The organism is Alkalimonas cellulosilytica, assembly GCF_036325985.1.
GTDB classification, from domain to species: Bacteria; Pseudomonadota; Gammaproteobacteria; order Enterobacterales; family Alteromonadaceae; genus Alkalimonas; species Alkalimonas cellulosilytica.
In genome coordinates, this window is the sequence record NZ_JAUHLI010000002.1 from 288358 (window position 1) to 373204 (window position 84847).

Genomic DNA, 84847 nt, shown 5'->3' on the forward strand with positions numbered 1-84847 from the left:
CCACATGATATACATAAAATACCGGTAGTGTTCGGTTTGACTGGCGTACAAAAAGTAAGCCCGGTGATGTCACACCAATTCCATCTACTTTGTGGTGATGAAGCGTCAGCCAAAATAACCTTTGAAAGGTTGCAGGCTATAAAGTTTAACGGCGATCCGCTGTTCTCATTGCGTCTGGAGGGGCATGATGTGTTTGGAGGGTGTCGTATTTATACCCAGGTACCAGAGCAAGCCACCTTTGAAGTAGATGGTCGCAGCTTGTCCTTTCATCAGGTGTTTTACCTGGCGGATAGCCTAAAGAGTGGCATGCATCATCCACATGGTGTGTTTTGGGTGTCGCAACAAGGGCGCAACCACCAAAAAGTGGCAGAGCCCATTCCATTGGAGCTTACCATGCCGAAAATTCTGCAGGAATTTCGTTTGCAGGCTTAGAACTGCAAACCTTGATCACAAGGATGTGAGTTATCGATGAAAATCCTGCACGTCGTCAGCAGTCTGAATATGGGGGGGGCAGAGCAGTTTGTAGTCGATATCACAGCGGCTATGAATCAGCAGTCCGGTATTCAGGCTGAAATCCTCAGTTTTGGCAGAGCAGATGATGCGCTCTGTCAGCACTGTGGCAAGCATGATATAACCGTCCATCATCTAAGCCAGGCAGGGCGGCTTCAACAGCTTGTGCAGTTAAGGCGATTGGTAAGGCGCTATGATGCTGTGCATATTCACAGCAGCCATTGCGTTGCCTCCCTCCTGGTTTCTACTTTATTTCTCTCCGGCTGCAGGCTGTATTACACCCGGCATAACACGGTCATACATCGTTCTGGTAAATGGCGGCTGATTTATCGGCTCGCTTCAATCCGGCTCAGTAAAATTGTATTTATTGCAGAGATTGCCAGACAAGACTTTTTGCAAGCTTATCCCGTTTTTCAAGAAAAAAGCACCTTAATTTATAACGGGATTCGACCAGTTCGGTTGGATCCGGTTGTGAAAGCGACAGACCGTGGTGTGATCCGATTAGGGCAAGTGGGACGCTTTGTGCCATTGAAAGCACAGAAGCTACTGATCCAAGCTCTGCATCGACTCAGCCCAAAACAGAGGCAAGGTTTTGAGTTGCACTTTTTTGGAGATGGCCCATTGTTGGATGATTGCCGTCATCAAGCTGAATCTTTGCAACAGGATATGGGAATTACTTTCCATGGTTTGGAAATGGATAAGTCGCGAATTTATCAAAGCATTGATGTGCTGGTAGTGACTTCAGAGACAGAGGGTTTGTCGTTGGTGATGTTGGAGGCGCTTTCTGCTGGGTGCTTAGTGATTGCAACAAAAGTGGGTGGCAATGAAGAAATTATTGAGCATGGAAGAAGTGGGTTACTATACCATTATCCCAAAGTTCAGGAGTTAGCTCAGTGTCTAACTTATGTTTTAACTGATGCTAGATGGCGCGATTTAGCGCTTGCTGGAAATAGGCGCTTTGACTTAATGTTCGAGCAAGAGCGTTGTGTAAGCAGCTACCTTACTATTTACCGAAGTTAGTTCACCAGATCAAATGTACACGTTTGGTAGATCTATATAGATTAGGGTACCGTGCTCTGATTGTCACCAAACGTAAAAAAAGCTAGACTTGGACTGTGGTCATGTAAAAGCGCATTTTACTTATTTTGACTTAAAATTATCAGGTGTCATGGATGAATGCAAAGAAAAAATTGTTATGGATTAAGGCTGATGAGCTTTACCCGCTAAATACAGGTGGCAAGATACGAACATACAATATGTTGAAAGAATTAAAGGAGTTCTTTGATATAACATACTTTACTCTTAAATCTGATTCGTTAATGCCTCTTGGAAATATGTCTGACTACTCTGATCATCAGGTTTTTGCTCGCTGGAAAGACAACAAGAAAAACAAAATTAAGTTATGTGTTGACGCCATAATAAATTGCATATTTTCAAATCGCCCTTTCGTTATTGATAAATACACATCTAATGAAATCACGAAGTCACTGGAGACAGTGATCAATAATTATGATTTTGATGTCATTATCAGTGACTTTTTATCACTTTCAGACAATCTTCTAAGTTTAGAAAAAAAGCCAGGAGCAAAATATATCGTTTTCCAACATAACGTGGAAAGCTACATTTGGGAGCGTCATTTTAATAATGCCTCAAACTTTGTTGCTCGCTCATATTTCAAATCTCAATGGCAACGTTTTCTGAGCTTTGAGAAAAATGCTTGTCAGTGGTTTGATGGTGTAATTGCTGTAAGTAAGTTTGACAATGATGTTTTTATAAATGAGTTCAAATTAAAAAATGTACTCGGTTTTGTAGAGACCGGTGTAGATACACAGTTCTTCTCGATGTATGAACGTAACCCTAACAAGAACAACATTGTTTTTCTTGGATCGATGGATTGGATGCCAAATATTGATGGTATTGAAAATTTTGTCAGGAAAACCTATCCATTAATTAAGAAAAAAATACCAGATGTTACGTTAACAATTTTAGGACGAAATCCACCAGATAAAATTAAACAGCTCAATGAAAAAGATAAATCTATTCATGTGACTGGAACCGTTGATGACGTTAGGCCTTTTTTGGCTAAAGCATCTGTTTCCGTTGTCCCATTAAGAATAGGCGGCGGAACCAGGATAAAGATATTTGAAACCATGGCTGCTGGTCTGCCCGTTGTTTCAACAACGATTGGAGCTGAAGGCTTGCCTGTTGTGGATGGCGAGCATATAGCCATTGCTGATGATAGTGAAGCATTTGCAGAAAAAGTAGTTGAAGCTCTAGTTGATGTTAAATATTCAGACGAAATGGCCAAATGTGCACAAAATTTTGTGAGTAATAATTTCAGCTGGAAGACTGTAACGAAAGACTTCGTTGCTATGATCAATCAAGTTAAGCAATAGTGAGGAACGCAAATTGAAAATTAGTATTTTTGGACTTGGCTATGTAGGTGCTGTTTCTGCTGGTTGCTTGGCAAAAGAAGGCCATACCATTATTGGCGTTGATCCTGAGCTATCAAAAGTTAATCTTGTCAATAAAGGGATAAGTCCTATCATTGAGAAGGATATCGGAGAAATCATTGCTGCAGCGGTAAGTAACAATAGCTTATCAGCTACCAATGATTCTGGTCTTGCTGTCGAGCAAACTGATATTTCAATTGTTTGTGTTGGAACCCCAAGTCAAACGAATGGCAGCCTGGATTTAAAATATGTACGCCGTGTCTGTGAGGAAATTGGTCAGGCTATTTCCAGAAAAAAATCGCGTCATATTGTAGTCATGCGTTCTACAATGTTGCCTGGAACAATGGCTGATATTGTGTTGCCTGTCCTTGAGGAATCATCAGGATTAACAGCAGGCAAAGACTTTGGTGTTTGTATTAATCCCGAGTTTTTGAGGGAAAGTACGGCAGTATATGATTTTTACAATCCGCCAAAAACTGTTGTCGGTGCATCTGATGAGCTTACTGCTAACGCAGTCCTTGAACTCTATGCGAATTTGCCTGGCCCTAAAATAAGCACCGATCTTGCTACAGCTGAGATGGTAAAATACACAGATAACGTTTGGCATGCTTTGAAAGTAGCGTTTGCCAACGAAATCGGCAATATTGCAAAAAAAGTCGGGGTTGATAGTCATGATGTAATGAATATTTTTTGCCAGGATACAAAGTTGAATATCTCCTCATATTACATGAAGCCAGGGTTTGCTTTCGGTGGGTCTTGCTTGCCAAAAGATGTAAGGGCACTTAACTACAAAGCTGCTAGTCTGGATTTAAATTTACCGGTCCTTACTTCAATACTTCAATCCAATAAACAACAAATTGAAAATGGCATTAAGCTAATTACCGACAAAAACAAACGTAAGATAGGTGTTTTAGGGTTTAGCTTTAAAGCGGGTACCGATGATCTGCGGGAAAGTCCTGTAGTAGAAGTGATAGAAAGGCTACTTGGCAAAGGGTATGACCTTAAAATATTTGATGAAAATGTAAATCTGGCTTCTATCATCGGTGCTAACAAAGATTATATTTTGAACCAAATTCCGCATATCTCTAAACTTATGTGCTCGTCCATTGATGAAGTGATTGCTCACAGTGAGGTTCTGGTGATAGGGAATGGCGACAAGAAATTTTCGCAAGTGGCTGAAAATGCATCTAAAGACAGATTAGTCATTGACCTGGTTAGGATAAGTGAAAATGCTATTAAAAATGAAGGTTACGAAGGCATCTGCTGGTAACCGATAACTTGTCGCATGGGATTGTTCTACCATGGTCATTTTGAGAGTATGGATAACTGTCTAGAATATTGAGCTGAGGGTTTAGGATGATATTACCAGTAATTTTAGCCGGAGGAGTCGGCAGTCGCTTGTGGCCTTTATCTCGTGATTTGATGCCCAAGCAATTCCTTCAACTCGATGGTGAGCAAACCATGCTGCAAGAAACGCTCAAGCGTTTATCAGGGGTGGATACGTTAAAGCCCTTAATTATCTGCAATGAAGAGCATAGGTTTATTGCTGCTGAGCAGTTACGTCAAATTCAAATGTTGGACAGGAATATTATTCTAGAGCCGGTAGGCCGAAATACGGCACCAGCCATCGCACTTGCAGCACTGACGGCACTGGAAAAAGGAGTTGATCCATTACTTCTGGTACTTGCGGCCGATCATATCATCGGAGATATTCCTAGCTTTCAGAAGGCCATCACGAAAGCCTCTACTCTGGCTGAGGCAAATCAATTGACAACTTTTGGTATTGTACCTACAGCAGCTGAAACTGGATACGGTTACATACGTCGGGGTACTGCGATAAGAGATGCTTACCAAGTAGCTGAATTTGTAGAAAAGCCAGACATTGAGACTGCAACGGACTACTTAGCATCAGGTGAATATTACTGGAACAGCGGCATGTTCATGTTCAAGGCCAGTGTCTATTTAGCCGAATTAAAAAAACATCGGCCTGATATTCATGAGGTATGTGTTCAGGCAATGGTAGGTCTAAACGTCGATCTGGATTTTATGCGTATCAATGATGAAGTTTTTCAAACTTGTCCATCAGAATCAATAGATTATGCGGTAATGGAAAAAACAAGTGCAGCAGTTGTTGTTCCCTTGGAAGCGAAATGGAGTGATGTAGGTGCTTGGTCATCTTTATGGAGTATCAGTGAAAAAAACGCTGAAGGAAATGTTTTCAAAGGCGATGTGATTGCTGTAGATAGCCATAATAATTACGTCTTCGCTGAAACTTGTTTAGTGGCAACCGTTGGTTTAAATGATGCTGTTGTTGTACAAACGAAAGATGCTATTTTAGTAGCCGCTAAAGATCATGTTCAGGAAGTGAAGAGTATCGTTAAAGAGTTGAAGGATGCTAGCCGCTCGGAATATCGAGTCCATCGGGAAGTTTATCGTCCATGGGGTAAATACGACTCAATCGATCATGGTCAACGTTATCAGGTCAAGCGCATCACTGTAAAGCCAGGAGAAAAGCTTTCTATACAAATGCACCATCATCGTGCGGAGCATTGGATCGTTGTCACAGGGACTGCCAAAGTTACCCTTGGTACTGATGAAAAGTTACTTACCGAAAATCAGTCAATTTATATCCCCGTTGGTGTTGTACATGCACTGGAGAATCCCGGGAAGATCCCTCTCGAGCTGATAGAAGTTCAGTCTGGTTCTTATTTAGGGGAAGATGATATTGTTCGTTTTGCCGATCGTTATGGTAGAAATTAATCATGTTCAAACCTATTAATGAAATTCTGGCAGAGAGCCCTATAGCTTTTGGCACTAGTGGTGCAAGAGGGCTTGTTAGCGATTTTTCAGATGATGTTTGCGCTGCGTTCACTCAAAGTTTTATTCGCTGTATGCAGCAAGATTTTGCGTTCAGCAAAGTTGCTATTGGAATTGACAACCGCCCAAGCAGCCAAAAAATTGCAGCAGCATGCATGGGTTTATTAAAGGTGATGGGATTAAAGGTAGACTATTACGGCGTGTTACCAACCCCGGCTTTAGCGTTTAAAGCGTTGAACGATAAAGTACCAGCCATTATGGTGACTGGTAGTCATATACCTTTTGATAGAAATGGCCTTAAATTCTATCGCCCTGACGGAGAAATTAGCAAGAAAGATGAGCAAGCAATCGTAAGTGTTAGTGAAGCTTTACTGAATTTCAATCCTGAATTTGAAGAACAATCTACAGAAGCCGAAGAGCTTTATATGCAGCGTTATTTATCTGTCTTTCCTTCGGATTTACTTCAAGGGAAACGCATAGGCATCTACGAGCACTCCAGTGCCGGGCGAGATCTGTATTATAAAGTTTTCGAAGCTTTGGGAGCCGATGTTTTAAGATTGGAAAGAACGACACACTTTGTGCCCATTGATACAGAAGCTGTCAGTGAAAGTGATCAGCTAAAAGCTCGACAATGGTCTGAGCAATTTGAGTTTGATGCCATTTTTACCACCGATGGTGATGGGGACAGGCCATTAGTTGCAGATGAGAAAGGTAATTGGTTACGTGGAGACACTTTAGGTATTCTGACTGCGAGAGAGTTAGGTATTTCTGCGCTTGCTGTGCCGGTCAGTAGCAGTACAGCTATTGAACTGAGCGGATTTTTTGCTAAGGTTGTTCGTACAAAAATTGGTTCACCTTATGTTATTGAGGCCTTTTCTAAACTTGACAATGAAGCCAGTTACGCGGGTTTCGAAGCCAATGGTGGCTTTCTCTTAGGTTCAAGCATCAGCTATGCTGGACAATCATTGCTGGGATTGCCAACTCGAGATGCTTTATTACCAGCCTTAGCTGTTTTCGCTGCTGCAAAAAATCAGACCATTTCAACACTAGTTCTTGGTTTACCCAAGCGATTTACTGCCAGTGACCGCCTGCAAGATGTATCCGCAGCGTCAAGTCACAGCTTTATTCAAACAGTGATGGAAGATCCTTCCTCATTTGTTAAACAGCTTGCTCTTTCGAGTGAAGTTGAGAAACTTGATACGACTGATGGCTTGAGATTAGAGTTAGCTTCAGGCGATATTATTCATTTACGACCTTCTGGAAATGCACCGGAGCTTCGTTGTTATGTTGACACTGATGATGCTAGTCGAACATACGCTATTTTGAGAAAAGCTATGGATTGCCTGTTAGCTAACCAATAAATCACTACGAATGTTCAACACTCCTTTGGACCGTTATGAAATATAGACGTGTGACAGATGGTATGCGTTTAACAGCGGTTCACCCCGTAATATTTTTCAAGCCGTTGTTTCTCTGTTCTCCAGAGGTTATATTAGAGATGATAAATTTTGTGATCAGCGGCTGCTGAATGTAAGCAATTATCACTGATATAGTTATCGTTTGTAATCTTAGTGTCGGTTAATTAGGGGGAAGGGGAAATCCACGCACCTGAACTCAGATAAAGGGTTCCCAGCAGCTTCGAAGCTACATGGTTTAGGTGGTCATTATCGCGGTACAGCGGAATCCCTTCCAGTTCAGCCTGGCAATAAATACCATCACAATAGAATTGCTTAGCATCAATGACATAGAGGTCTTCAAATTCGCTAGCTAACCGTTCTATGATGTTTATCATCATAGTATTATGATTGTGATTTAAAAGACAATTCCTCTCTGTTGAAAACATGGTGTTTTTAAGGGTGCACTTGGGATCGTGACTACCTGCGTAAGCAATATCTTTAATGATGACGGGTTTTGCATTGAAACCGGTAATGAAAAGCATGGTTTCACGTTTTTTTTCATAAACTTCCTGCTCAATTTCTTCGGCACTTAATAAATGAACACCATCTCTGAATACAAAGCGTGAACGATAATGTGGCCAACTGGCAGCTAAAAATACATAATCAGGATTCTGATATTTAATAAATTTTTGTGCTTGTTGGTTGCGTTGTTTGCAGCCTTGCGCTCTGTAAGAGCTACTTCCCCAGCTTAACCCAAAAATTGGCGGGCACTGATCCATGGTGTAGTCTGTGATTCGAATACCCGCAGCTTTACCAACATTATCCAGAAAGCCGGTAAAATGGTTGGCATGTGAGTCTCCAAATAAAAAGCCGGTCTTTTTTGCATCCGAATCACCCAACTGACAGTCCGTGGTAGGTTGTTGATGCCGTTGTCGAAACGATGAATGGCACTCACCACGAATTACGTTAGAAAAACTGTTCAGTGCTTTTTCAATTTCAACGGTTTGATAGTCAAAACGGGCAGGAAAGCCCTGATAATGCTGTGTGACATAACTCACCATCAGCAAGGTCGCCACAGGGGCGGCAAACCACGTCAAAGTTAATCGTTTTAAAGAGAAAGTGTTTTTACGGAATGGTTGCTCAACAAAACGCCAGGACAGCCAGGCCGCCAGCAGCATCGTGAGAAAGGTAACTACAAGCCCAATGACACTGAGCTCAATGCCGCGATAATTTAGCCATACCAGTAGCGGCCAATGCCATAAATACAAAGAATATGAGATCAAGCCGATAAAAACCATTGGGCGTAATGAGAGCAGCCTGGCAATCGGGTTGTGTACTTGTTGGCCACAGTAAAGCAGTGCTGCCGTTGCTACACAGACATAAAAGGCATTAAAACCCGGAAATCTGCTTTGTGCATCCAGCGTTACAGCAAAAAAAGCAATGGATGCCAGCGCTGCAATCGAAACCACCAAGCTGAAGTATTTGCCGGGCATTGGCAGCTTATTCCACCATACTGCTAACACAGCACCTATCATCAATTCGAAAAAACGTGTTGGTAGCAGGTAGTAGGATGCTCCCATTGAATAGTTTAATGCCAGCTCTGATGCATAGGTTAAAACAGCCAGCGCAATTAGCAACAACCAAGGGAGCACACGCAGTGGTAACAGCCGAATCAAGAGTAGTAAGGCAATTGGCCAGATAAAGTAAAACTGCTCTTCTATAGCAAGTGACCATGTATGCAGAAGCGGAGCTTCCTTAGCATTCTCGCTAAAATAGCCACCGTGATGGATCCAAAAATAAAAGTTTCCTGCAAATAATGAAACCCAAACCATGCTGGCTGTGAACTTTTCCAGATCATGTGGTGATAAAGTGGCCGCAAAGGCTACAGCACAAAAAGCCAATAAAACGACCAGAGCGGGTAACAGGCGCTTGATACGGCGGATATAGAAGTGCCTGAAGGTAAAGGACCCTTCTTGCAATTCACGATAAATAATTTTGGTGATCAAAAATCCGGATATGACAAAAAAAACATCCACACCGATGTAGCCGCCACTAAAGAATGGCAGTTCCATATGGCAAAACACAACCAGAAGAACAGCTATAGCACGAAGACCATCAATATCATGACGGTAGTGGCTTGGTTGATGAGGGTTAGGCATACATAAGATCCATCTCAAACTATGCACAATTGCAGGCTTAAATTCTAACAAACAATTTAATAGCGAACAATGCAAACGCGGTTAGTAGCGTGGAAGCTTCACCATTTACTTTTCCACTTCAACATCTTAAAAGCTTTGCGAAATAGCCGCTTAACAAACAAAGCTGCGAATAGGATGGGGTGAGTACTTGAAATTGAGAGCACAGACTGGCCCGGATGTACGTAATTTGCTTTGTAGGAATTCAAACTGCCTGCCATCAAATCATAATAGGTTGCACCATGCTCACGGGCATGTCTCATGGCGACTAAGTGCATAGCAATACCTGTGTTGGAAAGCGGACTTGCCTCGCTAATACCGCTTTGGTAATAGTACAGAGTAGCCTGATGGTAAAATCCATAATAAACAGCAATTGTTTTTTTTTGATGCACCAGCTTAAAGAGTAGGAGCTTGTTATCACGCAGCATAGTTTTGGCAAAGTTATAATGAAAATCCCGAAATTGCTGACTGGAAAAGGCACCAGGTTTGCTCCGTTTTTGCCAGTGCTTTGAGTGTAAGTGTATTAGATCACTAAAAAAATCAACAAGAAGTTCTTGTTGATTGCAATACTGAGTAATGACATTTTCATTATCAATAAATCGACGGGCATGTCGGCGCAGTCCTGACTGGACAAGCTGGCGAATTTGCACTTCTTCGCTGTTAGCTAATGCTAATAGATAGCGGTTACCTGCGTTTATCACATTCACCCGCCATCCACCATTTTGAGATGTTTTTAGCCATTGGTAACAGTATGAGGTTATGAGTGTTTTATCAAAACTTATACGGTAGCAGTTTGATAGTTGCTTTACTTGCTCAGTAAAAAGGGCTAATGACTGTTGAAGGTACTCTGGTTGGATAACAAAATCTTGGAACTCGCTAGAAACTTCAGTATGTTCAGGCTCACCAGACCCAATAAACCGAAGCTCATAGCCGAACGATACTTTCTTAAGGTAAAGACTGTAATAAGCGACCGTTTTCTTCTGCGCTTTATGAATGCAGATGAACAATTTATCGTGTTCTTGAAGGTAGTGATCGGTCCAGTTTTTAACCCAAGAGAATTGGTTACACACTGGTATACTAATCTGAGCATCGAAAAGACTTAAGTGCCGTTCGAGGTCTTTCAGCAAATGGTTCTGATCCTGAATGGCAGTGATCTTAAGCATAGGCTATCCGTTAGGAGATACTGGTATGTATCCATTAATGGCAGTAAAGTAACATTAAAGCAATGCTAAACCAAGCGAGCCCCCTCGCAGTTAGTTGTAGTTGCCCCCATTGGGCTTCCTCTAACATCATAGACACTCATTAACCTCGTATAATATGTCGGTTATGGCTGCTCTAAATAGCATCAGCGCTGGAAGATTTGGTAGTTAGTACTTGACAGTTTAACAGAATGGGCATTTAAACCACGTTTATAACACGTGTAGTATTTTTATTATTGACAGTTAGTTACACCAAGTGTCTAAATAGAGACACATTAAATCTGGTCATTGATGGTAACTGTAAATGTCTGTTAATTGTTCATAATTAAGGAGGTAAGTATGACAAAAGTTGCGGTGGTAACGGGTGGGACCCGAGGGATTGGTAAGGCAGTGTCTATTGCACTGCAACAACAAGGTTATACCGTTGCAGCTGTTTATGCCAGTAATGATTGTGCGGCTAGACAATTTAGCTACGAGACGGGCATTAAGGCATATAAATGGGATGTAACAGATTTCAACGCTTGTCAACGTGGCCTGAACCAAGTGATGGCTCAGTTGGGTGAAGTCGAAGTGTTGGTTAATAACGCCGGTATTACCCGTGACACCATGTTTCACAAAATGACCCCAGAGCAATGGCACGCGGTAATAAATACCAATTTAAACTCGTTATTTAATATGTGCCGGCCGGTCATTGAGGGGATGCGTGCACGGGGATTCGGACGGATTATCAATATTTCGTCAATCAATGGCCAGAAAGGGCAGCTCGGTCAAACTAATTACAGCGCAGCTAAAGCAGGTGATATCGGGTTTACTAAAGCGCTGGCATTAGAAAATGCTAGTAAAGGCATTACTGTTAACGTCTTATGCCCAGGTTATGTTGAGACCGATATGGTCAAATCCATGTCGCAGGAAGTTGTCAACACAAAAATTTTGCCTAATATTCCGGCTGGCCGGCTGGCGCAACCAGAAGAGATAGCACGCTGCGTTTTATTTCTTGTATCTGTAGATGCAGGCTTTATAACCGGATCGACCATTTCCATCAATGGTGGGCAGTATCTGGTTTAGTAAATCCGGTTTGTTAGGTAGTCTAAGCTTTTAATTTATAGCCAGTTATGATGTGCAACTTCGGCGACCATTATAGTTATCCTCATAAAATGTTCAGCTAACTAAAGGTCTGTTTCTAAGTTGTTCAGGTGTGGAGTAAATCGTTATACCCTCATTTGCAAGCTTTTCCAGATGTTGGTAAAAGTCTTGGGAATTAATTAACCAACTTTGCCCGGCACCGACTTGCCCTTGCTTTAACTGACCATGCTTGGATAGTTCTGCTTTTATAAAATCTCGCAAGTCAGTTCGCGAGGGATGATCAATACGTTGCGCAGTCAGTACTTTGTCATAAGGACGAACTGGTACTTTCCATACTTTTCCTTCACTGTCTACGCAACGCAGAAGGTGCTCTTGTTGCCAGACGGATAATGGAAATTTGTCGCCTAATGTATCTTCAAGCAAATGATAAAAAGTAACAGGTCCCATACTGATACCAAGACCAAGTACTTTAGCCTTTGGAAGTGCTGAAAATCTTTGCCAAGGTGACCCTTTACCAAAAACTGACGTAGCTTTATGATGAGCTTCGGTCAGGAATTTTGCATCTTTGCCCCAAGCTGCAACAGAATGCGTTGGATGCAAGCTACGCATAACTCCTTTTGTGGCAAGAAATGTTTCTGGGAGACGCCCCATATTCGTACCGTGTATGCGCAAATCAAAGCAATAATCTGACAATTTGCAGGTGTTTTCGATGGTGCCACCAGGTAAATAATATGCAGGTAGTAAGATATTGCCTTGGATCCCCACGGCGTTTTGGAGTGCTGCAATGACTGCTGCTGGCCCTCCTGTGACATAACCTAAACTTTTTAATGAAGAGTGCAGAAAAATGGTGTCCCCTTGAGCGACACCAAGTGACAGCAGCTGTTGCTCAAGTTTTTGCTGGCTGATGTGTGGTGCTTGTTCTTTCAGATATTTAGCTGACTTCGCGCGCTGGTAATTCTTCAGTATTATTTTTAATTTTCGCTTTATATAGTTCATCATGGCGTTAATAAAAATCCACTCATAATAGAGGCATGTTTCAAAGTAAAAAAACTGTGAGTACTCTTTTTGCAAATTTGCTTTGCATCACAATAGCCACGGCTTAATTGTTTGAACTGTGAGAATACGAGGTTTATAGTACACAGAATTTAGATAAAGATTCAATCACAAATGGCTCAAGCTCCTTCTGAATGTGATGCTGAACCTGTGTCTCTTTTTTGGTATAGTCTTTCCGCAGGATGTAGTTTGGTCGGTTATGATATGTCAAAACAGCTACAGGAGCGAGTCTGGCATAGTTTCAAACTGCCGAGGTCAATTGGTAAGGCAAAATCCTACGCAAACGAATTCGTCTTAAACACCAAAGGAGTGATTATGCCGTTAAACGCTCAGTTACTGCATTCAAATATGGTTGTGCATTACAGCACTCCGGAATATTGCTTGTGTTCAAGTGATCATAGTGTGTTTCGTTTTCGCTATGATACCAATAGTTTTGTTAAAATTTGCCAGTTACCTCCTAAGAAAAAAGGTATCTTTGGTTGGCTGAAGGATAAAATTGCGCGTCTTTATCGACGTTTCGAACCCGCACCAGGGATTGGCAACCTAACAGAAACTCCAGACGGTACGATAGTCATCGTTTATGATCGGATTTATCTTTATAAACCGCATGCAGGCAGTCACAGCGGGATTGCAAAGCCACTTGGCGCTGAATTGGAGCGTTTAGCTCCTCCCTTGAGGAATGGCCTTGCTGTCGATCCCGTTAATAATCTTGTCTACTTTGGTGAATACCTTAATAACCACAGCCGAGACATCAGAGTGATTGGTATCGACACAGTAACATGCGAAGTGAAAGTTTGTTGGCAGTTTAGTCGACAGGAAATTAAGCATATCCATGCAATTATTTATGATGCTTACCGTAAGCGTTTATGGCTCACTACAGGCGATAACAATGAAGAGTCGGCTTTTTATTACACCGATGATGGTTTTTCCACAGTACATAAATTTGCCGGCGGTGATCAGAGTTGGCGTGCGATTGGAATTTTATTTGATGAAACTGGAATGGAGTGGGGGATGGATGCTGGAAAAGATGCAGCTGCAGACGAAATTAACCATATCTGGCGCTGGGATTTTGCCAGCAATAGCAGAACACTTCGCTGTGTCATAGGCAATCCAGCTTATGCTATTAGTCAATTAGATAATGGTGGTGCAATACTAGCAACAACCTTTGAACCAGGCAGACTACAGGATACTCCTGAACAAGCAGCATTGTGGTACCGAAGTCCGACGGGGGAATGGCAGCAAGTGTATAGCCAAAACTACTTATACCGCGCAATGCCAGGAATTAGCAAGTATGGCATGATATACATACCAGCAGGAATTATACCATGTAAAAACTTGCTATTCTCTCCGGTAAATTGTCAGTTGTCGCATTTACAGCTCTTAAAAATAAATCTCCCGTCTCATTAAACTCGTACTTTAAACATATAACAGCTTCACTTTAAAGCACATAATTAACAATAAAACGATTGAGTAAATAAATTTTATTGGTTGTTTTTAGATGGTGCACAGAAATTTTAACGGGTAAACAATTCATCTGTATTTTGCCCATAGAGATTTTGACACTGAGAGTATCTTGTGTTCAATGCCAATTGGTTTGCCTTGAAGTTTCCATACAATAATAGATGTTAAAGAGTAAGCTATCACACCGATAGCTATAGCAATAATTAGTTTGGCGAGGTTTGAGAGATTTACCTCGGATAAAAAAAGTGAAATGGCAATGCACATAATAATAGTAGAAAGTGTTGGACGAAGAATAGCTAAACCTAAGCTATTTATCGATAAACCAATAGAGCGTTTAAGTGTTAACTGTGAGCAAGCAAACATTAGTATAGATGTAATAAACAGCGAAAAACCAATGCCTTCAACACCATACATTGGCGTAAGAAAATATATTAAAGTATATATGGAAATAATTTTTACCACACCAAAAAAGAAGCAAACTTTTGGTCTACCTACTGCAGTGTAAATGTAATTAATATTGCTATATAAGCTTGAAAAAAAACTTGTTAAAGCGAGTATTTGCATCAAAAATACTGCCTCCATCCAAGTGTCACCCAGAGCAACCGCTATTAAGTAAGGTGCAATTAGCGCAATGCCAACCGCCGCAGGCATTGTGATGCTGCTTGATAGAGATATGGTGTTTAAATAGGCATTTCTGAGTTGTGCGTCATTGTCTTGGAGTTTACTGTAAACAGGGAAAGATGCTTTATTAATTGGTGCAGCAATTTCTACTGTAGGTATAGATGCTATTTCGTTAGTCATTGAGTAAAAACCAACTGAAGAAGCACCAAGCATTCTTCCAATTACAAGGCTTATTAACTTATCACCTGCATAAGTAAGAGCATTGTTTACTATCAGCCACTTAGAAAAGCTCATTAAGCTTCTAGCCGACTTTAAGCTCAGTCTTGCCCGGTAAGGGTGCATTAGATAGCTGGCTATGAAAGAAATGAAACTACCAAAAACGATTCCGATAGCCAACGCCCAGTAATTACGCAGGGTAAATGCGAGTGAGATTATTACAAAGAAATTAATGAACTTTGGAATAATTTGGAATTTCATTTCTTTCCTGAAATTTAGGTCCTTTTGAAAGTTGATTATTCCTACATTGCTAAAGCCATTGAATAAAGCGGTTATTGAAATTAAGTATATGAGATTTTTTAACCTTGGATCATCAAAGTAAAATGCTGCATAGGGTGCGATTAACACCAGTAGAACTGCAGTTATTATTCCAAATAGTAATTTGAAAGTCCAGGCCGTGTTGTAATCATCATTACTAGTCGATTTTCTTTGTATCAATACTGTATTAAGCCCAAAAGAACTGAATAATTCTATAAATCCGTATACAGCCGTTGCCATGGCAATTAAGCCAAAGTCTTCAGGAGCTAACAGTCTTGCTAAAATTATTATGCTGACAAGGCCAATTGATTTTACGCCGAATCTTGTAAGCATCATCAGAAAGGATCCGCTGAACAACTTCCCCTGAATATTTGAATCTATTTGATCGTTAATTTTGTCAAGGTCTGACATTTTAAAATTCCATCTTAAAAAGCACTTCCATTTGAAGGTGACCACGCTTTTTCAGGCATATTCTAATTTGACTGTAACTTAGAGGCTTGCGTTGTACTCTAAATTGTATTAACAAGCTTAATCTCTGTGATCAGTTTTAAAATGACGGTATAATATCATAACTCTCATGGAAATAGATTGATTGCATGGAAAATAATGTTCTAATGATTGCAGCTGAATTTCCTCCTTGCGGTGGGGGAGGTGTGGGGCGGGTTTCCGCATTAGCTCGATATCTTATTGATAAAGGCTATCGGGTTACCGTGTTAACCGCCTCAGAAAATCACTATGCCATATCAGATCCGTCGCTGGTGTTCGAGCACCCAAATTTGTCGGTGGTGCGATTACAGTCTCCAACAATCAAAACATGGCAGTGGCGATTAAAACAAGTTTTTCCTTTCATTTCCTTTGACGACAATTACATTTTATGGCGTCGTTTTGCTATACACAAAGCCAAGCAATTGCATCGCCAAGCTCCGTTTGATGTAGTGGTATCAAGCTATCCATGTACGTCGAATCATGCTGTGGCTTATGCGGTTGCTAAAACGTTTTCAGTCCCATGGTGTGCTGATTATCGTGATCCACCTTGGTGGTTGTACAGTGAGTCACACAAACAGCAACCTCAATTTTATGATTACGCAAACCTTGCAGCGCATAATGTTGTTACAACCTCTCAGGCAAAGCAGCTCATTAGTCAAAAGCTTGCTGTTAGTGAGCATGATATAACCGTTGTTCAGAATGGGTGCCATCCTATGGCTGCTTCAATTCCTATCGCAGCGCCTGCGAGTGAGGGCTTTGAGCTCATCCATACTGGGTCATTCTATGAAGAGGGGCGTGATATTAATGAGCTAATTCGTGCTGTAGATGCAATGGATTCGGCTATTACGCTTCGGTTTATAGGTGATAAACCCTACTCAACCACTAAAACTTTATTGGAAAGTCTCACCCATCCTGAGCGAGTTACATTTACGAGTTATATCCCATCTAATGAAGTACTCACTATCTCTGCTGCTGCTGCTGCACTGGTAGTAATACAAGGCGACCTTTTCACAAACCAAATTCCAGGCAAAGTTTATGAGTATTTAGCGCTGCAAAAGCCTATTTTACTTATTACGAATACCGGAAGCGCCACTTACGAACTGATGCATAATGAGCCTAATGTTATTTGTGCTGAATACGGTAACTATCAATCCATTGCTGATGCAATTCTTAAGTTAAAGCATCACAAGGTTGTTATGATTGATCGTCAGCGCTACACGCGTGATAAGATGGCCCAGAAGTTCGAGTGGGTAATTTGTAATTTGCTGAAGTGATGTTATTAGAACTGAATTAGGGAAAAAGGAATTAAAAAATGGGTTTCATATCCGCGACCGGGCCAGGCCATGAGCAAAACAAAAAAGTGCAGACTGTTTCGACGGAGAGCAGTGGCTCAGCCCTATCTTTCTTTTTCCTACTATTATACACATGCTTAGTCCTTATTCGTCCGCAAGAAATTTTACCATTTCTTTTTGGTGTTCCTATTATTATGGTAACCACACTGCTTTGCTTATTTACTACTCTATTGCTGCAAAGACCTTTGAGATGGTCTCCACCACAGACTTTTTTAATGTGCATGTTACCTATAATCAGTACTTCTGCGCTTCTAAATGGGTGGGGTACAAAGGGAATCATCGAGTCAAAGAACATTCTTATCTCTTCAATTGTTCCGCTGTTTCTTTTTGCAACTGTTGTTAGCAGTGCCTCAAGGCAAAGAAAGCTAATGGTTATATCCCTGATTGCATCATCTTTAATGGTGCACAACGGATGGGTGCAGCAAACCAGCTATGATGCGTTTGGTTGGACTGGGACTCAAGCTGTGGCAAATGAATTACGCCGAATTGTATATGTTGGTATATTCCAGGATCCAAATGACTTGGGCATGCTGCTGGTTATGAATATTCCCATTATCGCGTACTTTTTTCATCGTGGTGGATTTTTACCAAAAACTACCTGTTTACTGCTTTTTTTAGCTTTTCTCTACGGGGTTTATATTACTGGTTCGCGTGGCACAGTGCTTGGAACTGCGGCATTGTTTGGTTTTTATTTGTTACTCCGTTATGGCGGGACGCGGCTTATTATAGCTGGTATTGCTTTAGGACCAGTGTTTGCTACATTAATTTCACAGTTTGGTGGCTTAAGTTCCGGTGAGGCTTCAGCAAGGTCTCGTTTATATGCATGGTACGATGGTGTTCACTATTTGCTCAGTAATCCTGTCTTTGGCATTGGCAAAGACAACTTTACTGACTGGCATGGGCGGGCAGCGCATAACTCATTTATTTTGGTCGCAGCGGAATTAGGTACGTTAGGTTATACCCTATGGGGAGGAGCGCTGGCATTAACTGTCTATATTGGTTATAAAATATTTAAACTTCCTTTAGAGCGTTTTGCCAACCACCCTGATAGGGCTGTAATTGTTGACGAGATCAAGATCAATACCGCGCTATTCTTCTCTATGATCGCTTACTTAGCAACTGCATTCTTTTTAAGCCGCTCTTATATCCTGTTGTTATTTATTTTTATGGGCATGGCGATTGCCTCTCATTATCGGGTATTTAAGTATGTACCTGAGTTGAAGTCTCTGATGAGTTATAAAGTCGCATTTTATTGTGGTATGGCATCCTGGGTGATGGTGTTTATGGTGTACTTTACCCTGAAGGTATCCTTGTAGTGTTGCCAATACATGGTCGATTCGACCGGTGTTTGGGCGCATGAGGGGTCGTTTGCTAAGCAGTTCTGCTTACAGGGCCCTTGAGTCTGTGCTTGCTGCTTTGGTGATGTTGCTGGTTACACCCTTGCTGATACGAAAGCTTGGTACCGACTCGTACGGTTTATGGCTGTTATTGCTTTCTGGTATAGGGCTTCTCACCTTTTTCGAGCTGGGCTTCGCCAATGCGGTGCAACGGCGGATGGCTCAGGCTATCGAGCGCCGTGATAATGCAACTTTAAACCAGCTTTACACCAGTGCGTTGTGCTTGTTTGCCTTACTAAGTCTCCTTGCATTAGTGGCATTAAGCTTGCTCGCAATTTTTCCATTCTTGCTTGGGATCACTGGGCACAATCAGCAGTTAGCCGCGACGGCTTTATTGCTATTCACTTTGAAAGTAGTGTTGGATTTTACCGCCAATGCTATTCACGGTATTTTCAGCGGGCAGTTGCGCTTTGACTTGGACTCGCAGGTTTCTATTGCCGCATTGCTAATAAAAGCTGGCCTGATGGTCGCATTGGTGGAGCCCTATGGTGTTTTAGCTTTGGTAGTGGTTACCATTTTGGCCGATAGTTTTGCGCACCTTACCAAGTTTGTGTTGGCGCATCGTATTCAACCAGGCTTGCATTTGGCTTGGCCAATACAATTTCGCCGCAACTGTCAGGACTTATTTAGTTATGCAAGACATGTTGTTTTTATTGAACTGGCCAGGCTGATCCAGGAAAAGTCACCCCTTATCCTGATCAGTCACTTACTTGGCTTGGTTGCAATCAGTCTTTATGCCATCGCTGACAGGCTGCTAAAGCAGGCCACTATGTTGGTACAGACAGTGACCGCTGTACTGCAACCTTACTTGATCCGAAAATTGGAGCAAGGTCAGCTGTCCGTTGACCTGATGAAGAAAAATATGCAGCTGCATGCCTGGTTTACTGCGATTGTGTTACTACCGATTCTACTTTGCGGCCCGGCTTTTATTCTGTTATGGGTTGGAAGTGAATTTGCACTATCACAGACCTTGTTATTAGTCATGGTGTTTGCCGGATTGTTGCGGACGCTTTCTGTACCCATTTCCCAGTTCCTTTTGGCCAAAGCTGATCATGCTTTGATAGCTCCCCTGGAAATGATAGCGGCTTGTGTTTTTGTCCTACTTGTTACCCTGCTGGGCCACTTTTATGGATTGCTAGGCATGGTGTGGGGAAGTGTTATTTGCTCTGCCTTGGTACATACACTGGCCTTTGCGATACTTGCAGAAAAAAAACTAGCCATACCAATTGGCTATAGCCTTTGGTTAATGTTCCGTTTAGTGATGATCTTTGCAGGCATGCTTTTATTCAATCATTTTTTTGAGGTAGTAAGTAGTACCTTAAGCTGGGCTGAGCTGATTATCTGGGTTGTTGCCTGCATTCTGGCAGCGGCTATGCTAGGGTTTTGTTGTTTATTGGATAGGTCAATGCGTCGCTTGGTCTGGCAGATGCTATTCGCTGGGAGGCGGCGGTTCAGTTCTGGAGGTTAACTCCGGCAGACAAGGAGTAAAGATGAAGCAGCTATTGATCGCGATATTACTGCTACTGAGTGTGTCGCCTGCCATGGCAACCTGGAGCTCTGCCCGCTCTGCAGGCGCTGACTTGCCTGCCTGGGTCAGTTTTGATTACGCCGAGGGTCGTTTTCTGCATGTTGATGCCCAAGTAAACGCCGATAATGCAGATGGCAGTCCGGAGCGTCCTTTTGCCAGTATTAATGAAGCACTAGTGGTCGCCAGACCACATGACGAGATTATCATCGCACCGGGTGATTATTATGAAAGCCTTCGTATTCGTCGCCCACACATCACTTTGCGTGCAGCATCACTGCACCAGGCCCGGGTAATCAACCCCCATGATGATCGCTCTACTTTCTTTGCTCTGCGGATTGATGCGGGGGCTCACCATACACGGGTGATAGGGCTGGATATCTCCGGCGGCTATTTTTACACCGTATCGCTGGAAAGTGCCTGGTCGCAAGGAAACCCTGAACGGCAGGGCGTGCAACACGTATTGTTGTCACAAAACCGTTTGCATGGCAGTGGTAGAGATGTGGTAAAGCTGAAGCCCATGGTAAAGCAGGTCGTTATCGAGCGTAACGAGATCTTTAATTCAGGGCAGCGCGATGCCAGCAATGCGGAGGGCATTGATAATGTAAACGCCCATTATATGACGGTGCAGGATAACTACTTCCATAGCATTGCAACTACTGGCGTCTATGCCAAAGGAGGTGCCCGGCATAGTCTCATCCAGCGCAACCTGATCAAAAATGTTGGCTTTGCTGGGATCCTGGTTGGTTTTGATACCTCCCCGGATTTTTTTGATCTTGATGCAAATCCTGAGATGTTCGAAGCTTTGCATACCCTGGTTCAGAACAATATTGTGGATGGTACTGGGGCATCCGGTATTGGTGTGTACGCTGCCAAAGACACCACTATTTTGCATAACACCGTTTTAAATGCGGCTCAAACCTATCATGCGGCTTTGTTCTTCGGCAATGTGCTGCATGGACGCCGCAGTGATGGGAAGCGCCCACCTGCAGAAGATGTGCGTATTTTTGGTAATGTATTTCACACCAAAGGCCATCATCCAGTGCTTAGTATCCGCCATATGCATGATGCACAGGTGGGGGCTTTGAGTGCCTTAAAAGGGATGCCTGTGATGGGGGAGAACTTTTACTCGACTTCGATGGGGGCCGCAACATTTCATGATGGCCGGCCAGACTCTCGGCTATTTCAGTCGGCTACGTTAGCCAGGTGGCAGCTGCATAGCAATTCTGACCACAGCTCTGTCTCCGGACCAATCACTTTGGGCTCCGACTACAGCATTCTAATTGGAGCAGAACAGCCTACAGTCAGCAGACAATTGACTGAGTTCGATTTTATGATGAGGCCAAGGCAGGAACGTTCAGCCATTGGAGCAATGGCAGATGATTAAGCCGGATTAGCAAAAAATACTGGCTTTAATGTCGTGGTGGCTGACTGAAAAGCGATGAATCTCAAAGCGGGGAAAGTCCGCTTTACGGTTAATCCCTGGCTCGTTACTAAATGCCAGCTGATAGCCGGCTTCCTGAGCAAGCTGGACTGATAGAGCGTTATAACACTTTTTACGTCCTGTCGGGTAGGCCAGTGCTATGACTTCTTGTTCAAAGAGCTGTTCCAGTTGTTTTTTGGACTCAGTAATTTCATAACGTTGCGTGTTTTCGTCCACTTCCGATAAAATCGGATGGTGGATAGTGTGCGAACCCATTTCCATGCCGTGTTGCAACATGTCTTTTGCCTGCTGCCAATCCATAAAAATGGACGTTTCTGTATGCAAGGCGGCTGCAGGAAGTGGGTAATTTTTTTGCAAATACTGCAAAACCTCACGGGTAGATAGGTTGGGCAATCGCTTGGCTTTATGGATATAACGATGAATGGATTGCTCCAGCTCGGCAGGGTCTAACCACTGTTCACCATGATTGCCTGGGAAATGGATGACCTGGCCAGAGTGTTGACGTAACAAATGGGCCATTTGATCCCACCAGGGGATATAATCAGAGCCAATGAAGTTAACGGGTAGGAAAAAAATAGCGGGTACCTGATGTTTCTTTAACACAGGAAAAGCCATGGTGTAGTTATCCTGATACCCATCATCAAAGGTGATCACGGCATAGCGCTGTTGAAAGCTTAGCTCCTGAGTTGCCAGTAATTGTGCCAGTTGCTGGCAACTGATAATGGTAAAATGCGACTTTATTGTTTTTATGTGCTGATCGAAGGTATTGGCATCGCATGAGAAAATCGTCCGATCATAAATGCATTCTTCTTTACTTCCAATTCGATGATAATTGAAAACATAAACCCCGTTGGGTAGAAAGTACCATAATAGCTTGTACAACTTGGTATGGCTTAGCAAGCGTCGCCAAATCCTTTTGCCAAACTCTTTCATAACCATTACTCCTCAAACATCCTGAAAGGAGGCTTTTTCAACAAATAATCCCGATAATCATTCGGGTTGCCGTTTTTTCCTGCTTCGGCTGCCTTGGCGATGTTGTACATCTCACGGGCTGAAACATAATGCAGCACATAATGTTCGCCGTCGTTGTACTTATCTTCCAGATAATCGTGCAGGAAATGGCGGGGTTCTGCCAACAGCGTGTCCATATCGCCTTCCTGAGCACCATGGGTATGCACTTTAATAAATACCCATTCTGGCCGGCCTTTAACGTGGATATTGCTGTTGACCCATTGATCAATGCGCGTTTTGATCAGGGGCATGGTTTTACGGACATCACTGTTTTCAATATGCGGCATGCCGCTTGGAGTACGCCAACGGAAATTCAGGCCAAGTGGGCCTTGCAGGATCATTAAGTCACCGCTGGCAGCTTTACCTACTTCTACATCGACACCGCTATCATGCGATTTGTACTGGCCATCCCGGCCGGTAGCGTAATAAATGCTGTTTATTTTGCGGGTTTGGGCCGGGCTTGGTGCTGAAGGCAGCGTCATATCAACATAACAGCCTGAGTCTTTTAAGACCTTCAATTCATTGTTCACACCACAGTGTTTGCCACCAGGTAAGGAATTATCAAGCGCCCAGTTGCCATGGATAAAAGCATACTGAATTTGGCCTGTTTCCGGGTGCAGGGGCAGGGCGCCATGTTCATGGTGCAGGACCTGGGCAAACTCCGTCAGGGTTTTGTACAGGTTCTCTGCGGTATCATCCTCATGATGGAGGTGAATTTCAATTTCACCATAACCACGGGCGCAGAGATCAGAGAGTTTTGCTAAGTGTTCGTGGCGATACTCTTCTTCCGGATAAAAGAAGGTATGCTTCGGAGGCTGACCATCCGCATCCTGATGCTGGCTGGCCATCGCCGGATAGTCGTGATACCAGCGGTCTACTCTGGCACGCTCGCGAGCTAAATCTTTATTTTTCCACTGCGGTTCAAAGTGGTCGACGAAACAAAACAAAATGTGTTTTGGCCCCTGATGTGCAGGTTTTGGGCTAAGGCATTGCCGAACGTAGCTGCCCAGCCATAAGTGCATATGCTTTTTACGCAACACCAAAACGAACAGGGTAAAAAAGAAAAGCAGTAAAACCAATACACTAATAATAACCATTATTTCGCATCTCCATGGCGTGCAGTTCGCTTCCATGCCCCCTGTTGGTTGCCTTGCAAGTAGCGTAGGAAACCATGAGCCAAAGCCACATTCATTGAAACAAAAAAACTAAGGATTGCCAACCACGAAGGGGTGTGATGCCCTTGACGGATCCTGGTTTGACCAACCCAGGCCAGCCCGTAGAACAGCAGTTGCGCCAGTAAGGTAACTTGATACCAAGGGGAAGCCAACAAAAACAGATTGCTCAGCAGCACCAGCAGCATCAGGTGAGGCCCAAACCAACGCAGCACTTTATGCGACCAATAACACCAGCTGAGAGCTCCTTTCATGGGCGAAAGGGCCCAGAGGTGTTGGCGAAAAGCCCGGTAATTACCCAGTCCAATCCGAACCCTGCGGCCATATTCATCCTGCAGCGAGGGCGCTACCTCCTCGGATGCTTTGGCTTTTGTATTGTAGACCACATCGTAACCCTGACGTTTGATATTCATCACGATGCAAAAGTCATCGACCACGGTATTGGCGGGTAAGGGCTGATAGAGCGCACGTCGGATGGCATAAATAGCGCCATTGGCACCGAGCAGGGCACCTAACGAAGACTCACTCTCTTTAAGAAACTGTTCATAACGCCAGTAAAGACCATCCGAGTTCGCATTGCCATCTTCTGTTTGCAAATGAAGCTCGCCGCAAACAGCCCCTATTTGCTGCTGGAAACTACTGACTAATTGCCGGATGGCGTCTTCGGCAAAGAAAGTATTGGCGTCGGTAAACACCAGTATATCGGCTTCCGACTGGGCGACCAGATCATTGAGTACGGCTACTTTCCCTCTGTTTTCAAGGTGAACATCGGCTTGAATTCTGGGATCATCAAAGTTTTGAATGATGGCGCCTGTTTTGTCACTACTGCCATCAGAAGCAACGCGGATTGTTAGCAAGCCCGGGTAGTCTTGCTGTAATAGATTAGTAAGCCGCTCGGCGATGCAGCTTTCTTCGTTATATGCAGACAGGATCACATCGACACTCGGCCAGTGTTCAGGCTGCTGTTGAGTTGGGTCCTGTGGGGTGATGAATAATTTCAGCAGTGCGGGATATAAAAAGTAACTGTAGACAAGCAAAAATGCCGCCAGCCAGAACAGTGCCTCCATCATGACGGCTCTTCCTGTTTAATGATTCTTGCCGGGATGCCAACCGCAGTGACATGATCAGGCAGATCTTTGACGACCACGGCATTGGCGCCAATTTTGACACCATTGCCAACGTGCACCCCGCCTATAATCTTGGCTCCGGCACCGATAAAAACATCGTGCCCCAGGGTGGGCGCTTTGCCTTTTTCATCACCAATCACAACACCGCTTTCGATGACGATATTATTTCCTCCGCGGACTTTGGAGTTGATGACCACCCCATTGGGATGCATCAGTATCAGTCCGGTACCAAACTGACAGCCGGCTCCCAACACGCAACCGTTGAGCAGTTTATTCAACCACAGCGTGATAAAAGCCAAGGGGCTTAACCGGTAACGCACCAATGCAGAAGTCAGCCGGTAGAGGAAGTTGGCACTGCTGCCATCACTCATTAGGGTACGCAGCATGGATACCTGGTAGCCTTGCTGTTGCAGAAACGATTGTTTCTGACGAATGTCCTGCCAAAAAGTTTTCATGTTAAATCCTGGCCAGAAAATTCCGAATGTTCTGTTGCCAATCAAACTGCGCAGCATGCTGTACAATAACATCTTTTTGCCATGATGTGGCAAGTGCTGTGCTGATAGCGTGCGCTAACGCCAACCTATTTTTGGGTTCAACCAACACGCCTGTCTGTTCAGTCACCACTTCTGGGATCCCACCAACCGTGGTTGCCACCACGGGCACGCCGCTGGCGCAGGCTTCCAGTAACACATTAGGGACACCTTCCCGGTAGCTTGGCAGGACCACCAGCCTGGCTGTACGAACCTGCTTGGCCACATCGTGGATGGGCAAAGCACCATGCAAGATGACACGCTCAGATAAGCCATGCTGCTCTATCTGCGCTTTCAGTGCATCGGCTGCCGGGCCCTGACCAATAAAGTGCAGATTGCAATCTGTTTCGTTGTGCAACTGATGAAAGGCATCCAATAGCTCAAATACGCCCTTTGAAGCAAGCAAGTTACCAACAAACAGGATTTTTTTATCAGGCATACCGGCAGGATCCGGATAAAAAATGTCGGCATTCACACCATTGTAATTGGTACAGACTTTATCCTCATTCAACCCGATAGCAATTAACTTGTCACGCAACGCCTGGCTGGCACAGAAAATAGTTTTTGCCTGACTTAACCAGGTTGTCATCAGCTGACGGCGCTTGGGATACAGGGTATGTTCGTTGACATCGGTACCATGCGCTTTTACCACAACCGGGATCGCTTGGTTCTTGGCATACATCAGGCAAGCCACTGCATCCGGAAATGCCCAGGAGGCAAGCAAGTGCGTTGGTTTGGCCCGATCTATCCATGGCTGTTTTCGGCCAATGGCAAAGCGCTGAAACCGTGGAGTGAGCGAGCGGCCAAACCCTGGTAGCTGGAAGTAGGGCGCATAACTTAGTCGCTCTGTTTCCTGGCATTCATGCTTATGTTTTAACCACTCTCGCCATGGCACTAACACCAAAACCCTGAGTGCGACGTGCTCTGCCAACAGCTCGAATTGCTGTTTATTGAAGCTGGCCCGGTGCGGGGCCCAGGGCACAGGGTACAGATTGGTTATAGCGACCACGGATATGGGATTTGTATTCACGTGAACAGTCACTTTACAAAAAATAGCTGCGTAGATTCACTATCCACCTGAATCTGATAATTAAAAATGGCATCTGAACGAAGTGAGTACCCACTAATGTTGGGGCGTGAGTACTCCAGTATATGCAATACTTTCAAAGATAAAGCCTTAATTTTTTGTTTTCTTATTATCGGCCTTTACCGAACAGAACAATCTCTACGGTGCGAACCAGAATGACCAAATCAAGCAGTAAGCTGCGATGTTTGATGTAATACAAATCAAACTTAAGTTTTTCCAGCGCATCTTCGGTGGTCGAGCCATAGGGATATTTCAGTTGAGCCCAGCCGGTGAGGCCTGGTTTCACATTATGGCGCTGAGCATAATAAGGAATATCTTTTTCCAGCTCACAGACAAACTCGGGCCGCTCCGGGCGTGGGCCAACAAAGCCCATTTCGCCGCGAAATACATTAAAGAGTTGAGGCAGTTCATCAATCCGGTACTTACGAATCACGCGGCCTACCCGGGTGACCCGGTCATCATCTTTGGTAGCCCACTTAGCGCCACCTGCTTCGGCATCGGTTCGCATGCTACGAAACTTGATAATATGAAAAGGCTTACCATCAATACCAACGCGGACTTGCTTGTAAAAAATAGGAGCTTTGGTGCGACGTCCATCTTCCAGATAAATAAGCAGTGCTGTCACTACCATAATGGGCCAGGTTAACGCCAGTACAAATAAGCCCAACAAAAAGTTCAGGCGGTAATCCAGATTCGTTTTCAGCCATTTTTTGTTGGCAAAACCATTGGAGTAAATCACCCAGCTTGGGTAAATAAGGTTGACAGCAATTTGGCCGGTTTCCTGTTCAATAAAATCCAGGATCTCCACCACATCAATACCACGGGTTTTACACTTGAACAAATGTTCAACCGGCAACATGTTGCGCCGCTCATCACAGGCGATAACCATCTGATCGATGGCGTTTTCCATCACAAACTGAAACAGCTCTTCTTGTACATCCAGTTCCAGGATGGTCTCGTTTTGCAGGGCACCTTCTTTATCTCCTGCGACCCGGACAAAACCAACAATCTCAAAGTTACGCCGATCAACAGTGCGGCGCATCCGCCGTTCAATAATGGAGGCTCGTTCACCAGCGCCTAAAATAAGCACCCGACGCCGGCTGATCCGGGTAACATCGTGGTAGTGAAAGAAAGCACGAAAACTACTGATAATGGCTGTGGCAATGGTGCATGCCAGCAGCATGTACCAGCCATTAATGGCAATCGAGTTGAACAGGTTAAATACAACCACTTCCAACAAGAAGGCGCTAAACAGCATGGTGATAATGACACGCTTGAGAATGCCGCCATGGCTTTCTCTGAGCTGTTGATCGTAGAGACCGACCGACAGTGCACACAACATGACTACGGCAGCAAAAATAACTGCGTTAATCAGGCGGACATCGAAGGGGATAGGGCTGATAAAGTGGTGGAACAGGAAACTGGCAGCAAAACTTGCAACCAACAACAATAAAAGTTCACCAAATAAAAACAGCTGATCAGCCAGTGAGTTCTTTCCGTAACCGGTAGCCTTGTTCATAATTCGTCCTTGTGCATCCTATGCATTTATTACTACAGAACCTGGCGAGGCAATTGCAGGCTTTAAAATCTAGCTCAATAAGTATACTATTTCCAGAGTGAAACGGAAATAATTTTTTGCAATTCCTGCATCACTGCTAAAAAAATACGTTATAGTAGTATCGCTTGGTAAGGGAATCGAAGGACCAAATCCATGAAAGTACAAAGAATACAAGGAATTTGCGGTGTGTTACTGGCCGCTATAACACTTCTTATCACTGGTTGTAGCAAGAATGCGCTGCCACCGGCTACTGTGCATGATTCATTAACCACCTCGGTTGACAATTATCAATACCTGGTTGGCCCGGGTGATAACCTGACAATTTTTGTCTGGCGTAACCCAGAGTTGTCCGGTGCCTTTTTGGTTCGCCCGGATGGCATGATATCAACCTCGCTGGTTGAAGATATTCCGGTCAGTGGTAAAACGCCTACTCAAATAGCTCGCGATATGGAGCAGGTACTTGGGCAGTTTATTCGTGATCCTATTGTCACTGTCTCTGTCTCTGGCTTTGTAGGCCCCTACAGCGAACAAGTTCGTGTTATTGGCGCTGCAGTTAACCCCAGAGCTGTGAGTTACCGCCAGTACATGACCATGCTGGACCTAATGATTCAGGTTGGTGGCCTCACCGACTTTGCCAGTGGGAACCGGGCGCAATTGGTACGAACCATTGATGGCCGTCAGGTTAGTTACCGGGTGCGGTTGGATGACTTAATTCGTGATGGTGATATTCGTGCGAATGTCGACATCTTGCCTGGCGACATTGTCATTATTCCGGAAGCCTGGTTCTAAACCAGGCTTATCTGATGCGTAAAGTTCTCACAGCATTACCCGTAGTATCCGCGAAAGCAGGGAGCAGTACATGAAGGAGCTGAATCTCGCGATTGAGCAATTAATGATCCAGTTGCATGGCATTTGGATCCGCCGTCGTTACATCATTATTACCGCCTGGTTGTTGTGTCCGATTGGTTGGTATCACGTCTACAAAATGCCACCTGTCTATCAGGCGGAAGCCCGGGTTTATTTTGATACCCAAACCATTCTTGAGCCGTTGCTGCGGGGCTTAACGGTCTCTACCAACCAGCAAGAGCAGGTGCAGGCACTTGCCAGAACAGTGTTGACACGGCCAAACCTTGAAAAGGTGGCACGTCAGGCCGATCTGGATCGTAATGCCCCTACCGCCCAGGAATTTGAACGCCTGATTGATGAATTAGAGCGCAATGTTGCTTTGCGCTTTAGCGCCAGGGGCCGGCAGAGCGATAATATTTACACCTTGCATTACACCAACAGCGATCCACGCGTTGCGCTTCGCGTGGTGCAAGAAATGCTGAATGTTTTTATTGAAAGCCGCTTAGGCACCAGCCGTGCGGATCAAATCCAGGCTGAGCGCTTTTTGAATGAGCAAATCGCTGATTATGAGCGACGACTGATTGCAGCCGAGCGGCGGCGTTCAGAGTTCAGACGCAATCAAATGAATTTATTGTCCGGTGGGGAAGCCAGTTACTATGCCCGCATCAGCAATCAGGAGTCTCTGTTAGCTGCTACCATGCTGGAAATCCAAGAGCTTGAGATCCGGTTGGCAGGAGCGCGGCGGGAGCTTGAGAATTTAACCAGCATGGGTAACGAAGGCCGTATGCCAGCTACGCAGTTTGATAGCCGTATTGCTGAGCAGCAAGACCGGCTTGATCAGTTGTTGATGCGCTTTACAGAGAATCATCCGGATGTAATTGAGACCAGCCGTTTGCTGGAACGTCTGAAGCAGCAGCGTGAAGACGAGTTGGCGTTGTTACGTCAACTGGGTAGTGGCGGAGCCAACAATCCGGCACTGATGCAAAGCACGCTTTTTGAACGCATGGTGACAATGGTCTCTGAACTGGAAGGTGAGATTGCTTCCCGTAAACTTCGAGCCTCTGCTATTGAACAGCAGATCACGAATTTACGCAGTAGTTTGCACCTTATTCCGGAAATCGAAGCTGAGTACGCGGCTTTAAACCGCGATTATGAGATTAATAAGTCAAATTACGAGGCATTGTTATCCAGACGGGAAGCCGCTGATATGGCTCGCCGCATCGATGCGACCGAGTCGGATCTCATGTTCCGCGTGATTGACCCACCACGGGTACCGATGCTGCCGGCAGGGCCCAACCGTTTGTTGTATTACACTGCGGTACTTTTCCTAGGTGTAGGCGCAGGTGTGGGAATTGCGTTACTCAGAAATCTGCTTTCCCCGGTTTTGACCAACACATTGCAGCTGCGGTCTATTTCAAATTACCCGGTTTTTGGGGTGGTATCACATACCAATAAAAATGCCATTGTTCGTCAGATGCGTTTGCATTTTCTGTACTTTGTTTTGCTTAGTGGTTTGTTGTTTTCGGCGTATCTTGCTTTAGTCGGCAATGAGATATTGGTCGGTAAGCCCGCAGCCATGTTGTCGAGGGTGTTGCAATGAGTACCATTGAAAAAGCCATCAATAAACAGTCTGAGCTCAATGCTCAGCAAGGTGTGCAGAGTGACAGCACCGAACCTTTGTCGCCTTCAAGTCATGAAGTTTCAGCAGATAGTGTTGAGAAACAACAAAAGCGTGCAGCTTCGGCTCAGGCTGAGACCGTGCGCCAGCATTACCTGAGCAATGCCACCATTCAGCTTGATCTGGATCGGTTGGAGTCATTGAACTTTGTATCACTAAGCCCAGAGCGAAGAGTGATTAATGAAGAGTTTCGTACCATCAAACGCAAATTGCTTAATAATGCGTTTGGCGGGCTTAGCAGTACATTGAATCACCCTAATTTAATTATGGTGACCAGCTCGCGGCCTGGTGAAGGCAAAACCTTTACCTCGGTTAATCTTGCACTGAGCATGGCTTTGGAGAAAGACAAAACGGTGTTGCTGGTCGATGCCGATGTGCTTCGCCCTATGGTTTCGAAAACACTGGGTTTTAGCAGTGATCATGGCCTTACGGATTACTTGTCTTCGGATGATCTGAGTGTCGAAGATGTGTTGTTAAGTACCAATGTAGATCGCTTAAAAGTTATTTCTGCCGGGAAGCCCCATCATTTATCGACGGAGTTGCTGGCCAGTGAGAAAATGTTAAAGCTGGCGACGGAGTTTGCAACCCGTTACCCGGATCGGGTGGTTATTTTCGATGCACCGCCATTGCTGGGTGTGAATGAAACGGCTGTATTGGCTGCTATGTGTGGTCAGGCTGTGGTGGTGGTGGAAGAGAATCAAACCAAAATTACTGAAATTGATCAAGCTGTGGCATTGCTGCCGGAGGAGTTAGCGGTTGGCTTTGTCATTAATAAAGCGCACCGTAATCAAGGCAAAGGATATGGCTATTACTACAGTAACAGCAACTAACTCAGTGTTTCCTTCTTTTCGCCCCGCTTTGGTAGCGGTGTCTGTAGCTGCTGTTTTCTGTTTCCCAACTGCTTTAAGTGCAGACAGTAGCTTCAGCCCGGCTGTTGAGCTTACCACTCATGGTTATCAGCTGAAACTGCCACCGTCGATGGAAACCGACAAAGGAGCTGCACTGGAGGTGGTGCCTTCGCTTGCCTGGCGCTATCAGGGGCCGCGTATGCAAAGCAGGGTAGATGTAAATCATCAGCGGGTTTGGTACAAAGACAGTCAACGAAGTCCTTACTCACTTAATGAGTACACTGCTCAAAATAGCTTGTCTGGGTTTGATCGTCGTTTGGTATGGACGCTGAATGCCAGCCAGAATCATCAAATTCGGGGTGGTGGTGAAGGGGCAGGCCTGTTTCGTGATCGCATCACTACCGTGGACAGCTTAAGTCGGACCAATCGTTACGGTACCAACGTATTGCTTAGCAATGCTCCTCATAAAGAGGCGCAATTTGCGCTTGATCTCAGTGCCAATAAATTTGAGTCGAATCGACCTGCAGAGGATGACTCATTTGGCAATATTGACAATGAGCAGTTCAGAGCGAACTTTTCAACTTCAAAAGTGCATCAGCATGGTGGTGTATTCTGGCGTGGTGGCGGTTCGCTTGCAAGAACGAATCGTGAAGAACGGGCCAGGTTGGTGCGTGATAATGCTCAGTTGCAACTAGGTATACCGCTACTACCTGGGCTGGCCTGGATGGTTAAAGGGGCTTATGAGCAAAACAGCATTCAAAACTCTGACTTTACCAATGAATTTAGCTCTGCTGGTACCGGGTTGGAGTGGCAATTTGGCCGGGTTTCCCGGATAAACCTGACCTACAACAAGGTGCTCAGTGACAACGATCAATCCAATTTTGTGGCGGCAGATTTTTTACTCGCGCCTTCACGTCGTACGTCCTTATCGGGTTCCTGGGATAAGCGATACTTTGGTCGCACGGCTCAGGTTGCCGGGAGTTATCGTCTGCGTTTTCTGACCATGCGGTTGTCTTATTCCGACAATCTGACAACGCGTAGCTTCTTGGAAACGGAGCTGTTGGATTTGGGTATTTTTGTTTGCCCGGATGGCTCTTCTGATATTGGCGACTGCACTACCTTTCCAGGGCCTGGCTATCAGCTGGGTGTGAATGAGCAACTGTTGCAATTTTTTGATACCGATCTGAATATCCGTGACGATGTGATACTTAATCGGCAGGGGGCTTTTGCGCTGGGCTACAGCCGTAACCGCTTAACAACCAGCCTGCAATTATCAAGCAGTGAGCTGCGTTATGTCGAGCAAAGCCGAGTGGATCGTCGTCATAATGCCAGTTTACTGACTTCGTGGCAGTTAACTTCCATCAGCCGTTTACAGGCCAATGTTCGCGCCTATCAATACAATTTTGGAGTGAATCAGCGGGAAGATAAAAGTTGGCAGTATGAGCTGGGCTGGACCCGAAATTTATCGTCGGTATCCGACATTAATATAACAGCCAAACGTAGCCGAAGAGATTCCAATCTCGATGAATTTGATTACCGGGAAAATAGATTATCGCTCAGTTACAACTATCGGTTTTGACAACATACGATAGAAAAACAGCTGCTTCGGCAGCTGTTTTTCTATCTACCCCTAGTGTTCTGGCGGATTATTTTTCAACGCACTCTGCTGCTTTTGGATCAACTGATCCAACTCTTTCGCTAACTTCAATTTGGTTTCCAGCGAATTGTCCAGCAGTTGGCTGATTTCCTGCAACAGGTTGCCGGATTGGGTGGAGGGGGAACCTGGAGCCGAGCTGTTACTGGCTGGTGCTTGCGTTTGTACCGGTTTTAAGTTGGCTACTTCATCCATAATTTCATCAATCACGGCTTGCACATCGGCCGCTTCCAGATAGGGTTTTTCTTCCAGATAGCCAAATAAGAAAACCCTGTCCATCAGTGTATTGATTTTACGTGGGATGCCACGACTAAACCCCTGGATCAGGGCAAAGCTGTCTTCAGCCAGCAACGGCTCTGTCACCCCAGCCTGGCGAATGCGGTACTCTACATAGGCCCGGGTATCTTCAACCTGCAAGGGGGTTAGATTGCTGGAGGCGATAATGCGTTGGCGGAACTGCTCCATATCCGGCGCCTGAATCACAGCGTTCAGCTCATTTTGCCCCAATAAAAAGCTCTGCAACAGCGGCTTGCCATCGGCCATAAAGTTGGACAGCATGCGTAGCTCTTCAATGGCTTCCAGCGGCAGATTCTGAGCTTCATCGACCAGCAACAGGGCTCGCCGGTGTTGCGAATGCAGTCGTTTCAGGAAGCTGCCGATCGCATCCAGGTAGGAGGCTTTGCTGTGTTCACTGACCACCAGATTAAAGGCTGACGCAATCATTCGAATCAAATCATCCGGTGATAAACGCGACGTCACAATTTGCTTTGCAATGATTTCATCTTGATTGAGCTGACTGAGTAATTGGTTGGCAATGGTGGTTTTACCGGTGCCTACATCGCCGGTAATCACGATAAAGCCTTCCCCTTGGCTTAAACCATACTGCAGATAGGCCAGGGCACGCTTGTGCAGCTTGCTGGCAAAAAACCAGTTTGGGTTTGGGGTAAGCTGAAAAGGGCGTTCCTTAAACCCATAGTACTTTTCGTACATAATCCATTCCTGTAATCACGTGCAAAGAATTCCTGATGCAGCCACCATGCTACCACTTTTAGCAGGCAGCGTGAATACTGGCCGTGTTTTGCACTAAATTTCAGCGTCACGTTTAAAAAATATGCGAATAAAACAAGGTACTGAAAAAACTGTTGACAGCAAAGAGGGGTATCCCTAGAATGCGCTCCGTGTTCAGCGATAAACCAGTGCGATGAACACGCCCGTGTGGGGCTATAGCTCAGCTGGGAGAGCGCTTGCATGGCATGCAAGAGGTCAGCGGTTCGATCCCGCTTAGCTCCACCAAAGATTTTTTCGTGCGTCCCCTTCGTCTAGAGGCCTAGGACACCGCCCTTTCACGGCGGTAACAGGGGTTCGAATCCCCTAGGGGACGCCAATTAATCTTTTCAAGTTGTGCTACTGTATGTATTGCGTCCCCTTCGTCTAGAGGCCTAGGACACCGCCCTTTCACGGCGGTAACAGGGGTTCGAATCCCCTAGGGGACGCCACTTACAGTCAGCCACTTCCTAAGTCCCCTTCGTCTAGAGGCCTAGGACACCGCCCTTTCACGGCGGTAACAGGGGTTCGAATCCCCTAGGGGACGCCACTTCTTTTTTAATGTTGAATTATGAATTGTGAATGTTGAATTAAGAGCATTGAGTATCCAACATTCAACATTCAACATTCAACATTCAACATTCAACATTCAACATTCAACATTCAACATTCAACATTCAACATTCAACATTCAACATTCAACATTCAACATTCAACATCCAACATCCAACATCCAACATCCAACATCCAACATTCAACATTCAACATTCAACATTCATGACTCCACCAGCCTCGCAAACCAACGCTTCATCTGCTGTTTGATAATAGGCTGTGCTTCACGATTCGGGTGAATGCCATCGGGCAGCATTAAATCGTCATTCAGTGCAATCTGCTCCATAAAAAAGGGCCACAGCGGCAGTTGATAACGTTCCGCCAGGGCTGGATACAGGCTTTCAAACTGGCGGGTATAGCGAGGGCCCAGATTGGGAGGGATCCGAATCTGCATCAACAAAACATCAGCACCACTGGCCTGGCTTAGTTCGATCAGTTGCGTTAAGTTTTGTTCCAACTGCGCAACAGCGAAACCTCGTAAGCCATCATTGCCTCCTAATTCAATTAACACATAATCAGGCTGATGCTGCTCCAGCAGAGCGGGTAAGCGGGCCAGGCCACCGGCTGAAGTTTCACCACTGATGCTGGCGTTGATGATCGTAAGTGGTAACTGCTGCGTATCTAGCCATTGCTGCGTCAAATACACCCAGCCCTGTTGTTCCTGCATGTTGTAGGCCGCACTCAGGCTGTCACCGAGCAGCAACAACCTTTTCGGCTGCGCATAAGTCGTGGTACTGTAAACAACTATCAACAGAATTAAGAATGCACGCATGACGTTACCACCTGATATAGATATAAAAGCGACCCATTTAACCAAACGGGTAAAATTAACGGAAGGATCACTGACTATCCTGAATGATTTGCATTTGACAATCAAGCGGGGTGAGACGGTTGCGATTGTGGGTGCGTCTGGTTCTGGGAAGTCTACTTTACTCGGCATCCTGGCAGGCCTGGATACAGCCAGTGAAGGGGAAGTATTTCTGGCAGGGCAACCACTGCATAAGCTGGATGAAGATGCCAGAGCTGGGCTTAGAGCCAGCCATGTCGGTTTTGTGTTTCAGGCTTTTTTATTGCTACCAGGCTTAACGGCGCTGGAGAATATCACCTTGCCAGCTGAGTTGGCGGGTATCCGTAATGCCAAAGAGCGTGGCTTAGAGCTTTTAGCTAAGGTGGGGTTGGCGGAGCGGCGTGATTTCTACCCAACTCAGTTATCTGGTGGTGAGCAGCAGCGTGTTGCTATTGCCCGGGCGTTTATTACCCAACCGAAAATTTTGTTTGCGGATGAGCCTTCCGCCAATCTGGACGAGAAAACCGGCTTACTGGTCGAGGACTTGTTGTTTGATTTGAACCAGCAGCAAGGCACTACGCTGGTACTGGTTACCCACAAAGCTGAGCTGGCAGAGCGTTGTCAGCGCCAATATTTAATGCATCATGGTCAGTTAGAGCAGCAGCTTCCTGCAGCGCCAGAGGAGCAGCGGCATGTGGGCTAGTATTGCCTGGCGTTTGTTCTGGCGTGAGCTGAAGCGTGGTGAGCTTTGGGTGATTGCCTTTGCGCTATTTTTAGCGGTCTTTTCGGTGGTTATGCTGACCGGTATTACCGAAAGTGTCCGCTCGGCTTTGTACCAGCGCAGTGCCGGTTTTTTAGCCGCCGATTTAGTGCTGCGTTCCAGCAGGCCTTTTCAGCCGGAGCTGATAGCAGCTGCCGATGTGGTTGGAACAGCGCAAGCACAGCAAATGTTGTTCGACTCCATGTTGTTTTCCGACAGTGAAATGCAACTGGTGACGGTGAAAGCTGTCTCCAGTGCTTTTCCACTACGTGGCGAACTGCTACTCAGGCGCAGTGACCGACCGGGGCAGGGCGAGTTGGCCAGCTTTGGTGCCGGTGAGATCTGGTTGGAACCACGCTTATTCAACTTACTGGCGGTGAGCCCAGGCGATCAGCTGGAGCTGGGGATGGCCTCGCTGAAGGTTGCCGGTGTGATTGAAGCAGAGCCGGATGCCCCACTGAATGTATTTGGGGGGAATCCACGAGTGCTGATGCACCTGGATGATGTTGCTGCTACCGAGGTGGTTCAGCCAGGCAGTCGTATTGGCTATCGCTATTTGTTTGCCGGTAGCGCATCGCAGTTGGCTGAGCTGCGTCAGCAGCTTGGTCCCAAGCTGTCGGTGCATGAGCAGTGGCAGGAACTGGACCCGGAAACGGCTATCGGTGCTGCCATGCAGCGGGCAGAAAGCTTTTTATTGCTGGCAGGCTTGTTGGGTATTGTGCTGGCGGCCAGTGCTTCTGCGGTTGCAGCCAATCGTTATCGGCAGCGACATGCCGAAGCGGTGGCGGTCATCAAAGCGCTGGGTGCGACTACAACCACAGCGCGAAAAATTTATTGCAGCCACCTGCTGTTGGTCAGTTTGTTCAGTTCGGCGCTGGCCATTGTGATTGGTGTGGGGCTGGTGGTGTTTATTCAGCAAGGCATTCAATGGTGGATGGACGATTACCAGCCCGCGTTTAGTAGCCGGCCACTTTGGATGGGGCTGCTTACCGCCATCATTTGTGCCGGCCTTTTCGCAGCCCGGCCTGTTTGGCAGCTGGCAGCGGTGCCGGCGATAGCGGTGCTACGCCAATTGCCAGCCTGGCGCTTTGATGTGTGGCATCTGGCCACGGGGGCGCTGGCGGTTTGGCTGCTGATGTGGCTGTTTAGCCGTGAGTTGATGCTTAGCCTTATTTTGTTTGCCGCCTGCGTTATTTTTGCATTGGTTTTGATGGGATTGGCTGCGGTGCTGGTAAAAGTGGCTAAGCCAATGGCAGCGGGACAAAGCTCGGCTTTAAAGCTTGCTCTGGCCAATTTGCGCCGGCGCTTGTGGCAAAACAGTTTTCAATTGCTGACCTTTAGCATGGCGTTGTTTTTAACCTTGTTGTTGTACTTTTTGCGGGTGGAGTTACTCGACCAATGGCAGCAGCAAATCCCTGCCGGAGCCCCCAATCAGTTTTTGGTGAATATCTCCGCTGCCGAGCGACCAGGTATTGAAGCTTTTGCCGCAGAGCATCAGTTGCAGCTTGATAGCTTTTATCCAATAGTGCGCGGCCGTCTGACGGCAACCAATCAGCAACAGCTGCGGCAGCGCGCTTCGAAAGAGGAAGATAATGAGCGGGTAGGTGTCGGTCGCGAATTGAACCTGACCTGGACCCGTGAGTTACCGGCCAATAACAGCGTCCTGCAGGGCCGCTGGTTTAGTGAGGAAACACTTGCTGAGGTGTCGGTGGAGTCGGAGTTGGCAGAGCGCTTGGGCATAGTGCTTGGCGATCAGCTGGAATTTTCCATTGGTGGCCGCACCGTCGCAGCGACAGTCAGCAGCATCCGGCTGGTGGATTGGAATACACTGCAGCCTAACTTCTATATGATTTTAAGTGCTGATTTACTGGCAGATTTTCCGGCCAGTTATCTGAGTGCTTTTTATCTGGAAGCGGAGCGGGCGCAGGTACTAAACCAGTTAAACCGCGAGTTTCCAACGGTGATTGTGCTGAATGTGGATGCCATTATCCAGCAGGTGCAGGATATTATTGCCCAGGTAACCGTAGCGCTCAGTAGTATTTTACTGCTGGTATTTGCTGCAGCCGTGCTGGTGTTGGTAGCACAAGTGCAGGCCACCATGGAGCAGCGGGAGCAGGAACTGGCGATTTTACGAACCCTGGGGGCTCGCTATGCCTTTTTACGCAATGCAATGTTGCTGGAGTTCGCTGCGCTTGGCGCTTTGGCGGGGATCCTGGCCACTGTGCTGGCAGAAGCGGTGCTTGGTGTCTTGCAGTTCCGCTTGTTTGAGCTGCCGTTTCAGCTGCATTGGAACCTGTGGTGGATTGGCCCGGGGTTTGGTGTCCTGGTAGTCACCTTGCTTGGCTGGTGGCAACTGCGGCAATTGCTGGCCATTCAAAGCTCGGTATTAATGCGCCGGGCCATTTATTCGTAGATAAGCGGTTGCCTGGAATAAGGGCTAAGAGAAAGGGCGCAGCAATGCGCCCTTATAGCTTAAGTTGCTGCAGTGCCTCGCGCAAATCCGGGTAACTGAATTGAAAACCAGCATCCAGTAATTTTTTCGGATACACATTTTGGCCGTACAGCAGTAAGTCACCCATTTCACCGAACAACAAGCGTACCATGAAGGCAGGCATCGGTAGCAGTGCCGGGCGCTTCAGGCGCTCGGCCAGCAGCTCGGTAAAACGGGCATTGGGTACGGCTTTGGGAGCTGTGGCATTGATCGGGCCCGATAGCTCACTGTGACACAATAAGAAATCGAGCAAGGCCGTCATATCATCCAGGTGGATCCAGGACATATACTGGGTACCAGTACCAATTTTGCCACCTAGCCCCAAACGAAAAGGAGGCAGCATTTTTTTTAAGGCTCCGCCGTTTTCAGCCAGGACGATGCCGGTGCGTACCAGACAGACCCGGGTACGATCACTGGCCGCGCGTTGCGCCAGGTTCTCCCAACGGGCGCAGATATCGTGGCTGAACTCGGGGTAAAAGTCCTGATGATCTTCATCAATGCAATGTTGGTCCTGACGACCGTAAAAGCCGATGGCTGAGCCACTGATAAAGACGGAAGGTGGCTTGTGTGCCTGCTGGATCAGAGTGCTTAGTTGTTCGGTCAGGTCCCAGCGGCTATGGCAAATCCGCTGTTTTTGGGCTTTACTCCAGCGTTTGTCGGCAATAGGTTCACCCGCTAAATTGATCACCGCATCAAAGCGGCTGATATCGATACCATCCAATTGGCTGCAACAAGCCACTGTGTGCCCAAACAGTGACTTTACCTTGGCTGCAGAACGACTGAGTACCGTTATCTCATGCTGCGAAAGCCAGCGCTTAATCGCTGCCTGACCAATTAAACCGGTCCCCCCCGTGATAAACAGCTTCATTGAAACCACTCCTTGCGATAGTACTGAAACCATCCTGATGGTATTCAGTATAGCCAGATTAACGTGCTTTGTTGACAGACAGCGTCAGAGAAACGGAGTCGGCAAAACGCAATGCGTGTGGCTTATCAATTTCCACCTCGGCATAAAGCACCGAGCTGTGCTCTGCGGCTATGGCCAGCACGTCTGCCGTGAGCTTTTCCAGCAATGAAAAGCGATTTTCTTCAACAAACTGAATAATGCGTTTGGTGATGGTTCGGTAATTCAATGCTTTATTCATATCGTCACTGTCGGCGGCAGCATCGGCCAGGTATTGAATTTTGGCATTAATTACGACATCCTGTTTGTTGATGATTTCGTCCTCGTTGATGCCAATGAAGGTACGTAGCCGCAAATTTTTGATGCGAATAATCGCCGGGTTTAATTCCATAATGTGTTGTTCCTCGGTATTTTTATTCGTTACGTTTATTAAGCCTTTCCCGATCAAAGAATGCAAGGACCTTTATGAGCACGCTGACTGACTCCAACACCACCCGAATTCTGGTAGCCTGCGCTGCGCTGGTCATTATTCTTGCTGGTATCAAAGCCGCGGCAACCATCGTGGTCCCTTTTCTGCTGGCACTATTTCTTGCCATTATCTGCAGCCCGTTAATCCAGTTATTGCATCGCTGGCATGTGCCCAAGTTGGCGGCGATTGGCTTGGTGATCCTGTTGATTGTGGTGTTTGGTACTTTTTTTGCCACTATAGTAGGTCAGTCGTTGACTGACTTAACCCGTAATATGCCGGAGTATCAGGGGCGACTGAACCTGGTGGTGCTGCAACTACTGAATTGGCTGGCCGAGTACCACCTGGTACTTGAGCCCAGGCAGCTGCTTAGTCAAATTAATCCGGGTTCAGCCATGACACTGGCGACCAATCTGTTGGCAGGGCTTGGTACCATGCTCACCAATACGTTGCTGATCCTGTTGATTGTCGTGTTCATGTTGCTGGAGGCGCATAGTATTCCAGCAAAAATTCAGTTGGGAATGAAAGATCCAGAGCAAAAGTTACAGCAGGTACAGCAGTTTTTGCAGTCGGTGAATCGCTACATTGCCATAAAAACCAGCATGAGTGCACTGACCGGTGTGGTCGTTGGTTTGTTGCTGTGGTTGCTGGGGGTGAGTTACCCTTTGCTGTGGGGCATGCTGGCTTTTTTGCTTAATTATATTCCGAATATTGGTTCCATCATCGCGGCGGTGCCCGCTGTTTTGGTGGCGCTGGTCGATGGCGGTATTAGTCTGGCGGTGGGGACTACCCTGATATTTATTGCCGTCAATCTGGTGATTGGGAATATGCTGGAACCACGGTTTATGGGGCGAGGCTTAGGGTTGTCTACCTTAGTGGTGTTTTTATCGCTTATTTTCTGGGGCTGGCTGCTTGGTACTGTCGGGATGCTGCTAAGTATTCCATTGACCATGATTGTAAAAATCGCACTCGAGAACAGCCCCAATGGTCGTTGGATAGCCGTTTTACTGGACTCGGAGGAGCAAACCGAACTCAGAGACGATCTGGACGAGCCATTGGCTTAACGGGCTGCCAGCGACTCCAGTTGTTCGGTGCGTTGTTTGATTAATTGTAACTGGCAACGTTTGTAGTAAGCTGCGCCCAGCTGCACATCGGGCAGCTGCAGCTGGTATTGCCAGCGGCAATGCTGCTCTTTAAGTTGGGTGAAGGTTTCCTGGGAGCTTTTGAAACTATTGTATGCCGCCGGGCGTCCGCTGCGCTGACTGTGCTGCTGCAATACAAAGGTATGATGCTGCTCCCACTGGGCCAAAGCTCGTCGGGCTGTGACCAGTTGCTGGTCGTAACAACTGAGTTGCTGATGATAACGCTGTTGCTGACTACCACTCTCAGGCCAGGGGCAAAGCTCCTCGATAGCTGCGGTATGCAGACTAACAGCAAGCAGGGTAAGGCTGAACATCATAGGCCGACCTCGTCTGAACAGGGGTTCATAGCTCTGGAAACCGAATCTGGAAGCGTGCGCCGCCCAGCTCACTGTCACCAACGTCTAAATCACCATTATAGGAGCTGACCAGCTCGGCCACAATGGACAGGCCAACACCATGCCCCTCTTGGTAGGTATCCAGGCGGGTACCGCGTTGAAACAGTTGTGAGCGACGAGCAGCCGGGATGCCGGGGCCATCGTCCTCCACCACCAGGGTAAATGGGTTCGTGCTCACCTGAAGCCGTACCTGGTGCTGACAGGCTTTGCAGGCGTTATCCAGTAAATTTCCCAGGATTTCCATCATATCGGTTTCATCGCCTTTGAACGCTGTGTCAGGCGGACAATCTACGTCAATATGGCAGCCTTTGTGTTGGTAGATTTTCCCCAGCGCCTTGATCATTTTCTCCAGCAGAGGTTGCAGTGGAATTTGTTTCTTCCAGACATCCTGTCCTGAGCTACTGGCGCGTTTTAACTGATGATCAATCATAGCGCTGATCCGATCCAACTGCTCTTTTAATTCGGGTTGCTCGCTAAGTGGCGAGGTATTCAGAACGGCCAGAGGGGTTTTCAGGGCATGGGCCAAATCACTCAGGTGATGACGATAACGCTGTTTTTGACGGTTTTGGCTGGCCAGCAGCAAGTTCAGATCTTCTTTTAATGCCATCAGTTCTGCCGGGTATTTACCGGTTAACTGCTCTTGCTTGCCGCTTTCTACCCGGCGAATTTCGTGATCCAGCACAGAGAGTGGTCGGGTGGTCCAGCGATAAGCCAGCAGCATCACCAGCAAAAGCACCAGGGCAATGCCCAGATACCAACGGATCAGGGTGCGTAAAAAGCTCTGATGCGGGGTATTCAGTAAGTGATCCGATTGCACCACATGCACGGTCAATGGAATGGTGTTGTCGCCTTGATCAAACAGCAGTGCAATGGAGAGCACCCAGTATTTTTGGCCGTATTGAATATCGGCTCTGAAATCACTTTTACCGGGCAGCATTGGCAGCAGCTCGGGTTCAAATTGCTGGGTGATGGAGGAGTCGGATTGCCAGAGTACATCGGACTCATTGGTAATAAAAGCGCTTAGCCCGGAATTGGGCCGGGAAAAGTCGGGGGCCAGCGCGACATTGCTTAGTTGGACTTTATCGGCAGATACCTGAATTTCCGACAAAATCGCATAGAGATGAACTTCCAACTTTTGCTCAGTATTGGTCACCAGTTGCGTGTAAAAAGCACGCTCTATGGCGATAAAGGAACCTGGCAGTAAAAAGGCAAACAGCAGCAGGCTGATTAAACCCTGCCGCAGTTTTAACGATAGGCTCATAGCGGGCATGCAGGCACTTAGCTCACGGCCAGCGTGAAACGATAACCCCGGCCGCGCAGTGTTTCGATCGGTTTAAGCTCGGCTTCCGGATCGAGTTTTTTGCGAAGTCGCAGTACAAAAACTTCAATCACGTTGCTGTCTAAATCGAAATCCTGATCGTAGATATGCTCGGTTAATTCCGTTTTTGAAATGACTTTATTAGGATTCATCATAAAGTATTCGAGTACTTTATACTCATAAGCGGTCAGGCTGATTTCTTGCTCATGCAACCAGACTTGCTGCGTACGGCTATTTAACGCCACAGGGCCCGCCGACAGGGTTGGATCAGGTTGGCCTGCCGCACGCCGGATCAAGGCATTGCAACGCGCTAATAACTCTTCCATATGGAAAGGCTTGGTCAGGTAATCATCGGCACCTGCGTCCAGGCCTTCGACTTTTTCCTGCCAACTGCCGCGTGCAGTCAGAATAATGATTGGGGTTTTGATGTCCTTTTTACGGGCTTTTCGGATCAGGCTCAGGCCATCCATGTGAGGCAGACCTAAATCAATAATGGCCAGATCGTAAGGGTACTCACTGAGCTTAAAATCGCCATCACGGCCATCAAAAGCCATATCTACACTAAATTGTTGCTCAGTCAGATGGTTGCGGATCTGATTGGCCAGTATCTGCTCGTCTTCTACCACTAAAATACGCATCAGCGATCGTCCCTTGTAACCCGGCCGGTCCGGCCATCCACTATGACTGTAACCACACGTCCGTCCCGTTGCAGCACCCGGATGCGGTAGTTTTGTTGTTCGTTTTTGACGTTCAGCACTCGGCCAGGAAAGCGCTGCAGTGCTAGCTCTGTTGCTTGTTCTTTACTAACAGTGGGGCTGTTGCTTGCGCTGGCTGCAGCCGGCAGCACACCAAGCAAGACAACCAATAACAGGATTGCTGTACTACGTAACATGGTTAGCTCCACAAAATTGTTTGTTGATTGTCTTGCCTCATTCCTTTTGTCCTGCGTTCTTAGTAGCCTGGCCGGACACTGACCTGAACCGGTAAGCGTGGTCCGGGATCATAGTCCAGCATGGTGGTGTAGTGGCGGCCACGCAAGGTGTAACTTACCTGATAGCCATCAAATACATTGTGGTACTGTACCGAACTATTCACGACCCGGCAACGCTGTTGATGCACGGTTTGTGGCTGATTATTCTGTCGCTGAATGTCGCTGACTACAGCACCGCCCAGCACAGCTCCTGCTGCCATGCCAACACGCTTATTGCTCTTGTTACGTCCCATGGCATGGCCCAAAGCGCCGCCGGCGATAGCACCGAGAACCACTGGAGTGGTATCCGTGCGTTGACTACCACGGTAATGCACAGCCTCGGTATGGCATACTTGTTGCGGGCTACGCTGGGCAACCGTGCGATAGACTGGTTCTACCTTGGTCACCCTGGCGTATTCAACATGGTTGGCATGTGCCAGAGCCGATCCAGCCACCAGGCTTGATAGTGCGGCAAATACAGGGAGCATTTTCATAATAAGCACCTCGCTTGATTTACCTTATCAGCATAGAGATGTCAGGCTTAATTTCGGCTGAACCATGCAGCAAAAACGCACATATTTTTAGTGAATAATATTTGATCTATTTGTTTTTTTAGTTATATTAAATTTAACCTGGTTAACTTTATGGTTGCTGATTGGTGATCTTTCTTGCGTGACCAGGTGGCAAGAACTGGTGATTGCTTTGCCTTTTGGCTGTGCAGCGACCTTAAATGGAGTTTAAAACGATGAAAACAGTTGTATTTGCTTTTGCGATGACCTGTGCTGCCCTGGTATCCAATCAGTTGTTTGCCTGGGAAACCAAGCCACAGCAAACGATTGCCCAAACACAAGGCTCAGCTGCTGTGCAGAAAATTAACCTGAATACTGCAAGTGCAGAGCAATTGGCTTTGATCCCAGGGATAGGGCAACAAAAAGCCGAGGCCATCCAAAAGTACATTGCTGAACATGGGGCTATTCGAAGCGAGCAGCAGCTCACTGAAGTACGTGGCATTGGTCCCAGGCTGGCGGAGACTGTCGCGCAGTACGTGCATTTTGAACACTGAATAGTGCTTTAAATACTGCTGCAGAAACTGATGGGAGTTAGCTGTCTCCCATCACTTTCATTTGTTCATTGGCCCAGCTGAGAGCTTCATGGTAAGCATCTGGTACTTTATCTGAAGGTAATTGCAGTTGCTCAATCAAGGTGCTTGCCTGCTGCCAATCCGCCTGTTCATACCATTGCATCAACTTCAGGTAATCCGCCAAAACGCCTGACCCCTCTACCAGTGCATCTTTAATATCTTTCGCCAAGGGTAATTTTTGCATGACGGACTCAATCGACTCATCCAATAACGCATCCATCAGCGACATCATGCCGGTGAGGTATGCTTTAGATGCATCGGTACCATGCAACTCGGCCAGGCCTTCGGCAAACTTGGCCCGCGTCATCGATAGCCGCATCAGTTCGGCTGGCTTATCACTGCTGATTTGAGCGGTAAATAATAATGACAAAAAGCGCTTTAACTCATTTTGGCCAAGCACCACCAAGGCTTGCTTGATGGTGGCAATCTCGGTGCGCCGTTTAAAAATAGCCGAGTTGCTGTAACGCAGTAATTTGTAAGACAAGCTGACATCACGTTGGAATATAGCGGTGATCGCAGTCAGATCCATCTCGGATTTGGAGGTTTCATACAGCAGTTCAGCCAAAGTCATCTGAGCAGGCGACAGCGATTTGGTTTGCATCATTTCCGGCTTGGAAAAAAAGAAACCCTGAAAATAGTCAAAACCCAGCCCCATAGCCGTTTCAAATTGCTGATTGGTTTCTACCTTTTCTGCCAGTAATTTAATATGGGGGAAATCGGCAATCGCTTGCTTAATTTGCTCGATGGTCTCGATCGTTGTGGCCAGGAAGTCAATTTTTATAATGTCAACAAAAGGGTAGAAATGACGCCAGACAGGCTGGTGTTCATAATCATCCAATGCCAGCACATAGCCTTTGTTTTTCAGATCCTGGCACTCCGCCAGCAGGCGTTTACCCGGTTGAATAGTTTCCAGAATTTCCACCACGATCTGCTCTTTTGGCAGCATTCTGGGGTATTTTTTTTGCAGCGTGTCCAAAGTGAAGTTGATAAACCCGGGTTTATCACCTAAAAAATCTTCCAGACTGAATGAAAACTGGCTACCTTCGATTATTTTGGAGGTTGCTTCATCTCCGTCAATATCCGGAAAAACATTTTCCAGACTATCCCGAAACAACAATTCATAAGCGTAGAGCTCTTTATTTCGATCCAGGATCGGTTGGCGTGCCGCATAGAAATACATAGAAACCAAAGTCCTCGGGGGTTAAGCAGGGCAGCATGGATACTACCAGACACTATCTGTTAGTTTATAGCTGCTTGCGCGGGTGGAAACAAGCAAAAAAAAAGCCCTTAGCAATTTTTGCTAAGGGCTGTGTTTTACTCCATATCTGTTTCCAGTCGTCGCTCCATGCGTTCAAAGTCTTGTTGGATACTCACAGCAGGTTCAGCGGTCAGTTTGCTTACCACTACAATTGCAATGGCGCTGAATAAGGCTCCGGGGACGATTTCATAGACATAACTGCTTAAGGTATCACCGGCAATGGTGAGCGGTGCATAAATCCAGAACAACACCGTGCCAGCACCGACCAACATGCCGCTTAAAGCACCGGCATAGGTCATGCGTTTCCAGTACAGGCTAAAGATAATCAGAGGGCCAAAGGCTGCGCCGAAACCAGCCCAGGCATTGCCAACCTGGGAAAGTAAGTTTTGGCTGGGATTCAGTGACAAGCCAATCGCTGCCAAAGCGACAATGACTACCGAAATTCTTCCTACCATCACCTGTTCGCGATCTGAGGCATTGCGGCGCATAAAGGCCAGATAGAAGTCTTTGGTCAGTGAGCTTGATGTCACCAGCAGCTGTGAGGAAATGGTACTCATGATAGCGGCTAAAATGGCGGCCAGCAGGAAGCCTCCTACCAAAGGATGGAACAGGATTTGCGACAACACAATAAAGATGGTTTCCGGATCGGCCAGTTGACCTTCGGCATCCAGATAAGCGGCCGGACCGAGCGAACCGGTTTGGGTAGCCATATAAACTGCGCCGATAATACCGGTCAGCATGGCACCAATCAGGGCGACTATCATCCAGCTCATGCCGATGCGGCGCGCTACTTTAAAATCTTTAATCGAGCGAATCGCCATAAATCGCACGATGATGTGTGGCTGACCAAAATACCCCAAACCCCAGGCCAGTAAGGAGATCACTCCCAGCACAGTAGCCCCATGCAGTGGGTTGAGCATCGGCTGCTCCATCTGGGCAATTTCCTGCAGCACAGGTTCAGTACCGCCTAAGATAAGGAAGGCTGCCACCGGGACCAGAATCAGCGCAATAAACATAATGCAGCCTTGCACAAAGTCGGTCATGCTGACGGCTAAAAAGCCACCAAACAGGGTGTAAGCTACGACTACGCCAGCGGTTAGCAGCAAGCCAATCTCATAGTTCAGACCAAACGCATTCTGAAACAGGGTACCACCTGCATAAACGCCTGCTGCTGTATAGAGCGTAAAAAAGACGATAATCACCACAGCGGACACCAAACGCAGCGCTCTGGTTTGATCGTTAAAACGGTTTTCAAAATAATCGGGCAGGGTGATGGAGTCTTTGGCGACATGGGTGTAGGTGCGCAAACGTGGCGCGACAATCAGATAGTTCAAATAGGCGCCAACCGTCAGGCCGATGGCGATCCACACCTCGGAAAAGCCCGCGACAAAAAAAGCGCCGGGTAAACCCATCAGCATCCAGCCGCTCATATCGGAGGCACCGGCAGATAAGGCGGTGACTCCTGGACCTAATTTGCGACCACCCAGCATATAGCCGGAGACATCACTGGTGGAGGTGCGATAGGCGTATAGGCCGATGCCAAGCATGGCAAGAAAGTAAATGGCGAGGGAGATAAAGGTGCCTGTTTCCAAAGTAAACTCCTGTTGATTGCGCAAACGCTGTTGTTGTTCTTTTGCAAGAGCTCATGCTAACAAGCTATGGCCGTAAGTGCCAGCCCCGCCGGATGAACAGCGGGGCGGTAATGCTGAGTGTTGATTCTGGAGCAGCACAGAGACGCGATGGGTTAAGAATAAAGCGATTTCAGTTCACTTTGCACCGGTTCCAGAGCCCTTGTTGGCTGATACCCTTGCCAGGCCTGCCAGAGCTTATCCCCCTGCCATGCCGCGGCTTCGGGGTGATACAGGACTTTATTTAGCAATAGCAATTCACTGCGTAGTGGTTCCTCAACGGCTGCAGCTAAGGCGCTGAGTGTGCGGATGCTTTCATTCAGTTGTCCTTGTGCCCAATACAACAAGCAGTCACGGGCCACCTCTGGTTGATTGTGGCGGCAGGCTTTTCTGAGCGCGGCAGAATTAAAGCTCGGGCTGTTGATTGCTTGTTGATTGCCTTTAGGCCGGCGCCAGCGCCAGAGCAACAAGGCTGTGCTCAGGGCCCAGGCAGCCAGCAACAGGCTACTGAGATGGTTCCAATGCCAGGGTGAGGCAACGATTATCTCAGGTGCAGGCGTCGTTTGACTGGTTAACAGCTGTGACGCGGTCGCATCAGGCTGAGTTCTTGCTGCAGGAAGGACCTGAATTGTACGAGCGGGCAGGGTGGCATAATCCACCATCTGACGCTGACTGTTCCACCAGGGCAAGCGTAGCTCGGGCAGTTGCACTTCGCCTGCTTCCGTTGGGATCATCGCCAGGGTAAAGGTTTTTTGTGCCACCAGGCGCCCATTGCGCTGTGCTCCCTGGCGCTCCGGTTGCTGTGGGTAGAGCCGAAACTTTGCCGGTGCGGTAAAGTCGATATCTGGTAATTGGTTGGCGGCGACATCCACCCCGGACAGAGTAATGGTTCGGGTGATGGGCTCGCCTTGCCTTAGTTCGGTAAGATCGCCAGACCATTCTTCATGCAAAGTAACCAGACCCGCTATCAGCCAATCCCCAGGGAAATCGGTCGGTATGGGCAAAATGTCAACCGCAATGGCTTCGGCATGTTGTATCACAGTACGGGTACGGGCAAAAAAGTTGCTGCGGCTGCTGTCTCTGTCCAGTAACTCGCCGGTAAACTCGGGAGCGCTAATGCTGAATTGACCACTGCGCTGTGGTGTAATGGCAAAACGTCGGCTAATGGTGCGATAACGCACCCCATCGATCAGCACGCTGCCTTCTTCATCCCGGCCTATTTGAAGAACCGTTGCACCTTCCATGGCAGGTTCGGTCAGGCTGCCGCGCTGCAGATCGCCCCGGTAATGAATCGTTACCGTGTAGTAGCCGGTTTGCTGCACGTGAAGCCGGCTTTGCTCCAGGCTGGCGGTTAAAAACACTTCTGGTCTGCCATCAGCAGTGGCCGTTGCGGCTAAGACTTCCAGCGCAATCGGTTGACTGCTGGCCTGGCCAACCTGAAAAGAAGGTATGATGTACTGGCCAGGCTCCCTGGCAAACAGCGATACACGCCAACTGGTAGTGTGACTGGCTTCGCCATTTATCACCCGGGTACTTTGGCTGACGGATGGCACCGTGACTCGAAAGTCCTGCTCCAGGATGCGGAAGTTGAGTTGATCAGCGCTTAAACGCGCATCAGCGATGACTTCCAGTACGATGGCCTCACCGACCATGGCCGGGTTTTTATCGACGCTGGCACTGAGCTGGCTGGCTGCCCACAAGGGCCAGTTGCTTACAATCAACAAACACAGACAAAGGGTTCTTACCATTCTTCTCGGGCTCCTGTCGGCAGCTGTTGCTGCCTGCGGCGTTGATGTTCAATATGCATCCGGTTACGTAGCAGCAATGCCGGATCATCCTGTACTTTACGCAGCAGATTATTCAGTTCTTGTTGTTGTTCAGGATCTGCATCGGGCCAGGGGGACTCCACCACCTGGCGTTGTTGCTGTTCTGTCACTGCTTGCTCGCTATCTGCCTGATCCTGTTGCTCACTTTGCTGTTCTTCGTTGCTGCCTTCTTGCTCGGTGCTGTCGGTTTGCTCGGTGCTGTCGGTTTGCTCAGGGCTGTCCCCTTGCTCAGAGCCATCCGCACCGTCATCGGTGGCGGAGGGATCTGAAGAACCAGAGCTGTCTTCCTGAGACTGGCTGCTGTCCGAGCCCTGTTCTGATGGTTCTTGTTGATCATCGCTTTGGCCGTTGTCATCACCGTCTTGCTGCTCTTGTTGTTCATCCAGTAGGCGCTGGATGAGCTCGGCATTGTGCCGGGCTTGCTCCAACTCCGGGTCTTGTTGCAAGGCCGATTGATAGGCGCTAAGCGCTTCTTCAAAACGACCTTGTCTGGCTAAGGCATTGCCCAAATTGTAGCTGTGGCTGGCGGCAGGGCTTTTGTCATTCAGTGTGGCCCAGGCTTGTTCCGCGGCCAGATAATCGCCAGCCCGGTACGCGGCCTGGCCCCGCCAGTAAGGATCGCTAAATAGCTGATAAGCGCTCTGATAATCACCTTGCTGATAGGCCTGCATGGCGCGTTGCTCGTCGGTTTGAAACAGACTACGGCTGCCTTCTGCCATCACCCCCGGTGGTAGCAGTAACAGGCAAACCAGCAGCAACTGACCTCGTTTACCCAGCCATAGTGCCAGGGGTAACAGCAACCAGACCAGGTAGACCGCTTTGTCGCGCCAATCGTCGCCACGGCTGTGCAGTTGCTGTTCCGTGCGACCTTGTTGGCGGTAATCGGACAGGCTGAGGATGGCCTGAATGTCACTGTCAGATAGCTGCGCCTGCTGGAAAACACCACCGCCGCGTTGAGCCAGTTGACGCAGCTGATTGACCGGAACTTTGGGCAGCACCAACTGGTTGTTACGGTCGCGCAGCAAGCTGCCATCCGGCAGTTGCACCGGCGCAGCTTCTTCGCTGCCAAAACTGATAATTGACAGGCGATGCCGCATGCGGGACACCTGATCAAATAATTCGCGCTCGCTATGCCGCTCAAAGCCATCGACCAGGGCCACGATATCGCCTTGTGCATAGCCTGCTTGTTGCAGCAGCCTATCTGCTTCTTTTAAAGCAGCAAGCAGGTTGGAGCCCTGGTTTGGCATAATGTCAGGTCGCAGGTTAGGCAGCAGCAATCGAACATTGTTGTGATCCGGTGTCAGCGGGCTGACCACAAAGGCATCACCGGCAAAGGCGATCAGCGCAAGCTCGCCTTCCTTTAGCACATCAATAAAATCCAGCGCTTTAAAGCGGGCCTGACTCAGTCGATTGGGGGTCATGTCGGTAGCGTACATCGACATCGACATATCAATAATCAGTACCGTTGCTTTATTGACGGTAATGGCCGGCTGTTCGATTCGTTGCCAGCTTGGGCCAGCCAGGGCAATGGCCGACAGTAGCCAGCATAGGGCCAGTAGCGGCAGTGTCCAGCGACTAACCCTTCCGCTGGTTTTGCCCAGCAGATGCTGCTGCAAATGCGGTGCGATCAGCTGTTGCCAGGGGCTTTTTTGCTGCCGGTACCGCCAGAACAGTGCCAGCATCATGAGTAGCGGCAGCAGACTTAACAACCAGTAGGGTCTTAACCAGTGCAGTTCAGCGATTGGCATACCATAACTCCTGCCAACGAATGTGTAATGCTACCAGCCAGAGTGAAAGCAGCAAGGCCACAGCCAGAGGCCAGTGCACCAGGCTACGTTGTGGCCGGTAACTTAAGGTTTCGCGCTCAATCGGCTCCAGCTCGTCCAGTAACTGATACATGCGTTCAAATTCCTGCATGTTGCGGGCCCGAAAATAAGCACCGCCGGTTTCCTCCGCCATCCGGATCAATAAAGGCTCATCCAGATCGTGTGAAGGATTCACTACCCGAGGGCCAAACAAGCCCTGTTGCAGCATTTCTTCAGCGCCAATGCCTACGGTATGAATGCGGACGCCAGCAGCTATAGCAAGCTGCAGTGACTCTTCCGGGCTGATATTGCCGGTGTTGCTGGCGCCATCGCTTAAAAACACGATCACTTTGTTGGAGCTTTCAAGCTCATTAAAACGTTTCACTGCCAGACCAATGCCTTCGCCGATGGCGGTGCGCCGGCCCGCCATGCCGACTACGATTTCATCCAGCATGGTCTGTACTGTGGTTAAATCCAGAGTTAACGGCGTGAGCTGGTAAGCGGCATCGGCAAACAAAATCAAACCAATGCGATCGCCCTGACGTCGCTCTAAAAAGTCCCGGGTAAGAATTTGCACTGCTTCAATCCGGTTAATGGTGCGACCTTGCCAGCGCATATCTTCGATTTCCATCGAACCGGATAAATCCAGCACCAGCATAATGTCGCGGGCTTGTTGCGGGATCTGTACCGGCTCGCCGTACCAGCGCGGTTCAGCCGCAGCCAACAGCAAGGCCAGCCAAATCAGACCTGCCAGCCATGTAGCTGGTCGTTTCCATTTGCTTTGGCTGCGCTGACTTTGTCCGGCAACCTGCATTAATGGTTTTAGTTTCAGCGCCCGGCTAGCCATGGCAGCGCTGCTTTTTATCAGCAAAGGCAAGGGGAGGAGTAACAGCAACCAGGGCCAGTTCAGCTCAAACATCCGCACCTCCGGGCTTTTGTTGTGCTAGATGGTGTTGTGCTAGATGCTGTTGTGCGAGCTGTTGTAGCTGCGGGAGGCTTTGCTGATCCAGCCAGCGTTTGGCGCAATCGGCAAAGTGTTTCGCATCGGCAGCATCGGGTTTGGGTTGATACAGTAAAGCGTTTAGATCCGGCCAGGCGACTGTTGTATCCTGCTGTTGCAAAAACTGTTGCCAGTCCGACACGCTGCAACTTAGCAAGGGACTATTCGGCGCGTAATGACGGATCAGGCGTTTTAGCAACTGATTGATGGCCGCAGCCTCAACGGATTCGCTGGCTACTAATTTTTGCATTTCGGTTCGGGCTGCCAGTAATCCCCGTTGCCGTAAAACTTGCTGTCTGCGCTTCGTGGCCAGCCAGACCACCAAAGCAGCTGCCAGTAGCGCAAGCAATAACACCAACCACCAGCCAGGCGCTATCCCCATAGCGGGTGCCGTGTCGGTTTCGATGATATCCGCCAGCTCAGCCAGCAAAGGATGCGTTTCAATCATGCCAGCTCCGGAGTAGTTGATTGACCAGCGGTTCGGCGGCGCTTATGGGCAGGCAGCGGCAGCCCAGTTGTTTCAGGCTTTGTTGCAGCGCGGCAGAAAATTGCTGTTGCTGTGCTTGATAGCGCAGCCGGGTGCTCTTGCTGCCAAGATCAAGCCAGGCTGAGTGTTCACCATCGGTCACCGGGGCGTCACCGTGGGCGCCGATGGGCAGTGTCATTTCTAACGGATCAAATAAAGACGCGCAGACTACTTCGTTGTGCTGACGGATGGCACTTAGATGGCGCAGTGCTTCGCTGTCCAGTTGCTGAAAGTCGGACAAGACAAATAACAAACTGCCGGGACGCACCAGCCGTCGTACCTGGCCAAGCGCTTGCGGCAGCGTAAGGCCATAGCGCCCCTGTTGCTCTGTGAAAACCGCTTGCAGTGCATGCAGGTAATACAGTACACCAGCCGAGCGGCTGCGGGGCTTTAACTCCAGATGGTGGCGTTCGCTAAATACCAGGCCACCGAGTTTGTCGCCTGCGGCTTTGCTATGCCAGGCAATCAAGGCTGCCAGATGAGCTGCCTGCACGGATTTATACAACAGGCTGCTGCCAAAGTGCATGCTATCGGACAGATCAGTCAGAATAAAAACCGGTCGCTCCTTTTCCTCGCGAAACAACTTGGTGTGAGCTTTGCCTGTGCGCGCAGTGACCCGCCAGTCGATGGTGCGAACATCATCGCCTGCTTGGTAATGGCGCACTTCATCAAACTCCATGCCTCGGCCTTTACTACGCGCCAGGTAGCTGCCTGCCAGCTTGCTTTGAATGTGTTGCTGTGGTCTGAGATCCAGCAGTTTGGTGTAACGCTGATACCAAAGCAGTTCATTCAGGCTGAGACTAACCCCGGTTGCCGCCAGTTGCTGAAGCCATTGTTGTGGGTGGACATCGCTCATGATCAGGGGACGGGCACCAGCTCAAGAATTTTCGTCAGCACCGCATCGGTTTTAATTCCTTCTGCTTCGGCTGCATAGGTCAGAATAATGCGATGGCGCAGCACATTGTGAAATACCGCCTGAATATCGTCTGGAGTGACAAAGTCACGGCCATCCAGCCAGGCTTTGGCCCTTGCGCAGCGCTCCAGTGCGATGGTGGCGCGAGGGCTGGCACCATAAGCCAGCCATTGACTGAGCTGTTGATCATAATTGGCAGGCTGGCGGCTAGCCAGCACCAGAGCCACAATGTACTCCTCCAGTGCCGGCGCTAAATGCAACTGCAAAATGCTTTTGCGGGCGGCAAAAATATCCGCCTGGGTCATTTGTGGTGCTTTGACGTCGGCTTGTTGCAGTGCTTCGTTCCGCGTCAGTTGTAAAATAGCCAGCTCGGTGTCTGCATCCGGGTAATCGACATTCAAGTGCAATAAGAACCGATCCAGCTGAGCTTCCGGCAGTGGGTAAGTGCCTTCTTGCTCCAACGGGTTTTGCGTTGCCATTACTAAAAAAAGTTCTGGTAGTGGGTAAGTGGTGCGGCCAACGGTAATTTGTTTTTCAGCCATGGCTTCGAGCAATGCTGATTGCACTTTCGCCGGTGCCCGGTTGATTTCATCGGCCAGGATGATGTGGTGAAACAGAGGTCCCGATTGAAACTCGAACTGGCCGGTTTCCGGCCGGTAAATATCGGTGCCGGTCAAATCGGCGGGCAGCAAGTCGGGGGTAAACTGAATACGGTGAAAATCGCCTTCCACACCATGAGCCAGTGCATTGACTGCACGGGTTTTCGCCAGGCCCGGAGGCCCTTCCACCAGCAGGTGGCCATTGGCAAGCAGGGCGATAAGAATGCCTTCAGTCAGCGCCGGCTGGCCCAGAACCTGGCTGTCGAGGTAGCGTTTCAATTCGGTAAAAGCTTGTACCATAATGATGTTTAACCTTTGCAGGGAATAAAAGCAGCTATGCTATGACGTACGCATTTATATAAGGTTCATTCTGCAAAAGACAAGAGCGGGTTGCAATGCGTTCATTTTAAAACAGGTGTTTTAATTTCCAGCAACTGTGGTTACAATCGAACGATAAATCAGGTCTGACCTGTTACCGATACCATGAGGATACTTATGACCAAGCAAATACAATTAACAAACCGTCAGGGGGATCGCATAGCCATCGTTCGTGGCTTACGCACTCCTTTTGCCAAGCAGGCCACCGCTTTCCATGGGGTGTCGGCACTGGATATGGGCAAGATGGTGGTCAATGAGCTGCTGATCCGCTCTGAGATTGATCCCGCTTTGGTCGAACAAGTGGTGTATGGTCAAGTGGTGCAGATGCCTGAGGCACCGAACATTGCCCGTGAAATTGTGCTTGGTACCGGCATGAATGTGCATACTGACGCCTACAGCGTTACCCGTGCCTGTGCTACCAGTTTTCAGGCGGTGGCCAATGTGGCCGAAAGCATGCTGGCCGGTATGGTGGATGTGGGTATTGCCGGTGGTGCGGACTCGAGCTCAGTGTTGCCGATTGGTGTTAGTAAGAAGCTGGGCAGGGCACTGGTGGATATGAACAAAGCCAGAACCCTGGGCCAGAAGCTGAGCATTTTAAAGCGACTGGGTTTAAAGGATTTGTTACCGGTTCCTCCTGCGGTGGCTGAATACAGCACCGGCTTGTCGATGGGCCAGACCGCCGAGCAAATGGCCAAAACCCATGGCATCAGCCGTGAAGCTCAGGATGAAATGGCGCATCGTTCGCACAGCCTGGCGGCCAAAGCCTGGCAATCTGGCCTGATGGCCAATGAAGTGATGGTAGCCCATGTGCCACCGCACAAAACCTTTTTTGAACAGGACAACAATGTGCGGATGGAGTCCGAGCTGGCTTCCTATGCCCGTTTAAAGCCAGTGTTCGATCGCAAATATGGTACCGTTACAGCGGCCAACAGCACGCCATTAACCGATGGTGCCTCGGCGGTGTTGATGATGACTGAAAGCCGGGCCAAGGCACTGGGTTATGAACCGCTCGGTTACATTCGTAGTTATGCCTTTGCTGCCATCGATGTGTGGGAAGACATGCTGATGGGCCCCTCGTATGCCACCCCGATTGCGCTGCAGCGTGCTGGCATGACATTGGCCGATTTAACCCTGATAGAAATGCACGAAGCTTTTGCCGCTCAGGCGCTGGCCAATATGAAGATGTTTGGCAGCAGCAAGTTCGCCAAAGAAAAGCTGGGGCTGGATAAAGCCATTGGCGACATCGATATGGATAAGTTTAATGTCAATGGCGGCTCCCTGGCTTACGGCCATCCCTTTGCTGCGACTGGTACCCGTTTGCTGGTACAAACCTTACATGAACTAAAACGCCGTGGCGGCGGGGTAGGCCTGACGACTGCCTGCGCTGCCGGTGGCCTTGGTGCTGCCATGATTGTGGAGACCGAATAATGACTGAACAAACTAGCAGCTTTGCTTTGCAACTGCGTGATGATGGCGTTGCCGTGATCACCATGGATGTGCCGGGTGAGCGCATGAATGTGCTCAAAGCCACCTTTGCCGATGAAATTAAAACCTTGCTAGCGGAGCTAAAGCAAAACAGCAGCATCAAAGGCGTGGTGATTATCAGTGGTAAGCCAGACTCCTTTATTGCTGGCGCTGATATCAGCATGCTGGATGGCTGCAACAGTGCCGAGGAAGCTGAAGCCATAGCCCGCTTAGGTCAGCAAGTCTTTGCCGACATTGAACAATTAAAAGTACCTGTGGTGGCTGCTATTCATGGCCCTTGTCTTGGCGGCGGTCTGGAGCTGGCGATGGCCTGTCATCAGCGGGTGGTTAGTGACGATGGGAAAACCGTACTGGGTTTACCTGAAGTGCAATTGGGCCTGCTACCAGGCAGTGGTGGTACACAGCGCTTGCCGAAACTGGTTGGCCTGCAAAAAGCCCTGGATATGATGCTGACCGGCAAGCAATTGCGGGCAAAGCAAGCCCTTAAAGCCGGTTTGGCCGATGCCATGGTACCCAACAGTATTCTGCTGGATGCGGCCGTGCAATTGGCGCTGTCTGGTAAGAAACCTGTGCATGAGCCCAAGCTTAATCTGGTGGGGAAATTGCTGGAGAAAACCGGCCCGGGCCGTGGCATTGTGTTTGACCAGGCGCGCAAACAAACCCTGGCCAAAACCCATGGCAACTACCCGGCACCGCTAAAAATTTTGCAGGTGATCCGCGCTGGCATCGATAAGGGCATGCAGCAGGGCCTGGCAGCCGAAGCCAAGGCTTTTGGCGAGCTTTGCATGACACCGGAATCCAAAGCGTTGCGCTCGCTGTTTTTCGCCACCACCGAGATGAAGAAAGAAAGTGGGGCAGGTGATGCCAAACCGCGTACTTTGCGCAAGGTGGCGGTGTTAGGTGGCGGTCTGATGGGCGGCGGCATTGCCAGTGTGACTGCCACCAAAGCGGGTTTACCGGTGCGCATCAAAGATATTCAGCAGCAAGGCATTGCCAACGCACTGGCCTATGGCTATCAGTTGTTGGATAAAAAAGCCAAACGTGGCTTTATGCGCAGAACGGAACTGCAAAAACAAATGGCACTGATGACCGGTACCACCGATTACAGCGGCTTCCACGATGTGGATCTGGTGGTCGAAGCGGTATTTGAAGATCTTGAGCTGAAACAAAGCATGGTGGCGGATATCGAACAACACTGCAAAGAAGACACCATCTTTGCAAGCAACACCAGCTCCTTGCCGATAGGGCAGATCGCTGCCAAAGCCAAACGGCCAGAAAATGTCATTGGTCTGCATTATTTTTCGCCGGTGGATAAAATGCCACTGGTCGAGGTGATTGCGCATCAGGGCACCTCACCAGAGACCATAGCTACCACCGTTGCTTTTGCCCGTAAACAAGGGAAAACCCCGATCGTAGTTAAAGATGGCGCTGGCTTTTACGTCAACCGTATTCTGGCCCTTTACATGAACGAAGCCGCGCAACTGCTGCTGCAAGGCGAGCCGATTGAGAAACTGGATAAAGCCCTGGTTAAGTTTGGCTTCCCGGTTGGGCCTATTACCTTGCTGGATGAAGTCGGCATCGATGTTGGCGCTAAAATCGGCCCGATTTTGCAGGGCGAGCTCGGTGAGCGTTTTGCGGCGCCTGCTGCCTTTGACAAACTGCTGGCCGATGGCCGTAAAGGCAAGAAGTCTTCGAAAGGGTTTTATCTGTACAGCGGCAAAGCCAAAGGCAAGAAACCGGTGGATGCCAGTGTCTACCCATTGCTTGGTATCACCCCAAGCCCAAAACTCAGCAGTGAAGAGCTGGTGCAGCGCACCACGGTGCAAATGCTGAATGAAGCGGCCCGCTGTCTGGAAGAGGGCGTGATTGCTTCGGCCCGTGATGGCGATATTGGCGCCATCTTTGGTATCGGCTTCCCGCCGTTCCTGGGCGGGCCTTTCCGTTACATGGATAGTCTGGGGGCGGCCAAATTGGTCGAGCTCCTAAAAGGCTATGAAGCGAAGTTTGGTGCCCGCTTTACGCCTTGTGATCTGTTGATGACGATGGCTGAGCAAGGCCAGCGTTTTTATAACTGATGACGGCTGTGAGTAGGCTCAGGCGCTCGTTACTGCGTGTTAGCCTACTGGCTTCGTTGCTGCTGGTTGTTGGCTACCTGATGCTCTGGTGGTGGTTGCTTGGACCCTCAGTGGCTTCCTTGCAGCTACCGGAGCATTACAACAGCACGGGTTATCGGGTGTTTGTTTATGGCACTTTGAAACAGCCCCTGGTTCGGCGTTTTATTACCGGTGCCAGGGTGCCAGCCACGCCAGCGCAATTGCCGGCATTTAAGCGGCATGGCCTTACCATCAAGCCCAACCCGGATGCGATGGTTGAGGGGTTATTGCTTGAAGTGAGCGCACAGCAAATGCGTCGGCTGGATCGCTATGAGCGCCTGGGGCTGCGTTATTGTCGTTTTCAGGTTCAATTGGCTAGTGGTGAACAAGCCTGGGTCTATCAGCGCTTTAATGAGAGTGGTTGTGAAAAACAGCAGCAGTAATTTGGCCTTGTTTTAACAACATACCGGGTCTTTATCTGATAAAATAACCGCTGTTTCGCCATCCATTGGTATGACTTCACTGGGAGACATCGCTTTGTTGCTGCTGCCTGCTGTTTTTGTCTGCACCGCTATTTCAATTTATATTGCGGCATTGCGCGCCGGTATGTCTGCCTGGCGTTGGGCTATTGCTGCGCTGGCGCTCGGGCCTTTTTTGCTGCCACTTTTTACCAGCCATAAACGCTTAACCATTCTCAAAGCCAGAGGCCGAAACAGTCGTTTGTTCAGACCTTAACCGCTCTGAAGTGTGCCAGGGTGTTCGTCAGATGTTCACGGTTATCCGCTGTTTTCAAATAAGCGGCATACAAGTTCCGCCTTATCACTGGGGCGTCTGCTACCTGCTGCAGTAACCCCTGCTGCAGGTGCGATGCCACCATGGTTTCAGGCAGGTAAGCGGCCCCTTTTTGCTGCAGTACTGAAGCCAGTGCAATTCCTGCGTGGTTGGTCCGAACGGTAACTCTGGTTTCTTCATGCAAGATATCGGCATGTTTAATCTGAAATGCTGTTCCCCAGTCCATCAATACATAGTTGGTTTGCATGGCTGCTTTGCTGGGCGCTGAATTGGCGTGAATGACTGGCAGCAGCTGAAGTTCAGCCTGATGCTCTACCAGCAGATCATCTGTTTTGGGTGGGTCAAACAACAGTACCAGATCCAATTGTCGCTCCAACAAGCCGCGGATCATCGACTCACGCTCCATACTTTCAGCACGCCAGCTAATGGCTGGGAGCTGTTGTTGCATGGCCGTAAAACGTGCTAACAGGTAGCAATCCCATAAGGTCGCAGTAGAGGCGATAACCAATTGATGCTGTTGATCGGCCGTGATGGCAACATCCTGCCGTGCCCGCAACAAAGTAATCATCATGGTTTCTGCGTGCGGTAAGAGCCGTTCTCCGGCAGTGGTCAGCTGAATGTTGTTGCGGTAGCGACTGAACAGAGTAACGCCAAGATGTTGTTCTAATTGGCGAATACGAAAACTCACGGCCGACTGGGTTAAAAACAGGTTTTCGGCTGCCTTGCCAAAATGTCGGGTTCGGTGTACTTCTAGAAAAGTTTTGAGTAGCTCAGTATCCACCTTGTTTCCTTAGAAATTTTTATCTTCACGATAAAAAACTTTTGTTTTACGAGGGCAATTTTGTTCACCATACTCCGCACAGTTGAGCAGAGCAAGTTGATTGTGATCCCAATGACCACTTGCTTTGTACAACATGCAACCCTATAAATGCATTGTAATGATGAGCAACAGAGGAAAAAAGTGATGCAGCAAAGTTTTGTCGCTCCACGTCGCTTTTTCGATGATCGGAATTTCCCGAAAGGGTTTACCCGCTCAGGACGCTTTACCCTGGCAGAAGGTAATTTGCTGGAAAAGCATGGTGTTGCTTTGCAGGAGTTGGAGCAGGGTAGTCGTGCTCCACAAACTGATGAAGAGCATCATTTTGTGTTGGTTTGCCGCGGTGAGGCTGAGGCTGCCAGCGCAGTGGAAAAAGCCTGGTTGAAATACAAACAACGGGTGCAGGAAAAACGCAAATTTCACACTGTGTTTGGTAAAAAGCGAATTGCCGATAGCAGTGACGATTTCAGCTACGTTGAGGTTGACAGCGATTAATCCTCTGTAGTCATACCTGCCGGGCTAGTTGCCCGGTAGGGTTTGCGGGCTTTCAGTGTGAAAACTACAGCGCACTAACTGTAGCAACACTTCGCGGGATTTGGCTTGCCTTTGGTGTTTGTTGTTGCTGCAAGAACTGACTAAAATCTTCTGCAGACAAAGGCTTGCTGTAGTAATAGCCTTGTATCACTTCGCAACGTAATTGTTTCAGCAGGTCTAACTGCTGCTTTTCTTCCACCCCTTCAGCCACCACCGTCAGACTCAGGTTATGAGCAATGGTGACGATGGTGTCCACCATATTTCGACCCCGGGCTGTATCCATATCATCGATAAATGCTTTGTCGATTTTCAGCGTATTCAGTGGGAACTGTTTCAGATAGGCAAGCGATGAGTAGCCGGTACCAAAATCATCCATCGCCAAATGAATACCGCGAGCCCGCAGTTTCTTCATGGTATCAATCGCCATGGTGGGCGATTGCATGACCGTGCCTTCGGTAATTTCCAACTCTAAATGATACGAAGGCAGCTCGGTCTGCTGCAGCACATCGTCAATTTGTTCACACAAATAAGGCAACATGAATTGCTTAGCCGACAAATTCACGGCAACACGGCCATGAAAAAGCTCTTGGTCTATCCAGGCTTTGACTTGCTGGCAGGCTTTACGTAGTACTACAGCCCCAATTTCAACAATTTGCCCGGTCTCCTCCGCTACCGGTATAAAGGTAGCTGGGCTGATAATGCCCCGCTTGGGGGTAATAAAGCGGACCAAAGCTTCCATACCAACGAGTTTACCGGTGTGGATATCCATTTTGGGTTGGTAATAAACGCTAAAAAAGTCTTCTTTTAAACCATGACGGATCAGGTTCTCAATTTGCAAACGTTTCACCGCTTGCTTGTTCATACTGTCATTGAAAAACAAGTAGCGGTTTCCGCCTTCGTTTTTGGCATGGTACATGGCGGTATCGGCATTACGCAGCAAGCTTTGCGGGTCCTGTCCATCCTCCGGGTACAATACAATGCCAATACTGCAGCTAATGGCCAGTTCGTGCTGATTGATAAAAAACGGCAAATTAATTTGCTTGATCAGCTCCTTGGCCAATGTGGTGATGGTATGAATGTCGTTGGTGTTTTCCAGCAAGATCGCAAACTCATCACCTCCAAGACGGTACAGCTGCCCTTTGTTGCTGGGAAACAGCTTTAGGCGCTCTGTTAGCTTACACAGCAAGCCATCGCCAAGCTGGTGCCCCAGAGAGTCATTGATTTTTTTAAAGTTATCCAGGTCAAACATTAACAGCGAATGGCGCTTTTGCTGCTCTACCAGTTCACCTAACTGGCTTAAAAATAGCGCCCGGTTTGGCAAGCCGGTCAGGGTGTCGCTGTTGGCCAGCTTGCTGAGCTGTTCTTCCCGGGTTTTTCGTTCGGTAATATCGGAAAATACCGCTACGTATTGTTGAATCAGGCCTTGTTCATCACGCACCACATTAAAGCTCAGCTCGGCATGGTAGATAAGCCCATCGCTTCGCTGCTCTTGCACCTCACCAACCCAAGAGCTTGTTTTCAACAAGGCTTGCTTGATGTCACGCATAAAACGACTGGGATAGAGCGAGAGTTCAAAAGGTTGCTGGATCACTTGCTCACGATCTTTACCGGTGATCCGGCTAAAAGCTGGATTTACTTCCAGGATCCGAAAGGTGGTATCGCAAATAACAACGGCATCGGAAATGTTTTCCAGACATTGGGCAAACAGCTGCAAGCGCTCTTCTGCCAGTTTGATATGGTGAATATTCTTCAATGTGCCAGTCATACGGCTGGCTTGGTTCTGCTGGTTATAACTGACGACCTTGCCGCGGTCCAGCACCCAAATCCACTGTTGATCGCTGGAGCGGATCCGGTAGGTGGCTTCAAAATAAGGGCTTTGCTGGTTCAGGTGCATGCTGAGCGCTTCACTGACCCGATCCAGGTCTTGCGGATGAATTTGCTGTCGATTTGGAGGAATGTCTTGTGTTTCCGGATCCAGTTCGACCGGACTGTGCCAGGAGCTTGAGCGATACAGGGTGCCTTGCTCAATATTCCAATCCCACAGCTCATCACCACTGCCCCAGAGTGACAGGCGCAGCCGCTCTTCGCTGTGTTCCAGTCGTGATTGATAGCGTCGCATTTTAACAATGCTTAAATGGGCTAACAGTAAGGCACCAAACGACAGCAGCAGCACACCACTGAGCACATAGGGTTGCACTGCTTCCCAGTCCATAGCGAAGGCTGTATCCGGAGACAGCGCCCAAAGGCAGCTTAGTATTATTATTTTTATTCTGATGCCAGCGCGCATTAAATCATCATGGATGCAATCTAGGTACCGTTAACATATAGAAATTGCTCTGAGCTGTCAAAAGCAAATCGTATCAACTAGTTTCCAACTCAGTGATGAGCTGTGCTGCATCCATAAAGCGCAGATGACTGTGGCTTGGCGTGCTGCTTGTTGCGAGGAAGATGGCATCGTAATCCGGGGATAGCAACAGGTAAAAAAAGTGAATAAATTGATTGAGGCTCAACTGCTCTGTTGCATTGCTGATGCGCTCAGTCAGGTCAAACTGCAAATCGTCCTGGCCTATCGCCAGCCATAATCGTTTGGCACGACTGCTTAAACTGGTATCTTTGTCCTGCAATTGGTTTAGTAAGCCTTGCTTTAATTCCTGAAATTCGCTCTCACTCAATTGCTCCAGCTCAGCCAGGAAAGTTCGGTAGAATTGGACGGTAGCTTGGTAAAGCTGTTCACAGTCACTGTTTGGTGACTGGATGTAAAAGGCCAGGCCAGGCATGGTATTCACCGGCACATAACCAGTACCTACCAGGTACCCCAGTTGCTGCTCTGTCCGCAGCTGATGGAAATAGCGTGGGGCTAATAAGTGGTTGGCAAGCATAAAACGAGCAATTTGCTCGGGTGATTTATCGGCTGCTGGCAAGTAAATCACCAGAGCGTGATCAGGATGATCCACTGCAATGTTAAGCCAAACCGGGCCATGACCATGCACAGAGCGCTCCGGGACCGATAAAGGCGCACAGTGCTGCCGTTTCGCCAGCCAGTGGCCTAACCGTTGCTGCAACTCCGCAGCATCGTGTTGTTGCCAGTTTCCCGCCATAAAAGCTTCAATATGCAGTTGTTGCAGCAATTGCTGATGAAAGCTGGCAAAGGCATCCAACTGCATGTCTTCCAACTCCAGCAGCAGTACATCAATGGCTGGATTGAGCGGATGTAAAATCGCTGACAGTTGGCTGAACAGGCTGGCGACCGGTTTGTTTTTATGGCTATCCCGCCAGTGTCGCATCAACTGTTGCTTAATTTCTTCAAAGCGCCCGGCCCGCACTTCAAACTGATCCAGATGTTGCAGCACATCCAATAACAACTGGATCTGATTATTCGTCAGGCCATAACTGTGAATGCTGATGCCCTGTTTTTGCACATGCAAGCTGTACCCAAGGCCGGCTGTGCTGGCCGGATAAAGTGCTTGTTGAATTTCATCGTTCAGCAATTCAACCCAGAGCCGGGTGGCAGCCAGCTGCCAGCAACTCTTTATGCTGCATGGTAAGCTGAGCTGCAGGTAGATATGGCCCTTAGGAGTATGAAAGTCGGCGTCTGGTTTAAACCATAAAGTGAGCGCTTTATCCCGGTAGATGCAATCAGGCTTTTCCTGGGTCGCATCTGCCGGCAAAAGGTGCAGCTCATCCACCAGATAGGGGTTCGGCTGTGGTAGCTGAAAGCTTGGCTCAGGTTGAAGCTTTGCCAGTGACTGCAGCCATGCTGCTGCAAGAGGTTGAACCTGATAAGGTGTTTGATACCAACGCGCTTTTTGATTAGTAGTCAGGCCTGGTGCAATCAGCATCAGCCGCATATTGGTTGGTTGGAAATAATTCAGCACCTGACGATACAGAGTCTCTGGCGGAGTTTCCATCCGGTAGTCACCAAAAACGATGTCTTCGATTGGGTAATGATGCATATTGACCGCCAGCTCAGTCGCTGTTTGTTCGGTGGTGCTTGGTTCCTGATAACTGAAGGACCACTGCAGCAACTGTTGTCGCTCGCGATAGAGATGGAGTGGGAAGGGTGCCTGTTTCAGCATGGCAAGATACTGGAACACCATCTGGGTAATCTGCTCGGTCGATGCCATGCCGGCTTGAGTCAGTTCACAGGAAATACTGAAATCTTTAAAGTTGCTGCCATCAACACCACCACCGGCACTGAGCTGGTTGATCCAACCTGCCGACTTCAATTTTGCATACAAAGATCCAGGTCCTTCATCACCCAGTAGGTGGGCAATGAAGCTGACCAATTTATAAGGATACCAACGTTGGATTCCGGGTAAGGCAAAGCTCAGCACCAGCTTGTGCATCTCTTTGTGTGGCTCCACCTTCAGCTCAATACCCAGTTGCTCCGGTAAGTACAATGGCTCATCCAGCCAGTCGCGTTGACACTCCCCCTGAGGCAGGGCGGCAAAGTAGTGTTCAGCCCATTGTTGCTGGGTATTGAGCGCATCCGGCGCCACCAGGACCAACGTCATTTGGCTGGCCAGGTAGTAACGCTGATAAAAAGCCAGCAAACTATCGCGCAGGCTTTGTTCTGGGAGGTCGACCAGAGTTTGCAGGTTGCCAACCGAAAATTTAGCGAAAGGGTGCGCCGGGTTGACGGTTTCCTTGTGCACCTGATAAATCCGGCGGCCGTCATCTTTTAGTTTGAGCGTGAACTCAGCTTCGATGGCCTGACGCTCTTTCTCGATATAACTCTCAGCGAACAATGGGTGAGCAAACATATCAGCGAAACGCTGCAAGCCATAGGCAAAGTGTTCGGTGTCGCTATCAAAAAAGTAGGTACTGTGTTCAGTTCCGGTCCAGGCATTACTGCTACCACCATGATGGCTGACAAACTGTTGAAAACTGCCTGCCACCGGGTAATGTTTGCTGCCAAGAAACAGCATATGCTCGGTAAAGTGCGCTAAACCCTGGCGCTGCGGCGGATCATCGAAGTGACCGGCCCGGATGCAAAGGGCTGCCGCACTTTTTTCTGCATCGCTTTGCTGAACAAGCAGTACAGCCAGGCCGTTGTCCAGCACCAGGTGTTTGTACTGTTTTTGGTCGTTAGGACTTTGCTTTATCTTGGTTTTTTTCAAAAGTCTGCCTGCTGGGTTAAAAGGGACAACCGGCTTTGTGGGTGTTTTTCATGCCTTTAAGGAATAGCATAGCTTAAGTTTATGCCTTAATAACAGTTACTCATTGACGAATCTTTCATTATGATAGCGCACAATTTTTAGCCTGGTGTATCCAGGGCCTGACATTTCGGTAGTAGGTGGCAGTAGATGGTCAACTTAGTGATTATGCGTCATGGTGAGGCTGAAGCGCTGCAAAGCACAGATGCAAAACGACAACTGACTGCAAAAGGAAAAGCTGAGGTCAGTCGAATGGCCTCCTGGCTGCGGCAACATTACCCGGCTTTTGACAAAGTGATCTGTAGTCCTTACAGCAGGGCGCGTCAGACGGCTGAATTGATGTTGCTTAAACAGCCAGCAGGCTGCCAATTGACCTTGTTGTCGGATCTGGTACCGGAAGGCGATCCGACTCAGGTTCAACTGTATTTGGATGCGCTATGGTCGACCGATGCGGAGCAGCGTATTTTGCTGGTTTCTCATATGCCGCTGGTCAGCTTTTTGGTGCAAACTTTTAGCAGTGCAGGCCAATGCCCGGTATTTGCTACGGCCGGTTTGGCGTGTTTGCAGTATCAAGCCGGTGGCCATGGGCAATTGCTGGAAGCGACCTCACCACAAGATCTCAGCTTACTGCCGGTGTAATCCTTCTAGGGGAGATTGTCGCAGTCTTTATCGGCGACAGCACCCTTGGGTAATGACAGCAGCAACAGCAAAGCACCATCGCGGCCCCAGCTGCGCGGGGCGGTATGAAATGCCCTCACATTGGGATGCTGAATTAACCAGTTAGGTACTTTCCGCGCTAAAATCCCCAGCCCTTTGCCATGAACAACACAAGCACAGTGCAGATGCTGCTGCTCACACCAGTGCAGTAAAGCTGCCAGCTCCAGTTTGGCTTGCTGTTGAGTCATGCCATGCAAATCCAGCGTCACCTGAGGTTGGATCTGGCCGCGTTTCAATGCCCTGGCCAACAGCGGATCTTCGCCCGGAGCCACATAACTTTGGGCGCCATCACCAGCGACATAGCCTTCGTATTGGTCTGAAAAATAAAACAGGGCCTGCTCGTTGGCCGGTATCAGGGCTTTTGCTTTAGTTTTTGGCGTAACCGGAGTAGAATGATGCCACTTTTTATCCTGTACCAATGGCGAGGCGTCCGCGACAAGGTCACGGAATAATTGACTTTCTTCCGGGCTTAGTTTGGTTTTATCTGGCATGGTGCAAGTGTAATCAAACCTGCCGGTCAACACAAACCACTTCCGCTGCCTGCCTTACGAATAAACTTGGACTATTATGACTTCAGGCTCAGTGACCACAGGCTCAATCACCACAGAGAATGAGCAATCCCAGCCAGCTTCTTTGTTCACTCCAGCTTTGATTGACGATGCTCTGGCGCAGTTGTGCAGCATACAGGACTGGTTGCGCTTTGCGGTCAGTAAAATGCATCAGGGCCAGGTGTATTTAGGCCATGGCACGGACAACCCCTGGGATGAAGCTGCTAACTTAATGGCGGCTGTGCTGGCTTTACCCCCCATTACCGACGAGCATTTGTTTCAGGCCCGGTTGACCATGCAGGAGCGGCGCGACTTTCTGGCGCTGTTGCAACAGCGGATTGAGCAGCGGATACCAGCGGCTTATCTGACGCATCAGGCGTACTTTGCTGGCTTGCCATTTTATGTCGATGAGCGGGTTTTGGTACCACGTTCGCCGATAGCTGAACTGATCTTACAGGGTTTTAGTGAGCAGTTAGCGGGCCACCAGCCTGAGCGGATCCTGGATTTATGTACCGGCTCCGGCTGCATTGCCATTGCCTGTGCTTATCAGTTCCCGGAGGCTGAAGTGGACGCTGTCGACATTAGCCCGGATGCGTTGACAGTAGCTGAATACAACATTGCAGAGCATCAGCTTGAGCATCGGGTCTTCCCTTTGTTGTCGGATGTATTTGCTGGCCTGGCCGGGCAGCAGTACGATTTAATTGTCACCAATCCGCCTTATGTGGATGCCGAAGATATGGCGGACTTACCGGCTGAGTTTCTGCACGAGCCTGAGCTTGGTCTTGCATCCGGTGCTGATGGCTTGGCACTGACCCGGCAAATTTTGCAGCAAGCAGCTGAGCATCTGACTGAGCAGGGTGTATTGGTGTGTGAAGTGGGCAACAGCATGGTGGCATTGCAGGCGTTATTGCCTGATGTGCGGCTGCAATGGCTGGAGTTTGAGCAGGGCGGTACCGGGGTATTTGCCATTGATAAAGCAGAGCTGGTGCGCTGCCAGCAACAACTGAAGGAGTTTTAAATGGCAGGCAATAGCATTGGCCAGTTGTTTCGGGTAACCACCTTTGGTGAGAGCCATGGCCCGGCCATCGGCGGTATTGTGGATGGTTGTCCACCGGGACTTCGGATCACAGCAGAAGAGTTGCAGCAGGATTTAGATCGGCGTAAGCCCGGCACCTCTCGCTATACCACAGCCCGGCGTGAAGCCGATGAGGTGAAGATTTTATCTGGCGTGTTCGAAGGCATCAGTACCGGCTGTTCCATTGGCTTATTGATTGAAAATACCGACCAGCGTTCGCAGGATTACTCGAAAATCAAAGATGTGTTTCGTCCTGGCCATGCGGATTACACTTACTGGCATAAGTTTGGTATTCGCGATTACCGCGGCGGTGGTCGCTCTTCCGCTCGTGAAACGGCCATCCGGGTTGCTGCTGGCGCCATTGCCAAAAAATACCTGAAAGAAAAGTTCGGCATGGAGATTCGTGGTTATCTGGCCCAGTTAGGCCCTGTTGCGGTGGACCCGGTAGTGATGGAGCAAGCGCATTGGGATGAAGTGAACAACAACCCTTTCTTTTGCCCGGATCCGGGTAAACTGGAAGCGCTGGATGTTTACATGCGTGAGCTGAAAAAAGAGGGGGATTCGGTCGGTGCCCGGGTCAATGTGGTCGCAAGCCGAGTCCCTGTCGGCTTGGGAGAGCCGGTATTTGATCGGCTTGATGCCGATATTGCCCATGCCATGATGAGCATCAATGCAGTCAAAGCGGTAGAAATCGGCGATGGTTTTGCAGTGGTAGAGCAAAAAGGCTCGACCCATCGTGATGAATTAACGCCACAGGGCTTTAGTGCCAATCATGCCGGTGGTGTGCTGGGCGGCATCAGCAGTGGGCAGGATATTCGGGTGAGTATTGCGCTTAAACCGACTTCCAGCATCAGCATTCCAGGCAAGAGCATCAATCTGGACGGTGAACCGGTGGATATGCTGACCAAGGGCCGGCACGATCCCTGTGTTGGGATCCGGGCCGTACCGATTGCTGAAGCCATGCTGGCCATTGTGTTGATGGATCATCTGCTGCGTCATCGGGCTCAGAACCCCGATGTGGTGTGCAACACACCGGATATTGCCCGCCTGCAAGACGAATGAGTGGACTGCCAACACAGCATGCTGTACCAGCTTTAGTACTGGCTTACTTTGCTTACTATGGTGTGCTGGGCATTTTTATTCCGTATCTGGGGCTGTTTCTTGATGGTCGCGGCCTAAGTTCGTACGACATTGGCCTGCTGCTGGCTTTGGTCACAGCGACCCGCATTGTAGGGCCAAGCCTTTGGTCCCTCGTTGCGGAGCGGCAAGGGCGCCCGCTGCGTATCATGCGGCTGGGCGCTGTGCTGGCCTTGCTTGGTTGGCTTAGCAGCTTCTTCGACTACGGCTTTTGGCTCTTATTGCTTGGCTTTAGTCTTTTCAGTTTTTTCTGGACTGCTATCCTGCCGCAACTGGAAGTCACCACCTTTCACTTCTTGAATGATAATACCAGCCGTTATAGCCGCATTCGCAGCAGTGGTAGTGTCGGCTACATTGTATTGGTGCTGGTGGGTGGGGTTTTGCTGCAAAGCTTCGGCACCGAGGCGCTGCCCTATGGCGCCGCCTTGCTGATGTTGCTGCTGATTGGCAGTTTGTTTTTATTACCAGAGCTTAGCGCGCCGACAGAAAACAGCGCAGAGCGAAAGGGCTTTGGCCGATTATTAACGCAGCCGGTGTTTCTCTGCTTTATGGGGGCGGCTTTTATTTTGCAGATGAGCTTTGCCCCTTTTTATGGTTTTTTCACCTTGTATGCCCGTGATCTGGGCTACAGCGGGGTAGCCACCGGGCTTTTTATCAGCCTGGCGGTGTTGGCCGAAATTATCGCTTTTTTCTGGATGGGGGCTTTGCTCAAGCAGCGCAGTTACCGGTTGGTGCTGAGCTGTTGTTATGGCCTGACCATGGTCCGGTGGTTGATGCTGGCTTACCTTGCGCACTCGCCGCTCTGGCTGGCGGTCAGTATGCTGATGCATGCTGGCAGTTTCGCCATTGCGCATAGCTGTGCCATGCAATTTGTGCAGCATTATTTTCCGAAAGCATTACGCAGCCGGGGGCAGGCCCTGTATGCCGGTTTGATTTTTGGTGGCGGTGGCGCTGTCGGTGCTTATGCCGCCGGCATCTTGTGGCAGGATGGTGCTGGTGCAACCCAAACCTTTGTTATCGCAGCCATCACAGCCGGAGTGGCGATGCTGTGTGCGCTTTGTCTGCCGGCTCAGGTACACGCCGAGCCTTCAAAAAGAGCGGCTCACTGACAATACCAGGGCATCATCGCCCCAGCGCTCTTTGAGGGTTGTGGTGTGCAGGCCAGCGCTCAGGACAAAGCCAGCCAGCTCGGTGCTTAACACCAGCTCGGCATGGAAAAACCCGGATTTTCCTTCCCAGTCGTAGCTATCTTTATCGAATGAATGCGAGCGATCCAGGCCTGCCTGCAGGGTCCAGCCTGGGCTAAGCGCGAAGCTCCGGGCAATCTTCACCACCAGATGACCACCACCAAAGCCAAAATAATCGTTGCTGTACCACAGTGATAATTCATACGGGTTTCTGTTCAGTATCACGTGCACTTCACGAAAGTTGAGGTCCGAGCTGTAGCTGCGGCCATGGTAGGTGTACTGGGACAGTCCAACATCCAGGCCAAAGTCTTTAAACTGGTGGTAGTAACCCAGGTAGCCATCGAACTCTACCTTGGTCCCTTCGCCGAAGTCGACATTCGAGCCCCAAAAACCGGCATAGAAGCCATTGCCAGCCTCCCAGACTAACCCCGGCTGAAAAGCTGGTTTCTTATCCGTTTGGCTTACGCCATTGAACAGATAATTGTTGGTCACTGCCAGCTCCAGGGTCCAGTTGGCCTGAGCTGGTAGCAAATTACCGCACAGCAAAGTGCTGCCAAGTAAAGTTGTAGCTATTAATGATGGCTTCATAGGAACTCCTGTGCAGTGTTTAACATTTGAGCTGGTTTAATCGCTCATCCATGTGGCCGGTGATTTGATCGATGGTATCACTCACTTCTTTATTGCGCTGCGCCAGTTGCTCAAGTTCCCGGGTAGCATCGCCTATGGCCGAAATGTTGCGGTTAATTTCATCGCTCACCTGGTTCTGCTCTTCTGCTGCAGTGGCCACCTGAAAGGAGTTATCGGCGATGGCTGACATATCGCTGGTGGCGGCGGATAGCTTGTCGTAGGCGACCACAGCTTCACTCAAGGTTTGTTCAATCCCGGCGGTATTTTTACTGATTTGCTGCACCGCACCGCCGACCTGATGCTGTAAATTGGCAATTAGCTGTTTGATTTGATCGGTGGAGCTGTGGGTACGGGCAGCCAGGGTACGAACCTCATCAGCTACCACAGCAAAGCCTCGTCCTTGCTCGCCGGCACGGGCGGCTTCGATAGCCGCATTCAGTGCCAGCAAGTTGGTTTGCTCGGCAATCGACTGAATCACTTCAATAATCTGATTAATTTCCTGGCTGCTACCCGCTACCTCTTCAATCTGAACTTTGCTGTGCTCCACGTCCACCGCAACCTGGCGAAACTCATCCAATGTGCTCTGGAATAAACCATTGGCTTCATTCAGGGCCGCAATGGCACTTTGAGCCCCTTCAGCTGTGCTACCAGCCAGTTGGGCGACTTCGTTTGCGGTGGCTGTCATCTCATGCATAGCGGATACTACATTCTGAATTTCAGCGGCCTGCAGTTGTGTGGCCTGATTGGTTTGTTGACTGGTATCCACCAGGGTGTGGGTTTGCTGTTGCAACTGGGCGGAAAATTGCTGCAATGCTTTGATCATCTGTGCCAGCTTGGCGGTAAAGGCATTGAATCCATCGGCCATATCCTGCAGCTCCTGATGGCGGCTGCTATCCAGGGTTCGCGTTAAGTCACCCTCTGCACCTGAAAGGTCCTGCATCAGCAGGCTCATTTTTACAATGGGCTTGGTCGCGCGGGCTAACCAAAGTGACATCAAGGCAACAAAGAGCAGCAACAGCCCGAAGCCGGACAGCAGCATCCTGGCTGTGGTGGCGTTGGCATCCTCTTGCAGTTGCTGCGACAACTCATAGGCGGTCGCCAGTGCCACCTGTTCTGGAACGGCCACCAGAGTATACCAGGTACTGCCGGAGGCTTCGATGGGAATAGGGTGGGCCAATACCAACTGATCCTGGTAGGAAAAAAGCCCGCTTCTTCGTTGTTGCAGCGCGGCTGCGAGCTCCGGGGCCAGCTGTTGCAGTGACTGGCCCAACTGATCGGCAAAGCGGTTGGAGGCTACCACCAATTGCTGCTCGCTGAGCAGGTACAGATCGGCCTGACCATCGTACAGGCTGGCAGCCTGGCGCAGCAGCGACTCTTGTAATACCGGCAGGTTAATATCAACGCCTGCAACGCCACGAAAGGCACCATTGACCAGCACCGGGTAAACCAGGGATGTCAGTAACACTTCATAACCTGGCCGTATCTCATACTGGTATGGTTCCATCAGGCAAGGCCGGCGGTTATCATGGCTGCACAGGTACCATTCGGCTTCACGAATGCCAAATTCATTCAGATTACTGAGGTATTTATCAGCGGCATCCGGCGTGCGAATAAACTCCAGGCCGCCTTCGGATGCCACCCAATACACTTCCAGAGTCCCTTGATCTGAGCTGTGCTCAATGCCGGTGCCACGATAATCGTCGTCGCGCCCATCGTAACCGTTGGCTTCGTACTGGGTGTAAATGGAAGACACAGCAGGATTCGCCTGCAGCAAATGACGGGCGAACAGCTGAACTTGCTCACGGCTATAGGGCGTATTGCCGGAGCCAATAGCGCTGTGACGCATCAGACTGGCCAGGTTCTTGGCCACGTCGAAATTCCGGTTCATTACGCTGGCGGTATCCAGTGCGTTCACTCTGGCTGCATCGGTAAGGATGGTTTCTGCGGTGGCTCGCATTGAGCTATCCAGCCGCTCAATCGCATTTTGATTGCTGCTTCGGGTGGACTGCCAACCTATCAGCGCCATGCTGGCTGTGCTGATCAGTAGCAATAAGGCCACGCCCAGGCTGAGCTGAAAGCGAAGGGATTGAAACTGCATGATGATATCCTTTGCAAGGTCTACAACAATCTGACCTTTCAAGTTAAGTTCAGAATATCCTTAAATGCAATGGAGTCTGCGGTGCTTGTGAAATTATCCTTCAGCGCCGAAGCAACCATCGTAGTGCTGTGTTCAGCCAGTTTTTGTTGTAAGGCGGGTAGATCAGTTTGCCCGGGTGCCACCAGCCTTTGCTGTGTACGGCTTTGGCATGGCTAAAGGTATGGAAACCTTCCTTGCCATGATAAGCGCCGATACCGGAGGCACCAATGCCCCCAAAAGGCAGGTCATCCTGCGCTACCTGCATCAGGCAGTCATTCAGGCAGACTCCGCCAGAGTGGCTGTGCTTCAGAAATCGTTGTTGCAGTGCTTTATCATCACTGAACACATACAGGGCCAGAGGTCTGGCTTGAGTACTCAATTCGGTAAAAATATGCTCGATGGTGCTAAAGCTTCGGATGGGCAAAATTGGGCCAAAAATTTCCTGCTGCCACAGGGCATGATCCTCAGGCAAGTTCAGCACCAGCTGCAGTGGCAACAGGCCGCTGCCATCGTTGAGATAATGCTGCCAGCTGTGTTCAGCGCAACTGATGATGGTGGCGCCAGCTTGCTCAGCCTGCTGCAGCAACGTGCGCATACGAAGGCGCTGGCGTTCGGTGCAAAGCCAGCTGTAATCCTGCTGCAGCCGGCTGGCAGGGTACAACCGGGTAAAGGCGCCTTTCATTGCATGGATTAAAGCAGGTTCGATTTGCGCATCAACCCAGAGATAATCGGGCGCAACGCAGGTTTGGCCTGCATTGGCGCACTTGCCAAATATCAGCCGCTCGGCACTGACCGCCAGGTTGGCATCGGCGGCAATAATGGCCGGTGATTTGCCACCCAGCTCAAGCGTCACCGGGGTGAGATTAGCAGCAGCGGCCTGCATGACTTTTCGGCCAACCGCGGTGGAGCCGGTAAACAGCAGATGATCAAAAGGCAAGGCGGCAAAATCAGCGGCTTGCTTTGCATCACCGCTAAACACGGCGACTTGCTCGTCTGGAAACACCGCTGCCAGCAGGTGCTGCAAACATTGGTTGGTGGCTGGGGTATCTTCCGACAGCTTAAGCATCACCCGGTTGCCGGCAGCCAGCGCTGCCATCAAAGGCCCCAGCGTTAAAAATACCGGGTAATTCCAGGGTACCATGATACCAACCACTCCTTTGGGTTGGTACTGAATGAAATTACTGGCTGGCTGAAACAGCCAGCTGGTGTGGCGCTTTTCCGGTTTCATCCAACGCTTTAATTTCCGTTGCTGATACGCCAACCCCTGCAGCGTAGGCAACAATTCAATCCGCAGGCTTTCTTCGGCACAGCGGTGACCAAAGTCTTCGGACAGTGCGGCGGCAAGGGCGTTCAGCTGCTGCTTAAACTGCTGCTCCAGTTGCGTCAGTGCATGGAGGCGTGAGCGATAGTCCGGGTATGGCTGAGCCCGGGCCGCCTGCTGTTGGCTGGCAAAGGTAGCAGCTAATTTTGAGGTAGCTGCATTGGTAGTATCAGGGTGCTTGAGCATAAAGAACTTACAGGCAGTTCATTGGTGGGATTACTCTAGGGGACTTCCTGCAGCAACTCAAGTACTGCTACTGGGAAAAACAGAGGCAAGCGGGTACAATGCGCGCCATGAAAGCAAGGCTGGGGGAGCGTGATGTCGTCGGTGTTTCGTTTAGGCTTAATTATCAATCCGCTGGCCGGTTTGGGTGGCAGTGTCGGCTTAAAGGGCAGTGATGGAGTGGCTGAACAGGCACTGGCGCTGGGTGCTGAACCTTTGGCCGGTAAACGCAGCGAAACCACGCTCAGTGAATTGGCATCGCTTAAGGAGCGGTTGCTGATTAAAACCGTGGCAGGCAGCATGGGCCAGCAGTTGGCGGAGCAGCTTGGTTTTCATTGCAAAGTTTGTTATCAACCGGCTGTGGAACCAACCACGGCGGACGATACCGAAGCAGCTGCCCGGGCTTTGGTAGCTGACGGTATCGATTTGCTGCTGTTCGCCGGCGGTGATGGCACCGCCCGCAATATCTGTGCGGTGCTGCCAGAGCAGGTGACTGCGCTTGGTATTCCTGCTGGCTGTAAAATTCACTCCGGTGTGTATGCCATTAGCCCCACTGCTGCGGGTAAGTTGGTGGCCAGCCTGGTACGGGGAGAACTGGTGTCCATGCGTCAGGCCGATGTGATGGATATTGATGAGCAGGCTTTTCGTCAGGGCGTGGTGAAAGCCCGGCGCTTTGGTGAACTGTCCATTCCTGCTGCCTTGCAGTACGTGCAAAGCGTGAAAATGGGTGGACGTGAGTCGGAAGAGCTGGTGCTCGATGATCTGGCCGCCTGGGTCGTCAGCCAGATGGACGACGATGTGCGCTATGTGATGGGCTCAGGCTCTACGGTTGCGGCGGTGATGCAGCAGCTTGGTCTTGATAACACCTTGTTGGGTGTTGATGTGGTAGAAAATGGTCAGCTGATTGCCAGTGATGTGACTGCCAGTCAGCTACTGGCGCTGGTTCAAGATAAACCGAGCAAGCTGATCATCACCTTGATTGGTGGTCAGGGCCATGTGTTTGGTCGTGGCAATCAACAGCTTTCACCTGCAGTGATCCGGGCTATTGGTCGGGAAAATATCTGGCTGATAGCCACCAAGAGTAAATTGCAGCAATTAGACGGCAGGCCGCTGCTGGCCGATACCGGTGATGCTGTTTTGGATCGACAGTTACAAGGGTTTATCCCGGTACTGACCGGCTACAACGATTATGTGATGTATCGATTAGGAGAGGCAGATTAATGGACAGCATGCACTTTATTTCGGCCGTGGCCGACTATTTTGACCAGATGATCCCATTAGCCAGCGACGACGAGCTGTTTGCCGCCGGTTATCTGCGTGGTCACTTTGATCTGGCCGTTGGCACTCTGGAAGTGGCGGGAGCGCCTTTTAACCAGCAGGAATTGCAAGCGCAGGTGGAGCAAAGTTTGGCACAAGCCATCGCCAATGGAGAGCTCAACAGCGACGATCAGCAACTGGTCACCGGCCTTTGGCGGCAAGTTCAGCAACTGGCGGCCTGACAGCCGACTTGGTTTGCGGTACTATAGAACTTCTTTGCTGTAGCTACAGCGCCAATCACAAAGTGAGTTTTATGTCTGAACAATACACCTCGTTAGAACAGCACGCCAGTTATGGCATTGGTTTGCAAATGGGTCAGCAACTGGCCGACAATCCTTTTGATGGGTTGGATATCCATGCCGTAGCGGCGGGTTTACAAGCCGCTTTTCAGGGCGAAGCACCGGCAGTCTCTGAAGAGTTAATTCGTGCTGCGTTCACTGAAATCAGCCAGCGCATGCAAGCAGCCCAGGCTGAAAAAGCAGAACAAGCAGCTAAAGTTGGCGAAGACTTCCTGGCAGAAAATGCCAAGCGCGCTGAAGTGACCGTCACTGAGTCTGGCTTGCAGTTCGAAGTGTTAAATGCCGGTGCTGGCGATAAGCCTGGTCGTGAGTCGACGGTGCGTACCCACTATCACGGTACGCTGATTGATGGCACTGTGTTTGACAGTTCCTACCAGCGTGGTGAGCCGGCGGAGTTCCCGGTATCTGGTGTGATTGCTGGCTGGACCGAAGCCCTGCAGATGATGCCGGTAGGTGCCAAGTACCGTCTGTATATTCCGCACGAGCTGGCCTACGGCGAGCGCGGTGCAGGCCACGCTATTCCGCCCTTCAGCGCCCTGGTGTTTGATGTCGAGTTACTGGCAATTGTTGAGTAATTCGTTTTATAAAATCAGGCGCTCAGGCGCCTGATTTTGTAAAAGCGAATTAGCCTTTGTATGGGTTGGTATTTAGCCGGACTGCTTGACTGAGTAGCACCAGCACCGCCACCAGCGCATAGGCTACAAAGATCCATTGCATCCAGTCCGCCATCGACGCACCGGCAAATTGCCAGTCAATGGCACCACAGGGCCCGGTTGGATCGAAAACAGAGGGTAGCCACTCGTGCAGTGGCAACCAATCCGGAAAATCTGCGAATAAAGCACAGCTGTAAAAACCGCCATCCGCAATCAACTGTTCGATATCACTAAGTTTTCTTGCCTGCAACCAGCCGTAAATGGCCGCTGCCAGCCAGCCCAGACTGGCAACAAGTCGTATCGGTGTGCTGGCTGGTGCCAGCAAGCCAACTAAAGCGGCCAGGAAAATACCAGCTACGGCAGCCCGGATGTAAACACACTGCATGCAAGGCTCCAGGCCCATGCCATATTGAAAGTACAGTGCAGTCAGCTGCAATCCGAGTGCTGTTAGCAGCAGCAATAGCCAGCTTAGCCGTTGCTTTGAGAATTTTTTTAGCCATTCAAACATCGGTCAGGCTCCGGGAAAAGTCTAATTTTGAGGCAGTTACTCTATGTCATTGCGCATCTGGTTACAACTCTGGCGGCAAAAGCTTGCCAAAATGGTTGCACCACTTGTTAACTGATGGTTCTCTGGTACAATCAGTCGATAATCTAAAACAAAGATAGCCAAAGTGGACCTTCCTGGATGACCAATCTTATTAAAGCACAAAGCCCGGCCGGTTTTGCAGAAGAATACATTGTTGACTCAATCTGGAATGGCAAGTTTGCCCCAGGCTCCATCCTGCCTGCCGAGCGTGAATTGTCAGAGTTGATTGGTGTCACCCGTACTACGCTGCGCGAAGTCTTGCAGCGGCTGGCGCGTGATGGCTGGCTCACCATTCAGCATGGAAAGCCAACCAAAGTGAACAATTTCTGGGAAACTTCGGGTTTGAACATCCTGGAAACACTGGCGCGACTGGATCAGGACCAGATGCCGGATCTGGTGAACGAGCTGCTGTCTGCCCGCACCAATATCAGTGCCATTTATATCCGTGGAGCCATCAAAACCCATCGCGAAGAAGCAATGGCTTCTTTTGCCGGAGCTGATGAGCTGCCCGATACGGCAGAAGCATTTGCTGATTTTGACTACAACTTAAATCATGAGCTGGCGCTGCACTCATCCAACCGGATTTATGTGCTGATCCTGAATGGCTTTCGTGGCTTGTACAACAAAATTGCCCGTTTTTATTTTTCCCAGCCAGAAGCCCGGGAACTGGCTCGTTGCTATTACAAGGAATTGCGCGCCTATGCCGAGGCCGGGCGTCACGATGAAGTGATTGCTGTGGTGCGAAAGTACGGTTGGGAAAGCGGCAAAATCTGGTTTGGGCTTCGCGCCAGTATTCCGAAAGACTTGATTGAATAAGGTTGCTGTTATCCTGCAATAAAAAAACCGCTGAGGCGGTTTTTTTATTGCAGATATGAAAGTGCTTGCTGGGGCTTTAACAGAGCTCATTGCCATTGGCGGTACCGCAAGCAAAAGCCATCAGATTATCACTGGTGATCTGACTGATTTGCTGCATGGCCTCTTCAGTAAAAAAGGCCTGATGGCCGGTGATCAGCACATTCGGGAAGGTCAGCAGTCGTTTAAACACATCATCATCGATCACCATTTCCGACAGGTTCTCAAAAAACAGGTCGGCTTCCTGCTCGTACACATCCAGCCCCAAATAGCCAATTTTACGACTTTTCAGCGCCCGAATCACGGCTTTGGTATCAATCAAGCCACCACGGCTGGTGTTGATTAGCATGACGTTCTGCTTCATCAGCTCCAGGCTATCCTGATTAATCAGATAACGGGTTTCCGGGGTTAGCGGGCAGTGTAAACTGATGATATCGGCTGCACGGTACAACTCGGGCAGGGGTAGATAACGCGCTCCCAGCTGTTTTAACTCCGCATCTTCGTACAGGTCGTGGCAGATTAAGCTGCAACCAAAGCCCAGCAAAATTTTCGCAGTGGCTTTGCCTATGCGGCCGGTACCGATCAGGCCTACCGTTTTGCCATGCATATTAAAGCCGAGCAAACCATCCAGCGAAAAGTTATCGTCCCGTACCCGGTTGTAGGCTTTGTGCAGTTTGCGGTTTAGCGTTAGCATCATGCCAACGGTATGTTCAGCGACTGCCTCTGGCGAGTAGGCGGGGACCCGCGCTACCCGAATACCCAGCTGTTTGGCTGCGTCCAAATCGACATTATTAAACCCAGCGCAGCGCAGGGCAATCATCCGCACTCCCTCAGCGTGTAAGGCTTGTAGTACCGGCGCGGATAAGTCGTCGTTGACAAAGGCGCAGATGGCGCTACTGCCTGCGGCCAGCGCGACGGTATCCGGGTTTAATTTCAACTCCAGATAGTGAAACTCCAGCTTGGCATCGGCCCAACGACTAAAAGCCTGTTGATCGTACTTTTTGGCACTGTATACGGTTACTTTCATGCGGGGTATCCCTGTTTCAGTTTGTCCACAGTGTAGCAAAAAAGAGGCATCCGTTATTGCGGCCGATCAATGAAGGTTATGGGTTGAGCAATTCCTCAATGCTCTGCTTAAGCGCCAGCGGCTTGGTGCGCGGTGCATAGCGCTTCACGACTTCGCCCTTACCATTGACTAAAAACTTGGTGAAGTTCCATTTGATAGCACGGGTTTTCAGCAAACCGCGGGCCTGGTTTTTCAGGAACTCAAACAAGGGCTCGGCTTCAGGGCCATTCACCTGCACTTTTGCCATCACCGAAAAGCTAACGCCATAATTAATTTCGCAAAACTGCTGAATGTCCTGATCCGAGCCGGGCTCCTGGCCACCAAACTGATTGCAGGGAAAAGCCAGGATCTCAAAATTGCGATCTTTATAGGTTTGATAGAGCGTCTCAAGCTCTTGGTACTGTGGGGTGAAGCCGCATTGACTGGCTGTATTGACTACCAGCACGGTTTTGCCTTTGTATTGCGATAAATCAACAGGTTTGCCCTGTGCGTCTTTCACGGTAAAGTGATGCAGGTTGTTCATCCGTTCTTCCCCAAAAGGTTTTTGCTTTTTTGCGGCCATCTTTGTACGCTTAGCGCCATTCCCTAGTTTACGACAGAAGTAAGACACTGGTATGACAAATTCCGCGAACAGCAAAAAAGTCGCCTTTATTGGCTTGGGTGTGATGGGTTATCCGATGGCTGGTTATTTACAACACAACGGTCATGAGACCCGGGTATACAACCGCACCAGCAGCAAAGCACAGCAATGGGTTAAGCAGTATGGCGGTCAGTATGGCAGCACACCGGCAGAGGCCGCCCAAGGGTCAGAGCTGGTGTTTCTTTGTGTTGGTAATGACGATGATGTCCGCTCGGTGGTTTATGGTGAGCACGGCGTACTGGCCAGCATGCAGCCAGGTTCGGTGTTGATCGATCACACCACAGCTTCAGCAGAGCTGGCCCGTGAACTTGCTGCCGTTTGTGCGAAGCAAGGCATTGGCTTTTTGGATGCACCGGTATCCGGCGGCCAGGCCGGTGCTGAAAACGGGGTGCTGACCATTATGGTCGGCGGCGACAGCGAGGCCTATGCCAAAGCCGAACCGGTGATGCAGGCTTATGCCCGTTGCTGCAAGCTGCTAGGGCCTGCCGGTTCCGGGCAACTTGCCAAAATGGTCAATCAAATTTGCATCGCCGGTGTGGTGCAAGGCCTGGCGGAAGGGCTGCATTTTGCCCAAAACGCCGGTTTGGATGCTGCCGCTGTGGTGGAGGTGATTTCACAAGGGGCTGCTCAGTCCTGGCAAATGCAAAACCGTTATCAGACCATGCTCAAAGGCGAGTACGATTTTGGCTTTGCCGTCGACTGGATGCGCAAAGATCTCGCTATTGCCCTTAACGAAGCCCGCAAAAATGGCAGCCATCTGCCACTGACTGCTCTGGTCGATCAGTTCTACAGCGAAGTCCAGCGCATGGGTGGCAACCGCTGGGATACGTCAAGTTTGTTGGCGCGTTTGCAGAAGTAGTTGTAGCGGCGTAAAGTATGTTTTAAAGGCATATCAAGGTGCTCTACCATGAAAGCTGAATACGATCTTTCCGAAATGAGTTCACGCAAGAACCCTTATGCCTCCAGGCTAAAAAAGCCGGTGACCATGCGTTTAAGCGAGGATGTAATAGCCTACTTCAAGGAAATGGCAGAAGAAGAAGGGATCCCTTACCAAAGCCTGATTAACCTGTATCTAAGAGACTGCGTGGCTCAGCACCGTAAGCTGAGCGTCAAGTGGCCGGCAGAGCGCCCACACCCAAAAGCTGGCTAAACCCAGTTTAGCGGCTTAACCGAGGATCCGGCATAAAATCCAGTTCTATCTGGCTGTCAAGACAGGCCGAATAGTCGGGGTGTGCTGGGTTTAGCAAAATGTTGTGCTCGCGCGGTGCCAGCACACTGGGTACGGCTAAGGCCAGGCTGGCTTGCTCTTGCAGCCAGCTATCGCCGATGTTGGCGGTTTCAGCGCTGGCCGGTTGTACCTGCCAGTTGGCGGGCAGGTGCTGTGGGCTTAGGCTAAGTAAGGCATCGTCCGGTAGCTGCAACTGAAATAAGCGAAACTGCTTTAATGCCACTCGGTTGTTCAGATGCACCAGCACTTCCAATATAGCCAGAGCCTCCGAACCTGCGGTGTAGATACAGGCGTTGCCTTTGCTGTTCCAGCGCCCGCCATACAGCCTGGCACCTTCGCCATCAAACGCCTGATCAGCCCACTTCTGATGCACCAGCCGGTACAGCAGCATCAGCTGAAGACGCCATGCTCTAAACGGCCAATCAGATCCAGCACCGCCTGGCTTTCTGCCGAGGTGGCCAGCATCTCAATAGGGGCCTGATCACCAAGGCCATACACGGGCTGTGTCAGCCAGCTTCTGATGGCAGCACTATCGCCGCCAAACAAGCTGCTGGCAGCCGCAAAAACGGTGGCAAAGCGATACAGCCGGTCGCTTTCATCCTGAGTAAAGCGGCCGCTTTTCGCACGCCGGGCCAGGGTAGCAGGGGCCAGCTGGCAAACCGCTGCCAGTTGCTTTTTATCCAGGGTGGACAGTGCTGCCAGTTTATCAAACACCTGGTAGGCAAAGCCCTGATGCAGCGCCTGATACAGTTTAGGACCACGCTCAGCAATGCCGATTTGCCGCCAAATATCAGGCTTGGTGGAGAGGCGGGGACTAAACTCACGGATCATGGCAGACATTGTTGCCTCCTATCATCTGATATATCAGAAGTATATCAGGTGATTATTCCTGGTCAATGCGACCCTAATTTTCGGTCATACCAACCCCTCACACCAAAATCCACTTAGGTCCATTGACGTTTATTTTATTAGGGCTCAAATGCTCCCATAAGCAATCAATAAGTTGACCTTTCTTGCGAGTGTGTATCGGTGTGTATATACTAATACACAGGTTAGCGGAGTCCTTATGAAATCATCTGACCTGATCCAAGAGCTTAAAGCAGCCGGTTGTTACATGAAACGGCAGGGTAAAGGGAGTCACCAAATATGGTTCTCCCCGGTGACAGGGAAAACCTTCCCGGTACCGCACCCAAAAGGGGCATTGCCAGTCGGAACTGTGAAGGCGATAAAAAAGTCAGCGGGCATCTAGCCCGCTGCATTTAACGAGGTGAGTTATGTACTTTTCAGTTGGTATTGAAACGCCAAAATCAGAGGCAGAAGCCTACGGGCTTGTAGTGCCAGCATTGTGCAATGAAAAGTTTAGCTGTTTCAGTGCTGCAGATACCGAAGATCAGATAGCACCGATGGCAACTGAGGCTATACAGCTTGTACTGGAAAGCATGCAGGAAGACGGCACCGCTACTGAGGGTTTGCGTGACTTGGGCGCCCTGACCTACCAGAAGCAAGCTGATTATGCCCACTGCGATGCCTGGCTAATGCTCCACGTTGATATTACTGCATTTGAAGGTAAGCCTAAGCGCATTAATATCAGCATCCCTGATACATTGATCAGCCGTATCGACCATAAGGTAAAAGCAGCGCCAGATCGCTACCGCGACCGTAGCCACTTCCTGGCTACTGCGGCTCGGCACGAATTGGAAACGGTGGGCAATTAGCACTTGCCGACCAGCCGCCTATGGTACGGAGTGTTACGACCCCGATTTTAGATGCTGTCTGATTGCCTGAGCCGTGTAATAAAGTGGGTACACCAGGTGCTGCTGCTCCAGCGCTGACGAGCCCTGAGTGCCGGTTAATTTAATGGTTTTTAGCGGCTGACATTTTTCAATATAGGATTGCAGCGATTTGGCGCGGGTGCGCTTACCGCTTTTCACTTCCAGAGGAATAATATTGCCTGTCGCATCAGTTAAAATAAACTCTATCTCTGCTCTGGCATCACTCCATGAAAACGTCGGTTCAATACCCAGGGCCGCTAATTCCTGTTGTACAAAGTTTTCTGCAATATAGCCCTTGTATTCAAAGCTCTGCTGTTTAATCTCTAGATAGCTTACTCCCAGCATATGGTTCAGCAGGCCAACGTCAAACAGAAACAGCTTTACCATATTGTCTTTTTTATACGCTGCCAGTGGGCTGCGGGGCCTGCCTTCAACAGGGTAGTTTTTGAGGATCAGCCGGCATTTTTCCAGCCAGTCAATACTGGTTTCTAAATCCTGATAACGTGACTTGCGTGCATAAACATCTTTAAACTTAAAGCGTTTTACCGACTGATCCAGCACGGCGGCCAGTTGTGACGGCACCGCTGTAAACACCGCTTCTATCAATGCGGCATCGGTCTTACCGGAATATTTGCCAAAATCCCGGATATAGCCTGCCAGCAAATCGGCCTGCACTTTTGAAACGGCTTTCACCCGTTGCAATATGCTCTGATCCGCTAGCTGAAACCATGAGCTGACCGCCTCCGGCATACCGCCGGTGAAGTAATAGTCGGTTAGCTTATCAAGCAGTTTGGTGTGTGCCGCAGCGGAGTTTTGTGCTGCGTCATAAACCTTCAGTAATGCTGGCTCTGCCGCCGCTTGCAAAAACTCCCGAAAGGTTAAAGGCCGTAAATTGTATTGCTCTACCTTACCTACCGGGAAGGTATTCAGCAAACCGATATTAGAACCGCTGGCAGCAATAAATGCCTGTGGTGTTTGCTCGGCAAAGTATTTTAAGGCGGTTACGGCTCGGGGGCATTCGCCAATTTCATCGAGGATTAATAAGTCTGTTTGCAGGTTAAACGGCTGGCCGGTTAATAACTCAATATTCGTCAGCACATCCTGCGGCACTAAGGAGGCGGCAAAGGCCTCTGCCATCTGCGGTGATTCCAGAAAATCTATTCTCAGCACCCGCGGAAAATGCAAGCCAAACAATTGCTGCAACAAATAGGTTTTGCCGGTTTGGCGTGCGCCATCAATCAGTAACGGCTTGCGTTCAGTTTTGTCCTTCCAACGCAGCAGCTCTGCAAGTAATTCGCGTTCCATAGCATCACCTTAGTATCAGCATTATGGCTAACACTACACTTATCTGCGCGTAAAAACAAACTTTATAACACTTTTATGCGCGTAAAATTGATCGAAACTTCTGTTTAATGCGCATAAAAGTGAGGGGCGCCTCTTATTGTGTCGAGAACACCCACTGATCCGAGAGCCTGTAAAAGGTCACTCCAATTTACCACCACCACCATTACTGGTTGCTTAATATCAGTTGCACTTTCACCTAATCACCAGATTTAGTAATCATCCAATTTATTGATCGTCAGCT

General features: G+C 49.0%; 77 protein-coding genes and 4 tRNA genes (1 of these 81 cut by a window edge). 41 read left to right on the top strand and 40 right to left on the bottom strand.

The annotated features are described in order from the left end of the window. The 6 genes from QWY20_RS03035 to QWY20_RS03060 form a co-directional block, all read left to right on the top strand. A protein-coding gene (locus QWY20_RS03035; RefSeq protein ID WP_330127556.1) for an alkaline phosphatase family protein crosses the window boundary here: on the top strand, positions 1–432 show its 3' end. 921 nt of this gene lie to the left of the window's left edge; the window shows 432 of its 1353 coding nt (coding positions 922–1353); its start codon lies off the left edge, out of view; it ends in the stop codon at positions 430–432. Positions 433–468: 36 nt separating this feature from the next. Then, complete coding sequence (locus QWY20_RS03040) at positions 469–1530, top strand: glycosyltransferase family 4 protein (RefSeq protein WP_330127557.1); 1062 nt, start codon at positions 469–471, stop codon at positions 1528–1530. 152 nt (positions 1531–1682) lie between these two features. Continuing rightward, positions 1683–2906 (top strand): glycosyltransferase family 4 protein, encoded by a 1224-nt coding sequence (locus QWY20_RS03045; RefSeq protein WP_330127558.1) that lies wholly within the window; start codon positions 1683–1685, stop codon positions 2904–2906. Between the two features lie 13 nt (positions 2907–2919). After that, entirely contained in the window at positions 2920–4233 is a 1314-nt protein-coding gene (locus QWY20_RS03050) for a UDP-glucose/GDP-mannose dehydrogenase family protein (RefSeq protein WP_330127559.1), read from the top strand. A gap of 86 nt (positions 4234–4319) precedes the next feature. Next, positions 4320–5723, top strand: a complete 1404-nt coding sequence (locus tag QWY20_RS03055) for a mannose-1-phosphate guanylyltransferase/mannose-6-phosphate isomerase (protein ID WP_330127560.1) — start codon at positions 4320–4322, stop codon at positions 5721–5723. 2 nt (positions 5724–5725) lie between these two features. Further along, positions 5726–7141, top strand: a complete 1416-nt coding sequence (locus QWY20_RS03060; RefSeq protein ID WP_330127561.1) for a phosphomannomutase — start codon at positions 5726–5728, stop codon at positions 7139–7141. Between the two features lie 221 nt (positions 7142–7362). Here QWY20_RS03060 and QWY20_RS03065 read toward each other — a convergent pair whose 3' ends face one another. Together QWY20_RS03065 and QWY20_RS03070 are read right to left on the bottom strand one after the other, a co-directional pair. Then, positions 7363–9336 carry an acyltransferase family protein gene (locus QWY20_RS03065; protein WP_330127562.1) on the bottom strand — a complete coding sequence of 658 codons (1974 nt, stop codon included), beginning with the start codon at positions 9334–9336 and terminating at the stop codon, positions 7363–7365. A gap of 98 nt (positions 9337–9434) precedes the next feature. Then, complete coding sequence (locus tag QWY20_RS03070) at positions 9435–10535, bottom strand: GNAT family N-acetyltransferase (RefSeq protein WP_330127563.1); 1101 nt, start codon at positions 10533–10535, stop codon at positions 9435–9437. A gap of 375 nt (positions 10536–10910) precedes the next feature. On the opposite strand from QWY20_RS03070, the gene phbB reads away from it, so the two are divergent. Beyond that, entirely contained in the window at positions 10911–11636 is a 726-nt protein-coding gene (gene phbB, locus QWY20_RS03075; RefSeq protein WP_330127564.1) for an acetoacetyl-CoA reductase, read from the top strand. Between the two features lie 93 nt (positions 11637–11729). Here the strand turns inward: phbB and QWY20_RS03080 are convergent, their stop codons facing one another. Then, positions 11730–12725, bottom strand: coding sequence for an AAC(3) family N-acetyltransferase (locus QWY20_RS03080; protein WP_330127565.1), 996 nt, complete (start codon positions 12723–12725; stop codon positions 11730–11732). Between the two features lie 96 nt (positions 12726–12821). Here QWY20_RS03080 and QWY20_RS03085 point away from each other — a divergent pair, with 96 nt between their 5' ends. Further along, positions 12822–14114, top strand: coding sequence for a hypothetical protein (locus QWY20_RS03085; RefSeq protein ID WP_330127566.1), 1293 nt, complete (start codon positions 12822–12824; stop codon positions 14112–14114). A gap of 123 nt (positions 14115–14237) precedes the next feature. On the opposite strand, the gene QWY20_RS03090 is transcribed toward QWY20_RS03085, so the two are convergent. Continuing rightward, positions 14238–15734 carry a lipopolysaccharide biosynthesis protein gene (locus QWY20_RS03090; protein WP_330127567.1) on the bottom strand — a complete coding sequence of 499 codons (1497 nt, stop codon included), beginning with the start codon at positions 15732–15734 and terminating at the stop codon, positions 14238–14240. 185 nt (positions 15735–15919) lie between these two features. Between QWY20_RS03090 and QWY20_RS03095 the strand changes: the two genes are divergently transcribed. From QWY20_RS03095 to QWY20_RS03110, 4 genes are all read left to right on the top strand, one after another. Further along, entirely contained in the window at positions 15920–17083 is a 1164-nt protein-coding gene (locus tag QWY20_RS03095; RefSeq protein ID WP_330127568.1) for a glycosyltransferase, read from the top strand. Between the two features lie 38 nt (positions 17084–17121). Next, positions 17122–18477: an O-antigen ligase family protein gene (locus QWY20_RS03100; RefSeq protein ID WP_330127570.1), complete on the top strand. Its 1356-nt coding sequence runs from the start codon at positions 17122–17124 to the stop codon at positions 18475–18477. 238 nt (positions 18478–18715) lie between these two features. Next, complete coding sequence (locus QWY20_RS03105; protein ID WP_330127571.1) at positions 18716–20026, top strand: lipopolysaccharide biosynthesis protein; 1311 nt, start codon at positions 18716–18718, stop codon at positions 20024–20026. A gap of 22 nt (positions 20027–20048) precedes the next feature. Continuing rightward, the gene (locus QWY20_RS03110; RefSeq protein WP_330127572.1) at positions 20049–21470 is read left to right on the top strand and encodes a right-handed parallel beta-helix repeat-containing protein; all 1422 of its coding nucleotides are present in this window, start codon (positions 20049–20051) and stop codon (positions 21468–21470) included. Between the two features lie 6 nt (positions 21471–21476). On the opposite strand, the gene QWY20_RS03115 is transcribed toward QWY20_RS03110, so the two are convergent. The 6 genes from QWY20_RS03115 to QWY20_RS03140 all read right to left on the bottom strand — a co-directional run bounded on the left by QWY20_RS03115 (position 21477) and on the right by QWY20_RS03140 (position 27973). Continuing rightward, positions 21477–22460, bottom strand: a complete 984-nt coding sequence (locus QWY20_RS03115) for a polysaccharide deacetylase family protein (RefSeq protein WP_330127573.1) — start codon at positions 22458–22460, stop codon at positions 21477–21479. A gap of 5 nt (positions 22461–22465) precedes the next feature. Further along, positions 22466–23635 carry a hypothetical protein gene (locus QWY20_RS03120; RefSeq protein WP_330127574.1) on the bottom strand — a complete coding sequence of 390 codons (1170 nt, stop codon included), beginning with the start codon at positions 23633–23635 and terminating at the stop codon, positions 22466–22468. Next, entirely contained in the window at positions 23635–24780 is a 1146-nt protein-coding gene (locus QWY20_RS03125) for a glycosyltransferase family 2 protein (RefSeq protein WP_330127575.1), read from the bottom strand. Before QWY20_RS03125 ends, QWY20_RS03120 begins: the two co-directional genes overlap by 1 nt. Then, positions 24777–25292: a serine O-acetyltransferase gene (locus QWY20_RS03130; protein ID WP_330127576.1), complete on the bottom strand. Its 516-nt coding sequence runs from the start codon at positions 25290–25292 to the stop codon at positions 24777–24779. The genes QWY20_RS03125 and QWY20_RS03130 overlap by 4 nt, the downstream gene beginning before the upstream one ends. A 1-nt stretch (position 25293) precedes the next feature. Then, positions 25294–26397, bottom strand: coding sequence for a glycosyltransferase (locus QWY20_RS03135; protein WP_330127577.1), 1104 nt, complete (start codon positions 26395–26397; stop codon positions 25294–25296). Positions 26398–26563: 166 nt separating this feature from the next. Next, positions 26564–27973 carry a TIGR03013 family XrtA/PEP-CTERM system glycosyltransferase gene (locus QWY20_RS03140; protein ID WP_330127578.1) on the bottom strand — a complete coding sequence of 470 codons (1410 nt, stop codon included), beginning with the start codon at positions 27971–27973 and terminating at the stop codon, positions 26564–26566. A gap of 192 nt (positions 27974–28165) precedes the next feature. On the opposite strand from QWY20_RS03140, the gene QWY20_RS03145 reads away from it, so the two are divergent. From QWY20_RS03145 to QWY20_RS03160, 4 genes are all read left to right on the top strand, one after another. After that, the gene (locus QWY20_RS03145; RefSeq protein ID WP_330127579.1) at positions 28166–28801 is read left to right on the top strand and encodes an XrtA/PEP-CTERM system exopolysaccharide export protein; all 636 of its coding nucleotides are present in this window, start codon (positions 28166–28168) and stop codon (positions 28799–28801) included. Positions 28802–28871: 70 nt separating this feature from the next. Beyond that, positions 28872–30458 (top strand): XrtA system polysaccharide chain length determinant, encoded by a 1587-nt coding sequence (locus tag QWY20_RS03150; RefSeq protein WP_330127580.1) that lies wholly within the window; start codon positions 28872–28874, stop codon positions 30456–30458. After that, a complete protein-coding gene (locus QWY20_RS03155) occupies positions 30455–31366 on the top strand; it encodes an XrtA-associated tyrosine autokinase (protein WP_330127581.1) in 912 nt (303 codons plus the stop codon). Before QWY20_RS03150 ends, QWY20_RS03155 begins: the two co-directional genes overlap by 4 nt. Next, on the top strand, positions 31338–32963 hold the full coding sequence (locus tag QWY20_RS03160) for a porin family protein (RefSeq protein ID WP_330127582.1): 1626 nt from the start codon (positions 31338–31340) through the stop codon (positions 32961–32963). The genes QWY20_RS03155 and QWY20_RS03160 overlap by 29 nt, the downstream gene beginning before the upstream one ends. 51 nt (positions 32964–33014) lie before the next feature. Here the strand turns inward: QWY20_RS03160 and QWY20_RS03165 are convergent, their stop codons facing one another. Further along, positions 33015–34028 carry an XrtA/PEP-CTERM system-associated ATPase gene (locus tag QWY20_RS03165; RefSeq protein WP_330127583.1) on the bottom strand — a complete coding sequence of 338 codons (1014 nt, stop codon included), beginning with the start codon at positions 34026–34028 and terminating at the stop codon, positions 33015–33017. Between the two features lie 227 nt (positions 34029–34255). Here QWY20_RS03165 and QWY20_RS03170 point away from each other — a divergent pair. The 4 genes from QWY20_RS03170 to QWY20_RS03185 all read left to right on the top strand — a co-directional run bounded on the left by QWY20_RS03170 (position 34256) and on the right by QWY20_RS03185 (position 34632). Continuing rightward, positions 34256–34331, top strand: a tRNA-Ala gene (locus QWY20_RS03170). Between the two features lie 15 nt (positions 34332–34346). Beyond that, positions 34347–34422, top strand: a tRNA-Glu gene (locus QWY20_RS03175). Between the two features lie 36 nt (positions 34423–34458). Next, a tRNA-Glu gene (locus tag QWY20_RS03180) sits at positions 34459–34534 on the top strand. 22 nt (positions 34535–34556) lie between these two features. Then, a tRNA-Glu gene (locus tag QWY20_RS03185) sits at positions 34557–34632 on the top strand. 225 nt (positions 34633–34857) lie between these two features. Here the strand turns inward: QWY20_RS03185 and QWY20_RS03190 are convergent. Then, positions 34858–35466: an arylesterase gene (locus QWY20_RS03190; protein ID WP_330127584.1), complete on the bottom strand. Its 609-nt coding sequence runs from the start codon at positions 35464–35466 to the stop codon at positions 34858–34860. Here QWY20_RS03190 and QWY20_RS03195 point away from each other — a divergent pair. After that, entirely contained in the window at positions 35465–36184 is a 720-nt protein-coding gene (locus QWY20_RS03195; RefSeq protein ID WP_330127585.1) for an ABC transporter ATP-binding protein, read from the top strand. The two genes, QWY20_RS03190 and QWY20_RS03195, sit on opposite strands and share 2 nt — an antisense overlap. Continuing rightward, positions 36174–38654 (top strand): ABC transporter permease, encoded by a 2481-nt coding sequence (locus QWY20_RS03200; protein WP_330127586.1) that lies wholly within the window; start codon positions 36174–36176, stop codon positions 38652–38654. The genes QWY20_RS03195 and QWY20_RS03200 overlap by 11 nt, the downstream gene beginning before the upstream one ends. A 52-nt stretch (positions 38655–38706) precedes the next feature. Here QWY20_RS03200 and QWY20_RS03205 read toward each other — a convergent pair whose 3' ends face one another. Together QWY20_RS03205 and folX are read right to left on the bottom strand one after the other, a co-directional pair. Then, positions 38707–39600: a TIGR01777 family oxidoreductase gene (locus tag QWY20_RS03205; protein ID WP_330127587.1), complete on the bottom strand. Its 894-nt coding sequence runs from the start codon at positions 39598–39600 to the stop codon at positions 38707–38709. 58 nt (positions 39601–39658) lie between these two features. Next, a complete protein-coding gene (folX, locus tag QWY20_RS03210; RefSeq protein WP_330127588.1) occupies positions 39659–40027 on the bottom strand; it encodes a dihydroneopterin triphosphate 2'-epimerase in 369 nt (122 codons plus the stop codon). A gap of 74 nt (positions 40028–40101) precedes the next feature. Here folX and QWY20_RS03215 point away from each other — a divergent pair, with 74 nt between their 5' ends. Next, positions 40102–41166: an AI-2E family transporter gene (locus tag QWY20_RS03215; RefSeq protein WP_330127589.1), complete on the top strand. Its 1065-nt coding sequence runs from the start codon at positions 40102–40104 to the stop codon at positions 41164–41166. Here the strand turns inward: QWY20_RS03215 and QWY20_RS03220 are convergent. Genes QWY20_RS03220 through QWY20_RS03240 form a run of 5 tightly spaced genes read right to left on the bottom strand, consistent with a single transcriptional unit; the run spans position 41163 to position 44421 of the window. Further along, positions 41163–41561: a lysozyme inhibitor LprI family protein gene (locus QWY20_RS03220; protein ID WP_330127590.1), complete on the bottom strand. Its 399-nt coding sequence runs from the start codon at positions 41559–41561 to the stop codon at positions 41163–41165. The two genes, QWY20_RS03215 and QWY20_RS03220, sit on opposite strands and share 4 nt — an antisense overlap. A 25-nt stretch (positions 41562–41586) precedes the next feature. Then, positions 41587–42900 (bottom strand): ATP-binding protein, encoded by a 1314-nt coding sequence (locus QWY20_RS03225; RefSeq protein WP_330127591.1) that lies wholly within the window; start codon positions 42898–42900, stop codon positions 41587–41589. A gap of 17 nt (positions 42901–42917) precedes the next feature. After that, on the bottom strand, positions 42918–43595 hold the full coding sequence (locus tag QWY20_RS03230) for a response regulator transcription factor (protein ID WP_330127592.1): 678 nt from the start codon (positions 43593–43595) through the stop codon (positions 42918–42920). Then, positions 43595–43849 (bottom strand): PepSY domain-containing protein, encoded by a 255-nt coding sequence (locus tag QWY20_RS03235; protein WP_330127593.1) that lies wholly within the window; start codon positions 43847–43849, stop codon positions 43595–43597. The genes QWY20_RS03230 and QWY20_RS03235 overlap by 1 nt, the downstream gene beginning before the upstream one ends. Before the next feature lie 59 nt (positions 43850–43908). Further along, positions 43909–44421, bottom strand: a complete 513-nt coding sequence (locus QWY20_RS03240) for a glycine zipper 2TM domain-containing protein (protein ID WP_330127594.1) — start codon at positions 44419–44421, stop codon at positions 43909–43911. Positions 44422–44672: 251 nt separating this feature from the next. Here QWY20_RS03240 and QWY20_RS03245 point away from each other — a divergent pair, with 251 nt between their 5' ends. Next, entirely contained in the window at positions 44673–44990 is a 318-nt protein-coding gene (locus QWY20_RS03245) for a ComEA family DNA-binding protein (RefSeq protein ID WP_330127595.1), read from the top strand. 37 nt (positions 44991–45027) lie between these two features. Here QWY20_RS03245 and QWY20_RS03250 read toward each other — a convergent pair whose 3' ends face one another. The 8 genes from QWY20_RS03250 to QWY20_RS03285 all read right to left on the bottom strand — a co-directional run bounded on the left by QWY20_RS03250 (position 45028) and on the right by QWY20_RS03285 (position 54923). After that, complete coding sequence (locus tag QWY20_RS03250) at positions 45028–46248, bottom strand: EAL and HDOD domain-containing protein (RefSeq protein WP_330127596.1); 1221 nt, start codon at positions 46246–46248, stop codon at positions 45028–45030. Positions 46249–46382: 134 nt separating this feature from the next. Beyond that, entirely contained in the window at positions 46383–47918 is a 1536-nt protein-coding gene (putP, locus tag QWY20_RS03255; protein WP_330127597.1) for a sodium/proline symporter PutP, read from the bottom strand. Between the two features lie 152 nt (positions 47919–48070). Beyond that, positions 48071–49702: a BatD family protein gene (locus tag QWY20_RS03260; protein WP_330127598.1), complete on the bottom strand. Its 1632-nt coding sequence runs from the start codon at positions 49700–49702 to the stop codon at positions 48071–48073. Then, complete coding sequence (locus tag QWY20_RS03265; protein ID WP_330127599.1) at positions 49696–51528, bottom strand: vWA domain-containing protein; 1833 nt, start codon at positions 51526–51528, stop codon at positions 49696–49698. Before QWY20_RS03265 ends, QWY20_RS03260 begins: the two co-directional genes overlap by 7 nt. After that, complete coding sequence (locus QWY20_RS03270) at positions 51515–52504, bottom strand: VWA domain-containing protein (protein ID WP_330127600.1); 990 nt, start codon at positions 52502–52504, stop codon at positions 51515–51517. The genes QWY20_RS03265 and QWY20_RS03270 overlap by 14 nt, the downstream gene beginning before the upstream one ends. Then, positions 52497–53033, bottom strand: coding sequence for a DUF4381 family protein (locus QWY20_RS03275; protein ID WP_330127601.1), 537 nt, complete (start codon positions 53031–53033; stop codon positions 52497–52499). The genes QWY20_RS03270 and QWY20_RS03275 overlap by 8 nt, the downstream gene beginning before the upstream one ends. Then, entirely contained in the window at positions 53026–53967 is a 942-nt protein-coding gene (locus tag QWY20_RS03280) for a DUF58 domain-containing protein (RefSeq protein ID WP_330127602.1), read from the bottom strand. The genes QWY20_RS03275 and QWY20_RS03280 overlap by 8 nt, the downstream gene beginning before the upstream one ends. A gap of 2 nt (positions 53968–53969) precedes the next feature. Further along, on the bottom strand, positions 53970–54923 hold the full coding sequence (locus tag QWY20_RS03285) for an AAA family ATPase (RefSeq protein ID WP_330127603.1): 954 nt from the start codon (positions 54921–54923) through the stop codon (positions 53970–53972). Between the two features lie 195 nt (positions 54924–55118). Between QWY20_RS03285 and fadI the strand changes: the two genes are divergently transcribed. From fadI to QWY20_RS03305, 4 genes are all read left to right on the top strand, one after another. Beyond that, positions 55119–56429, top strand: coding sequence for an acetyl-CoA C-acyltransferase FadI (gene fadI, locus QWY20_RS03290; RefSeq protein ID WP_330127604.1), 1311 nt, complete (start codon positions 55119–55121; stop codon positions 56427–56429). Then, positions 56429–58561, top strand: a complete 2133-nt coding sequence (gene fadJ, locus QWY20_RS03295) for a fatty acid oxidation complex subunit alpha FadJ (RefSeq protein WP_330127605.1) — start codon at positions 56429–56431, stop codon at positions 58559–58561. Before fadI ends, fadJ begins: the two co-directional genes overlap by 1 nt. Beyond that, positions 58561–59022, top strand: a complete 462-nt coding sequence (locus QWY20_RS03300; RefSeq protein WP_330127606.1) for a gamma-glutamylcyclotransferase family protein — start codon at positions 58561–58563, stop codon at positions 59020–59022. Before fadJ ends, QWY20_RS03300 begins: the two co-directional genes overlap by 1 nt. Before the next feature lie 70 nt (positions 59023–59092). Continuing rightward, complete coding sequence (locus tag QWY20_RS03305; protein WP_330127607.1) at positions 59093–59314, top strand: hypothetical protein; 222 nt, start codon at positions 59093–59095, stop codon at positions 59312–59314. On the opposite strand, the gene hdfR is transcribed toward QWY20_RS03305, so the two are convergent. Beyond that, complete coding sequence (gene hdfR / locus QWY20_RS03310; protein WP_330127608.1) at positions 59304–60152, bottom strand: HTH-type transcriptional regulator HdfR; 849 nt, start codon at positions 60150–60152, stop codon at positions 59304–59306. The two genes, QWY20_RS03305 and hdfR, sit on opposite strands and share 11 nt — an antisense overlap. Before the next feature lie 183 nt (positions 60153–60335). Between hdfR and maoP the strand changes: the two genes are divergently transcribed. Continuing rightward, the gene (gene maoP / locus QWY20_RS03315; RefSeq protein ID WP_330127640.1) at positions 60336–60683 is read left to right on the top strand and encodes a DUF413 domain-containing protein; all 348 of its coding nucleotides are present in this window, start codon (positions 60336–60338) and stop codon (positions 60681–60683) included. 64 nt (positions 60684–60747) lie between these two features. On the opposite strand, the gene QWY20_RS03320 is transcribed toward maoP, so the two are convergent. Then, positions 60748–63009 (bottom strand): putative bifunctional diguanylate cyclase/phosphodiesterase, encoded by a 2262-nt coding sequence (locus QWY20_RS03320; RefSeq protein WP_407935390.1) that lies wholly within the window; start codon positions 63007–63009, stop codon positions 60748–60750. A 73-nt stretch (positions 63010–63082) separates the two neighbouring features. Continuing rightward, complete coding sequence (locus tag QWY20_RS03325; protein ID WP_330127610.1) at positions 63083–65842, bottom strand: insulinase family protein; 2760 nt, start codon at positions 65840–65842, stop codon at positions 63083–63085. A gap of 186 nt (positions 65843–66028) precedes the next feature. Here QWY20_RS03325 and sixA point away from each other — a divergent pair, with 186 nt between their 5' ends. Beyond that, on the top strand, positions 66029–66517 hold the full coding sequence (gene sixA, locus QWY20_RS03330) for a phosphohistidine phosphatase SixA (RefSeq protein WP_330127611.1): 489 nt from the start codon (positions 66029–66031) through the stop codon (positions 66515–66517). Positions 66518–66522: 5 nt separating this feature from the next. Here sixA and smrB read toward each other — a convergent pair whose 3' ends face one another. Then, the gene (smrB, locus tag QWY20_RS03335) at positions 66523–67086 is read right to left on the bottom strand and encodes an endonuclease SmrB (protein WP_330127612.1); all 564 of its coding nucleotides are present in this window, start codon (positions 67084–67086) and stop codon (positions 66523–66525) included. A 76-nt stretch (positions 67087–67162) separates the two neighbouring features. Between smrB and prmB the strand changes: the two genes are divergently transcribed. The 3 genes from prmB to QWY20_RS03350 are packed head-to-tail and all read left to right on the top strand — an operon-like array spanning position 67163 to position 70464. After that, complete coding sequence (prmB, locus tag QWY20_RS03340; RefSeq protein ID WP_330127613.1) at positions 67163–68161, top strand: 50S ribosomal protein L3 N(5)-glutamine methyltransferase; 999 nt, start codon at positions 67163–67165, stop codon at positions 68159–68161. Beyond that, the gene (gene aroC / locus QWY20_RS03345) at positions 68162–69280 is read left to right on the top strand and encodes a chorismate synthase (protein ID WP_330127614.1); all 1119 of its coding nucleotides are present in this window, start codon (positions 68162–68164) and stop codon (positions 69278–69280) included. Beyond that, positions 69277–70464: an MFS transporter gene (locus QWY20_RS03350; protein ID WP_330127615.1), complete on the top strand. Its 1188-nt coding sequence runs from the start codon at positions 69277–69279 to the stop codon at positions 70462–70464. The genes aroC and QWY20_RS03350 overlap by 4 nt, the downstream gene beginning before the upstream one ends. On the opposite strand, the gene QWY20_RS03355 is transcribed toward QWY20_RS03350, so the two are convergent. The 3 genes from QWY20_RS03355 to QWY20_RS03365 all read right to left on the bottom strand — a co-directional run bounded on the left by QWY20_RS03355 (position 70444) and on the right by QWY20_RS03365 (position 74813). Then, a complete protein-coding gene (locus QWY20_RS03355; protein ID WP_330127616.1) occupies positions 70444–71130 on the bottom strand; it encodes a TorF family putative porin in 687 nt (228 codons plus the stop codon). The two genes, QWY20_RS03350 and QWY20_RS03355, sit on opposite strands and share 21 nt — an antisense overlap. Positions 71131–71149: 19 nt before the next feature. Further along, complete coding sequence (locus tag QWY20_RS03360; RefSeq protein WP_330127617.1) at positions 71150–73267, bottom strand: methyl-accepting chemotaxis protein; 2118 nt, start codon at positions 73265–73267, stop codon at positions 71150–71152. Positions 73268–73367: 100 nt separating this feature from the next. Then, on the bottom strand, positions 73368–74813 hold the full coding sequence (locus tag QWY20_RS03365) for an aldehyde dehydrogenase family protein (RefSeq protein ID WP_330127618.1): 1446 nt from the start codon (positions 74811–74813) through the stop codon (positions 73368–73370). Between the two features lie 132 nt (positions 74814–74945). Between QWY20_RS03365 and QWY20_RS03370 the strand changes: the two genes are divergently transcribed. The 3 genes from QWY20_RS03370 (at position 74946) to QWY20_RS03380 (ending at position 77040) form a co-directional block, all read left to right on the top strand. Further along, positions 74946–76070 (top strand): ATP-NAD kinase family protein, encoded by a 1125-nt coding sequence (locus tag QWY20_RS03370; protein WP_330127619.1) that lies wholly within the window; start codon positions 74946–74948, stop codon positions 76068–76070. After that, positions 76070–76348 (top strand): YfcL family protein, encoded by a 279-nt coding sequence (locus QWY20_RS03375; protein WP_330127620.1) that lies wholly within the window; start codon positions 76070–76072, stop codon positions 76346–76348. Before QWY20_RS03370 ends, QWY20_RS03375 begins: the two co-directional genes overlap by 1 nt. Positions 76349–76419: 71 nt before the next feature. Continuing rightward, positions 76420–77040 carry an FKBP-type peptidyl-prolyl cis-trans isomerase gene (locus QWY20_RS03380; protein WP_330127621.1) on the top strand — a complete coding sequence of 207 codons (621 nt, stop codon included), beginning with the start codon at positions 76420–76422 and terminating at the stop codon, positions 77038–77040. A 49-nt stretch (positions 77041–77089) separates the two neighbouring features. Here the strand turns inward: QWY20_RS03380 and dsbB are convergent, their stop codons facing one another. Further along, complete coding sequence (gene dsbB / locus QWY20_RS03385; RefSeq protein ID WP_330127622.1) at positions 77090–77626, bottom strand: disulfide bond formation protein DsbB; 537 nt, start codon at positions 77624–77626, stop codon at positions 77090–77092. A gap of 177 nt (positions 77627–77803) precedes the next feature. On the opposite strand from dsbB, the gene fadR reads away from it, so the two are divergent. Next, a complete protein-coding gene (gene fadR / locus QWY20_RS03390; protein WP_330127623.1) occupies positions 77804–78520 on the top strand; it encodes a fatty acid metabolism transcriptional regulator FadR in 717 nt (238 codons plus the stop codon). Between the two features lie 76 nt (positions 78521–78596). On the opposite strand, the gene QWY20_RS03395 is transcribed toward fadR, so the two are convergent. Together QWY20_RS03395 and QWY20_RS03400 are read right to left on the bottom strand one after the other, a co-directional pair. Next, the gene (locus tag QWY20_RS03395) at positions 78597–79583 is read right to left on the bottom strand and encodes a 2-hydroxyacid dehydrogenase (protein ID WP_330127624.1); all 987 of its coding nucleotides are present in this window, start codon (positions 79581–79583) and stop codon (positions 78597–78599) included. Positions 79584–79659: 76 nt separating this feature from the next. After that, positions 79660–80145: a glutathione peroxidase gene (locus QWY20_RS03400; protein ID WP_330127625.1), complete on the bottom strand. Its 486-nt coding sequence runs from the start codon at positions 80143–80145 to the stop codon at positions 79660–79662. Positions 80146–80236: 91 nt separating this feature from the next. Here QWY20_RS03400 and QWY20_RS03405 point away from each other — a divergent pair, with 91 nt between their 5' ends. Together QWY20_RS03405 and QWY20_RS03410 are read left to right on the top strand one after the other, a co-directional pair. Then, the gene (locus QWY20_RS03405) at positions 80237–81121 is read left to right on the top strand and encodes an NAD(P)-dependent oxidoreductase (RefSeq protein ID WP_330127626.1); all 885 of its coding nucleotides are present in this window, start codon (positions 80237–80239) and stop codon (positions 81119–81121) included. A gap of 48 nt (positions 81122–81169) precedes the next feature. Then, positions 81170–81412 carry a BrnA antitoxin family protein gene (locus QWY20_RS03410; protein ID WP_330127627.1) on the top strand — a complete coding sequence of 81 codons (243 nt, stop codon included), beginning with the start codon at positions 81170–81172 and terminating at the stop codon, positions 81410–81412. Positions 81413–81419: 7 nt separating this feature from the next. Here QWY20_RS03410 and QWY20_RS03415 read toward each other — a convergent pair whose 3' ends face one another. Both QWY20_RS03415 and parS read right to left on the bottom strand, forming a co-directional pair. Beyond that, the gene (locus tag QWY20_RS03415) at positions 81420–81884 is read right to left on the bottom strand and encodes an RES family NAD+ phosphorylase (RefSeq protein WP_330127642.1); all 465 of its coding nucleotides are present in this window, start codon (positions 81882–81884) and stop codon (positions 81420–81422) included. Next, a complete protein-coding gene (gene parS, locus QWY20_RS03420) occupies positions 81881–82330 on the bottom strand; it encodes a type II RES/Xre toxin-antitoxin system antitoxin (RefSeq protein ID WP_330127628.1) in 450 nt (149 codons plus the stop codon). The genes QWY20_RS03415 and parS overlap by 4 nt, the downstream gene beginning before the upstream one ends. 226 nt (positions 82331–82556) lie before the next feature. On the opposite strand from parS, the gene QWY20_RS03425 reads away from it, so the two are divergent. Continuing rightward, a complete protein-coding gene (locus QWY20_RS03425; RefSeq protein ID WP_330127629.1) occupies positions 82557–82739 on the top strand; it encodes a type II toxin-antitoxin system HicA family toxin in 183 nt (60 codons plus the stop codon). Between the two features lie 25 nt (positions 82740–82764). Further along, positions 82765–83205 (top strand): type II toxin-antitoxin system HicB family antitoxin, encoded by a 441-nt coding sequence (locus QWY20_RS03430; protein ID WP_330127630.1) that lies wholly within the window; start codon positions 82765–82767, stop codon positions 83203–83205. Between the two features lie 33 nt (positions 83206–83238). Here the strand turns inward: QWY20_RS03430 and QWY20_RS03435 are convergent, their stop codons facing one another. After that, complete coding sequence (locus tag QWY20_RS03435) at positions 83239–84567, bottom strand: ATP-binding protein (protein ID WP_330127631.1); 1329 nt, start codon at positions 84565–84567, stop codon at positions 83239–83241. Between the last annotated feature and the right edge of the window lie 280 nt (positions 84568–84847).

Excerpts from the sequence above, each read along its gene's own strand:
- QWY20_RS03040 (WP_330127557.1), top strand. The coding sequence starts at position 469 with ATGAAAATCCTGCACGTCGTCAGCAGTCTGAATATGGGGGGGGCAGAG.
- QWY20_RS03045 (WP_330127558.1), top strand. The coding sequence starts at position 1,683 with ATGAATGCAAAGAAAAAATTGTTATGGATTAAGGCTGATGAGCTTTAC.
- QWY20_RS03055 (WP_330127560.1), top strand. The coding sequence starts at position 4,320 with ATGATATTACCAGTAATTTTAGCCGGAGGAGTCGGCAGTCGCTTGTGG.
- QWY20_RS03060 (WP_330127561.1), top strand. The coding sequence starts at position 5,726 with ATGTTCAAACCTATTAATGAAATTCTGGCAGAGAGCCCTATAGCTTTT.
- QWY20_RS03065 (WP_330127562.1), bottom strand. The coding sequence starts at position 9,336 with ATGCCTAACCCTCATCAACCAAGCCACTACCGTCATGATATTGATGGT.
- QWY20_RS03070 (WP_330127563.1), bottom strand. The coding sequence starts at position 10,535 with ATGCTTAAGATCACTGCCATTCAGGATCAGAACCATTTGCTGAAAGAC.
- phbB (WP_330127564.1), top strand. The coding sequence starts at position 10,911 with ATGACAAAAGTTGCGGTGGTAACGGGTGGGACCCGAGGGATTGGTAAG.
- QWY20_RS03085 (WP_330127566.1), top strand. The coding sequence starts at position 12,822 with ATGGCTCAAGCTCCTTCTGAATGTGATGCTGAACCTGTGTCTCTTTTT.
- QWY20_RS03090 (WP_330127567.1), bottom strand. The coding sequence starts at position 15,734 with ATGTCAGACCTTGACAAAATTAACGATCAAATAGATTCAAATATTCAG.
- QWY20_RS03095 (WP_330127568.1), top strand. The coding sequence starts at position 15,920 with ATGGAAAATAATGTTCTAATGATTGCAGCTGAATTTCCTCCTTGCGGT.
- QWY20_RS03100 (WP_330127570.1), top strand. The coding sequence starts at position 17,122 with ATGGGTTTCATATCCGCGACCGGGCCAGGCCATGAGCAAAACAAAAAA.
- QWY20_RS03105 (WP_330127571.1), top strand. The coding sequence starts at position 18,716 with ATGGCTCAGGCTATCGAGCGCCGTGATAATGCAACTTTAAACCAGCTT.
- QWY20_RS03110 (WP_330127572.1), top strand. The coding sequence starts at position 20,049 with ATGAAGCAGCTATTGATCGCGATATTACTGCTACTGAGTGTGTCGCCT.
- QWY20_RS03115 (WP_330127573.1), bottom strand. The coding sequence starts at position 22,460 with ATGAAAGAGTTTGGCAAAAGGATTTGGCGACGCTTGCTAAGCCATACC.
- QWY20_RS03120 (WP_330127574.1), bottom strand. The coding sequence starts at position 23,635 with ATGGTTATTATTAGTGTATTGGTTTTACTGCTTTTCTTTTTTACCCTG.
- QWY20_RS03125 (WP_330127575.1), bottom strand. The coding sequence starts at position 24,780 with ATGATGGAGGCACTGTTCTGGCTGGCGGCATTTTTGCTTGTCTACAGT.
- QWY20_RS03130 (WP_330127576.1), bottom strand. The coding sequence starts at position 25,292 with ATGAAAACTTTTTGGCAGGACATTCGTCAGAAACAATCGTTTCTGCAA.
- QWY20_RS03140 (WP_330127578.1), bottom strand. The coding sequence starts at position 27,973 with ATGAACAAGGCTACCGGTTACGGAAAGAACTCACTGGCTGATCAGCTG.
- QWY20_RS03145 (WP_330127579.1), top strand. The coding sequence starts at position 28,166 with ATGAAAGTACAAAGAATACAAGGAATTTGCGGTGTGTTACTGGCCGCT.
- QWY20_RS03150 (WP_330127580.1), top strand. The coding sequence starts at position 28,872 with ATGAAGGAGCTGAATCTCGCGATTGAGCAATTAATGATCCAGTTGCAT.
- QWY20_RS03155 (WP_330127581.1), top strand. The coding sequence starts at position 30,455 with ATGAGTACCATTGAAAAAGCCATCAATAAACAGTCTGAGCTCAATGCT.
- QWY20_RS03160 (WP_330127582.1), top strand. The coding sequence starts at position 31,338 with ATGGCTATTACTACAGTAACAGCAACTAACTCAGTGTTTCCTTCTTTT.
- QWY20_RS03165 (WP_330127583.1), bottom strand. The coding sequence starts at position 34,028 with ATGTACGAAAAGTACTATGGGTTTAAGGAACGCCCTTTTCAGCTTACC.
- QWY20_RS03195 (WP_330127585.1), top strand. The coding sequence starts at position 35,465 with ATGACGTTACCACCTGATATAGATATAAAAGCGACCCATTTAACCAAA.
- QWY20_RS03190 (WP_330127584.1), bottom strand. The coding sequence starts at position 35,466 with ATGCGTGCATTCTTAATTCTGTTGATAGTTGTTTACAGTACCACGACT.
- QWY20_RS03200 (WP_330127586.1), top strand. The coding sequence starts at position 36,174 with ATGTGGGCTAGTATTGCCTGGCGTTTGTTCTGGCGTGAGCTGAAGCGT.
- QWY20_RS03205 (WP_330127587.1), bottom strand. The coding sequence starts at position 39,600 with ATGAAGCTGTTTATCACGGGGGGGACCGGTTTAATTGGTCAGGCAGCG.
- folX (WP_330127588.1), bottom strand. The coding sequence starts at position 40,027 with ATGGAATTAAACCCGGCGATTATTCGCATCAAAAATTTGCGGCTACGT.
- QWY20_RS03215 (WP_330127589.1), top strand. The coding sequence starts at position 40,102 with ATGAGCACGCTGACTGACTCCAACACCACCCGAATTCTGGTAGCCTGC.
- QWY20_RS03220 (WP_330127590.1), bottom strand. The coding sequence starts at position 41,561 with ATGATGTTCAGCCTTACCCTGCTTGCTGTTAGTCTGCATACCGCAGCT.
- QWY20_RS03225 (WP_330127591.1), bottom strand. The coding sequence starts at position 42,900 with ATGAGCCTATCGTTAAAACTGCGGCAGGGTTTAATCAGCCTGCTGCTG.
- QWY20_RS03230 (WP_330127592.1), bottom strand. The coding sequence starts at position 43,595 with ATGCGTATTTTAGTGGTAGAAGACGAGCAGATACTGGCCAATCAGATC.
- QWY20_RS03235 (WP_330127593.1), bottom strand. The coding sequence starts at position 43,849 with ATGTTACGTAGTACAGCAATCCTGTTATTGGTTGTCTTGCTTGGTGTG.
- QWY20_RS03240 (WP_330127594.1), bottom strand. The coding sequence starts at position 44,421 with ATGAAAATGCTCCCTGTATTTGCCGCACTATCAAGCCTGGTGGCTGGA.
- QWY20_RS03245 (WP_330127595.1), top strand. The coding sequence starts at position 44,673 with ATGAAAACAGTTGTATTTGCTTTTGCGATGACCTGTGCTGCCCTGGTA.
- QWY20_RS03250 (WP_330127596.1), bottom strand. The coding sequence starts at position 46,248 with ATGTATTTCTATGCGGCACGCCAACCGATCCTGGATCGAAATAAAGAG.
- QWY20_RS03260 (WP_330127598.1), bottom strand. The coding sequence starts at position 49,702 with ATGGTAAGAACCCTTTGTCTGTGTTTGTTGATTGTAAGCAACTGGCCC.
- QWY20_RS03265 (WP_330127599.1), bottom strand. The coding sequence starts at position 51,528 with ATGCCAATCGCTGAACTGCACTGGTTAAGACCCTACTGGTTGTTAAGT.
- QWY20_RS03270 (WP_330127600.1), bottom strand. The coding sequence starts at position 52,504 with ATGTTTGAGCTGAACTGGCCCTGGTTGCTGTTACTCCTCCCCTTGCCT.
- QWY20_RS03275 (WP_330127601.1), bottom strand. The coding sequence starts at position 53,033 with ATGATTGAAACGCATCCTTTGCTGGCTGAGCTGGCGGATATCATCGAA.
- QWY20_RS03280 (WP_330127602.1), bottom strand. The coding sequence starts at position 53,967 with ATGAGCGATGTCCACCCACAACAATGGCTTCAGCAACTGGCGGCAACC.
- QWY20_RS03285 (WP_330127603.1), bottom strand. The coding sequence starts at position 54,923 with ATGGTACAAGCTTTTACCGAATTGAAACGCTACCTCGACAGCCAGGTT.
- fadI (WP_330127604.1), top strand. The coding sequence starts at position 55,119 with ATGACCAAGCAAATACAATTAACAAACCGTCAGGGGGATCGCATAGCC.
- fadJ (WP_330127605.1), top strand. The coding sequence starts at position 56,429 with ATGACTGAACAAACTAGCAGCTTTGCTTTGCAACTGCGTGATGATGGC.
- QWY20_RS03300 (WP_330127606.1), top strand. The coding sequence starts at position 58,561 with ATGACGGCTGTGAGTAGGCTCAGGCGCTCGTTACTGCGTGTTAGCCTA.
- QWY20_RS03305 (WP_330127607.1), top strand. The coding sequence starts at position 59,093 with ATGACTTCACTGGGAGACATCGCTTTGTTGCTGCTGCCTGCTGTTTTT.
- maoP (WP_330127640.1), top strand. The coding sequence starts at position 60,336 with ATGCAGCAAAGTTTTGTCGCTCCACGTCGCTTTTTCGATGATCGGAAT.
- QWY20_RS03320 (WP_407935390.1), bottom strand. The coding sequence starts at position 63,009 with ATGCGCGCTGGCATCAGAATAAAAATAATAATACTAAGCTGCCTTTGG.
- sixA (WP_330127611.1), top strand. The coding sequence starts at position 66,029 with ATGGTCAACTTAGTGATTATGCGTCATGGTGAGGCTGAAGCGCTGCAA.
- smrB (WP_330127612.1), bottom strand. The coding sequence starts at position 67,086 with ATGCCAGATAAAACCAAACTAAGCCCGGAAGAAAGTCAATTATTCCGT.
- prmB (WP_330127613.1), top strand. The coding sequence starts at position 67,163 with ATGACTTCAGGCTCAGTGACCACAGGCTCAATCACCACAGAGAATGAG.
- aroC (WP_330127614.1), top strand. The coding sequence starts at position 68,162 with ATGGCAGGCAATAGCATTGGCCAGTTGTTTCGGGTAACCACCTTTGGT.
- QWY20_RS03350 (WP_330127615.1), top strand. The coding sequence starts at position 69,277 with ATGAGTGGACTGCCAACACAGCATGCTGTACCAGCTTTAGTACTGGCT.
- QWY20_RS03355 (WP_330127616.1), bottom strand. The coding sequence starts at position 71,130 with ATGAAGCCATCATTAATAGCTACAACTTTACTTGGCAGCACTTTGCTG.
- QWY20_RS03360 (WP_330127617.1), bottom strand. The coding sequence starts at position 73,267 with ATGCAGTTTCAATCCCTTCGCTTTCAGCTCAGCCTGGGCGTGGCCTTA.
- QWY20_RS03365 (WP_330127618.1), bottom strand. The coding sequence starts at position 74,813 with ATGCTCAAGCACCCTGATACTACCAATGCAGCTACCTCAAAATTAGCT.
- QWY20_RS03370 (WP_330127619.1), top strand. The coding sequence starts at position 74,946 with ATGTCGTCGGTGTTTCGTTTAGGCTTAATTATCAATCCGCTGGCCGGT.
- QWY20_RS03375 (WP_330127620.1), top strand. The coding sequence starts at position 76,070 with ATGGACAGCATGCACTTTATTTCGGCCGTGGCCGACTATTTTGACCAG.
- QWY20_RS03380 (WP_330127621.1), top strand. The coding sequence starts at position 76,420 with ATGTCTGAACAATACACCTCGTTAGAACAGCACGCCAGTTATGGCATT.
- dsbB (WP_330127622.1), bottom strand. The coding sequence starts at position 77,626 with ATGTTTGAATGGCTAAAAAAATTCTCAAAGCAACGGCTAAGCTGGCTA.
- fadR (WP_330127623.1), top strand. The coding sequence starts at position 77,804 with ATGACCAATCTTATTAAAGCACAAAGCCCGGCCGGTTTTGCAGAAGAA.
- QWY20_RS03395 (WP_330127624.1), bottom strand. The coding sequence starts at position 79,583 with ATGAAAGTAACCGTATACAGTGCCAAAAAGTACGATCAACAGGCTTTT.
- QWY20_RS03400 (WP_330127625.1), bottom strand. The coding sequence starts at position 80,145 with ATGAACAACCTGCATCACTTTACCGTGAAAGACGCACAGGGCAAACCT.
- QWY20_RS03405 (WP_330127626.1), top strand. The coding sequence starts at position 80,237 with ATGACAAATTCCGCGAACAGCAAAAAAGTCGCCTTTATTGGCTTGGGT.
- QWY20_RS03410 (WP_330127627.1), top strand. The coding sequence starts at position 81,170 with ATGAAAGCTGAATACGATCTTTCCGAAATGAGTTCACGCAAGAACCCT.
- parS (WP_330127628.1), bottom strand. The coding sequence starts at position 82,330 with ATGTCTGCCATGATCCGTGAGTTTAGTCCCCGCCTCTCCACCAAGCCT.
- QWY20_RS03425 (WP_330127629.1), top strand. The coding sequence starts at position 82,557 with ATGAAATCATCTGACCTGATCCAAGAGCTTAAAGCAGCCGGTTGTTAC.
- QWY20_RS03430 (WP_330127630.1), top strand. The coding sequence starts at position 82,765 with ATGTACTTTTCAGTTGGTATTGAAACGCCAAAATCAGAGGCAGAAGCC.
- QWY20_RS03435 (WP_330127631.1), bottom strand. The coding sequence starts at position 84,567 with ATGGAACGCGAATTACTTGCAGAGCTGCTGCGTTGGAAGGACAAAACT.